Genomic DNA, 82,833 nt, shown 5'->3' on the forward strand with positions numbered 1-82,833 from the left:
GAAGCGCTTCTAAGTTATGGGTGTTAAACGCACCACTATTTAATGGTGCGTTTAAATGGCGGAAGTGAGTCCAACAGTGCACTCCCGTAACGTTTGGTGACCAGTCTGCGATCAAGGATGACGACTCTACCAGAATCGCGCTCTTTACGCAGCAAGCGACCGACAGACTGAATCAGCTTTTTACTCGCTTCGGGTACCGAGATCTGCATAAACGGATTTCCGCCTTTGCGCTCAATGTATTCTGCATGGGAGCGCTCCACGGGGGAGGTCGGCACCGCAAACGGAATCTTGGTGATCACCAGGTTGGTCAGCAAGTCGCCCGGTAAATCCAGTCCTTCTGAGAAGCTGCCAGTGCCAAACAGAATGCTCGTCTTGCCGCACTGCACAAGGGTTTTATGTTTTTTTAGAATTTCAGAGCGCGACTCTTGACCATGAATTTGCAGCGCCCAACCCTTTTTAACAAATTCGCTACTCAGCGCCTCTGCGACTTGGTTCATTTGCCAATAGGAGGAGAATAAAACCAAATTGGCCTGTTTGTCTTCAATCCAGTTAGGCAATATCTCTATAAGATATTCAGTAAACTGTGGCGCTTGGGGCTCCATCTTCATTGCCGGTATGACCAATTCGGCTTGGTTGGCGTAATCAAACGGCGACGAGAGCGCAAGAAAGCGCACGCCGTCTTCCTCTTTTTCACTCACGCCAGCTTGGCGACAGAAAAAGCTGAATGAGTTGAGCGCGCGAAGAGTCGCGGAAGTGAGTACCGCACCGACGCAGCGGCTCCAGATCTGTTGATCCAATTGCCAACCCACTTCGAGCGGCGAGACATTGACGATAATGTCGCCTTCGCGTTCCGGATGTAGCGATAACCAACGCGCTAAAGGTGCGCCTTTTTCACGCGTGGGCTCGGCCATTAAGCGCCAAACTTGGGCGAGATTGTCAAAACGCTGAATGTAAAAACCGAGCTCAGCGAGCGCGGGTTCTGCGAGTCGGTTCGCAATTTCACCGTCTTTAACGCGTTCTGAAATCAGATCCGCCACCTTAGCAACGGCCTGAGCACCTTTGACCGAATAGGTCTTCAATTCTTTGGCCTGTTCAAATAGCCAAGTGGGCAGTTCGCCATGTTCAAAGCGATAATGACGATCTTCAAACGCCTGAGTATCAAACTGTGCGGGGAGCTTCGCCAAGGTTGGAATAAGCTGCGCAATGCTGTCTTGCAACTCGTTTTTAAACCTTGCGACGCGCTTTTCATCGGCAAGGCCTGCAAATTTGGTCACACTTTGATTGAGCTTTTCTAGCCAACTGGCAGCGCCTTTACAACTGGCTGCGGCAGAGGCGTGATCGCGCGCGACGTGGGGTAAGTGGTGCGCCTCATCAAACACATAAAAGGTGTTCTCAGGCTCTGGAAGTATCACGCCACCCCCGAGATCGGCATCGGCCATCACCAAGCTGTGGTTGCCAATGATCACGTCGACCTTATCAAGCTCGGCACGGGCCTTTTGAAACGGACACTGGCGATGCGCTGGTAAACTGGTGTTGCAGCTGTGCTTATCGCTGACAATCATTTGCCACAAGTGGTCGGGAATTGGCTTGGGCCATGCATCACGGTCACCATTCCATTTGTTTTGTGCCAACTTGGTGTGCATGAGCTCAAGCAGTTCAACCTCTTTTTTCTTCGGTTTACTTTCGAACATCGCCATCTGCCCGCCGTCTGCCCCACACGCGGTGTAGAGCTTTTCAGCACAGCAATAACGGCCTCGGCCTTTGGCGAGGATAAAAGAGAACTCACGATCAGAGAGGCGTCTATATAGGGGCAAATCTTTATTGATAAGCTGCTCTTGCAATGCGACGGTGGCCGTTGAGATGACCACTTTACGATTATTGAACAGCGCAACGGGTATCACGGCCATCAGATAGGAGAGTGATTTGCCAATCCCGGTCCCCGCTTCTGCAACTATCATCCGGTTAGATTTGTGATACTCGCCACATAATGTTTTGGCGATCTCTGCGACCAAGTAGTTTTGTGCTCGGCGAGGAACGAAGTTTTCTAACTGATGTTGGAGAGATTGATAACTGTGGCGGATAGAATTTTGTATCTTACTGGCAATCATATGGGGACCTTCGCTATGGGCGACGGATGATAGCACAGTTTGCTAAACGCTACTCAGTTCACGAAATAGAATCTCAAATGACCAAATCTAGATCTCCTTCACAAAAAAAAACTGAACCTTCAAGAACTTATAATTAATTCTAATTGTAAAATATATATCACTCCAAATAATCACAAATGGTAGACTTATATTCTGCCATAGTCCTAATTTTATCGATTTATTGGCGTTTAAGTCTAAATGTTAACGGTTTTGGTAAGGTCTGTGGCGTGGCGATATTTTTATGAACCTGGTCTAAAAAACGGCAGGTTTATATGTAAACATATGATTTTAAACTAATTTATGTTTTTTTAGTTGTGTGATTTAGAACATTTGACACTTAGAGGAATCTTTTGCAATCTAAACCTCGAAATTTAGTGGCGATGACATCGGACCAATAAAGAGTTTGAGTCATCTTCTAAAACATAAAGGGAACCGGATAGGGAATTCCCATTCTATAGAAAAGGCAGTGGATTATTATGAAAAAGACTCTAGTAGCTCTAGCAGTACTTGCAACAAGTTCAGCACACGCTGGTTTTGAAATTTACAACCAAGACAAAGTGTCAGTAACTATGGGCGGTGACATCGAAGTTGTTTACATGCAGTCAAAATCTGACTCGTTCAAGGACGACAACGTAACTGTTGACACCAAAGACACAGATTTCCACCAAGAAATCCAAGATGCCGACCTAAGCTTTGACGTTCGTTACGCAATCAACGACTCTCTACAGTTTGGTGGCTTCTGGGAGTTCACAGATGTTGGTCAATCTGAAGGTGATGCTTACGTAGCGCTATACTCTGACACAGCGGGTTCATTTAAAGTGGGCCGTCTATGTGCAGTAATGGATGATGCGGGCATCGGTTCCGACTACCAGTTTGGTTTGAGCACTTTCTTTGGTGGTAACGATGACCACTTCTGTGCTGACGAAACTATTCGCTGGGACCTAGACAACGGTGATTTCTACGCTGCTGCAGCTCTAGTTCAAGATAAGAACAACAGCACTGTTCTAGACGAAGATACCGTTTACTTCGACGCTAAGCTTGGCTACCGAGTGGCTGATTTTGACTTCACTGGTTTTTACGGTTCAGGTGAAATCGAAGACGACACTGCTGCTGGTAAGCACGACGAGTCACTTTGGTCTTTACAAGCACGCTACTCAGGTGTTGAGAACCTAGAGCTTGCAGTTGCTTACTACAATGTTGACGATTCTACAGACACTATCGATACAATCGGTCTAGCAGCTACTTACACTATCCAAAAAGTGACTCTAGCGGCAGGCTACAGCACTTCTGAGCAAGACGGTGCTGACGACTTCGACACTTGGTATGTAAATGCAGGCTACGGCATCGCACCAAACACGACTCTATACGCTGAAGTTGGTGGCGACAATGGTGACCAGGCTAACGGTGACTCAACTGAAACTGGTGTTGCTGTAGGTGTTAAAGCTTACTTCTAATCTCACCTAAATGAGATATAATCAAACCACCCTTCGGGGTGGTTTTTTATTATGGACTATAGGAATCGAGTGTATGAATAAATCCATGGGCTTACTTTTCGCGTTGATGAGTTTCGGAGTGTCAGCGGGAATGCTAGAGCCACAATCGAGCGTTGAGTTGCTGTTTGTCGACGGTGAGCAAAACCAAGAAAAGCGTCAAAGTGTCAGTGTCGATCAAGGCCCAACCCAGTTGGTGGTAAAGTACAGTAAGAAATTGAGTGATTCAGGTAAATCGCGAGTCTTTGATTCTGCGCCTTATGTCCTTATGTTTAATGTACCGGAAAGTGATTTGATTATTGAAGCACCAAAATTGCACAGTTATCAGCAAGCCAACTCGCACTTTAAACAAGCCCCGGAGTGGGTAATAAAAACTAAAAGTGGCGAATCGATTGAATACTCTCAGGAGGTATTGGACAGCGGTGAAGGCATTTTCCCGTATTACGACCTACCTAAGCTCGTTGCCCAACACAACCAAGCGAGAGGTGTGGTATTTGGTGCAAGTGCTGCTCTAGTCGCCAGCGCTGAGTTAGCCCCTGAAACCGAGTCGAAGCAAGGAAGTGAGGCTATGCCTAGTGTTGACACCAACAATCTTGAGCAACTCAAAGCCTGGTACCTAAAATCTTCCACCGAAGAGCGCAAAGCCTTCCGCCGCTGGATGATTGATCAGGAGTAAGTTCCTAGTGTCTAGTTCCTAGTTCCTAGATTTTGGGAACTAGGATTCAGTTTGAGTTTTAAAACACGCCTCTTTCCCCAGCGCGCTCTCCACTGCCATTACCAACTTCTCAATATGCTCAGGTTCGCTGATAAACGGTGGCATCATATAGATAAGACGTCCGAATGGGCGTATCCAGACGCCTTGCTCAACAAAATGTGCTTGGATGTTTTCCATATCCACCGCTGTCGTAGTCTCGACCACACCAATCGCGCCAAGCCAGCGCACGTCTTTGACTTTTTGATATTTTTTTAGTCTCGGTAGTAGTGAGGCAAATTGATGCTCAATGCTCGCAACTTGTGTTTGCCATTTGCCGGTTTTCAATAAGTCCATACTGGCACTCGCGACGGCGCAGGCGAGGGGGTTGCCCATAAAAGTAGGGCCGTGCATAAAGCAGCCCGCTTCGCCCGAACAGACGGTGTCAGCCACGTGGCGAGTGGTGAGCGTGGCGGATAACGTCATGTAACCGCCGGTAAGCGCTTTCCCGACACAGAGGATGTCTGGCTGAACCTCGGCGTGTTCGCAGGCAAACAGCTTGCCTGTGCGGCCAAAGCCAGTGGCGATTTCATCCAATATCAGTAATACGCCGTAGTCGTCACACAGTTGGCGTACGCCTTTTAGAAATTCTGGGTGATAAATGCGCATGCCTCCCGCACCTTGTACTATGGGCTCAAGAATGACCGCCGCTATTTCTTGGTGATGATTGGCGAGCTTTTGACGAAAATCGTCCAGATCACTGGGTTGCCACGTTTGCCAGAAGCCCGTTTGAGGCGAGCGGGCAAAAACGTGTTCAGGCAGAAAGCCTTTATACAGTGAATGCATTGAGTTGTCAGGATCGGTCACTGACATTGCCGCAAAGGTATCGCCATGGTAGCCATCTCGAAGGGTGAGAAACTTTGAGCGCGGCTCACCTTTCGCATGCCAATATTGCAGCGCCATTTTTAGGCTGACTTCGACTGCCACCGAACCAGAATCGGCAAGAAACACCTGTTCAAGATTATCCGGTGCGAGCTCAAGCAGCCTTTGACACAAGGTGATCGCCGGTTGATGGGTTATGCCGCCAAACATCACATGAGAGAGTGTGTCAATTTGTTCATGGGCGGCGCGGTTTAACACAGGGTGATTGTAGCCGTGAATTGCCGCCCACCAAGACGACATGCCATCGATCAGCTGTTCACCGCTCTCTAATTCAAGATAGACACCCTCTGCGCTACGAACAGGATAGCAGGTCAGAGGTGTAAGAGTAGAAGTGTAAGGATGCCAGATATGGCGGCGATCAAAGGCGAGATCCATCAAAGTTCCTTAATAAATCAAGGTTCAAATATTAAGCAGATGTAAACCTGCATGGTTTTATTATGTTGACAGTGCGTATGGTGTCAGTAGACTGACGAGAAATCAATCCAAATAATAAAAAGGAAAGCAGGTGGAAGTACGTCATAACTGGACTGTCGAGCAAGTCCGTGCGCTCATGGAAAAGCCATTCATGGACTTAGTCTTTGAAGCGCAAACCGTCCATCGCCATTACCAGCAGGCCAATCATGTGCAGGTGAGTACCCTGCTCTCGATCAAAACCGGCGCTTGCCCGGAAGATTGCAAATATTGTCCGCAAAGTGCGCGTTACCAAACTGACATTGAAAAAGAGCGATTGATGGAAGTCGAGCGGGTACTCGATGCCGCGCAAAAAGCGAAAAGTGCGGGTTCCACACGCTTCTGTATGGGCGCGGCATGGAAGAACCCCAAACAGCGCGATATGCCACATCTCACCGAGATGATTAAAGGCGTCAAAGAGATGGGGCTTGAGACCTGTATGACTCTGGGTATGTTGACGGCCGAGCAGGCGAAAGAGCTCTCACAGGCTGGTCTTGACTACTACAACCACAACTTAGATACCTCGCCTGAGTTTTACGGCAACATCATTACTACCCGTACTTATCAAGATAGACTGGATACTCTGTCGCACGTGCGTGACGCAGGCATGAAGATTTGCTCCGGTGGCATTATTGGTATGGGGGAGAGCGCCAATGACCGAGCAGGCTTACTGGTTGAGCTGGCTAATTTGCCGACGCACCCGGAAAGTGTACCGATTAACATGCTCGTCAAAGTCAAAGGGACCCCACTTGAAGAGGTCGAGGACGTCGAGCCGTTTGATTTCATCCGCTTAATTGCCATTGCGCGCATTATGATGCCGCGCTCAGCAGTGCGCCTCTCTGCTGGACGTGAAAATATGAACGAGCAGATGCAAGCGCTGTGCTTTATGGCAGGAGCCAACTCGGTGTTTTATGGCTGCAAACTGCTGACTACGCCAAACCCATCGGAAGACAAAGATATGCAGCTGTTCAAAAAGCTGGGCATTAACAGTCAACAGGTGTCGCAAAAGCCGGATGAAATAGAAGAGAACGATCTGCTGGATCGCGTTGTTGAACGTGTAGCGGCTCGCCCAGCTAAAGACGACCTGTTTTACGATGCCAGCGTTTGATTCTCGCGTGCGCGCTGCGCTGGCTGAGCGCGCCTCGCAGGGTTTACTGCGTCAAACACGCACCTTGCACGGTGGCAATCAGGTGGAGATTGCTGATAACGAGCGCCGATACTTAAATTTTTCCAGCAACGACTATCTTGGTCTTGCGACGAACGCCACTATTGGGCAAGCCTGGCAGCAAGGCATCACCGTCTATGGCAATGGCTCTGGCGCATCGCCATTGGTGACAGGTCATGGCGGCGCGCATCAATCGCTGCAAGAGCGGCTGTGTGAATGGTTAGGTTATGAGAGAGCGGTGCTGTTCAGCTCCGGTTTTGCCGCGAATCAAGCGCTGCTATTGAGTTTACTGCAGCAAGATGATGTGCTGATTCAAGACAAACTCAACCACGCATCCTTGATGGAAGCAGGGGGACTCTGTCCTGCGACCATGAAGCGCTTTAAACACAACGATATGGCGCATTTGCGTCAGGTATTGAACCGCATCGATCCTGAAGCTGCGACCCTTGTTGTCACCGAAGGGGTGTTTAGCATGGATGGCGATCTTGCGCCGCTGCAAGGGATCAGCGAGCTCACAGAGAAACAGGCATGGCTTGCGGTCGATGACGCCCATGGTATCGGCGTGCTGGGCGAAGGCGGACGCGGCAGCTGCCAACATTCGGGTATCAAGCCAGAGGTGTTGATTGTCACCTTTGGTAAAGCGTTTGGGCTCTCTGGCGCGGCGATTCTGTGTCATGACGAATTGGCCGATTACTTGACGCAATTTGCTCGCCATTATGTCTACTCGACAGCCATGCCCGGGGCGCAAGCGGTCGCCCTGCATAAAGCGAGCGAGATCATTGAGCAGCAGCAGTGGCGAAGAGATAAGTTAGCTGAGTTGACGGCACTGTACGATCAACTGCTTAGTGACGAACCTGGGTATGTGGCAACGCCGACACCCATCAAGCCTTGGCTGATTGGTGAGAGTGACGATGCGGTGGCCACCGCATCACAGCTGAAACAGCAAGGCATATGGTTGACCGCCATTCGCCCGCCAACCGTACCCAAAGGCAGCGCGCGGCTACGCATTACTTTAACCGCCAATCATACCAAAACGCACATTCATCAGTTGGCCCAAGCCATCAAAGGCGCAAGAAAACCCACGGGACGAGGACACTCATGCACGCGGTAAAGACACCTTCCCCACATCCTCTTACACCGGTGAGCCTCAAAGCAGTCAGCGATAAAGCAGTGAGCGATAAATCCGCCATTCGTGATGCGTTTAGCAAAGCATCCGCCACCTACGATGCCCATGCTGCTTTCCAGCGTGATGTGGGTGAGAGACTGCTTGCACGCATGCCCAGCGATTTGAGTGGTCAAGTCGTGCTGGATGTCGGTTGCGGGACGGGGTATTTCTCTTGGCAGCTACAACAGCGCGGGGCTAAGGTGATCTGTCTTGATCTCTCTCCGGATATGTTGGCGGCCGCGAGGGCCCGCTGCGGTGACGTGAACATGCACTATCAATTGGGCGATGCCGAACAGTTGCCGCTGCAAGCGGGCAGTGTGGATTACGTGTTCTCAAGCTTGGCTTTGCAGTGGTGCGAGGACTTGGCTCTGCCACTTAAAGAAATGCGCCGCGTAGTGAAAAAGGGCGGTGAGATTGTATTTTCGACTTTGCTGGATGGATCGCTCGATGAGTTGAAATGCGCATGGCGCAATATTGATTCATATCAACATGTTAACGATTTTATTACCGTCAATCAGTTAAAACTTGCGTTAGCGCAATCTGAATCAAGCAACCATCATCTAGACTTGCCCGCTGTCACAGTGTGGTATGAGACTGCTTTTTCTCTAATGCGTGATTTAAAGGGCATTGGCGCAAACCATGTGAGCGGCCGCTCACCGGGACTCATGAGTCGCCAAACGCTTAGAAAGTTAGAGCAAGCGTACCAGGTATTTCAAAACCAAGAGGGGTTGTTACCCGCAACTTATCAGGTTTGTTTAGGGGTTATACATCGATGATTGATGCTTTTTTTATTGCTGGTACGGATACCGATGTAGGCAAAACGGTTGCTTCTAAAGCAATCCTCAACGCTTTAGCCGGGAAAGGAATGAAGACAATTGGCTATAAGCCGGTTGCGGCTGGAAGCGAACAGACAGAATTTGGACTGCGTAACTCAGACGCGCTCTATTTACAAAGCGCTGCAACGTTGGATGTCGCTTATGAAGACGTCAACCCGTATGCGTTAGAGCTACCTGCGTCACCACATATTGCGGCGCAGCGCGAAAATGTGACGATTGATTACGCGGTACTGAGCGATAAGTTAGCGCAACACAAGCAAAATGCGCAGATGGTCCTTGTCGAAGGCGCGGGCGGCTGGCGCGTGCCAGTGTCCGAAAGTGACTGTTTATCGACTTGGGTCGTGCAAGAAAAGCTGCCGGTGCTACTGGTGGTGGGTATTAAGCTGGGCTGTTTGAGTCACGCGATGTTGACGCTAGATGCCATCAAAGCCGATGGTCTTGACGTCATTGGCTGGGTTGCAAACCGCGTCAACCCGGGCACAGAGCACTATCGTGACATCATTGAAATGCTTGAGAACAAGATTGACGCACCTAAAATCGGCGAGATTCCGTACGTGCCGAGCGTCAAACGCAAAGACTTGGCAAAATACATCAATGTTGAGCCGTTGATTGCTGGTGCGACCTCGCCCTTGTTAGAAGCGTGATCGGTTTCAGGCGACAACCGCACTGAAGACACAAAAGGGCAGCCGTGTGGCTGCCCTTTCTCGTTGCGTCGTAATCCGATACGTTTCTGTCGTTGCCGTTTACTGCTCTTCGTTTAGCCCCAGCATGGCTTGCTGCATTTCCATTGCGTGGTTCTGCGCCGATTGCCCCAAAGCTAATCCCAGTTGCTGTTTGGCCTCATCCTCAGACAATCCTAAGTGACAACGAAGCATATCAATAGCCATTTGATAGTTGTTAGTTTCAACCATGATGTCGTTCCCTTATCCATGGAAGTGAAAATCTGTTTGAAATCTACCATGAAACCAAGATGCAGCAATAAGACCAAAGTCTAATGGTGTTTAGTTAGCCTGTTGATTGATTCAAGATAGAGGCGAAAAAGTGCCGTGACATCAAATGTTTCAATTTGCCACTTAACGTTATTGAGAAAAGGAATACACTCTCTTTATCCCTGATAAATTGTGGCGTGCGTCATACTTAGCCTGAAATAATTCCTATGCTAGGTATTGATATTGAGTCAATGTGCCCACAATTCATCTACAACAGGTCATTCGTAACAGTTCATTCAGAACAGGCGATGGATATGTTCACTGTCAGCTTTTGCGTGGAGAAGAGTAAATAATGAAGCGTGTCATGTTATTTCTAGCGACCAACTTAGCCGTTATCCTTGTGCTGAGTGTGGTGCTTAATATCGTTTATGCGACCACCGGTTTGCAGCCAGGTAGCCTATCGGGCTTGCTGGTAATGGCGGCGGTATTTGGTTTCGGCGGTTCGTTCATTTCTCTCTTGATGTCTAAGAGTATGGCGCTTCGCTCCGTGGGTGGCATGGTAATTGAAAGCCCACGCAACGAAACAGAACACTGGCTGCTTGAAACCGTAAAACGTCAATCTGACCAAGTGGGCATCGGTATGCCGACAGTGGCCATTTATAACTCTCCTGATATTAATGCTTTTGCGACAGGCGCTAAGCGTGATGACTCTCTGGTTGCGGTATCGACCGGTCTTTTGCACAACATGACCCGCGATGAAGCGGAAGCTGTGTTGGCACACGAAGTGAGCCACATTGCCAACGGTGATATGGTCACCATGACCTTGATGCAAGGTGTGGTGAATACCTTTGTGATCTTCTTGTCACGCTTTATTGCCAATATCGTCTCGTCGAACCGCGACGAAGAGGGCGGCAGTAGCATGATGGTCTACTTTGGCGTCTCTATGGTGTTGGAATTGGTGTTTGGTTTCCTCGCGAGCTTTATTACCATGTGGTACAGCCGTCACCGTGAATTCCATGCTGATGCGGGCGCAGCGAATTTGGTTGGCAAACACAAGATGATTGCCGCACTTGAGCGCCTTAAAGTGAGTCACGAATCTCAACTCGAAGGGTCGATGATGGCCTTTGGTATTAACGGTAAACGCTCAATGACCGAACTGCTTATGAGCCATCCTCCATTGGATAAGCGCATCGCCGCACTGCGCAACTCATAATGCTTATCTCGTCATAAAGACAACTTAATTGACTGAAAAGGCTTGGTTTATCACCAAGCCTTTTTTTGATCTTATTCGCTAAGCAGACGTACAAGCTGGCAGTAGAAAGTTGTACAAAAAATAATTTGTACAACTTTTGATGTTCAACTAAGGTTATATAAGTTGTACATTAAATAAAAATGTATAACTTGTGTGAATGTAAGATGGAGGCGAAATGGACGTCCAGTCAGTCGGCAATATCTATCAGCAACTCGATAAGCATAATCTGGTGTTGCTTGAGCAGGTCTATCACCAAAATGTGGTATTTGAAGATGCCGCGCATCGAATGGAAGGCTGGCCTGAGCTTGAGCGCTACTTCCAGTCGCTTTATAGCAATGTCCAGCGCTGCGAATTTGATATTCAGCACGCCCAACAAAGCGGCGATATGGGTTTTTTAACTTGGGTGATGACGTTGGAGCACCCCAAATTGTCCAAAGGCAAGCCTGTTGCTGTCAATGGCGTGTCTCATCTTAAATTTGCCGATGGCAAAGTGATTTACCATCGCGACTACTTCGATCTTGGTGAAATGTTGTACGAAAACTTGCCTATTTTGGGTAGCGTCATTAAATCGATCAAACAGAGGCTCGGACAATGAAGACCGTTCTCATCACGGGGGCGACCTCAGGCATCGGCAAGCAGCTGGCGATGGATTACGCCCGAGACCATTGGCAGGTGATCGCTTGTGGTCGAAACGAGCAAGCGCTCGCAGAGCTGGCGCAGCAATTTGAGACGATAACGCCTCTGCGGTTTGATGTCACCGATCTTGCGCAGACAACTCAAGCCATCGACTCCCTCGAGAACACACCGGACGTATGGCTGCTCAGCGCCGGAGATTGTGAGTACATCGATGATGGTGTGATGGATGCTGCTCTGTTCGAGCGCATTTTTGCGATTAATGTGATGGGGGTGGTCAATATCGTAACCGCCGCGCAATCGCATTTTTCACCAGGGCAACGTGTCGCGATTTTGGGTTCGATCGCCAGTGAAGTCGCCTTGCCAAGGGCAGAAGCTTATGGCGCCTCAAAAGCGGCGGTTAGCTATCTCGCCCGCACGCTGCAGTTGGATTTCAAGCCCAAAGGCGTTGATGTCACGATCATTTTTCCAGGCTTTGTCAAAACGCCGCTCACGGACAAAAACACGTTTGATATGCCGATGATGGTTTCGGTGCAATCGGCATCGGACTCAATTCGACGAGGTTTGGAAAAGGGGGTGTCGACGCTCTATTTCCCCAAACGATTCACCACGCTACTGCGCGTGTTTGGTGCGTTGCCTTATCGTTGGCAAACCGCGCTGGTCAGCCGACTACTTGGCTTGCGTTGAACGCATTCGCTGAATAGATAACAGGATAGGGAACAAGGATAACAACAATGAAAATAGCAATCATCGGCTCGGGTATTTCAGGTTTAACCTGTGGTTACTACCTACATCCAAACCACGACATCACCGTGTTCGAAGCCAACGACTATGTAGGTGGGCATACCGCCACGGTGGACGTGGAGGTTGAAGGGCGCACGTACGCGGTAGATACCGGCTTTATTGTTTACAACGATCGCACGTACCCCAACTTTATCCAGTTGATGCAAGAGATTGGCGTGCGTGGCAGACCGAGCCAGATGAGCTTCAGTGTGAGAAACGACGACAATGGACTGGAGTATAACGGCCATACACTTACGACCTTGTTTGCTCAGAAGCGAAATTGGCTTCGTCCGCAGTTCTATCGCTTTATTTTCGAGATTTTGCGCTTTAACCGTTTAGTGAAAGCGCAAGCTCAGGCTAGTCAAGAGAGTTCATTGACCCTTGGCGAGTTTCTTACTCTACATGAATTCAGTGACTATTTTTGTACGAACTATATTTTGCCGATGGGCGCCGCGATTTGGTCATCAACGTTGGCGGATATGCGCGCTTTCCCACTTGGTTTCTTCGCCCGCTTTTTCCTCAATCACGGCTTGCTGGACGTCACCAACCGCCCACAGTGGTATGTGATTGAGGGAGGATCGCGTGAGTACATCGACCCGCTGACCAAAGGCTTCAAAGAGAGAATTCGTTTGAACACGCCTGTCACTCGTGTCACACGTGATTCGGCAGGCGTGACGATTCATTATGTTGACCGAAGCGCGACGCAAAGCGAGCAGCGACAGTCTGAACGTTTCGATCAGGTTATTTTTGCTTGTCACAGTGATCAAGCGCTCGCGATGTTGGCTGATGCCAGTGAAAGCGAAACCTCAGTGCTGAGCCATCTTGCCTATCAAGCCAACGAAGTGATTTTGCATACAGACGAGGCGTTGCTCCCGACTCGCAAAGCTGCATGGGCGTCTTGGAACTACTGGATTGAAGGTGGAGACGGCCAGCACACTCGTGCGCCGACGCTGACTTACAACATGAACATTCTTCAGCACATCGAAGCGCCAGTGACCTTTTGCGTTTCACTCAACAGTGCAGAGCATATAGAACCGAGTAAAGTGCTGCGTACCTTCAACTATCATCACCCTGTGTTCAATACCGAATCTCTCAACGCCCAGCGCCGCAGAGAGGAAGTCAACGGGCAAAGTCAAAGCTGGTTTTGCGGCGCTTACTGGTACAACGGATTCCACGAGGACGGTGTACGCAGCGCCCTGGATGTAGTTCGCGGTATCGAAGCCCTCGCGCAGACGACACGAGGAGCCGCCTAATGACAGACGCGTTGCGCAGTGCACTGCTGGTGGGGGATGTGAGACATCGGCGTTTTTCGCCCATCTCGCACAGTCTCAATTATCCGCTCTTTATGCCGTGCATCGATTTGGATGAGCTAGAGGCGCTGGAGAGCAGAGTCTGGGCATTTGGTACACGCTGGTGGCACTGGGCGAGATTCAAACGCAGTGACTATGTTGGCGAGGGCAGTCTCAAGGTCGCGGTGCAAGACAAGGTCGAAGCGCTGACGGGTGTTACCCTGCGAGGCCGCGTTGAAGCCGTCCTCCATCTTAGGTACCTCGGGATTTACTTCAGCCCGGTCAATTTTTACTACCTTTATGATGAACAAGGGCAATGGCGCTACTTATTGGCAGAGGTCTCCAACACGCCTTGGAACGAGCGCCATTACTACGCTGTGGATGCCAATGATGCCAGCACTTGGCGTCACAATAAGGCTTTTCATGTGTCACCGTTTAACCCAATTAAACAGACTTATGTATGGCGTCTTAAACCGCTTGCTGAGTCTCTGTTTGTCCATCTTGAATGTTATAGTAATGGGGAGGAGACAACGCGAACTAAGGTGTTTGATGCCACGATGGCGATGCGTAAACAGCCTCTTACCTCCACTCAACTCGCTAAGCGATTGATCGCAACGCCGATTATGGCAGTAAAAGTGGTGATAGGTATTTATTGGCATGCGTTGAAACTGTGGGTGAAAGGGGCGCCTTTTTATTCCCATCCCGGTTCCCAAGAACCCGGCTACCAAGACAAAGAGACCAACAGCTAGCCAAGGCGTATAGCCATCTAAAACCCTAGCACCTAAAACAAAGACAAATGTACGCACAAAACAGAGTCCGCCGGACATGTTGCAAGGAGCAAAGAGAACAATGAATTCGCAAGTAATGCCCATACCAAGAGCGCTGACCACTGTGCAAAAAACGGCGCGTAATCTCGCCTTTTCGACTCTGTCCCATCTGCAGGTCGGGACACTGACCATACGAGAAGTGTTTAGTGACAGTGATGGCAGTCAAAGACAAGAGACGTTTGGTCAGCATCACGGATCCAATCAGCACTTAGATAATGGACCCCATGCCGTTGTTGAAGTTAAGCACCCCGGCTTTTACGCGCGTCTACTCAAGGGGGGCAGCATTGCAGCAGGTGAAGCCTATATGGATGGCTGGTGGGACAGCCCGAATCTGACCCAAGTGATGGAATTGATGGCGAAGAACTTATCCGCATTGGATGCCTTGGAAAGTCGCAGCAGCTTACTCTCTAAAATCCTCTATAAGCTCGGCCATTGGTTAAATCGCAATACGGTTGAGAAGGCGCAGAAGAACATTGAAGCGCACTATGATTTGAGCAACGAGTTATATCAAACCTTCCTCGATAAAGAGATGCTCTACTCTTCGGCGCTGTTTACTGACCCAAGTGACTCATTAGAACAAGCGCAGATCAATAAGATGGAGAGACTCTGTCAGGAATTGCAGCTCAACGAGCAAGACCGCGTGATTGAAATCGGCACGGGTTGGGGCGCGATGGCCATCTACATGGCGACGACCTACGGGTGCCATGTGACCACAACCACTATCTCTGAGCAACAATATCAATACGCCGCGAGTCGGATAGAAGCACTTGGCTTGCAGGACAACATTACCTTACTTAAGCAAGATTATCGTCTGCTTGAGGGGGAGTTCGATAAATTGGTCTCTATCGAGATGATAGAGGCCGTCGGCAAACAGTATCTGCGCTCTTATATTGAGAAGTGTCAGTCTTTACTGCGTCCGGGTGGATTGATGGCCATTCAAGCGATCACCATTGCCGATCAGCGTTATGACTATTACAGCGACAATGTGGATTTTATCCAGAAATACATCTTCCCGGGAGGTTTTCTGCCATCCATCACGGCTTTGACACAAACCACCACCAAACACAGTGACTTGGTGCTGCGAAACCTATTCGATATTGGTCAGGACTACGCGCAAACGCTCAACCACTGGCATCGACGCTTTAATGGTTCGCTGGCGCGCGTCAAACACTTAGGGTTTGATGAGCGTTTTATTCGCATGTGGAACTACTACTTCTGCTATTGCGAAGGGGGCTTTAAAGCCAAGAGCATCAGCACCGTTCATATGACATTTCAGCGACCATAACTGATGATTCGTTTACTGCTGATATCGAGCTGGTTTCAAGCGCTTTGGCTGCTCGCAGTATTAGGCAATGAGGCGTGGCAATGGTGGTTGGTTGCGCTGGTGGTGGCGACTTATGCGGTCACCATAGGGGTGTCAGCTAAGCCGTTGCCTTTGCGTTTTGTTGGTATCGTTTTCGCTGTTGGTATTGGCATCGACAGTGTCAATATGCTTGCGGGGGTACTGCGGTTCGAGTACGCGATGCATTCAACTTGGTTGATACCGATTTGGCTATCGGCGCTTTGGGCGATATTCATCTGGTACAGCACTTTTTTGTTGCCCTTGGTGAACACATACCCCAGTTGGATCGTAACAGTGATAGGAGGGCTCTCGGGCGCTTTGAGTTATTGGGCGGGAGAGCGGCTTGGTGCGGTTGAATTCGGCTATTCTCCCACACTCAGTTTACTGATTCTTTTTGGTCAGTGGATGGTGGTGATAGGTTTGATGTTAAGGATATACGGCAATGAAAAAGGTCATGACATTCCTGATTAGCGTGCTGTGCTTGTCTCAATACGCGCACGCCTCCATTTCAGCGGGACACGTTTCAGGGGGAGATAATGAACAGACGCAGAGCGCGCTATGGTCACACTGGCCGGTGGTCGGTCAGGCGCAGCTCTCCATGCTCTTTTTTGATATCTACCAGTCGGAGTTACGCGCGCCCAATGGTCAATACCGGGAAAGTGACGACGTGACGCCTCATCCACTCGCGCTCTCCATTACTTATCAGCGTAGCATCAGTCAAGATCAGTTACTCAATGCCACCAAGGAGCAGTGGCAAAAACTCGGCTACAGAGAAGAGGTTGCACAAGGTTGGTTGACTCGTTTGGCCGAGGTTTTCCCCAATATCGAACAGGGGCATAACTTAACGTATGTGACCAACGGTCAAGTGGGTGAGTTTTATTATACGCGTCAGTCGGATACGCAGCGCATTGGCATTATCGACGATGAAGCCTTTAATGATGCGTTTGTCTCAATATGGCTTTCCCCCAACACTGACTACCCAAGATTGCGTCAACAACTGATAGGAAAGCAGCGATGATATCTCGATTAGGTGCTCGTTTAGCGGCGATACTTTTGAGTGTCGTATTGGTGGGGTGTAGCGCCGATATTGATGACTACCAAACTAGCGGTCCAGCTTTTGATTTGTTCGACTATTTTCAAGGCGAAACCCACGCTTGGGGGATGGTGCAAGACTATACAGATAAACAGACTCGGCGTTTTTTTGTCACTATTGACGGAACAGTAGAGGGTGACACGTTAACGCTGGTGGAAGATTTTCGTTTTGATGATGGCGAGTTGAGTCAGCGCATCTGGACGATAACACGCAGTGACGCTGGTCGCTACACAGGAAAAGCCGATGACATCATCGGTACCGCCCGCGGAAGAGAAGTCGGTAATGCGCTGCAATGGCAATACGATTTTGAACTGCAATTGGATGACGGCAGTGTGTCGGTCAGTTTTGATGATTGGCTATATCGACAAGACGAACGGCACGTGTTCAACCTGACCAAGATAAAGAAATGGGGGATGGAAGTGGGGCAAATCACGCTCTTCTTCCAAAAGCAGTAGGCGTGCCTTGAACAATCCTCATCTCTAAGCGAGGATCAGATACTCTGAAATGAAGACGCCAGAAATGAAAAAGACTTTGCCGAGGCAAAGTCTTTTGATTGTTGCTGCGAGAACGCTCGCTTACAGCTTGTCAGTCAGCTCGATGGCTTGACCAATGTAGTTCGCAGGTGTCATCTCTTTCAGGCGCGCTTTTTCGTGCTCTGGAAGGTCTAGAGCGTCGATGAAATGACGCATTGCTTCACCATCTACGCGCTTACCACGAGTGAGCTCTTTTAGCTTCTCGTATGGCTTCTCAATACCGTAACGACGCATAACGGTTTGCACAGGCTCCGCAAGCACTTCCCAGTTTGTGTCTAGCTCAGCAAGCAGGGCTTCACGGTTCACTTCCAGTTTGCTGATGCCTTTTAGGGTCGACGTGTACGCAATGATTGCGTAACCCACACCCACACCAAGGTTACGTAGCACGGTAGAATCCGTTAGGTCACGTTGCCAACGAGAGATAGGCAGTTTTTGTGCTAGGTGGCCAAATACCGCGTTTGCTAAACCTAGGTTGCCTTCTGAGTTTTCAAAGTCGATTGGGTTGACTTTGTGCGGCATGGTTGAAGAACCAATTTCACCAGCAATGGTTTTTTGCTTGAAGTGACCCAGTGCGATGTAACCCCAAACGTCACGATCGAAATCGATAAGGATGGTGTTGAAACGTGCGATGGCATCAAACAGTTCTGCGATGTAATCGTGCGGTTCGATCTGCGTCGTGTATGGGTTCCACGTTACGCCAAGAGATTGCGTAATGAACTCTTCAGAGAACTGGTGCCAATCAAGCTCAGGGTAGGCGGAAAGATGCGCGTTGTAGTTACCCACTGCGCCGTTGATTTTCGCGAGAATCTCAACATTTTCGATCTGCTTGTATTGACGTTCCATACGGTACGCCACGTTCGCCATCTCTTTACCCATAGTGGTCGGTGATGCTGGTTGACCGTGAGTACGAGAGAGTAGCGGGATGTCGCGGTACTCGACAGCCAGTGCTTTGATCGCATCAATGATATTTTTGATTTCAGGAAGAATCACGCTGTCACGCGCTTCTTTAAGCATAAGAGCGTGAGAAGTGTTGTTGATGTCTTCTGATGTACATGCAAAGTGAATGAATTCGTTCACGGCATGCAGTTCAGGAACGCCAGCGACTTTCTCTTTAAGGAAATACTCAACGGCTTTGACGTCGTGGTTGGTGGTGCGCTCGATCTCTTTGATGCGAGCTGCGTCCTCTTCTGAGAAGTTAGCCGCTAGGTCATCAAGGAACTGGTTCGCTTCTGCACTGAAGGCAGGAACTTCTGCGATGGCATCGGTCGCTGCGAGCTTTTGTAACCAACGAATTTCAACGATAGAGCGGTACTTTAGTAGACCAAACTCACTAAAGATGCTGCGAAGTGCAATTGTCTTGCTACCGTAACGGCCGTCTACGGGTGAAACAGCAGTCAGTGCTGACAGTTCCATGATGTTCTCCTGAATTGGGTTTTAAATCTGGTGAGCTTTATACCAATAACTGTGGCAATTGTCACGAATATTGCGCAAACGTTTGCGCGATTCTTATCCGACAAAGAAAAAATAAGCTCGCCGAGTGGCGAGCCAAGATTCTCTATGACGTATCTTACATTCTGGCGAGCAAAATTTGTGCTTGCTCCACCATCTTCTTGCGTCCAAAAATAAGGTGGCGACGTTTGCCGCCCACTTGACGCCATAACACGGCACTACGAATGCCAGACAGCAATAAAGCACGCACTTTGTACTGGTTGCTAGTCTGCTGTAATACGGACGGTGTGCCAGTGACCTGAATGCGAGGACCCACCGGACTGATGACATCCAGGTAGACGCTGGCAAGGTTGCTGATCATCTGCTCGCTGTGTAGGTCAAAGTGCTCAAGTTGGCGCTCCAACATCTGGATGCGATCGCCAAGCTGAGACATAGAGTCGCGGCGGGCGCTGAGTTTACGTTCAAGCGCCATGAGACTAATGATGTAGCGTGTGATTTCGCTGCCTGCTGGCGTGCTATCGATCCCTTTGACTAAACACTCAAGCCCCAGTTTAAGATCGGATTCACGACCATACACCGCCACTGTGTTGCTTGGATTGGTGTTTAAGACCGCTTTTAACGAGGTTTCGAACGCGTCATTGTCACAGTAACCGTTCTTCGCCACTTGTTGAACCAAAGCGACGGCTTGGCAAATACCGGCAAAGGCGATGGTGCGGTCATAGAGTGCATTAGCCACCGAATCGTACTCCTATCAATAAACTGTTGATTACAGACACACTGTCCATTACAGACGCTGCTCGATGATGCCGCCACCTAAGCACACATCACCATCATAAAATACCGCAGATTGCCCTGGGGTCACCGCCACCTGAGGCTCATCAAAGGTAACATTGATGTTCTCATCATCGATAGGTGTGATGGTACAAGGGATGTCGGTTTGGCGATAGCGGGTTTTTACCGTGCATTTGATTGGCTCGCGAATCGGTGTGCGATCGACCCAATGTAACTGTGAAGCCACCAAACCCTCAGACTTGAGCAGAGGGTGATCTGCACCTTGCACAGCAATTAACACATTGCGTTTCAGATCTTTGTCTGCCACGTACCAAGGGTCTTCATTACCGCCGCCGCCTTTTTGACCACCAATGTGTAGTCCTTTGCGCTGGCCTAGCGTGTGGTACATCAAACCTTGGTGCTCGCCAATCACTTTGCCTTCCGGTGTTTCGATTTTACCGGGTTGCGCAGGTAGATAGCGAGATAAGAAATCGGTAAATTTGCGCTCACCAATAAAACAGATCCCGGTGGAATCTTTTTTCTTGGCGGTGATCAAATCTTGCTCTTCGGCGATGCGTCGCACTTCCGGCTTTTCAAGCTCGCCAACAGGGAATAGGCTACGCGCTACTTGGTCACTGCTTAGTGTATAGAGGAAGTAGCTTTGATCTTTGTTGCCATCTAATCCACGCAGCATCTTAGGTGCTTCGCCATTGTCAGGGAAGGTGCGGCGCACGTAATGACCCATCGCAATGTAGTCGGCGTCGAGGACTTCGTCGGCGAATTCCAAGAATGCTTTAAATTTGATCTCTTTGTTGCAGAGAATATCCGGGTTCGGCGTGCGGCCCGCTTTGTATTCCGCCAAAAAGTATTCGAATACGTTATCCCAGTACTCGGCAGCAAAGTTAATGGTGTGTAGGTGGATGCCCAACTTGTTACACACCGCTTGCGCGTCGGCGAGATCTTCTGCTGCTGTACAGTATTCTTCGTTGTCGTCTTCTTCCCAGTTCTTCATGAACAAGCCTTCAACCTGATAGCCTTGTTGCTTTAACAGGTAGGCAGAAACGGACGAATCTACACCGCCAGACATACCGACGATGACTTTCTTTTTACTGTTGTCAGTACAGTTTTCAGACATTAGGTCACACCACTCAATTTAACTGGATGCAAATTCTAGCAGAAAGCCGGTAGCGGTGACAGATCCGAGATCGAAATCACACCCATGCTTTTCAGCTTGTTCTCGCTAGGTTGTTATGCAGCCCATAGTTCGACAAATAGAGCCCAAGTTATCTGCTAAACACGGCAATGTACCTCGCGTAAATATCACAACATATCGGTTGATTGCGTTGATGGTCATTACGTCGACAGTTAGCACGGATATCATTGGGTAATGCAGGGTTAGTTGTGGCATAGTGGGCGAAATTCAAGAGTCCTAGGCTCATCTATCTCATTATTAAGTGAACCCCTCATGACTGAACACCAAGACGAACTGCTGCAAGAAACGCAACTTATTGAAGTGATTGAAAACCAACTCCAAGATGGCAACCCCATCAAAGTGAAAGAAACGTTAATGCGTTTGATGATGACGGGCACAGCAAGAGACGAAGCAATTGCCATGATGGCTTGCGCAGTCTCAATCGAAATTTTTGATGTGATGAAAAACGATGGTGAGTTTAATCTTAAACGCTATTCCGAGCACTTGGATTTATTGCCAGATTTGAGTTTTATGGAAGGCGAATAAGCCGCCGCTAATCGTTATCGACGTTGTGTCAGGTTAAATGTGCGAGCAAACGTTTGCTATGCTAGCGGGAGTTGCCGCGCCAATAAGGGCGCGGTAGAATCGCGCCACTTTTTATCCCTTACTTTACTCTGATTATGAAATTTCCCGGCCAACGCAAATCCAAACATTACTTCCCGGTTCATGCTCGCGATCCTTTAGTGACTCAAGCGCAGGACAGCAAGAAAATGTCCCGCACCCACATTATTGGTATCGACCAAACCTTAGTGGATATTGAAGCCAAAGTGTGTAGCACGCTCATCGAAAAATACCAGTTAAGTAAGGGACACTCACTGGTGATTGATGATGCGACGGCCGAAGCGTTATACGACGAACTAAAGCGCGATGATTTGATCACCAATGAATACGCGGGTGGTACGATTGGCAATACCTTGCACAACTATTCTGTGTTGGCGGATGACCGTTCGACGCTACTGGGTGTCATGAGTCAGGACATCAAGATCGGCAGTTACGGCTATCGTTATTTGTGCAATACCTCCAGTCGAATGGATTTGAATTATCTGCAAGGTGTCGACGGCGCGATTGGACGCTGCTTCGCGCTGATCACCGAAGACGGGGAGCGCACTTTTGCCATTAGTGAAGGGCAGATGAACCAGCTTAAACCAGAGAGCATTCCAGAAAAAATCTTTAAAAATGCCTCTGCACTGGTGCTGACTGCGTATTTGGTGCGCTGCAAAGCGGGCGATCCGATGCCAGAAGCGACCATGCGCGCTATTGAGTACGCGAAAAAGCACGATGTACCGGTCGTTCTCACGTTAGGGACTAAGTTTGTCATCCAAGATGACCCGCAGTTTTGGCAGCAATTTTTGCGCGATCATGTCACCGTTGTAGCGATGAATGAAGATGAGGCGCATGCGCTCACTGGGGAGAGCGACCCGCTTGCGGCATCAGACAAAGCCTTGGAGTGGGTCGATTTGGTGCTGTGTACTGCTGGGCCACTTGGCTTGTTTATGGCCGGTTATACCGAAGACGCGGCCAAACGTGAAACGTCATTGCCTTTGTTGCCAGGTAGTATTGCGGAATTCAATCGTTATGAATTTAGCCGCCCTGCATTAAAAGATAATTGCGATCAAGCGATCAAAGTATATTCCCATATTTCACCATACATGGGTGGTCCGGAGAAAATTAAAAACACCAATGGCGCCGGTGATGCGGCATTGTCTGCGTTATTGCACGATATGGCCGCGAATAAATACCACAAAGAAAATGTGCCCAACTCGAGTAAACACGCGCATGCGTTTTTAACTTACTCTTCCTTTTCACAAGTATGTAAGTATTCCAACCGTGCCAGTTATGAGGTATTGGTTCAGCACTCTCCACGTCTTTCGAAAGGTTTACCAGAGCGAGAAGATAGCTTGGAAGAAGCCTACTGGGAACGATAAACGAAAAAAGCGCCGAAAGGCGCTTTTTTTTGAACTAACTTACATCGAAAGTTAGATCAGGAACTCTTCTAGGCTCTTGCCTGCATCCAATTGCTGTTGAATAGCAGATGGGGTGCGACCTTGACCGGTCCAAGTTTTAGTTTCACCGCTTGCATCCACATATTTATATTTTGGTGGACGAGGTGCACGTTTCGATTTGGTTTTGGTTTTTGTTTCACCAGCAAGCGCAGAGTACAGGGCATCAATATCGATACCTTCTTTAGAAATTTGCTCAGCGATAGCAGCCAGTTTGGCTTCTTGCTCTGCCGCTGCTGCACGCTGCGCTTCTTCCTCTTCTTTACGCTCAGTAAAGACTGTCGTTAATTTGCTTAGGGCGTCTTCCAGTTGCTCAAGAGTCAGTTCACGTGCTGCGGCACGAAGACTACGAATATTTAATAGTGTTTTTGTTAGTTCAGACATAACATCTCTCATTGTTATCTTATTTAAGAGTATTTCTTAAATACTAATCTTGATATTTAAACATTACAATCCATTCTTTGCAGAATGCGATAAATTTATTGTTAATGTCAGCCAAATTTACCTTTCTTTACTTTATTGGAGCGATCATTCGGCTAAGTCCTGTTTTGACGCTCAGATTTAATAATAGAGTTTCATATCTATTATTAAACGTTTCTTATCCTGATGGTACTGTTTAGATAAAAGTCGCCGAAATCAGCATGAGAACGAATTTGCCTAATAGTTGGCATTATAATGTCGATATAGTTCAAATGAACCACCTCAATACGTTTTCTTTTACGATTTCGATCACAGCACATATTTCGACTTGGAGAAAGTGCTATCTATTTGGCATTGCAGTCAACACCGAGTTTTTAATGTCCCGGGCGTTGAACGTCAGCACAGTGTGAATTGTCATCAAATTGAGAGTTGGCTTCCTGTTTGTACCATCGCTAAGCAATAAAAGTGACAACAAAACGAGCCAAATTGTTGAAATGCAGTTTTAGATGGGTACAATGGCGCCACCTAATGCATGACTACAGTAAAACCTTTGTTAATTTGATGTTTCATTGGTTGATTATTTTGGTTGTGCGGTAGAGGAGCGGAATAAAATAGTAGCGTTTGTTGGGGTGATGCCAATGAGCATGCGTGAAAGGTTATCTCGCCGAAGTGGGCTTCCATATCAAAGGAGTTCGCTGGGGTTAGTCTCGAAAGGGCTAACACTGCCATAGTCTATAATGTGTAAAACTATGGAGCGCTACTGTAGGGTTGGGTGAAGTGTCTACTTCCCTGTCGCTAAGTTCAACATTATCAACGGCCTCGTGCGGTTGACTAATCTGCAGTAGATCTCTAACCATTTATTACTGGTTTTTGAAGATCATGAATTTAATTGATTTTGCCTCATCTCCTTTATCTCTTTTGCCACCACTCGTGGCGTTGAGTCTTGCGATCATTACGCGTCGCGTTCTTGTGTCTCTCGGTGTGGGTATCGTTTTAGGTGCCGTATTGCTTAACGACTATTCGTTTTCGAGTGCGTCGGGTTATCTTGCGTCAACCGTATCGGGCGTTTTCGTAGAAGACGGTGGCCTCAATACTTGGAACATGAGTATTGTCGGCTTCTTGCTTTTACTCGGTATGATGACAGCACTGCTGACGCTCTCAGGTGGCACTCGCGCGTTTGCTGAATGGGCGCAGTCTCGTGTGAAAAGTAAGCGCGGTTCAAAACTGCTTGCTGCGTTTTTGGGCGTGTTCATTTTTGTCGATGATTACTTTAACAGTTTGGCGGTGGGCGCGATTTCTCGCCCTGTCACGGACCGTTTTTACGTCTCTCGCTCTAAGCTGGCTTACATTCTCGATTCGACCGCTGCCCCTATGTGTGTCTTGATGCCTGCATCAAGCTGGGGTGCCTACATTATGACCATTATTGGTGGCATCTTAGTCTCTCATGGCATCACAGAGTATTCCGCGTTGGGCGCTTACGTGCGTTTGATTCCGATGAACTTCTATGCGGTATTTGCGCTGTTGATGGTGTTTGCTGTGGCTTGGTTTGGTCTCGACATCGGTAAGATGCGCAGCCATGAAATTGCGGCGTCTCAAGGCCGTGGCTTTGACAAAGATGCAGAGAACGATACCAAAGAAGCGCATGAGCTCAATGAAGAGCTGGATATTCCTGAAAGCGAAGGCGGACGCGTTCTTGATTTGGTTTTGCCTATCGTGCTGTTAATCATTGCAACGGTAGCGGCCATGCTTTACACCGGTGGTCAGGCGCTTAAAGCGGATGGTGAAGCGTTTAATCTGCTGGGCGCTTTTGAAAACACCGATGTGGGTTTGTCTTTGATCTACGGTGGTATTGTGGGTTTGGCAACCGCGCTGTTTACGGTGGTTAAGCAACGCATTGCGACCATCGAAATTGCTCGTACACTGTGGATTGGTGCGCGCTCAATGTTTGGTGCGATCCTCATTCTAGTCTTCGCGTGGACCATTGGTAGCGTGATTGGTGACATGAACACGGGTAAATACCTGTCAACGCTGGCGCAAGGTAGCATCAACCCACATTGGTTGCCGGTTATCCTGTTCTTGCTCTCGGGCTTGATGGCGTTCTCGACCGGTACCTCTTGGGGTACATTCGGTATCATGTTGCCGATTGCGGGTGATATGGCTGGAGCGACAGATATTGCCTTGATGTTGCCAATGCTGAGTGCGGTGCTCGCCGGTTCGGTCTTTGGTGATCACTGCTCACCGATTTCGGATACCACGATCTTGTCTTCGACGGGTGCTCGTTGTAATCATATTGATCACGTCTCGACTCAGTTACCTTATGCGTTATCTGTAGCAGCGATCTCTTGTGTCGGCTTTATCACTCTCGGTATGACAGCGTCGGTCGGTCTCTCATTTGCGGTCGCCAGCGTGGCGTTTGTGGCCGTGTGCGCGGTGCTTTCAATGATGTCTAAGTCGAAGCTAGCGAGCTGTGCGACGTCATAAAACGATAGACAGTTCGTATCTAACTGACAGATTCTATTGATTATTTTAAGGAGGCTTTGGTCTCCTTTCTTATTTGTATTAGACAAATAAGAAAAAGTTGAAATTAAAGGTTGAAAAGATCCCTGAGCTTGGTTAGTGTGGGTGTCAACCAAGCGAGCTAAGAGAGCTTTATCAGTATGCGCAATTTTGTAATGAACATTCATCATCACCATCACCCAATCTAGTCTTTCGGGAGATGTGCGCATACCCGGGAGATAGGAAACTCCCGGAGGCAGAAAATCGCAAATATAAAGATTTATGACCCTCGGGAGACAAACCTTCCGAGGGTTTTTTAGTTTTTAAGTCTAACGTTTTGAACGATTTCGAACACAGGGATACAAGAGTCATGCAAACACAACGCCTAAGAATCGCCATTCAGAAAAAAGGTCGTCTAAGTAAAGAGAGCCAAGCACTGCTGAAAAAGTGTGGTGTGAAATTTAACGTCATGGGTGAAAAGCTGGTGGTTCACTCAGAGAACATGCCAATCGATTTGCTGCTTGTGCGTGACGACGATATCCCAGGTTTGATCATGGACGGTGTGGTTGATCTTGGTTTCATTGGCGAAAACGAATTGGAAGAAGTCCGCCTAGACCGCAAAGCATTGGGTGAGCCTAGTGAGTTTGTGACATTGCGCCGTCTCGATTTTGGTGGCTGCCGCCTCTCTATTGCGATCGATAAGGATGAAGAGTACAACGGCCCGCAAGATTTGGCCGGTAAGCGTATCGCTACCACCTATCCACAATTGTTAAAAGCCTACATGGATGAGCAAGGCGTACCGTTCTCAACCTGTATGCTGACCGGTTCTGTTGAAGTCGCGCCACGTGCTGGCCTTGCTGATGCCATCGCCGACCTAGTGTCTACCGGCGCTACTTTAGAAGCGAACGGCTTAAAAGAAGCGGAAGTCATCTTCCAATCAAAAGCGACCCTTATTCAGCGCAAAGGTGAGTTCGCACAAGATAAAACCAAACTGATTGATAAGCTATTGACTCGTATGCAAGGCGTTCAGCAAGCGAAAGAGTCGAAATACATCATGCTGCACGCCCCAGCAGACAAACTTGAGCAGATCAAATCGCTCCTTCCTGGCGCAGAAGATCCAACCGTTTTGCCGCTCTCTGCTGATAAACAAAAAGTGGCCGTTCACCTTGTGAGTACCGAAAACTTGTTCTGGGAAACCATGGAACAACTCAAAGAGCTTGGTGCTAGCTCAATCCTAGTACTGCCAATTGAGAAAATGATGGAGTAAGGGCGATGAGAACAGTTGTTTGGCAATCATTGAGTGAATCTCAGCAAGACTCCATTTTAGAGCGCCCTGCCATTACCGAAGGGGCGAATATTACCGCTGCGGTGTCTGAGGTTATCGCACAAGTAAAAACGCAAGGCGATGCTGCTCTATTGGCGTTGACGGAAAAGTATGATCGCGTCAAACCAGAGTCGATTCGAGTCTCAACTCAAGAGATTGAGGCGGCGTCAGAGCGCTTAAGCGAAACCATGAAGCAAGCGCTTGAGCAAGCGTACGCCAATATCGCTAAGTTTCACAAAGCCCAAAAGCCACAGCCTATTAAAGTTGAAACGCAACCTGGTGTTGTGTGTGAACAAGTGACTCGAGCGATTCAGAAAGTCGGTCTTTACATTCCAGGTGGCAGTGCGCCACTGCCATCGACCGTATTAATGCTCGGCGTACCGGCTAAGATTGCGGGTTGTCGTAAAGTGGTACTCTGCTCACCACCACCGATCGCAGATGAAATCCTCTACGTGGCGAAGCTGTGTGGTATCGATGAAGTTTACAATGTTGGTGGTGGTCAAGCGATTGCTGCGATGGCTTACGGAACAGAAACCGTGGCGAAAGTGGACAAGATTTTCGGCCCTGGTAATGCGTACGTCACAGAAGCTAAGCGCCAAGTGAGCAACGATTTTCGCGGTGCCGCGATCGACATGCCAGCGGGCCCTTCTGAGGTGTTAGTGATCGCTGATGAGACCGCCGACCCAGATTTCATTGCTGCGGATCTCTTGAGCCAAGCTGAGCACGGCCCAGACTCACAAGTGGTGCTGGTCACGCCATCGCCAGTGATTGCCGATCAAGTGACGGATGCCGTTCAGCGTCAGCTCAAAGTACTGTCTCGCGCTTCTATTGCAGAAAAAGCACTGGCGTCGAGTTTGATCATCATTTCTGATTCCATCACTCAGGCGGTTTCTATTTCGAACTACTATGGCCCAGAGCACTTGATCGTACAGACCAAGAACCCACGTGAACTGCTTCCTCTTCTTGATAACGCTGGATCGATTTTCCTTGGTGATTGGTCTCCTGAGTCAGCGGGCGACTATGCGTCGGGCACCAACCACGTTCTGCCTACCTATGGTTACACTCGCACCTATTCAAGTCTAGGATTGGCGGATTTCTCCAAGCGTATGACGGTGCAAGAGCTCTCAGAGGAAGGGATTAAAAATCTTGCGCCGACCGTCGTGACCATGGCGGAAGCAGAAGGACTGGATGCGCACAAACGCGCCGTTACCATTCGTGTAGAAAAATTGGCTCAGAAGCAAGGGTAAGAGATGGAAAAGCTAGCACGCAAACAAGTTCAGCAATTGACCCCTTACCTGTCAGCACGTCGTATTGGCGGCAGTGGCGATGTGTGGCTCAATGCCAACGAGTCGCCGTTCAACAATGAGTATAAGATGGATTTCGCCCGCCTGAATCGCTACAGTGAGTGCCAACCTACTGAGTTGATTAACGCTTACGCCGCTTACGCGGGGGTGAAACCTGAACAAACGCTGACCTCGCGCGGTGCGGATGAGGGTATTGAGCTTCTGATTCGCGCATTTTGTGAGCCGGGCGAAGACGCCATTTTATATTGTCCACCTACCTACGGAATGTACGCTATTTCAGCGGAAACCATTGGTGTGGAGAAAAAAGTGGTGCCGTTGACTCAAGATTGGCAACTGGATCTCAGCGCCATTGAAGCCAACTTAGACAAGGTAAAACTGGTCTTTGTTTGCAGCCCTAACAATCCAACCGGTAATTTGGTTAAGCGTGAAGACATCGTCCGACTGCTTGAGATGACCCAAGACCGCGCTATTGTTGTGATGGATGAAGCTTACATCGATTTTTGTCCAGAAGCATCGACGGTCGATTTACTGGCTCAGTACCCCAATTTGGCTATTTTGCGCACTTTGTCCAAAGCGTTTGCCCTTGCCGGTCTGCGCTGCGGCTTTACCTTGGCGAATGAGGCGTTGATCAACGTCTTGCTGAAAGTGATCGCGCCATACCCAGTGCCTGTGCCAGTGGCGGAAATTGCCACCCAAGCTCTCTCAGAGGCAGGGCTTGCTAGAGCCAAGTTCCAAGTTCTGGACCTCAATGCCAATCGCGCGTATTTGCAAGCGGGCCTGTCGACCATTGCTGGTTTAACGGTGTTCGAGGGGTGGGGCAACTATCTGTTGGTGAAATTCCCCGATGGTGATGCACTGTTTAAAGCGGCGTGGGACACTGGCATTATTTTGCGCAATTCGCCGATTGAGGATTGCGTTCGCATCAGTATTGGTAGTCGAGATGAGTGCGAGAAGACACTCGGTTTTATCCGTAACTACTATTTATCCGCAACTACTACAGCGCGTGATGACACGCAGTAAAGAAACAAATGGGCGCTGGCTGTGGCGGGCGCCTTTAAGATTGAGATAAGGAAGTTCGAGTGAGCACACAACAAAAAATTCTTTTCATTGACCGAGACGGCACCTTAATCGTCGAGCCGCCGGTTGATTTTCAAGTCGATCGTTTAGACAAACTCAAGCTAGAGCCGTATGTGATCCCAAGTTTGCTTGCGCTGCAAGACGCAGGGTATCGCTTGGTGATGGTCACAAACCAAGATGGCCTAGGCACAGACAGCTACCCGCAAGCGGACTTCGATGCGCCGCACGACATGATGATGGAGATCTTCTCCTCTCAGGGTGTGAAGTTTGATGATGTATTGATTTGTCCTCACTTTGAAGAGGACAACTGTTCGTGCCGTAAACCGAAATTGGGTATGGTCAAAGAGTACCTTCAAGGCGGCAAAGTGGATTTCAAGCACTCTGTGGTCATTGGCGATCGCGCGACCGACCTTCAACTGGCGGAAAACATGGCGATTCGCGGCATCCAATACCACCCAGAAACCATGGGGTGGCCGAAAATCTTAAAAGAGCTCACCGTGAATGCTCGCGTTGCTGAAGTGGTGAGAACCACCAAAGAAACCGACATCAAAGTGAAGGTTAATCTCGATGAGCAAGGTGGCAACGCCATCAGCACTGGTCTTGGCTTTTTTGACCACATGCTAGACCAAATTGCGACGCACGGCGGCTTCCAAATGGTATGTCAGGTGGAAGGCGATCTGCACATCGACGATCACCACACCATTGAGGACACTGCACTGGCGTTAGGCCAAGCACTAAAAGAAGCGTTGGGCGATAAACGTGGGATTGGCCGCTTTGGTTTCAGCTTGCCGATGGATGAGTGTCTTGCTCAGTGCGCGTTGGATCTCTCTGGCCGACCTTACTTGAAGTTTGATGCCAAGTTTAGCCGCGATCAGGTCGGCGATTTATCCACTGAAATGGTGGTGCACTTCTTCCGCTCATTGACCGATACATTGGCGTGTACCTTGCACCTCTCTTCAGCAGGCGATAATGATCACCATATCATCGAAAGCTTGTTTAAGTCGTTTGGTCGCACTCTGCGTCAAGCTATTAAAGTGGAAGGCAATGAACTGCCGAGCAGTAAAGGCGTGTTGTAAGGAGAGAGACTATGACAAAGCAAAACGTCGTTATCATCGATACTGGCTGTGCCAACGTCTCATCGGTCAAGTTCGCTATTGAGCGCCTAGGTCAATCCGTGACGATTTCAAAAGATCCTGATGTGGTGCTCGCTGCGGACAAGCTGTTCTTACCCGGTGTTGGCACGGCAAGCGAAGCAATGAAAAACCTTGCTGAGCGTGATTTGATTGATTTGGTGAAACGGGTCGAAAAGCCACTGCTTGGTATCTGTTTAGGTATGCAACTGCTTGGCAAACTCTCCCAAGAGAAAGGCACGCAAGGCGAAAATGCGGTTGAGTGTCTCGGTCTTTGTGATGGCGAAGTACGCTTGATGGAGACGGGTGATCTTCCGCTCCCGCACATGGGTTGGAATACGGTATCGGCCACCCCAGATCACCCACTGTTTAAGGGGATTGAAGAGGGCGAGTATTTCTATTTCGTCCATAGCTTTGCGATGCCTGTCGGCGACTACACCATCGCTCAGTGTGAGTATGGCCAACCCTTTACCGCTGCGGTGCAAAGTGGCAATTACTACGGGGTGCAATTTCACCCAGAGCGCTCATCGAAAGCCGGCTCAAAACTGATTGAAAACTTTTTAGCATTATAGGGACATAACCTTCGTGATTATTCCAGCACTCGATTTAATAGAAGGTCAGGTCGTTCGTCTTTATCAGGGCGATTACGGCCAAGTGACCGAATACAAAGTGGATCCAGCTGAGCAGTTTAATCTGTATCACCAAGCTGGCGCCAACTGGCTGCACCTGGTGGATTTGACTGGTGCTAAAGATACCAGTGCGCGTCAGTTAGACCTGATTGCCAAACTGTTAGCCAGTACCCCTGCAAAAATTCAAATTGGCGGCGGCGTGCGCAGTGAGCAAGACGTTGTGGATTTACTTGAAGCCGGCGCCGAGCGCGTCGTGGTTGGTTCCACAGCGGTGAAGCAACCAGAACTGGTCAAAGGTTGGATGGAAAAATACGGTGCGGAGAGAATTGTCTTAGCGCTCGACATCAATATCGATGATCAAGGTGTACGCAAGGTGGCGATCTCCGGCTGGCAAGAAGATTCAGGCGTGACGATTGAAGCCTTAATTGACGATTATCTAACTGTCGGATTACAGCATGTTCTATGCACGGACATCTCACGCGATGGTACGTTGACGGGCTCTAACGTTGAGCTTTACGTCGACCTTTGCAAGCAGTACCCGCAAGTGCAATTTCAATCGTCAGGGGGCATTGGGTCGCTGGCTGACATCGAGGCGCTCAAAGGTAGCGGTGTGTCTGGCGTGATTGTTGGTCGTGCGTTACTCGATGGCAAATTTACTGCAGAGGAGGCGTTTGCATGTTGGCAAAGCGAATAATTCCCTGTCTCGACGTTCGAGATGGTCAGGTGGTGAAAGGGGTTCAGTTTCGCAACCATGAAATTATCGGTGACATTGTGCCCCTCGCGCAGCGTTACGCTGAGGAAGGCGCAGACGAATTAGTGTTTTACGATATTACCGCATCCAGTGATGGTCGCGTGGTCGACAAGAGCTGGGTGGCCCGCGTTGCTGAGGTCATTGACATTCCTTTTTGTGTGGCTGGTGGTATCAAATCGGCTGAAGATGCGGCGCGCATTCTCGAGTTCGGTGCTGATAAGGTGTCGATTAATTCGCCGGCCTTAGCCAATCCACAGCTGATTACCGATCTTGCGGATAAATTTGGTGTGCAGTGCATCGTGGTAGGCATTGACTCTTATTACGATAAAGAGACAGGCAAATACCAGGTGTACCAGTTCACTGGTGACGAACAACGTACCAAAGCGACACTGTGGGAAACACGCGACTGGGTACAAGAAGTTCAAAAACGAGGCGCCGGTGAGATTGTCCTTAACATGATGAATCAAGATGGCGTGCGCAACGGCTACGACATCGAACAGCTCAACATGGTGCGTGAAGTGTGCAAGGTACCGCTGATTGCTTCTGGCGGAGCCGGTGAAATGGTCCACTTTGCAGACGCTTACCATCAAGCTAACGTCGATGGTGCATTAGCGGCTTCGGTTTTCCATAAGCAAATCATCAATATTGGTGAATTAAAACACTACCTGAAACAACAAGGCGTAGAGGTACGAGTATGAGTTTTGCTAGCGGGCAAGTGAGCGCACTTGCTGAGCGTATCGACTGGGACAAAGTGGATGGCTTAGTGCCTGCGATTGTCCAAGATTTCCAATCGAGCCAAGTGCTGATGATGGGCTACATGAATCAAGATGCGCTAGAGAAAACCGCGCAGACAGGACAAGTGACCTTCTTTTCACGTACGAAATCACGTCTGTGGACGAAAGGTGAGACCTCAGGGAATGTGCTTCAACTGAAAAACATGGCGCTTGATTGTGACAACGATACCTTGTTGGTCAAAGTGGAGCCTATCGGACCGACGTGCCACACAGGTACCACGACGTGCTGGGACGCTGACAAGCAAGAAGAGTCGCAAATGGTGTGGCTTCATCAACTTGAGCAGCTATTGGCTGCCCGCAAGAGTGCCGACCCAGACTCTTCCTATACTGCCAGCCTTTATGCCCGTGGCACCAAACGTATTTCGCAGAAAGTGGGCGAAGAGGGCGTTGAAGTCGCGCTTGCGGCGACGTCGGGCGACAAGGCGGAGCTAGTGTGTGAATCGGCCGATCTGATCTACCACTTGATGGTGCTGCTTCAAGACCAAGGTCTATCTATGAACGATGTAATCAATAAGCTTAAAGAGCGTCATAAGTAACATGATTATTGATGAATGAGTGGTGCATGACATCGCTTGCTGACAGAAAAACGCTCTCGGCGATACCGAGGGCGTTTTTTTTGAGCGTCTATTCGAACAAAAAGAAGTAGCCGTAACCGACCAGTAACGCCGGTAAGGCTGAATAGACGGTCGCGACTAAGGCGGCTTTTGGCGCCAGTGCAATCGCCGGGAACAAGGCATCGCCGTCGTTAGAGATGGCATTCGCCAATTGTGCTGATAGGGGCGCCGCACCAGAGATATACAAACTGGTCACCAAAATTTGCGGCCCGCACCCGGGAAGCAGACCCACAGCAACCCCCATTAGAGGCATCCAAACCCCAAGTTGAGCCACACTATTAGTGATATCGATATGCGCAGCCTGTTGGATGAGCTCAAAGGCGAGGAAGGCGACAATCACCCAGGCAGTCACAAAGTTGGTATCTTGCGCGGCTTTTTGAATCGGGTGTGACGAGACGATTTTGCAATCTTCCGCTACCGTTGACTCATAGTCTTTGATCTCACGAGTCAGAGACCATAGTAGCATGCTCATGACAATCAAACCCGTCCCAAGCCACTCCATGGTCATGTCAGGCACGTTTAACCACTGATTCACATCAACTTGAAAGGAACCGAGTATGGCGACAAGAGCGGTGGGGATCAGCAGCCACTTCCAGAATGTCCCTTGCAGATTGATGGCTTGAATTTCAATCGCTTTACTCGTCTCTTTATTGGCTGCGTCTTGCAGCGTCTGTAACGTTAGGGCTTGCTTAAGTGCGGGACGCAAAAAGTCGTCTTTGTGAATTGCGTTAACCACCAAGCCACTGACAATACCCACGACAACACCCAGTGCAATCACACCCAATCCCACATTTGGCTGGCTGGCGAGGAGCAGAAAGGCCGCATCACCCATGGTGGCGGTCAGCACAGCGACGATGGCGCCAAATCCGACTCGCCCGCTAACAAATTGGGTGGTGACGACAATCGCGCCACCACAACCTGGCAGAGCGCCGAGCAGAGCGGCAAAAATCACTTGGTAGTGGCGCGAGTGCTGATACAACGCCACGATTCGGTTGTCCGAACGAGTGATCTTCGCAATCGAGTGGTAGAGAGCGAGTGTCATTGCCACGTAACAAGACACGGCCCAGAAGGCATCAGAGAGGGTCGAAACCGTGAGCGCGCGTGTTGAGTCGTTTAATAACAGCGCCAATAGCCCTACTGGTAGCAGCAAGCGTTTGTAAGCGGGTCTAAATTGCAGCGAGTCAAGCGTGGCAGTTTGGGCATCGAAGTGATTCATAGTGCAAACCATCGTAAAGCATTTCTTTGATTATATGAAAATGATAATGATTTGCAAATGCATTTAAATCGATTTCACCTATCGATTCAATGGTTAAAACGAGCCCACTTAAACCCCTTGATTTAAAAGTGGTAAACGCTGATGGTTGACAAGAGCACGAAGGCTATCGGTACTTCATTACGAGTTCATCATAGCGTCCGCTCTGTTTTAGCTGGTGCAGCCCTATCATAAAACGGACCATTAGGGTGTTTTTTTTGGGATGATCTTTGGCGATGGCGAGATGCACGGGTTTTATCATCAAGCTTTTATCGACAAAGTAAAAGTGGTCTGAGTCTAAACCGATTTCCTTCATGGTATGAATGGCGGCTCGCTCATCGGCGATGATGGCGTCAACGCGTTTTGCGCGCAGTTTTCGAAGATTGGTGGCGAGATCGCTCGCGACTACCCGAGTAAAGTAGGTGGATTCATTAAAGCGCTCTCCATAGCCATAATCTTCAATAATGCCGACCGTCATGCCTTCTAATGAGGTGAAGTCTCGGTACTCAAAGGCGTTTTCTTTTAGCACAATAAACTTTAGGTGGACCATCAAATAGGGCACGCTAAATTCTAGCTCTTGGGTACGATCGTCTGACCACCAAAGCGACACCAACATATCTTTTTTACTGTTTCGCACTTCTTTAAGTGAGCGCAGCCAAGGCAAAATTTCCAAATCGATGTCATAGCCCTGCGTGGCAAACGCTTCTTGAACAATCTCTATCGCTAGCCCGGAGTTGACCCGTTCAAACACATAGGGAGGCCACTGCGCTTGAGTGGCGCGTATCACGGGAGGGCTGGCCCAAAGCGCTGTGCTAAGGAGAAGCAGCGGCAGAGCATAAAAACAAAAACGCATGGCATTGACTCATTTATGATTATTGTCCTTTGAGTGTAGACACCTTTTGCCCGACAGCCAAAACACCCGATAGGGGTTAATTGGCGCTTTTGGCACCGTTAGGCGATGACAAATTCTCAAAATCAGGTAAAGTATCGGGCTTCGTGAGTAATCGCCCAGATCGGGCTCGTAATAGTCGTATAGGAAATAAGATGATTCTAGTCGTAGGTCACAAGAACCCTGATAGTGATAGTATTTGTAGTGCTTTGGTGGCAACTGAACTGCTGAAGGCACGTGGCGAGCAAGCCATGCCTATCCGCCAAGGTGAAATCAACCGTGAAACTCAACACATCCTTGACGTTGCTGGTGCAGAGACGCCAGAGCTTCGTACGTCTGTGGCCGGTGAGAAAATCTGGTTGGTTGACTATTCAGATCTCGCACAGGCACCTGATGATGTGGCAGACGCAGAAATCCTAGGTATCGTCGATCACCACCGTCTAGGTGATGTGATGACCATCAACCCGATGGAAGCGTGGATCTGGCCAGTAGGCTGCACCAACACGGTTCTATTCAATATGTTTAAAATCGAAGGCCACACAATCACGCCTAAGATTGCCAAGTTGATGATGTCGGCCATCTTGTCTGACACCGTGGGCTTTGCTTCGCCAACGTGTACGCAAAAAGACAAAGACGCGGTTGAAGAGCTAGCGAAGATCGCAGATGTGGCAGACATTGATGCCTTCATCAAAGACCTTCTGATTGCTAAGACGAACATTGAAGGTCTGTCGGCAGCGGAATTGGTTGAGAAAGATCTTAAAGGTTACCCATTCAACGGTCGTGATGTCGTGGTGGGTCAGGTTGAGCTTGCAACGCTAGAGCAAGTTGATGGCATGATTGACGCGCTGGAAGCGGATCTTGAGCGTCGCTGCGATGAAGAAGGTCTTGCGTTTGCAGCTGTGATGCTGACAGACATCACCACAGCGCAAACTCGTCTACTCTATAAAGGTGAGTGGGCGCAGAAGCTGGTTAAGCATGAGAAAGATGGCATGCTGATGATGGAAAACACGCTGAGCCGTAAGAAGCAAGGCTGGCCTTGGCTACAAACTGAGTTGGCGTAATCCAAACAGTGATCATTTTCAAGCGCTTACAGGGTCGCCTGTGAGCGCTTTTTTCTTTGTTTAAGGGGGTAACATGTCACTCAGTGAAGAGCAAAAGACAAGCATTAACAAGATGCGTCCGGATGAGCGTTTTAATTACTGTTTAAATACGATCGCAAAAGAGCGCAAAGTGTGGATCTTAACCGATGAGCATGGCTGCGTGATGCTCAACACCGAAGATGATGATTGCGTGCCTGTGTGGCCCTCTGAAGAGTTTGCGCGTGAGTGGGCGACTGGTGAGTGGTCTAAATGCGAGCCGCAATCCATTTCCACGGCAAAATGGTTCAGCCGTTGGACCGTCGGGCTTGAGCAAGATGAGCTCTCTGTCGTTGTCTTTCCTGACAGCAATGAAGAGGGCGTCGTGCTGTTTCCAGACGAGTTTGAATTTGAGCTGAAAAAACGCGGCTAACCGTGCCCGTTCAACGTGATTAATAACCACCAACCAGCTTAAATAGCTGGTTGTTTTTTGCCTGCTTGGCAGCATCGCGTAAGATGCCTTGTTGCTGATAGCGTTGCAGCAGTCTACGCACCACTGGCGCGGCCTGCTCTCGGCTCATACCGGGGCGCAGCTCAGGTTCGTAGAGCAGTTTTAATAAAATGACGTCGAGAGGCGAGAGCAGATCTTCAGGCGTTTCGTCATTAAAAATCGAAGGGTAGGCGCTTTCTGCGTCATTGGGCAGACCAAGCACTTGGGTGATCTCTTCGACGATGCATGCCAGCAGCTTGCCGTGACTGCGCGCTTGATCCACCGGGATAATGACGACCCCTTTGTCGATAACGCTGCTGTTCGTATAACTAAAGCTCGCTTTGCAGATGGCCCCCTTGATGTGCTCAAGAGCAAAAAGACCTATTTCCTCGGCGATCTCGTCTTGCCACTGACTTTGACGGGTGAATATCCACACCACGTTGGCGTCCTCTCGGCGTGAAACGCGCCGAATGTCATGGCCAGTCATCGCGGATAAGTCGCGCAGATGTGCATTGGTCAGCTCATCATGAAGCGCATGATCAGCTACGCGGTGATCGATCCAAATACGAATCGGTGCCTGCCATTTTGTCAGTGGCTTGTCACCAGGGCGGTATTCGTTTTTTAGTGCAACATCGAGAAAAGCGCGTTCAACAAAGTTTGGGTCAAGCCAGGTCGTCTGGCTAGGGTAGGCGAAGGTGAGGTGAGCAAAGAGCAACAAGGGGCTAAGTAGAATCGCTTTGCCCCGTTTGAATAGATAGATTCGCTGTTCCATTGCTGACATCCCTGATTGAAATGGCGATTTAGCGAAAGCAGAGCGCTTTGTTAAAGTGGCTTTCAACCATGCGCTGAGTGATCGGGTGTTGTGGGTCAGTCAGCACCTTGTGGGTATCACCCGCCTCGACCACTTCTCCCTCGTGCATCACCATCACTTTGTCAGTGATGTGTTTGACGGTGCCAATATGCTGCGACACATAGACAAACGATACGCCCATCTCTTCTTGCAGTTCTAGAAACAGGTTAATGATCTGTGAGCGCATCGCCATATCAAGACCATTGAGCGCTTCGTCGGCGATGATGACAGAAGGCTGCAAAATTAACGCTCGCGCGAGACAGACGCGCTGCTTTTGACCTGTTGCCAACATTTGCGGATAGAAGTACGCATGCTCAGGCAACAATCCCACTCGAAGTAGGGTCTCTTTCACGCGCTTAATGCGTGCTTCGGGTGGCATGTTGGTGTTTCGCTTCAATGGCCCCTCAAGGATACGGCCAATCTGAATTCTTGGATTGAGCGAGGTGTTCGGATCTTGGAAAATCATGCGAATGAGCTTACAACGCGTCGAGTAATCTTCATGGCGCAGCGCTTCGCCATTCACCCGGATTTCGCCAGAGCTGGGTTCAACCACACCGGCCAACATGCGGGCTAACGTGGACTTACCAGAGCCATTTTGGCCGATAAACCCCACAGTTTGCCCTGCTTCTAAGCTAAAACTCACGGGCTTGACAGCCTGTTGGATTTTCTTTCGAAACAAGCCAGAACGCGTGACAAACTGTTTCGACAGTTGGTCGACTTCAAGTAGCGCACTCATGCTTTTTTTCTCTCCGTATTGAGTGGAAAGTGACAGGCAAATTTGTGGTTTTTAATCCGTCTGGTCATGGGGATCTCAACACACTGACGCTGCGCGTATGGGCAGCGGGGTCCAAGGCGACAGCCAATTGGCAAATGTTGCAACGGTGGAATGGTGCCGGGCAAGGATTGCAGTTTTTCTTTGTGAGGAATCCACTCACTAAAATCGGGCATCGCTTTCAATAGCGCCACGGTGTAGGGGTGTTTTGGCTTTTCAAGCAACTGCTCGGTATCTGCCGACTCCACTGATTGACCACAGTACATCACGGTGATGCGATCGGCCCACTGGGTGATGGTGGTGAGATCATGACCAATCAGCAAGATTGAAGTGTTGTTGATCTGATTCATTCGACTGAGCAAACGCAGGATTTGCGATTGCGTGATCGGATCGAGGTCATTGGTTGGCTCGTCTGCAATTAACAGCTTGGGTTTGGCCGCGATCGCCATCGCGATCATCACCTTTTGGCACTCCCCATCCGTCAGCTCATAAGGGTAGCTGTTCATCAGACGGTTGTGATCTTTAATGCCCACTTTGTGCAGTAGGCCAATGGCTTGCTTCTTACGCCAACTAAAGCGCTCGTACCAGCGGCCTTCAAAGGCGCTGGCTGGAATCGATTCAATCAGCTGTTTGCCCACTTCTTCCGATGGATCCAAACAGGTGGAGGGCTCTTGGAAAATCATTGCCACATCACGCGCAATAACGCGGCGACGCTCTTTCGGCGTGAGTTGCAATAGGTCTATATTGCCTAAGCGCATGCGGTCGGCGGTGATTTTCCAGTTCTCTTTGCACACACCAACGATGGCTTTCGCCACCAGACTTTTACCTGAGCCAGATTCGCCCACCAGTCCGCGAATCTCGCCTTCGTTGAGAGTCAGGCTCATTCGATCGACCGCTTTCATCAGCCCTTGTGGCGTTTCAATCTCGATCGTGAGATGACGGATATCTAACAGCGGCATTATTCAATCCCCGCATTTAATGCTTGGCGAACCCCTTCGCCAACGAGGTTGATCACGATGACTGTGAACATAATGGCAAGGCCCGGCAACGTCACTGTCCAAGGCGCTAAATAGATGAGCTCGACGGAGTCACCGAGTAGCGCGCCCCATTCGGTACTTGGGGTTTGAGCGCCAAGGCCCAGAAAGCCCAGTGCGGTGATGTCCAAGATGGCCAATGACAACGCGTAGGTCATTTCGGCTGCGATCACCACTAAGATATTGGGCAGAATGGAGTTCCACAGCAGGTAGAAATCATTGGCACCATCGAGTCTTGCGGCCATGATGTAGTCTTTTTCCACTTCTGCGTGCACCGCGATATACAAAGAGCGCACGAAACGCGGAATAAGCGCTAGACCGATCGCCAGTAAGATATTGAATTCGCCAAAGCCCAGAAAGGCGACGAAAATGATCGCCAACAGCAGGGAAGGGATCGACATCACAGTATCAAGCAAGTGGTTGAGCGTACTGGAGAGCAGGCCTTTGGTCATTCCGGCCAAAATACCGATTGAGCAACCTATGAGGGCCGCGATGAGTGTGATGATGATGGCGGCGCCGAACGTCAGCTGTGAACCTTCGATTAAGCGCGAGAGAATGTCTCGGCCTAAATCGTCGGTGCCAAGGAAGTATTCGACGGTGCCGGTCGGATCCCAAGAAGGGGGAATCAGCAATTCACCGGTTTGTGCTTGCGGGTCATGGGGTGTGATCCACGGAGAGAGTAGCGTGATGACGATTAGCAGAATCAAACACCACAAACCAAACATCGCCAAGCTATTGGCTTTGTAGCTGCGCCAAAAACGCTCAAACTGAGTGGGTATCAACTCTTCTTGATAGATGTTATCGCTTAGCATACCACTCCTTCCTTACCAGCGGATTAACCATAGCACCCAACAGATCCGAGACAATATTGGCGGTGAGTACCAGTGTTGCCACTACGATGACACCCGCTTGAATAGAGACGTAGTCACGGTTTGATAAAGCATCCAGTAGCCAGCGACCAATCCCCGGCCAGTTAAAAATAGACTCGGTAATGATGGCCAAGGTCAACATGCTTGATAACTGAATACCGATTTTGGGGATGATGGGTGGGATGGCATTACGCAGCACGTGTTGAGTTACGATCTCGTGATTTGAGAGGCCTTTAATCCGCGCTGCGCGAATGTAGTTTTGCCCCATCACTTCCGCAACCGAGGCGCGCATCAAGCCAATAACTTGTGTGGTCGGAGCGAGTGCCAGCACCAAGCAGGGCAAGATCAGGTGTTCGATAACACTTTGCAGCGCGTGCGCTCGGTACGCACCTTTGGCAAAAAACGCGTCAACTAAGGCAAAGCCGGTCACGTGTTCAATTTGATACAGAAGATCGTAGCGGCCGCCAACGGGAAATAACTCAAAGTGCAGTGAGAACGCCATGATCATTAATAGTGCAATCCAGAATATCGGCGCAGAATAGCCCGACATCGAGGTAAAGGAGATCGCCGTATCAATCCACTTACCTTGGCGCATGCCCGCTAACGTGCCAATCGGAATACCAATCATCAGGGAGATGACAAACGCGATAAAGCACAGCTCAATGGTGGCAGGGAAGACCACTCCCAGCTCGTCAATAATCGCCACGCCTTGCTTATTAACGCCAAAGTTTAAGTGCATCAACTCTCCGACGTAAGTCGTCCATCCTGACCAGTAGCTCATTTGGCTCCAGGCGGAGTCGGGCTCTAAACGAAGTAAGCTAAAGCCCACCATGGTCAAGATAAGCAAGGTGATGATGAAGAGGTTCAGTCTTCTTAGGGTATACAGCAGCATCAGTTCACCCTCTCCACTTTATCAAAAGGTTGTGCATTGAATGGGCTCATGCGAAAACCACGAATCGAGCGATCATGCGCTTGCAACTGTACGCCGTGATTGAGTGGGATCACGGGAAATTCTTCGTTCAAAATATTCTGCGCTTGCCTATAGAGGTTGAGGCGATAGCGAGGACGATCCACTTCCAGCGCCAAATCGAGCAAAAAGTCGAAATCTGGGTTACACCAACTGGAGACATTCAGTCCAACGCGATCGGAATCACACGACAAGAGTGGACGCAGAATGTTGTCCGGATCACCCGTACTGGCGATCCAACCGGTGAGGTAGAGATCGATGTTGCTCGTGAGGTTGGTTCGCTCGAAGCGCTCATCAGTAATGAGGTTTAAGGTGATGCCAATGTCTGCCAAGTTCGCTTGAATCAACTCCGCGGTTTTGCGCGGGCTTGGGTTGAATGCGCGAGGCTCAAGAGGTACCGACATACTGAGCTCCAAACCTTCGCTGAATCCAGATTCTCGCAGCAGTGCCAAAGCATAGTTGCGATCGTAACGAATTTGGTTGGCGTCTTTTTGGTACGCCCAAGAGCTAGGCGGCAGAACCGAATAGGCTTGGCTACCCGTACCATAGTAGACAGAATCTAAAATGTTTTGTCGGTTAATGGCAAAGTTGAGCGCCTTGCGCACGCGCGCATCTTTGAGCGCAGGGTGGGCGGTATTGACAGCAATAAAGGAGATGTTCATTGCCGGCTTGGAAATCAACTCAATGTTATCTTGCTCGCGAATGATGGGCAGTTGACTCGACAGAGGCGAGCTCAGTACATCACATTCGTTACGCAGCAGTTTAGCCAGTGTGCCAGTACCGCGATGGGAGATGTCAAACACAACTTGCTCCATCAAGGCGGGCTGTTTCCAGTAACGTGTATGGCGTTTAAGGCGAATCAGGTCGTTGACTTGGTACTCTGCCAAATAAAAGGGACCGGTGCCGACGGGGTGGGAATCTAAGCGCGCTTTTTCATCTTTTATCTCCAGTTCACTCGCGTACTCTTTGGAGAGAATCACCGGGTAGCTGGTGGCGATGTTGGATAAAAACGTGTTATCCGGACGAGAGAGAATAAAGCGGACTTGGTCATCTGAGGTAGCCACGACATCTTCAATTAAATTGGGGAAGTCGATGCTGTTAAACCAAGGGTAAATACCGCCCCCGACGTGATGAAACGGATGTTGTGGGTCAATGATACGCTTAAAACTAAACACCACGTCTTGTGCATTCAGTGCTCGAGAGGGCGTAAACCACGGTGTGATTTGAAATTGGATGTTGGGACGAAGCGTAAACGTGTACTCCGTGCCGCTTGCATCGACCTGCCATGCGGTGGCGAGACTGGGTATGGGTTCGTATGTATCTGGATCGAGGACCAGTAAGGTATCGAAAATCTGAGGGCTGAGCGCTTCAGACGTGATGCCGCTGTCGACCAGTTGCGGGTTAAAGGTCCCGGGGCCACCTTGGCCACAATAGACGAAGCCACTTTGGCGGATTTTGCTGTGGTCGATGTCGTCTCCGCAGCCGCTAAGCAAACCGAGGCCAACGAGACCGAATGTTAACTGTAGTAATGCTTTCATAGAAAGAGCGATTGCCTGAGATAAAGCACAAAGCGATTGGTCATTATGCCTCAATATATGAGTGATTTACCATAAAAGATAAGGGTAATTTATCATTAAACCTCTTGATAACCCAAGTGTTGGGTTATCAAGAGCCGATTTACTCATCGTCTGCGGAAGACTCAAGGTTTGGCGTATTTAATTGATACTTTCTCACCATTCCCCTGAGCTGATGATAGCTAAGACCGAGCAATTGTGCGGCTTTTCGCTGGTTGTATTTGCTTTCTGCCAGCACTTGGTTAAGCAGAGCGATGTCTTGCTCTTCCTGCCAGCGTTTGTAATCCATCGGAAAAGTAAACACAGGCGCACCTTCAGCGTTGGACGCCTTCTCTATAGTGTCATGAGAAGCGGATTCGAGAGGCTCACTCCACTGGGGCTTAAAAGGGTTAAAGGTCAACTCATCAATCGGCGTTTCTTGCTCGCCATGAAGGTACACGGCACGTTCGACGACATTTTTCAGCTCGCGCACGTTGCCAGGCCAGTCGTAATCGAGCAACGCTGCCTCCGCATGCTCGGTGAAGCCGGCAAAATAGCTAAGCCCTAATTCACGGCACATCTTGATGGCGTAGTATTGGGCAAGCAATAGGATGTCTTGTTGACGTACTCGTAACGGCGGAAGGTAAATGACATCGAAGGCGAGCCTGTCGAGCAAGTCAGCGCGAAAATGCCCGTCTTTCGCCATGGTGGGTAAATTGGCGTTGGTGGCGCAGATGAGCCTGACATTGGCCGTCAGTGGTTTTTGCCCTCCGACTCGCTCATAGTGACCATACTCGATGACGCGCAGCAGCTTTTCTTGCACCATTTGCGGGGCAGTGGCCAGCTCGTCTAGAAACAGCGTGCCATTTTCCGCACGCTCAAATCGGCCTTGATGACGCCCTTTGGAGCCGGTAAAGGCTCCTTGCTCATGCCCAAATAGCTCGGAATCTATCAAGCCTTCGCTAAGCGCCGCGCAGTTAAGTGAAATTAAAGGTTGGTCCCAACGCTTGGACAGGTAGTGAAGGCGCTGTGCGATCAGCTCTTTGCCCGTTCCTCGCTCGCCGATAATTAACACCGGACGCTCTATCGCAGCCAATTTGGAGACTTTATCGAGCACCGCAAGAAACGCGGGTGACTCGCCAATCAGATTTTGTTGCATAGTCGCGGCTCACTCAATATCGCCCCTATGGGCGGTTGGTAAAATTTACCTTATGTTGGTTATTTTCATCACATGCGTGTCTTTCAATCAAGAGCTAAAATCTAAGTGATTGTTTTAAATGCGCTTATTTATTGGCACGACACTTGTATTGTTCACACTCGTAGCGACAACCATTAAGGAGCCTCATCATGGGTATTTTTTCAAGATTCGCCGACATCGTTAACTCCAACATCAGTGCTCTGCTTGATAAAGCCGAGGATCCCGAGAAGATGATCCGCCTCATTATCCAAGAGATGGAGGATACACTTGTCGAAGTGCGCACTAACTCCGCCAAAGCGATAGCGGACAAAAAAGAGCTGGCGCGCAAAGTGGAAGCCATTGATGAGCAAGTGCATGATTGGCAGCAGAAGGCCTCTTTAGCATTGACTAAGCAGCGCGAGGATCTCGCCCGTGCTGCCTTGATTGAGAAACAGAAATTACAAGATGTACTCAAAGGTCTTCACACAGAGCAAACCTTAGTGGAAGAAACCATCGAGAAGCTGACCGGTGAAATCAGTAAGCTAGAGAGTAAAATTACCGAGACTCGCGCCAAGCAACAGGCGTTGGCGATTCGCAGCCAAGCCGCCTCCAATCGTCGTGATGTTCAGAAACATCTGCACACGGCCCGAACCAACGAAGCGATGGCGAAGTTTGATCAATATTCACGTAAGATTGATGAACTGGAAGCGGAAGCAGATGTGTTTGCGCAATCTGGCCAGAGTAAATCACTTGACCAAGAATTTGCTGAGTTGCAAGCTCAAGATGAAATTGAGAAAGAACTCGCGCAACTAAAGCAGCAGATGGAAGAGAAAAAATCCTCTTAATCCCTCTGTGAAAAATCATTTCGCCGCAGAACATTCGCCCCACAACAATAGGGAGAAGCGATCAGCTTCTCCGCCTAAAAGGAGTCATGTATGTCATCGTTTATGGTTACAGGGCCATTAATTGTCTTTTTGATTTTTGTCGCCCCCTTGTGGCTTTTCTTGCACTATCGCAGCAAAAAAAGAACCAGCAGTGGCTTATCCCAAGAGGATTACCAGCGCCTGCAAAGCTTATCCAACAAAGCAGATGCGATGCAGCAACGAGTAGAAACCTTAGAGCGGATCCTTGACGAGCAGTCCCCAAACTGGAGACGTCGCTATGAGTAAACGTGAACTGTATCGAGATCCTGCCAACGGTAAGTTGTCGGGCGTGTGCGCTGGGCTGGCCAACTACTTCTCACTAGAAGTGTGGCTAGTACGTATTTTGGTCATCTCTGCAGCGCTGTTGGGCGGCTCGTTTCTGGTGCTGCTAGCCTATGTTGCTCTCAGCTTTATGTTGGAAAAAATGCCCGCCAGTTATCAAGCGGAAATGGAGAGCGAGCAAGGACATAAACTCAAGAGTAAGCCTTGGGAAAAGGGTCAAGCGCCAAGCGCATTACTCGATAATATTGAGCAAGAGTTTGATCAGCTCGAAGGCAAAATCAGAGATATGGAAGCCTACGTCACCTCAGATACGTTTAGTGTCGAGCGGGAGTTTCGCTCGCTCTAACGGGGCGGCGGCAAACAGTGATGGCGCGCCCACTTTATGCCTTTATCATCAAAGCGTGAAAGTTCATCACTGAGACTGATGTCTAAAACTCGGCCAAATCCCTAATTTTCATAATAATTTATTATCCCTGTTATGGAAGCGTGCATCGCTATCATCTACCTTTATTAATAGTTGGATTGAATAGATGAATAGCGAACAATGGAACTGTGACTATGCGAACTTCCTTAACGCTCTTGGTGGGCGCCGCGCTGATTAGTGGCTGCGGAAAAGAGCCTGCCCCTGTCCCTGAGCCAGACTCTCGTCCGGCGAAATTATTTACCGTCTCGGTTGGCAACACGCAATTTGAACGTCAATTCCCGGCAGTCTCTGAAGCCGGAGATCGCGCCGTTCTTGCATTTCGCGTGCCTGGGCAGCTGCAAACCATTGATGTGCGCGAGGGGCAAAATGTCACGCGTGGTCAAGTGTTAGCCACCCTCAACCCCGATGAATATGCCTTACTTGCCGAGCAAGCCAACGCGCAGTTCACACTGGCTGACGTGCAATATCGCCGTTATAAAAAACTGCGTGAAGATAAAGTCGTTTCCGAGCAAGATTTTGACCAAGCGCAAGCCAACCACAATTCGGCAAAAGCACAGCTTGATCAAGCCAACGCGAATCTGGGCTACACACGCTTACTTGCGCCTTATGATGGCACCATCTCGTTGATTCCCGCTGAAAACTTTGAATATGTCGCTGCTAAGCAAGCAGTGATGAATATTCAAACCAATCAATTAATGAAAGTGGTGTTCCAACTGCCAGACTATCTGCTCAATCATTTTGCGCGAGGGGCACAATCCCAAGCCGTCATGACCTTTGACGCCTTTCCTGAGTACCAATATTCGCTGAGCTTTCAAGAGTTAGATACGGAAGCGGACCCCAAAACCGGATCGTACAAAGTGACCATGATCATGGAGCGCCCAACGGATGTAGGGATTTTGCCTGGCATGGCTGGCATTGTCAGTGTCACCGCTGGCAGCGGTGAAGCGACAACCATCCCGAAATCAGCGCTGCTTGAACAAGACGGTGTCACTTATGTATGGCGAGTCGATGACCAAGGTTTAGTGGAAAAAGCACCAGTGACATTGGATGAGCGCCGTTATGTGGTGTCGGGGCTCAGTGATGGCGACCAAATTGTCACCTCTGGGGTCAACAGCATGACTGCAGGTATCAAAGTGCGTGAGTGGATTAAAGAGCGGGGGTTGTGATGAACAGAATATGGACCACATCGGTCGCCTTGCTGTGCACCAGCGTATTGTTTGGCTGTGAAAGAGAAGCGGACTACTTAGATTTTGGCTTGCCTAAAGTTAAAGTGGCGAGCGTCGGCAGCGAGTTCAGCGGTGATAGCCTCTTTTTTCCTGCGGTGGCCAATGCCGCTGACCGAGCTCATCTTAGTTTTCGTGTCGCTGGCGAAATTAGCCAATTGAATGTCAAAGAAGGGGATAAAGTCGCAAAAGGTGACGTCATCGCCGTGCTTGACCCAACCGACTACCAGTTGGATGTCGACAACGCCAGTGCCAAATACACCGTGGTTGACAGTCAATATCGCCGCTCAAAACCCTTGGTGGATAAAGGGCTGTTGGCGAAGTCTCAGTTTGATGAAATTGCCGCGAACCGCCAAATTGCGCTCGCAGAACTGCAACTGGCCAAGTTGAGGCTCTCGTTTACCCAATTATTAGCCCCCGTCGATGGGGTGATTTCACGTGTCGCAGTGGATCAGTTCGAAAACATTCAAGTGGGTCAGCAAGTGGTGAACATTCACAGCTTAGACAACGTCGAAGTGGTGATTCAATTGCCAGACAGACTCTACGCCCGCCAACCAGAGCAAGCCAAGTTGGAAAAAATCGATGCGGTGGTTCGTGTGCCTAGTGGCAACGAATATTCAGCGACCATCAAGGCGTTCACCACTGAGCCCGATCCCTCAACGGGCACTTTCACCGTGACCTTATCAATGCCCATGCCGGAAGAGGAGTACATTTTGGACGGTATGGCGGTCGAAGTAACCTCACGTGGGGAAAACGCAGGCTTGAATTTATCAGCAGGGGTACAAGTACCGATTGAAGCGATATTTAATGCCGATGGCGACGCACTGGCGCGCAGCGAAACCTTCATCTGGCGTCTAGACGATGACGGTACGGTTAGCAAGCAAGCCGTGGTGACTGGCAAGGCGACCAAAACATCGGTGCAGATCCTTGAAGGCCTGGAAGCGGGTCAACAAGTCGTAATCGCAGGGCTCGGGAAATTGACACAGGGAATGCAAGTTGAAGTCATCGCCAAGGAGGCGCAGCATGACGAACTCTAATCAAACGCCACGCGCAGACGACGACATTACAGGCATCGCCGCGTACTTTATTCGCAATCGAGTCATCAGTTGGATGATTTCACTGATCTTTTTGATTGGTGGAGCGGCGGCGTTCTTTGGTTTGGGTCGTTTGGAGGACCCTGCCTTTACCATCAAAGATGCTATGGTCGTCACTTCCTATCCTGGTGCCACACCGCAGCAAGTGGAAGAAGAGGTGACTTACCCACTAGAAAAGGCGATTCAGCAACTGACCTATGTCGATGAAGTGAACTCAATTTCCAGTCGAGGTTTATCGCAGATCACCGTCACCATGAAAAACAACTATGGGCCGGATGATCTGCCGCAAATTTGGGACGAGTTGCGCCGCAAAGTCAACGACCTCAAAGGCTCGCTGCCACCTGGGGTAAATGATCCACAAGTGATTGATGACTTTGGTGATGTGTATGGCATTTTGCTCGCCGTCACCGGAGATGGTTACAGTTACAAAGAGCTGCTTGATTACGTCGACTATCTGCGTCGAGAGCTGGAACTGATAGACGGTGTCAGCAAAGTCTCGGTGAGTGGTCAGCAACAAGAGCAAGTGTTTATCGAAATTTCCATGAAGCGCCTCAGTAGCCTCGGGTTATCACCGAGCACGGTGTTTAACTTGCTTTCGACACAAAATGTGGTCTCGGATGCCGGCGCGGTGCGCATTGGCAGCGAATACATTCGCATTCAGCCGACGGGTGAGTTTCAAAATGTCGACCAGTTGGGCGACTTGATTTTGACAGAATCGGGCGCACAAGGACTTATCTATCTGCGGGACGTCGCCGAGATTACGCGCGGATACATCGAAGTCCCAAGCAACATTATTACCTTTAACGGCCATTTGGCGCTCAACCTCGGCGTCTCTTTTGCGCAAGGGGTGAATGTGGTCGAAGTAGGGCAGCGTTTTGATCGCCGTTTGGCTGAGTTGAAATATCAGCAGCCGGTAGGCGTCGAGATTGCAGAAATCTACAGCCAGCCGAAGGAAGTCGACAAGTCAGTGAGTGGCTTTGTGGTCAGCTTGGGCCAAGCGGTCGCGATTGTGATTGTGGTGCTGCTGTTTTTTATGGGTTTACGCTCCGGGCTCTTGATTGGTCTTATATTGCTGCTGACCGTGTTGGGTACCTTTATTTTTATGAAGTACTTTGCGATCGATTTGCAGCGCATCTCGCTTGGCGCCCTAGTTATCGCACTTGGTATGCTGGTGGACAACGCGATTGTGGTGGTGGAAGGGATACTGATTGGCACGCAAAAAGGGCGCACCCGCCTGCAAGCCGCGACGGATATCGTCACGCAAACCAAATGGCCGCTGCTCGGTGCGACGGTGATTGCGGTTACTGCGTTTGCGCCTATTGGGCTGTCTGAAGACTCGACCGGTGAGTATTGCGGTACCTTGTTTACCGTGTTGCTTATCTCGTTAATGCTCAGTTGGTTTACCGCGATTTCGATTACGCCGTTTTTTGCTGATATCTTCTTTAAAGGGCAAAAAAACGCCGCGGGCAGTGAGGATGCCGATCCCTACAATGGGATTATCTTTGTCGTCTATCGACGCTTTTTGCAGTTGTGTATGCGTCAAGCTTGGCTTACCGTCATCGTCTTGGTGGTGGGGTTGGCCGCCAGTGTGTATGGCTTTGGCTTTGTTAAGCAGGCGTTTTTCCCCTCATCGACCACGCCCATGTTTCAGGCGGATATTTGGTTGCCAGAAGGGACGGACATTCGTGCGACCAACACTAAGCTCAAAGCGTTAGAGAGTTGGATCACTCAACAAGATGGCGTCGAGCATGTCACCACGACCGCCGGAAAAGGCTTGCAGCGCTTTATGCTCACGTATGCTCCGGAGAAAAGCTACGCAGCTTATGGGGAGATCACCACGCGAGTCACCAGCTATGAATCTTTGGATGCCTTGATGGTGAAATTTCGTGCCCACGTTGAGCAGCAGTTTCCGGAAGTCAATTACAAGCTGAAGAAGATTGAGCTCGGCCCGGGCGGTGGCGCAAAAATTGAGGCGCGCCTGATTGGCTCCGACCCAACGGTGCTGCGTTCGCTCGCCGCAGAGGTGCAGGCCATCATGCGTGACGATCCTGGCGCGACCAACATCCGTCATGACTGGCGTGAGCGCACTAAGGTTTTAGAGCCCAAGTTTAACGAAAGCCAAGCGAGACGTTACGGCATCACAAAATCCGATGTTGACGATTTTCTTTCGATGTCGTTCTCTGGGCTCTCCATCGGTGTGTACCGAGATGGGACGACCTTGATGCCAATTGTCGCAAGACTGCCTGAGGAAGAGCGGGTGGATATTCGCAACATCGAAGGGATGAAGATATGGAGCCCTGCACTGAGCGAATTTATTCCCCTGCAGCAAGTCACGCTAGGTTATGACATGCGCTGGGAAGACCCGATTATTGTGCGTAAAAACCGCAAACGTATGTTGACTGTCATGGCTGACCCAGACTTGCTCGGCGAAGAAACAGCGGCCACTCTGCAAAGTCGCTTACAAACCAAGATAGAAGCGCTCGAGTTCCCGCCGGGGTATTCGCTCGAATGGGGCGGGGAGTATGAGTCTTCCGCCGATGCGCAAGCATCGCTATTTACTACGATGCCGATGGGCTATTTGTTCATGTTCTTGATCACCGTGTTCTTGTTCAACTCCATCAAAGAGCCGATCATCGTCTGGTGCACCGTGCCATTGGCCCTGATTGGTGTCACCAGTGGACTATTGCTGCTGGATACACCGTTTGGTTTCATGGCGCTACTCGGCTTTTTGAGTCTGTCTGGCATGGTATTGAAAAACGGCATTGTGCTGCTGGATCAGATCGAGATAGAGATGAAACTGGGTAAAGATCCCTACGTCGCGGTGGTGGATGCGGCGCTGAGTCGTGTACGTCCGGTGTGTATGGCGGCGATTACTACCATTTTAGGTATGATACCGCTGCTACCGGACATCTTCTTTAAACCGATGGCCGTGACCATTATGTTTGGTCTTGGGTTTGCCACCGTGCTGACGTTGATTGTGGTACCCGTGTTGTATCGCCTATTCCACTCAGTATGTGTGCCGAATGGTCGAGAGCCAAGTGACGCTTCAGCACAGGGTATGCAAGAGGCGACTCAGTAACTCGCAGTTAGAACAACCAAGAAAAGGAGAGCGCATGCAACGGTGCCGTTGGGTGGATGAATCAAAGCCAGATTACGTGGCTTATCATGACAATGAATGGGGCGTGCCTGTCCATGATGATAAGGTGTTGTTTGAATTTTTAATTCTCGAGTCCGCGCAGGCAGGGTTGAGTTGGTACACCATCTTAAAGCGTCGCGAGGGTTATCGCCGTGCGTTTGCAGGCTTTGACCCGCAGAAGGTCGCACAGTTTGATGCCAAAAAGGTTGAGCAACTGATGCAAGACGCCAGCATTATCCGCCACCGGCCGAAAATTGAAGCAGCAATTAACAACGCTCAGCGCTTTCTTGAGGTGCAAAAGGAGTTTGGCTCATTCAGTGCATTTATTTGGGGATACGTCCAAGGGGTGCCCGTCGATAATCGCAGTGAAGAGCGTCTCCCTGTGGCCACCACGCCATTGTCTGATCAACTGTCTAAAGAGATGAAAAAGCGTGGATTTAAGTTCTTGGGAAGTACGACGCTTTATGCGTATCTGCAAGCGGTTGGGGTAGTCTTCGATCATGATTTGGACTGTTTCTGCCGGGAGAAAACCACGATTCAACACGCATAAGCCAAGTGAACTCAGTAACGTACAAAAGTGAACGGAGTAACGTAAATAAGCAAAGGGGCTATCGAGCCCCTTTATCGTATCGGTATACTTTTAACGTTTCGCTTGTTGCTCCGCACGATGAAACTTTGGTATGCAATTCGAGCTAGCAACAATCACTCAAAACGATCACTCAAGGGATCAGAAGTTTGCCGTCAGTCCCACGTACCAAGAGCGAGGGTCGACGCTATAACCGCGCTGCGTCACGTCTAAATCATCATATTGTTCGTCGGTGAGGTTACGCACGCCAGCTCGGAGGCGCCAATCTTGCAGGAAGTGATAATTCATACCTAAATCGACGGTGGTCACCGCTGGGCGTGTGATGTCATCGCTCACGCTCAGAGTGGTATCGCCAATGTAATTCACACGAGCAAAGGTATCCAACCAGTCGGTCGCGTACCAAGTAAGTCGAGCGTTGGCTTTGTGCTTAGGTCGGTTCTCCAAGGTTTCACCGGTCTCTTTGTTTTCAGTATCGAGATAGGTGTAGGCGGCGTTCAGTTCCAAGCTTTCAGTGAGATTAATGTGGCCAGACAACTCAATCCCCTGAGTCATCGCTTTATTGATGTTCCAGTAGGTGTAAATCGGTTGGCCATCGGGGCCTGTGCCGACTTCACTGCCATCGGACAGATCACGATCAATCAGGTTCTTAATATCATTTCTAAACACACTCGCTTCGACGCCCCAATCTTGCTCATTATAAATCGCGGAAACCTCATAGCTGACGCTGGTTTCTGGCTTCAAGTTCGGGTTACCACTGATTTGGCAACTGCCCTTACAGCTATTGATGATGTTTTCCGATGAAGTTTGCAATAGCGAAGGCGCGTTAAACGCTGAGCCCACTCCCCCTTTTAGGGTCAACTTGTCGGTGACGGTATTGACTAAGTAAGCACGTGGGCTCCAGTGACTGCCATAGCTTTCATGAAAGTCCAAGCGAGTGCCGTAAGTTAGGGTGTATGCGTCACCAAGTGCCCATTGGTCTTGCACGAAGAGCGCTTGTTCGTGCGCGTCTGCTTTACCGGTGACCGCCAAACTTTCAGGATTATCGAGTTCGGCGTAGCTCCATTCGCCGCCCATGGTTAGGGTGTGGTTGGCGATAAAGGTCGTGGCGTGACCGTAAAGCTGTTGATTGGTCTCAATGACATCGTTGACCGCCGTGTCCGTATCGGCCGCGTCTTCACTGGTGACGGAATCACGGTTGTACCTAAGCTGAGCATCACCCCAGCTGAAGGCACCGTTGTAGGTGAGTGCTTGCATGTCGCGCTTGATGGTCGCGTCTGATTCGGTTAATCCCGAGGTAGATTCAATCACGCCTTGACGATCGTCATCATTGAATGCGAAATCGAAAGCGAGGTCATGATTGGGGTTGATGTACCATTGAAGGTTACCGCTCATGGCCAAGGTTTCACGCTCTTCTAGTGTTGTTGCATCTGCACGATCATACTCGCCACTGCGGCCGGAAGCGGTGCCATCGAAAGCGTGGTAAGCGTCACGGCCGCTTTTATTGATGGACAACGCGAGATAGAGTTCGTCGTCAATCAAAGCCCCCGAGGTGTTAAAGCCAACACTGTATTCGCCGCCCTTGTCATCATCTCGGTAGGCATAATCGGTGTTGATTTGAGATTGCCAGTCGTTAGTTGGTTGCTTAGTGATGACATTGATGACGCCGCCAAGGGCCTCTGAGCCATACAGTGCAGACATAGGTCCACGTATCACTTCAATTCTTTCAATGCTCTCTTTAGGAATGGTCGCTAAATCGAAGTCGTTACCTCGGAAAATAGCGTTAGAAGAGCTGAGTTTTCTGCCGTTAAGCAAGATCATGGTGAACTTGGTGTCCATACCACGAATTGAGATCTCTTTACGGCCTGCGCGCCCACCGTCCATTTGGCTCTCGACGCCAGCGACGTACTGAACCAAATCATTCAATGCGAGAGAAGGTTCGGCGATGATTTGCTCTTGGGTGATCACCGAGACTGAAGCGGGCGCTTTCGCCAGCGTGGTTTCGGTGCGCGTGGCAGTGATCACCATTTGTTCATCAAATTTTTCCGTTTCTTCGCCACTGGCCGCAAAAGTAGGGAGAGAAGACGCGACAAGCAGAGCGATGGGGGTTAACGTGAAACGATTCATGGAATGCACTTTATCCTTAATGTAATTACCAATGAGAATGGTTCGCATTACATATGCATGAGTAATAAAGTGCAATCAAAGTTTCATACGATTTTTACATGCTCGTTATTCAACTAATGAATAACCTGTGCGTTTTTTATTCTATTTCGCTTGCTCGTCATGCCGCCTAGCGACGTTTTTTTGCTCGTAATGATAGTGCTCACGAAATAGGTCACGTACCCAGACACACATGGGATCCAAGTGGTAGCGCTTGTGCCAATACAAGTAGATGTTTTGGTATGAGGACTTGATGGCATCGGGCACTTCTCGAGTCACTAAGCGCTTACCGGCCGCGACCTCCTCGGCGAACGGGGTCGGAAGATGAAAGATCAGATCCGTTTCTTGAGCGACATTGGCGGCAGCGTTAAAGTTGGTCAACATCACTGGTGTAGAGAGTTTTTCGTTTTTGGCCAGTAAGCCCAGCTCTCTAAATCGGGGCTCGATGGAGAGTGTTTTACCACCCTGGATGGATATTTGACCGAAATGGGCGTGGCGAAGGTCATCCACTGTGATAGGGCGCTTCGCCAATTCATGATCTTCGCTCATCAGCAGCCGGAAGTCACGGGAACGGATGAACATGCGATACAGGTTTTGCTCGCTGTTGCTCGGTTCGATGGTTGAAAGAACAAAATGGACGTTACCTTCATTAAGCGCATCAAAATGACGTTTTGGCACCGTATCCAAATCGACAATCAGATTCGGCGCTAAGCGGCGAATACGACGTAGAATCGGTGGCAGTAACCAGTTGATTTGCGGAACCAATCCGAAAAACCGCACCGTTTGTTCCGACTCGTGTGGGATAAATTGTCCGCCGTTGACAAAGCGTTCTAGTCGCTGGAGTAACCCGTCAAGCTCTTGCTGCAACTGAGTCGCTTTGGAGGTAAGTTCGTAGCCTTGGGACGTGCGAACCAGTAACTCATCGTTAAACAGTACGCGCAATTTGTTCAATGCGCGGCTGACGCTGGGTTGGCTCATATGAAGGGTCAGTGCGGTATTGGAGACGTGTTTTTCCTCCAGCAGGTGTTTCAAAATCACCAGCAAGTTTAAGTCAACCTTATCTAAATTCATTTTCTGCATAACCAGTATGGAAACTATCCTATTGACGGATTGATATTAGCTGATATTCTCAATCATAATCAAGAATCATTCTTGTTACCATTTGCGATATGGCCATTTAGCTGCCAACTATTGGTGAGAAGAATGATTCAATATTTGAATATGGAACAACACCTTAAACGTGGTGATGTCGTGAATCCTCAGTGATACATCCTGTCATTGAGTGTGGTTAGGTAAAGGTGGAACCTCCGTATGGCAAGGCTTAAGGCTTTTTCTTTAAACATGGTATTTTCTTGGAACATCGTATTGGGTTGTGCAGTTGCGCTGGCAAGTACATGGACAAGTGCAAAAACAATCGAACACAATTTGGGTAGCATTGAGATTGAAGGTCAGCCCAAACGCGTGGTGGTGCTTAGTTACGGCGCGTTGGATTTGCTCGATGAGTTGAATGTTGAAGTGGTGGGTGTGGTGAAGCAACTGATCCCAGAGCACCTTAGTCAATATCAAGCGGAGCAATATGCGTCGCTGGGCAGTTTGAAAGAACCAAATTTTGAAGCCATTTACATGGCGAAACCGGATTTGATCATTGCTGAAGGGCGCCAAGCGGAAATGTACTCTGCTTTGTCTGACATCGCGCCGACCTATATGTACCAAATTGACAGTGCGGATTACTGGACAACGACGCAGCATCACTGGCGTGTGATGGGGGATGTGTTTGGTCAATCCGAGCGTGTTGAGCAGATGATCGCAGACGTGCAAGCGCAGTTTGATGCCGTCGCGAAGAAAGCGCAGTCTGGTGAGTTCAGCGCGTTGACCGTGATGAACAATGGCAATCGCATTTCTATGTTTGGTCATCAAAGTCGTTTCTCGATTGTGTATGACGAGTTTGGTTTCCATACCAACGAAAGCAAAAATGTTGAGACCGTCGCTGCGACACACGGCAACTTGATCTCCTTTGAATACATCGCTGACGCCAAACCGGATGTAATGTTTATCCTTGATAGACAGCAGGCGATTGGCGCGGGCAATAATGTCTCTAAACAGCTGTTTGATAATGCTTTGGTCAACAACACACCCGCCGCCCAGCATGACCGCATTGTGTTTTTGGACCCTGCTGCGTGGTACTTGACCGCAGGGGGATACCACTCAACGCAAACCATGGTGGCCGACGTCGAAAAAGTGTTCCACTGAGCCTCTGACGTTTAAATTTTATCCTTGAGACAGCGACGGATGGTGTCGGCCATCCGTCTACTTTATGTAATGAATAACAAAATTCTCTTCGCAATACTTGGTTTGTGCACACTGAGTATTGCTTCTTTATTTGTGGGTGTGGCGACGATCAATTTGTCGTCTCTGATGGTTGGTGACAGTCACACGCTCGACATCATTGTGACCAGTCGGCTGCCAAGGCTGTTGGCGATAGGGCTTGCGGGCGCAGGGCTTAGTGTGGCGGGCTTGATCATGCAGCAGATTGTTCAAAACCGCTTTGCTGCCCCGTCGACCACGGGGACGGTTGACTGCGCTATGCTCGGCTACATTATCGGACTAGTGCTGTTCTCCGAGGCGCAAAGCTGGCTGCATCTCACCATCATTATGAGTTTTGCTCTGCTTGGAACGCTGATCTTTGTCCGTTTTATTCAAAAGCTGAAATTTAAGAACGCTATGCTGGTGCCATTGATTGGGATCATGTACGGCAATGTCGTCTCCTCTATGACCACCTTTATTGCTTACAAATACGATTTGGTGCAAACCCTAGGCTCATGGACAGTGGCCAATTTCGCGTCCGTTCTCAAAGGCAATTATGAAGTGCTTTATCTTGCTGTCCCGACGTCGATCTTGGCCTACCTCTACGCGAGTCGGTTTAGCGCGGCGAGCATTGGGGAGAGCTTTGCGAGAAATATCGGTCTCAACTATCAACGAATCGTCACTGTGGGCGTACTGCTGGTGGCGGTGTTGTCCTCTTCTGTGGTGATGATCGTCGGCGTGATTCCCTTTCTAGGTTTGATTGTGCCTAATGTGGTGTCACTGTTTATGGGCGATAACATGCGCCGCAATCTCCCCTGGACAGCGTATTGGGGGGTGTTGCTTGTGCTGATCTGTGATGTGCTAGGACGAGTGATCATTTTCCCTTATGAGGTACCGATTTCGATGATCATCAGCATCCTAGGCGGAGCCATTTTCGTGACACTGATTCTAAGGGATAAGAGCAATGCGTAATGGCGTAAAAATGGTGTTGCTGGCGGCCTTGTCACTATTGTTTATCGGTTACTTTTTAGGGAAAGGGCTGACCGTCGACAACTATCAGTTTTTCTTGTCGCGCCGTATCCCTAAAGTGCTGGCGATCGTGATTGCCGCGGTGGCGATTGCCTCGTCGTCTTTGGTGTTTCAGACCATCACCAACAATCGAATCCTCACCCCCAGTATTCTCGGCTTCGACTCGCTGTATGTGATGATTCAGGTCTTGCTGGTGGTGACGTTGGGCAGCATGAGTGTGTGGGTGGTGAACAGCGGCATCAACTTTTTGCTCTCCACGTCGATTATGTTGCTGCTCGCCATGACGCTGTTTGGCTTTTACTTCAAAAAGGCGCAGCGAAACCTGTTTACCTTGCTGCTGATTGGCGTGGTGTTGAGTAGTCTATTTAGCAGCGTTACCGGCTTCTTCACTATGATTGTCGATCCCGATGAATTTACCATGATTCAGGGGTCTATGTTCGCGAGCTTCAATAACATCAACGGTGACTTGGTCTACTGGAGTCTGTTGCCTCTCTCTTTGAGCGCGGCGTACCTCTTTTATCTCTCTCCACAGTTGGACGTTTTTTGGCTTGGAGAGGCGAACGCGAAAAGTCTCGGTGTCGATACCCAAAAGCTGACGATGAGGGTGATGTTTGCCATCACCATTTTGGTTTCCATTTCCACAGTGTTGGTCGGTCCGGTGCTGTTTTTTGGTCTGATAGTGGTGGCACTGACGCGCGAGTTGTTTCGCGCCTATCAGCATCGAGTGTTACTGGTTGGTGCCAGTTTGCTGTCGATTGTCATGTTGGTAGGTGGGCAGTGGATGGTTGAGAACCTATTAGATTTTCAAACCACGATTAGTGTCATCATCAACTTTATCGGTGGTGCCTATTTCTTAATGTTGTTGAGCAGAGAAAAACTCAGTTAAGGCGAGCAAAATGATTACCATCCGTGGATTAAGTAAACAATACGACGAACAGTATGTGGTCAACAATGCTGATGCTTTGTTCCCTCTCGGGGAGGTGACGAGCATTATCGGCCCAAATGGAGCGGGAAAAAGTACGCTGCTTGCTATGGCGAGCCGCTTGACCGACAGTGATGCTGGAACGGTTGTGATTGGCGACAAGCCACTCAATCAATGGGAAACCCAGGAGCTTGCTAAGCATCTTGCGGTGCTGCGCCAATCCAACAACATTAATATGCGATTTACGGTGCGTGAGTTGGTCGCCTTTGGCCGTTTCCCCTACTCACAAGGACGGTTGACCAAAGCGGATCAGTCGGTCATTGACGATGCGTTGGCGCAATTGGAGATCACTGATATTCAAGATCGTTTTATCGATCAGCTGTCAGGCGGGCAACGTCAGATGGCGTTTATTGCTATGGTCGTTGCTCAAGATACCGACTACGTATTTTTAGACGAGCCACTGAACAACCTCGACATCAAACACTCGGTCGATATGATGCAGTCATTGAAGCGTCTCGCGCATAAAAATAACAAAGCGATTGTGATTGTGATTCACGATATCAATTTCGCTTCCTGCTATTCGGATAACATTATTGCGATGAAAAAGGGGCATGTGGTGAAAAGCGGCCCAACGCAGGAAGTGATTCAAGAGTCGGTATTAAGTGATATTTACGAGCTGCCTTTCACGATTCGTGAAGTCGATGGCAATCGTATTTGTATGTATTATCAAGGATGACACTCTTAGTGAATCACTCTCGCTGCATCATCCATAAAACAAAAGCGCCTTCGCGGCGCTTTTGTCATATTGGCTGTTTGGTATTTGTCACTGAGCCGCTTTTTCGGCAATGAGAGCATTGTAGCGCTGAAAACCCGCCTCCAGATCGGCCAACAAATCGTCAACGTCTTCAAGACCAATGTGGACACGAATCAAGGTGCCAGTGAAGTTTGGGTTGGCTACCGTGCGTAAACTGTTAAAACTCTTTGGCTCGTTGGCTAAAATTAAACTTTCAAATCCACCCCATGAGTAGCCCATACTGAAATGCGTCATTCCATCGAGTAGGGCGGTGGTGGCTCTTGGGTAACTGGTTTTGAGTACAAAGGAAAACAACCCGTTGCCGCCGGTAAAGTCACGGGCAAAAAACTCATGACCCGGACAGGTATCGAGCGCAGGGTGGCGAACGTGATCCACTTCTGGACGATTGGCCAGCCACTGGGCGATTTTCAGACTGTTCTGCGCATGCTGTTTTAGTCTCACATCCAGCGTGCGAATGCCGCGCAGACCCAGATAAGCATCATCCGGCGAGACACATTGCCCCATCAAATAGCTTTGCTCACGTAACTGATCCCAGTACTTTTCATTTGCCACCGCGGTACCTAGCATGACGTCCGAGTGACCAACGATGTATTTGGTTGCCGCCTGAATCGAAATGTCGACCCCATGTTCAAACGGTGAGAAGTGGACGCCCGCTGACCAAGTGTTGTCGAGCATCACAATGATATCGTGTTTATGCGCAACTTCGGCGAGCGTCGGGACATCCTGCACTTCCATGGTGATTGAGCCTGGAGACTCGAGAAATAGCACTTTGGTGTTAGGTTGGATAAGTGATTCGATCTCTTCGCCAATCATAGGGTCAAAGTAGGTCGTCGAGACGCCCATCTTCTTCATGATGGTGTTACAGAAATCACGTGTCGGTTCGTAACAGGTATCCACCATAAGAATATGATCGCCAGTCTCGACAAAAGAGAGAATCGCGTTGGAGATGGCGGCCGTACCGCAGGGGAACAGCGCACACCCTGCGCCACCTTCAATCTCAACCATCGCATCTTGAAAGGCAAAATGGGTGTGAGTACCACGACGACCATAGAAGAGGGTTTTGTTCGCGCGGTTGACCATGGCGTGATGTTTTTCCGCAACGGTGTCGAACACCACGGTTGAGGCGCGTTGCACGGGTGGGTTGACCACGCCGTTGGTCCATTTTTTGTCACGACCTGCGGTGACGAATTTTGTTTGTTTGCCCTCTGACATCTTAAGTCCTTGTCTTTGCTGCGTTGCCAATGAAACGAACCTCTATTTAAAACATGGCGAGCGGCAATGATCAAGCCTTATAACAGTGGGTTAAACAAGTAGAAGACACGCTCTAAGAAGCGGGAATAGAGAGAGCGCTCGTTCCACTGCTCTAACTCCACCTTATAGGCACTCTCGATGTAGCTTTGCTGTAACCAATACATCTCTTTAGTAAACGCCACGTCATCGATGGCAAGGGTCAACTCGAAGTTAAGCCATAAGCTGCGCATGTCCATATTGACGGTGCCAACCAAACAGAACTGCTCGTCGATCACAACCGATTTGGTGTGCAATAATCCCCCATAGAACTCAAAAATCGACACACCCGCTTGCATCAATTCAGCGTAGAAGCCGCGAGATGCCCACTGCACCATCAGTGAGTCATTTTTGTGTGGAATGATGAGTTCTACTTTGACGCCTCGCTGAGCGGTCATCTTCAAGGTTTCCAACAAATCGGCGCTCGGGACGAAGTAAGGCGTCGTAATGCGCACGGATTGGTTGGCTTGATTGATCGCCAAGGTTAAAACTTGGGAGATCAAATGCTCAGGCATCCCGGGACCAGAAGGGACCACTTGCACAGGGTGCTGGGTCTGCCTGTCATCTATTCGGCATTCTGGAATGGAGGGTAAGCTGCGCTGGCCGGTTTCCACTTCCCAATCCCAGCAATGGATGGCAGAGAGGACATTGACGGTGGGGCCAGTAATGCGGATCATGATGTCGATCCACTGACCGACACCGGAATCTTGTTTGAAATGGGCAGGATCGACCAGATTCATCGAACCGGTATACGCCACTTTTTCATCAATAACGATGATCTTGCGATGTTGGCGCAAATCGAGGCGACGCAGAAAAATACGCCACGGGCTCACTTCGAGCGCCTGAACCACCTCGACGCCCGCTTGTTTCATCATGGTGTGCCAATCACTGCTAAAAAAGCGCGGGCTGCCTGCGGAATCGAGCAACACTTTGACATTTACGCCTCGCTTTGCCGCGCGAATAAGGGCAGAGGCGACAGAGTCGGCGAGCCCACCGGGGTGCCAGATGTAAAACACCATTCGAATGCTGGATTGAGCGTGTTCGATATCCTCTATGATGGAGCGCAATATCTCATTGGGTGAACTCTGCAGAGATAATGAGTTGCCTGATAAGGCGGGCAAACCGAGGCGATTATTGCACAGTTCGTCAATGCGGGTGATGTGGCGGCCAAACATCTCAGGGGAGTGTGCATGGCAATCATTGAGTTTTGAGAACCAAGTTGCAAAGGGAGCGAGCATCTCTTTCGCCCGTTCGGCGCGTTTTCTACCTAAGTTAAGTTCGCCAAATAAGAAATAGCACCCAACGCCCACCACGGGAAGAATATAAATGATCATCAACCATGCTAACGATACGCTGACAGCGCGCCGTTTATGGACGACACGAAGCGTGACGCCAGCAACAAGTATCCAATAGAGTACGATCCCCGCGAGGGTGAGGAACTGGTAAAATTTATCCATCAATCAACCTAAGACTGCAATAGCTTGTCCATCTTACTTCGAGCCCCGTTTTCCAACAAGCGTTTGAAAGTTTGCTATGGACACAAATGCATAACATTTATGAATGTGTAATAGGGTAGAGAACGGCTTATATACCAGACTGGTTTCGTATAGCGAAACAGAACGATTGTGTTAGAGAATTGTAAAACGAAGACACAAGCATGCGCGCTAGGTCAAAAAAGCAGCATTTAACTGCGCAAGTTACAAATATGTTGGTAATTTGTACTTGGCAGGTCTTCCAATTTTACTGGTAAACTGGTTTACTTACCACAACGTTAGCGTCACTCTAAATTCTTAAAAGTGTAAAAAATAATATACACATAACTTTTAAAGACGCCTAACAGAAGCATACACAACATCAATCAAGTTTTAATGGAGTAACCGTGGCTACATCAAGTTCATCAGCCCGTGATACGTGGGGGTCTAAATTAGGCTTCATCATGGCCGCAGCAGGTTCTGCTGTTGGTTTGGGTAACATCTGGAAGTTTCCTTATACCGCTGGGGAAAGCGGCGGCGGCGCGTTCGTTGCGATTTACCTAGTGTTCGTTATTGTTATCGGTTTCAGCGTCATGCTGACAGAGTTTGCGATCGGTCGTAAGACAGGTCTTTCTGCGGTTGGCGCGTTCAAGTCAACGGACCGTCGCTGGGCCTTTACCGGCGTATTGGGTGTGTTCAGTGGTCTATTGATCATGGGCTTCTACCCAGTCGTTGGTGGTTGGGCGCTAGCTTACGTGTTTAAAGTCGGTGGTGGTCTACTTAGCACACCGGACGCGATTGGTAGCAGCTTTGGTGGTTTCATCTCTGATCCTGTTCAGCCTCTCCTTTGGATGGCGGTTTACCTTTTCCTAAACATCATGATCGTTATCAAAGGTATCTCTGGTGGTATCGAAAAAGCAGGCAAAATTCTTATGCCGTTGCTTTTCTTAATCCTCATCGTGGTTTCGGTACGTGGTCTTATGCTACCAGGTGCGACAGCGGGTCTGGAGTTCCTATTTAGCCCTGATTTCTCGAAAGTTGACAGCAACGTAGTACTAGCAGCACTAGGTCAAGCGTTCTTCTCGCTCAGCTTGGGTATGGGTGCAATGCTGACGTACGGCTCTTATTTGAAGAAGAAAGAGAATCTAGTACAGAACACGGCTATCGTTACTGCGATGGACACCGGTGTTGCTATCCTTGCCGGTATCGCCATGTTCCCAGCAATGTTTGCTTTCGGTATGGAGCCAGCAGCGGGCCCAGGTCTAGTATTTGTGGTTGTACCTCAACTGTTTGCTGAAATGGGTGGTGTCGTAGGTCTATTGCTTGCTCTGGCGTTCTTCATTGGTCTAACAGTGGCGGCTTTGACTTCTTCCGTTTCTCTACTTGAAGTGGTTGTGTCTTACCTTATCGATGAAAAAGGTCTGAAGCGTTCAACAGCGGTAATTGGTTCAGGCGCTGTAATGGCGACACTATGTATCATTGCATCGCTTTCTCTTGGTGGCGTCGGTCCTACACTGTTTGATACCGGTGCGTTTGACATCTTCGATCTACTAACGGATAAAATCTTCCTAGCAGTGGGTGGTATGTTGATCTGTATCTTCGCAGGCTGGAGACTGAACCGTGACGACCTGAAGAAAGAAATCACCAACGATGGCGAAGTGTCTTTCCCACTATTCGGTCTATGGTACAACCTAGTGAAATTCGTTATCCCTGTTGCTATCGCGATTGTTGCCTTCATGGGTATCAAATCTGGTTTTGATAGCGGTAAAGGCGAAATCATGCTGCTGGGTATCGGTATCATCGCATTGGCGGGTATCTTCTCTAAGAAGTTGTAATCGCTAAGCGTTGACCTGATAAACAAAAACCTCCCTCTGGGAGGTTTTTTGCTATTTCGCTTTCGCCTCAAATCGGTATACTCGCCTTTCCAAGTAAAGGCCCGTCTATGTTTGATATTCTACACACTCACCCAGACTTTCTTATCATCAACAAACACCCCGGTGTCTCCGTACACAAAGACGACGGTGATACGCTGCTTCTGCAAGCTATCGCGAGTCTCTCGGGGGATGACAAACTCTATCTTATCCATCGCCTTGACAAGATGACCTCCGGGTTATTGCTTCTAGGTAGAAACAGTCAGGCCGCGAGTGAGCTATCAGCGCTGTTTGCGAAACGAACGGTGAGTAAGTTTTATCTGGCAATCGGCAGCAAAAAACCAAAAAAGAAGCAGGGATTGATCAGTGGTGACATGACGCGATCGCGCCGAGCAAGTTGGAAGTTAATCAATACACAGTGTAACCCAGCGCTGACACAGTTTTTCTCTGCCGCGGCGATGCCTGGCGAGCGTCTGTTTTTGTGTAAGCCACATACTGGAAAAACTCATCAGATTCGGGTAGCGCTAAAATCTATTGGCTCGGCCATTGTGGGTGATCCAATCTATAATGCCAGCTCCCAAGCCGATAGAGGCTACTTACACGCGTTTGCGCTCGGCTTTGACTATCAAGGTGAGCGCTACCAGTTTGTCTGTGACCCACGCGAGTACGAGACGCTGGGGAATAAATGGCGTGAGGCACCAGTATCAAAAAGTATCGACGCTTGGCTGACGCCTTGGACACTCAACTGGCCAACCATTAAATAACGGCTAATCAAATAACGGATAACGACCTATGCAATTACTGCCCATTGAATCATTGATCACACAGTTGACCCATGCGTTGTCAGAGGCGAGCGATGAAGTTCGACGTCTATTTCACGGTCGCGGACGTCAGTATGAAGGGCTAGAGCAAATCACCTGTGATTGGGTCAATGGTCAGTTGATGGTGAACCTGTTTAAACCTGTCAGCGACGAGAGTTTGCAGGCACTTAAAGCGGCGCTTATCGCCATGACCGAGCGCGATGTTTGGCGTGAAAAATGCGGGCGTTCAGTGGTGATTCAACACCGATACAGTGAAGGTGCGCCTACGGAAGTGTTGTTCGGTGAGTTAGACCGTCACCCTGTGGTGGTGGAATCTGGACTGAAGTATCAGCTCGATATTGGTCGAAATCAAAACTTCGGGTTGTTTCTCGATATGCGCTTTGGCCGGGATTGGGTCAAAGCGAACGCGCGCCATAAAAACGTGCTTAACTTGTTTGCTTATACCTGTGGCTTCTCCGTCGCCGCTATAGAAGGCGGCGCCGATCAAGTGGTCAACGTCGATATGGCCAAGGCGTCATTGAGCAAAGGACGAGATAACCACAGACTCAATGGCCACAATCTCAATCAAGTGAAGTTCTTGGCCCATGACATCTTCAAATCGTGGGGAAAAATCAAGAAAAGTGGTCCGTATGATTTAGTGATTATCGATCCACCGTCGTTTCAAAAAGGCAGTTTCGCGCTGACGAAAGATTACCAAAAGATTTTGCGTCGCTTGCCCGATTTATTGGCGCAAGACGGTGAAGTGCTGGCGTGTGTGAACTCACCGCAAGTGACAAGCCAATTCCTTATTGATGGTATGCAAAGTGAGGCGCCGCAACTATCGTTTGTTGAGCGCCTAGCGAACCCACCTGAATTTGCCGATGTCGACGATGAGGCTGCGCTGAAAGTACTGCGTTTTCGCTAACCCCCAGTCATCGAACAATAGAGTTATAGAGCGGATGATGAAGCCTGATTTTCAAGCGAGGGTTGGCAGTGAGTTGATGACTTCAAGATGTCTGCTTTATGGCACTGATTTCAGTGTATGGAAGCCAGAATAAATCCGTGTGAAGGTGGTAAACCAGCATGCCGCGCCAAACACATAGGCTATCAGGGCGAAGTGTTCAGGTAATAGGCAGAACAGAATAAAGCAGGCGATGGTCTCTGTGCCCTCTGTTAACCCACTCATGTAGTAGAGCGACTTGTGAGAGTAGATCGGGTTCTCAATACCTCGTTTACTTGCCAAAACGGCGAAGGCGAGAAAACTTGAGCCGGTGCCGATGAATGAGAAAATCAAAAAGGCTCCCGCAACGGCGTTCTGCTCTGGGTTGGCCAAGACAAAACCAAATGGCACTAAAGAGTAGAACAGAAAATCGAGGCTGATATCTAAAAATCCACCCGCATCGGTGATCCCTTGTCTACGTGCCAGCGCGCCATCTAAGCCATCACAGAGTCGATTGACGACGATGAAAAACAGCGCCAAATCGTAGCGAGAAACGATCAGCGCTGGCAAAGCCAAAACGCCAAGAAAAAATCCACATAGTGTGGTTTGGTTGGCCGTCACACCAAGCTTATCCAATCCTTTAGCCGCTAGGGTTAGCGGTGCACGTATCACGCGAATACTCACTCTATCGAGCATGATTATTTCCCCCAACGCCAATGCAAAATACGTCCCTCGGGCGGCACATCTTGTTCATCGTGGGTGACCAGTAGCGTGGGGATGCGCGCTTTGCTTAGCTGTGAAAACACCCAGTCACGAAACTGGACTCTGAGCTGTTGATCGAGTTTGCTAAACGGCTCATCAAGTAGCGCCAATTTAGGCTTAGCCAGCAACATGCGGATCAGGCTGACACGAGCACGCTGACCACCAGAAATATGCTCAGGATATTGGTTCGCTAACGCGTCCAAGCCGACACTCTGAAGGGCTTGCAGTGCGTCTTTTTTTCGTTGCTGACCTTTAATTTGATTGGGCAGAGCAAAGGCGAGGTTTTGCCAAACATTAAGGTGAGGAAACAAGAGATCATCTTGAAATAAAATCCCTACTTCTCGCTGGTGGGCCTCAACCTGATTGATCTCTCGCTCATCAAGAATGATCTCTCCTTGCGCCTGAAAGTCATCACTGAGGTGACCCGCAATCAAATTCAGTAGTGTCGACTTTCCACAGCCGCTAGGGCCCATGACACAGACGACTTCAGCATTTTCTATCGTTAAATCAAGGTCATGCAGTAGTGCCTCTCCTTGTCGATTATGGATGGCGAGGTTTTTGAGATAGAGCGTCATGAGTGGAATCTTCCTTTACAGCATTGGATGTGAGAGTGGCGCTTACGGCGCTTTCTGATACTCGGCGCGTTGTTCTCCGGGTGACAGCGCGGCTCAACAGCAAGGCACCACTAAAAAAGACAAAGGGGAGCAAGGCTTGCCAGATTGCGTAAATGGCGGTGACACGGCGATCAAAGCCACTGGAAAGTGCCACAGCTTCGGTGGTGATCGTCGCGATTCTACCTGCGCCGAGCATCAAGGTCGGTAAATACTGGGCGAGGCTGACACTGGCCCCCACCGCCCAAGCGTAACAGATTGCAGGAAACAGCAGTCGCGCCTTGATGGTGAAAAAGACGCTCAGTGGCGATTTGCCGAGTGACAACGCTGCCTTGGTATAGTTGAGATTGTAACTTCGCCAAGGCCCATCGAGGGCGAGGTAGACAAAAGGAAACGCAAAGAACACGTGTGCCCAGACTGTCCATACCCAGTAGAGATCACTGTTGATACATAGTGTGACCACTTGTAAGCCGAACAAGATAGAGAGCTGTGGGATCAACATGGGCAAGGCGATGACAAATCCAGGTACATGCAAACGCGATCGCAGTCGGTACTCATGGCATACCAAGGCAGCAATTAGGGCAATGGTGGTCGCGATAAGCGCCAGCAGTAAGCTGTCGCTGATGGTTGGTAACACGTTCTGCCACTCATTGTGCCAAAATCTGCCACTCCAAGACGTGGGCAATAAGTCCGGAAAACGCCAACGCTGTGCGACGCTCCACACCAGCATGATGGGCAGCATTGACGCGGCAAGCAGTGCACTTAGAGTGAACACAGATTTGCCAGGTAAAGCCAATCCGGCGCGGCCAGAATATTGCCAGCTTGACCAGAATTGCGTGATTGCTTTTTCAATCACGACCACAGCAAGCAGCAAACTTGATGCGATGGCAAACAGGGTAACGGCGCCTGCAGCGGCGCGAGGTAAGACGTTGAGATCAGGATCGTTAAACCACTGCCAAATCATCACTGCAAAGGTGGGCGGGTTGGTGGGTCCCAAAATCAGGCTTAAATCGACCACGGATACGCCGTAGGCGATCACGGCAAACAGAGGGAAGCGCATTTTTCTCAGCCATTGTGGTAGCACCACTTTCCACCACATTTGTGCGCACGAATATCCGAGCGAATGAGACACCTGGGCGAGCTTAGGAAGGTTAAGCTGGCCAAGTACCGGGATACTCATTAAGAGTAAGAAGGGTACCTCTTTGAGTGCGAGAGCTATCGTTAGGCCTGCGGCGTAAGGGTCATGGATCAACCAGGCTGCATTGTGCGTATCACTGCTCATCATCAACCATTGATTCGCCCATCGTGCCAGCAAGCCGGTCGGGGAGAAGAGAAAGGCAAAGCCAATGGCAAACGCGACGTGGGGCATCGCCAATAAGGGGGAGAGCAGCAACTCTACCTTGCGCCAATGTTTGTTCATCCACAAACTTTGTAAGATGGCAAAGGTGATGGCGCAGGCAAGATAGGTACTCACCAGTGCGCTGGTCAGGGTACTGCCGATGGCGCGTCCCACTCCCGGCCATTGCAACACAGTGTCATACGCGGCTAATGTGATTTGGTCAAAGCCGATGACCGGCATATACCCCAAAGAAGAGAGCATCACACCCAATATGCCGGGCATAATGGGCATGATGCAGATCAGTAAAACAATTAAATACGTCGCTCTAAACATCTGGCTCTCGTATTGGTTTGCTGGCTACTGGCCGTAGCGTTTCTGCCACTCGACTTCGAGTGCGGATTGCCAACTTGGGTGCGGCTCCGCCACAGATTTAAACAGCGTTGTATTTTTCGCGCTGCCCTGTAACACCTCATTCTTAAGCACTGACGGATCGCCCCACACATTCAAATCTCCTTTGCGTGATTGCGCTTCTGGGCTGAGTAAGAAGTTAATCGCCACCTTAGCGCCCTCGGGCGCATTGGCGTTCCAAGGAATCGCTAAGAAGTGAATGTTAGACAGGGCGCCGCTCTCCATCGCATAGGCCGCCGTGGTTGGGGCAAGCTTTCCGCTTGCTTGAGCGGAAAAAACCGCATTGGGATTAAAGGTAATCGCCAAGTCTAACTGTCCGTCGTCGAGCAATTGCAAAGTCTCTGCCGTGCCCGATGGAAATTGCTTCCCTTGACGCCACGCGACCGTATGAAACTCATCGAGATATTGCCAAAGTGATGCCGTCACTGCATCAAACTGGGCCTCAGACACGGGCTTGGTGAGCGATGGATCATTGTTAGTCAGTTCAATCATCAGCGCTTTTAAAAAACTTGTGCCGTGAAATTCGGGCGGGCGAGGGTAGCTGACACGATTAGGGTAGGCCTTAGCGTAGCTTAGCAGTTCACTAAAAGAGGCGGGCGGATTATTCAGTGTGGTGGTGTCATGGATAAACACCAGCTGTCCTACCCCCCAAGGTGCTTCAAGGCCAAGTGTTGGCTCTGAAAAATCACTGTCAACGGGCAGTGACTTATCGACGTACTGCCAATTGGGGAGCGATTCAACAAATGGACCATAAAGCAGAGCGTTGTTTTTCATCGATTTAAAGTTTTCACCGTTGATCCAGACCATATCAACGCTGCCCCCGCTGTTTTTGTCTGCCGCTTTTTCAGCAATCAGGCGAGTCGTGGTCTCGGCAATGTCCGTCACTTTGACGTGTTTCAGAGTCACGCCGTATTGACGCTCTAGTTCAGAACTTGCCCAGCGCAAGTAGTTGTTGATCTCCTGGCTGCCACCCCAAGCATGAAAATAGACAGTTTGCCCTTTGGCTTTTTCAACTACTTGATTCCAGTTGTCGGCCGCTAGGCTACTAAACGCCACAAGAAGCGAGGTGAAGAGTGTGATAAACCTTGTCATGAGTATCCTTTCTGATGAACGTATTGAATGGTTGCGATAAACAAGTAGACCGGAGCCGCATTGCGATTCATTCATTATGAACGAAAAAAAACAAAAGTTTTACGGGCGAAAGAGAAATGTGGGTTAAATCAAGGTGCTGCGTTGGAAATAAAACTTGCGGACAATAAAAAGCAGCGCTTTGAGCGCTGCTTATCAATACACGTTGATGAGCGTGATGTGTTAGAACTTGAAACGCGTGGTAAACATCAATTGGTCGCCATAGAAGTCGTTGATTCGAGCTTCTGCACCGAGAGAGAACAATTCGGTGGAGTGGAAACGTGCGTAGACAGAGCCTAACCATTGGTCTTTATCGTCGAGCGATAAGTAACCGCCGCCACCGCCGACTTCAAGTTGTGGCCCAAGCCACTGACGAACGCCTAAGTTAAGCTGCATGCCTGTTTCAGTGCTCTTGTTGTTGCGACCATTGAAATCCACCATACGGAAGAGCATCGAACCGGTCAGATCCGCCCAGTTGTTGATCGGTGCGTGAAAGCCAAGACCGACCGCTGAGTCGTAATCGCCTTCAAACTCTGAGTCAATGCGAGCAATAAAGTGTGCGTTAGGGTGGATGGACTTGCTCACGCCACCACCGAAGGTCACTGGGCTTGCGCCGATACGAGCTTCGAAGTAGTCGTAACTAAAGTTACTCATAACCGCTGGGCTGTTTGGGTCCTCAGCAAATGATTGGCCAGATGCAAGCACTAGCGCCGCTGCTAAAATTGTTTTACGCATAATGGACGATAAACCTTTATCTTGTTAATTTCCTTGGTCTTTAGCGAGAGTGTCGCTATGACGATGTGTCAACATAATAATGCATCATAGCGAATGCCACTACACTAAATGTCATTGTTTTGTCGATATATCTAGCATTTAGCAAGTGATATGCCAAGATTTAGCCAGTGAATGGCTAAGGTGGTCGTTTATTCACCCAAGTCCAAACGGTTTTTCGCTATCGCGGCAAAGATGGCTTCTGTATCGAGCGTCGATGCCCAGTGGAGCGGATTGGGCTCATTGTCGATTACAAATTGGGTGAGTTGCTCTTTGATCACGCTTCGCAACTCCTCTCCGCGCCAGGGCTTCGCGATGTAAAAGTCGAGGCTCGAGTGATTAATCGCTTCCACGGTATCTTCTAGCCCCGCTTGTCCGGTGAGAAGTAATTTTCGCGTCGACTTTGTCTCTTCTTGCTCATTCAATTCAATCAGGAACTGGATGCCCGTCTGCTCTGGCATAATGTGATCGCAGAGAATCAGCGCCAAACGGGTACCTTCTTTAGCCGCCGACTGAATGATCTGTTTGGCTTCTGCGACCGACTCTGCCGCCTCGAGTACAAACGTCTCTTCAAAGCAATCCAAATCTTGCACTACGCTATCGAGGACTTCTCGCTCGTCATCCACGCACAAAATGAGATAGTTGTTCATACATGAGTCCTTGTTGTGTGAGACATGGGGTTGACTGGCAGCCAAACCGACATCTTAGTATAGGGGGCCAACTCTGGGTGATGGTGGCACTCCTCTTCGGTGAGTGAGACCACTTCTATCCTGCCACCGTGTTGCAGGACAATTTGCTGACAGACCGATAAGCCAATACCTAGGCCAAAATTGCCTTCTTTTTTGGTGGTGAAATTGAGAGTAAAAATTTTATCCAGTTGCGCTTTGGGAATACCACATCCGTTGTCTTTAAACGCCACTTCTAGCCAGTTGTCGTCATGAAGGGTGGTGGAGATCTCCAACACACCTTTGGCAGGAAAGACATCAATCGCGTTGGAGATAAGATTGGTCCACACTTGTTGCAGCGCGATAGGCTGACAGGAAATGAGAGGGATGTCGCCATAGTGCTTTTCAACATGATGGAATTTTAATTTGTTTTCAAAGATCACTAAGGTGTCTTCCAACCCTTCGTGTATGTCACTCAAATGAAAAGATTCATCATCGGGTCTCGCGTAACCTTTCAGGCTCTTGACCATATCTGCAATGCGCTGCGCGCAGACATGGATCGAGCGCAGAGTAGCCCCCGTGAGTTGATAGGCTTCGAGATCGGTGAGTTGGCTTAGCGTCTGCTGCGGGTGACGTTTTGCGCGCGTTAACCACTGCTTATCCTCATTGAGCCCTAGCTTGACCAGCTTTTTTGCCACGCGGCGATCAGAGACGCGCTTTTCAGCGGCGGCGGCGAGCTCGCGCTCTTGTGAGGTGGAGCGGGGCCGTGCAGTAAGTGCATGAGTGAGAATCTCGCTCCCCAATGCTTGTATCGGCTCGTCCCCTTGATGGGCGATCAACTGATGGATTTTGTCAGTGATGGTATCTGTGCCGCGCAGTATTGCGGCAATCGGGTTATTGAGCTCATGGGCAACCCCTGCAACAAGTTGTCCCAACATGGCCATTTTTTCTCTTTCGATCAGTTGTTGGTGGGCCAGTTCCAGCGACTCCAGGGTTTTTTGCAACTCAAGTTTGGTGGTAATGCTGCGTTGCAAACGGCGATTGAAATGGCGCAGTAGTAAATTGGTAAATAGTGGCAGCAGCGCAGTATTGGAGTGCATGACTTTGGCGAAGACGTCACGATCGAGTTTGATGACTTCTGTTTTCGTCAAAGTTATGGCGGTCGAGAATGACGCTTCGCCGGTGACAAAGGACATCCCGCCCACGATGCTGCCCTGACTGTGTCGGACGACTTCACGCTGAATGCCGAGATCATCTTTTTTGTACAGTGCCACTTGGCCTTCGGTGATGAACCACAGAAAGCGGTTTTCCTCGCCTTCTTTGGTTAACAGATGGTCGGCGGAGTAGGTACGACATGCGTTGGTATCATCTTGGTCAGCAAAAAATTCGCGCAGAGCACCGGTCACTTGTTCTGCTAATTGTTGGTCGGTCAGCGTGTGGTGATCGCTGATAAAGCCCTCGCGATAGCTTCGCATCTTCTGATCGATGTGGGCGCGAAGTAGGCGGTGTTGGTCTAGAACTTGGCTATAGCTGAGCAGGTTGTCGCAATCGTTTTCGAGCACGAATGTGGTCAGTTCTTTCAATGCGGTACGTTCGACCACATTATCTTGCAAAGGCTTGGTTAAGCAGTGGTCAAGGCGGCCATCATTGACTGCGGATAAAATGGCTTGAATATCCTGCCCACAACTGACGAGCACTTTTCTTGCTAAGCGTGTTTGAGGGGACTTATCAAGGTGAATCAAGAAGCTGGCGCCATCAAACTGCTCATGGTGACTGGCGATCACTAACGCCATCTCCTGTTGTCTCTCGATGCAGAACTCGAGAATCGAGTGGGCGTCCTCGATGGTATCGGCAGTGTAAATGTCGAATTTAGGCGCAAAGGTCGCAAGTTCACGTCGCAGGATTTCAACGCTCACAGGGTTGTTGTCAAGGCACAATAATGCGTAATGATTCACGGCGTTTTCATTTTTTGGAAACCAACACATGATCCACTGTAACAAGCCTTACCAAACCATGTTGAGAGCTGAGTAATAGAATCTTTGCCAAAATCGAGAGAAAGACAATACTCTGATTTATCTCAATGTTTTTTGGTGTAGACTTGGGACAAATCTCCTTATCGGACACGTACATGCATCAGCTTAAAAAGATTGGCGCCATCGGTGGTGCCATTTCTCTCGCCCTTTGTTGGCCATTGGCCGTGGGGCAAATTGGTCAAAATGTTATTCAAGATGGCATTCGTCACCTAAACAGCGCGGCCATCAGTGCCGACGTCGTCAGTTACGATAGAGGCTACCTTTCCTCAAAGGTGACCACCCGCTATGTGACTCACGATCAAGAGCTCGCCGCCCAAATGGCTCAAGATGGCTTACCCAGCGAGTTTATCGTTCACAGTGATTTGACTCATGGCTTGGTGAGCCTTGACGCCGATTCGGTCATCGAAGGGCTAGAAGCCATTCCATTGACGCTGCACACCTCAACCCAACTCAACGGCAATACTCGTTATACCGTATCTATGGACAGTTGGAATTATGTCGCGCAAGGGGCCGATAACGCGGTGTTGTCGATGTCGCCATCGACGCTGAGCGGTCAGATCACTGTGCTAGGTGAAGTGAGCTACGAGCTGGATATGCCCGCTGCGGATATCGACTTTAACCACGGCGAGTCGCTGCATATTGTGGGTTTAAAAGGCAGTGGCAGTGGTAAGAAACAGGGCAGCTTTTGGTTAGGTGAGCAGACCCTATCTGTCGATGAAGTGACGTTGACGGATCCGGCTCAAGCGGTGTGGCTTGGCCTCAAGCAAGGTCAATACCGCGTCACCAGCTCTATGGACGAAGTGAATCAAACCGTCAGCAGTCAGCATGTTGTTCGTCTTAACGATGTTATCGGTCAAGAGGGCGAAGTGAAAAGTGTTGGTTTCGATCTGACTTTTGGTGGTTTAGATATGGAATCGTTCGACCATTTAGTGAATATCTATCAAAACAACCCTGTTCTCAGTGAAAATGAGATTGAGCAAGCAATTTCCCAAGTTGAGACCCTGTTTACCAAAGGGTTTTATCTCACTATGAACAAATTGGATGTCGATTTGGGTGACGGCGCAGTGTTCGATTCTACTTGGACTGTGGCAGTACCAGAAGGTACCTCTGGCATCTCACAAAACCCTATGATGGTAATCCCAGCGTTGACGGGCGAGATTAATACCTTTTTCTCCAACCAACTTGTTGAACAGTATCCGTTTATTAAGCAGGGTGTTGATGAAGCGATTGTGATGGAGTTTATCTCACAAACCCAGCAAGGCTACCAAATCCAAGCCACCCTTGAGCAGGGGAATTTGGTGTTTAACAATGGCCAGAAAATACCCTTGATGACCTTGTTTCTCTCTGCAATGATGCAGCCATAGTTAGGAAAACAAACCACTAAGCAAGAAAAGAGGTCGTAACACCTCTTTTCTTGCTTTTTATCTCGTAGAAAACGTGCTATTAATCCTAGCAATCTCTCAGAATGATCAAGGAATGTGAAATGGACAACGTATATAACTTCAGTGCAGGTCCAGCGGCGCTACCTAAAGCCGTGATGGAAAAAGCGCAAGCAGAATTTGTTAACTGGAACGCGCTTGGCACTTCGGTTATGGAGATCAGCCATCGCAGTAAAGAGTTTATTCAAGTCGCTGAGGAAGCTGAGCAGGATTTACGTGATCTGCTGAATATCCCAGACAACTACAAAGTCCTTTTCTGCCAGGGTGGCGCGCGCGCTCAGTTCGCCGCCGTGCCGCTTAACTTGCTCGGTAGTGCGCGCAAAGCCACTTACATTGATGCCGGTTACTGGGCACAAAGTGCGATAGAAGAAGCGCAGAAGTACTGTGATGTTGACGCATTCTCTGCAAAAACAGAGAAAGACGGCAAACTTGCTGTCGTCGCCGCGAGCGAGTGGCGTATCGATGCAGACAGTGCTTATGTCCATTTTTGTCCTAACGAAACCATCGATGGTATCGAGATCAGCGAACTGCCCGTGACTGACAAGCCGATTGTGGCGGACATGTCCTCCAACATTTTGTCACGTGAGATTGATGTGTCGAAATATGGGGTGATTTACGCAGGCGCGCAGAAGAACATTGGCCCAGCCGGTATCTGTATCGCGATTGTACGTGATGACTTACTGGAGCTTGCCAGTGAGGTGCTGCCAAGCTTTTTAAACTACAAAATTTTGGCGGAAAAAGAGTCGATGTTTAATACACCGCCGACGTTTGCTTGGTACCTCTCTGGGTTGGTGTTTAAGTGGTTGAAAGAGCAAGGGGGCGTGGCGGCTATGGAGAAAATCAACCAACAAAAAGCCGCGACACTCTACAACTACATTGACCAGTCAGATTTTTACATCAACAACGTGCATTCCGACAACCGTTCACGCATGAACGTGCCTTTCCAACTGAAAAAGCCGGAGTTGGACAGTCTGTTCCTAGAGCAAGCGAAAGCCCGCGGTTTGGTGGCACTCAAAGGTCACCGCGCGGTCGGAGGGATGCGTGCATCGATCTACAACGCGATGTCGCTCGAGGGTGTACAAGCCTTGGTGGACTTTATGGCTGAGTTTGAAAAAGCCAACGCATAACGGTATTTCTACCGCGTTGCTTAAAATAGAGATTAAAAAAAGGGGCGTTTGCCCCTTTTTTTGATCATCATTTATTAGCGGTGTTTGGGTTTTCGCTTGCCTTGGCCATTGGATCGGCCTTGCTCTGCAATCACATGATCGCGTGAGGCTTTACCCGCTGGCGCTTTGCCTTTCTTATTTCCGCTGTTTTTACTCGCTTTACCTTTTTCACTGCCATGCATTTTTTCAAAGCCAGGCTGAGATTTCGTGTGCTTAGTAGCAAAGCGATTGGAGCCGTGACGTCCGGACTTTCTGCGTTGTGCAGGCGTCTGGGCGGAAATGTCTTCAGCCGGAACGAGACAACTCGGCTTGTCACCGATCAGGTGCTTTTTACCCATGCTGATCAGCGCTTCACGAATCAGTGGCCAGTTTTGCGGATCGTGATAGCGCAGCAGAGCTTTGTGCAAACGACGCTGGCGCTCTCCTTTCGCAACGGGCACCACTTCACGCTGCTTATATTTAACGCGCTTGAGTGGATTCGTCTCTGAGTAGTACATTGAGGTCGCATTACACATCGGTGATGGGTAGAAGTTCTGCACTTGATCGCACTCAAAGTCATTCTTTTTCAGCCAAAGGGCGAGATTGAGCATGTCTTCATCTTCTGTGCCAGGGTGGGCGGAGATGAAGTAGGGAATCAGATATTGCTTCTTGCCTGCTTCTGCACTGTATTTTTCGAACATCTCTTTGAAACGGTCGTAGGCACCTATGCCCGGCTTCATCATCAGATCAAGCGGACCTTTCTCGGTATGCTCTGGTGCAATTTTCAGGTAGCCGCCCACGTGGTGCGTAACCAACTCCTTAACGTACTCTGGGGATTCTATCGCCAAGTCATAACGCACACCAGAGGCGATCATCACCTTGTTGATCCCCTCGACTTTACGCGCCGCGCGGTAAAGGTCGATGGTGTGCTTATGGTCAGTATTGAGTTTATTACAGATGCCAGGGAAGACGCACGATGGACGACGACAGTTGATTTCCGCTTTCGGATCGCTACAGCCGAGGCGATACATGTTAGCCGTAGGGCCGCCCAAATCAGAAATGGTTCCGGTAAAGCCGGGCACTTTGTCTCGAATTTCTTCCAACTCATTCAAAATAGACTCTTGAGAGCGGTTTTGAATGATGCGGCCTTCGTGCTCGGTAATGGAGCAGAATGAACAGCCGCCAAAACAGCCACGCATGATGTTGACTGACGTCTTGATCATGTCATAGGCAGGAATTTTTGCTTTGCCGTACATCGGATGAGGCACGCGTGCATAAGGCAGACCAAACACGTAGTCCATCTCTTCTGTGGTCAGAGGAATTGGCGCTTGGTTGACCCACAGCTCTCGGTCACCGTGCTTTTGAATCAGAGCGCGTCCTGAGTACGGGTTTGTCTCAAGGTGCATGATGCGACTGGCGTGCGCGTAAAGTATGCGGTCATTGTTGAGTTTTTCAAAATGAGGCAGGCGCACTGCGGTGGTTTTCGCATCGTGTCGAGAAGGGCGAATCGTGATCGGTTGTGGCTTTGTCTCTTCTTGTTTCGCTTTGGTGTCGCACTGCTCTTCCACCACGTAAGGGTTTGGCGGAATAAACGCCTCTTTACGGGGCTTCTCAATACGTGATGAGTCGATGATGGTGTAACCTTCTGGCTCGGCCGCCAAGTTCACCGCGGTACCACGAATATTGGTCATATCCGCGATCGCTTCGCCGTCGGCTAAACGGTGTGCGACTTCAACCAGTGCGCGTTCTGCGTTACCAAACAGCAAAATATCGGCTTTGGCATCAAACAAAATGGAGCGACGCACTTTATCTGACCAGTAGTCGTAGTGCGCAAGGCGACGTAAGCTGGCTTCAATACCCCCGAGTACGATAGGCACACCTTTGTAGGCTTCACGACAGCGCTGCGAGTAGACCAGTGTGGCACGATCTGGGCGCTTGCCCCCTTCGTTGTTTGGGGTATAGGCGTCATCATGGCGTAATTTGCGATCCGCCGTGTAACGGTTGATCATCGAGTCCATGTTGCCGGCGGTGATGCCGAAAAAAAGGTTAGGTTTGCCAAGCGCCATAAAGGCATCTTTGGTTTGCCATTCTGGCTGAGCAATAATCCCGACACGAAACCCTTGGGCTTCCAAAAGACGTCCGATGATGGCCATACCAAAACTGGGATGATCTACATAGGCGTCGCCTGTGACGATGATGATGTCACAGCTATCCCAACCTAAAGCATCCATTTCCTTGCGACTGGTCGGAAGGAATGGCGCGGTGCCAAAACACTCGGCCCAGTACTTTTTGTGTTGGTGAATCGGGGTAATATCGTTGAACATATTTTGCTCTCTGTGCCAGGGAGCGCGAATTATAGCGGCTTGTCATTCATCTATCTACCTCAACATAGCCCTCATTTTTTTACGTATAAACACGTCAGGTTAACGGATAATTTCGAGCATCCAGTCTAAAATTAACCTCATCAACATAAACCACACAGGTGTTTACGAGCATGGAAGATAATTTTCAAGTGCATGCGCTTGAAACCACAGCAGAGCCTTCTAATCACCCCAAGTACAGCACGTTTGATTGGCGTTTGGACCTTAACAACCAGACTTTTAGTTGCGATCCCGATGCGATGCAGCTGTTGTTTGGCCAGAATGTGGCGAGCGTTTCGGCGAAGCAGTTATTCAAGCTGCTTCCTACGTTACACCGTAAGCGCTGTCAGAGTGTGTTCAAGTCGGTGCTGAAAACCGGTGAGATGGACAGGTTCCATTGTTGTTTGCTGATCCCTCATGCCGTGTTCGCTTACGTTGAGTTTGACGTCAACAGAGAAGCGACCAACGTGCTTTCAGGCTGCTTTTCTCCACGTCTGGTGATCGGTTCCCGCTCGGACGCCAGTGACCTGTTTTGCTCCGCATTTGAAAGTGAGACGCGCGGTGTGGTCATCACCGACGCGCAAACTCGCATTTTGGCGTGTAATCGTCGCTTCGAACAAAATACTGGCTATTTACTCAATGAAATTGTGGGTTTGAAAACCAGTATTTTTAATGCCGACAAGTTGAGTGACGAATTTTATGAAGCGATGTGGGCGAGTGTAAATCGTTGTGGGGCGTGGAGCGGACCGATCATCACCTTGAAAGCGGATGGCTCCACCGTGCCACAAGAGCTCTCAATTACGGCGATTGAGCGATCCAGTGGCGAGCGTATCTATATTGGTGTTACGTCTGATCTCTCCAAGCAGCTCGATAAAATTGATGGCTTGGAAACCGATGGTATTGATCTACTGACCTTATTACCCTCTCGAGACAGTTTCATTGCCGAACTGGAGCAACAATGTGAGCAAGCGCCGGATGCGTTGAATGCGGTGATGTTGGTATTGCAGCCAAAGTTTCCTGCCGACAAAGCGCACCAAGTCAAAAAGCAATTTGCCAGTTATTTGATTGAGAGCACCAAAGTGGCAAGCTGCGGCTATTTGGGTAATGGTCGTTTTGCGGTGTGTTTGTCGATAGCGGAATCCACCGCCGAAGAGCGAATTCGAGAAGTACGCAAAGCGGTGAAGAACTTTTTTCACCTTTTCAAGCGTGCCCAAGGAGAGATTGCCTTGGCATTGCGTGACGGATTAACCGGGGTATCGGTACTGGGGGTCGATGCGAATAACCCTTCGCGTTTGATTTCCCATGCGACTCAGGCGTTACTGGAGCTGAACCAGAGTGAAGGCAAACGTATTGCGTTTTTCGACCGAGAGATGCATCAAGCACAAGAGCGCAAGAAAGCGTTGGAGGAGTTCGCGATCAAGTGCGTGAAAGGTGGTCTGGTGGATGTCCACTTCCAGCCTTTGGTGGATATTAAATCGGGTCAGATTGATAAGTTTGAAGCGCTGTGCCGTTTTCCAATCAATGATCAATTGAACACTAATACGCAAGAGATGGTGAGTGTCATTGAAGACCTTGATTTGATCGTTGAGCTCGATGATATGATTTGCCATCGAGCAATGTCGATGCTGCCCGAATTACAAAAGCGCTTTGGCGCTCAAGTGGGCTTGTCTGTTAACCGCTCCCTCAACTCAAAACACGATATTGGTGAAGTCTTGGGCCGTACGGTGCAGATGGTGGACAGATTGAAAATTGACCCTGATCGATTAACCATCGAGTTTACCGAAAGCGCCTATTTTGAGAGTGACAGCTATCAAGAATCGATGTTGTCGGCGATACGAGAGGCAGGTGTGCTCATCGCTGTGGATGATTTTGGCACAGGTAGTGCGTCATTTGAGTATCTCAATCGCAGCTATTTTGATGTGTTGAAGATTGATCGGGTGTTTGTGAGTGGTATCAGTGAAACCAGCCGTAAGTACCATTTAGTGGCTTCCATCACTAAGCTAGCACAAAAGCTTGGCCTCAGGGTCGTGGCAGAGGGGGTGGAAACGGAACAAGAGTACCAGGTGATTGCCAGGCTCGGCGTCAATTATGTTCAAGGTTACTACTTTTCAAAGCCGATGAGCCTTGATGACCTTAGATTGGTTGAGGACTACTGCCAATTGCCCGATGCGCCACGTTCAAGCAGCGGTGAGCCATCATTAGCGGATTTGGTATCGCCCAACGTCAGCCACCTTAGCCCTACGGTGGCGCTGTCACTGATTTATCAGAAATTTCAGGACAAAACGATACAAGCCTTACCTGTGATCGATGAAGGGGAATGTCTGGGTGTGATCGAGCGCGCTTCGATGAATTTACACCTGACGCCTACCATGGGCACCGATTTAGAAAGCAGCAAAGAGCGCAACATGTGGCTGAAAACCGCGAACCGTATTATGTCGCCGCCTGCGGCGATCATCTATTGGCAAACCCCGCTCGATAGTATGGCGGCACTGTTGGAGCAGTACCCGCACTTTCCCTGGGTGTTGGTCGACAAGGATGGCACGTTCAAAGGCATTGTCGAGCAGCGCACTGTATTGAAGCATCTCACCAGTCTGTTATGATTCGCGCCTTGTTCATTCAATTATCTGACAGATTATGATTCCTGATTTGCTTGCCTCTTTCGCACCGATGTTGCTCGGCGCGCAATTGATCTTAACCCTTATTCTCGTTAAAGGGGACATCTGCCCGGGCCAGCGTGGGCGTATTCATAAGGTATTACCCGCGATCGCGATTTTGTGGTTAGCGGTCGCCTCCTTACGTATTGAAGCCATGATGGTGGTGTTCGCTATCGGCTATTTCTATTCTCAGGTTCAAACTAAGAAAACACGAGTGCAAGGACCGTTATGGGTGATGTACTTGGCGAATGGTTTAGCGCTGGCTTACGTTGGAATCATGATCACTGAACAATCGAGCTTTGCCTCTGGATTGAGTGTTTTGGTTCAGATTGTGTTGCTAGGCGGATTGTTTGCCCATTTGCTGTTGACGGTGGCAAAAACGAGATTGCAAGCGTTTCATCGAATTTTACCTGTCGCGGGGGTGGCTTCTGCGATGATGATGAGCATTGCTGTGCTGCTTAAAGCGTCGGCATTGGACGAGCAGACACTCACCATGGCAACGCAGCCGTTGATGGTCAGTTTTGCGCTGCTTATCAGTGCTGTGGTGGTCTGGAGCTGGCATATGTTGCTCAGTAAAAGCATCACTAAGCCGCAGTTGGCGGTTGCACTGGTGATGCTGCTGGGTGCGGTGACGGTTAACCAGGGCTTATTCGTTCTTTAGTCTCGGTCACTGTTATTTTTCTGCTGAAGGTCTAAGCTTGTGTTATCAACACGACAAAGGAGCGCAGCGATGGATCTTAGTAATGTTGGCCGTTTCGATAGCACGATTTTACTTGGTATCGTGAACGAGAAACTGAGACTGGAATGTGACAGTCTCGAAGAGTTGGTAAGCACCTATGAAATGGATGCAGAGACAGTGATTGGCAAATTGGATGTGCTTGGCTACCAATATGACCCGCTCACCAACCAGTTCAAGTCGAACCAACGATAGGACTTCACTCAATTCAGCGTCGATGTCGGTTCAATGCCTGACAGCGAAGCCAGGTATCGGCGCGACGAACTGTCTCGGTGTAACCTTTAGAGGTTACACCGTTTTTATGCCCTCTAAATGACTTTTCGACTGTTGCCGAGCGGTATGGAAAAACGCTTGTAAATAGCGTTTGCCCTTATCACTGTCTCTGGTAGCCGCGAACAGTCGACGCCACAGTCCGGATCCCAAAGGAATACTGGTGATCAAACCTTGACGAGAAAATTCACTGATCGCCCAGTTAGGTAGCGCCGCGATACCGAGCCCCGCGGACACCATCTGTACCAACATCAGCGTATTGTCTGCTTGTTTCCACTTTGCCGGCTCCACCCCCGCCGGAGTCAAAAAGTGTTTCACTACATCTAAGCGTTTTTTCTGCACTGGATAGGAAATCATGGTTTCGCCTTCAAGCTCGCGTGGCTCGATACGGGTTTTTGTTGCAAGCGGGTGCGTGGTCGAGGTGATTAAGCGCATTTCAAAGTCGAAGAGCGGTTCATAGTGAATTTCAGAGCGCGGTTGAATATCTGAAGTAATGACCAGATCCAACTCGCCACTGATCAATGCGGGTAGGGGTTCAAACGAGAAACCCGATGAAAAATCGAGTGTAACACTGGGCCATGCAATTTGATACTCACGCAGCGCAGGCATCAACCACTGAAAGCAGGAGTGGCAGTCTATCGCCATGTGCAGGCGTCCGTTGACGTCTTCTTTGAGGCTTGCCAACTCATTTTCTGCGCGCGCAAGCTTGGGCAGAACCTCATCGGCGACACGAAGTAA

Annotated in this window: 76 protein-coding genes, 1 riboswitch and 1 other annotated feature; of the genes, 47 read left to right on the forward strand and 29 right to left on the reverse strand. The window is 49.5% G+C overall.

The features are described from left to right. Nucleotides 1–35: 35 nt before the first annotated feature. Nucleotides 36–2,108: an ATP-dependent DNA helicase DinG gene (dinG, locus tag AC6R03_RS14495; RefSeq protein ID WP_500631644.1), complete on the reverse strand. Its 2,073-nt coding sequence runs from the start codon at nucleotides 2,106–2,108 to the stop codon at nucleotides 36–38. A gap of 515 nt (nucleotides 2,109–2,623) precedes the next feature. Here dinG and AC6R03_RS14500 point away from each other — a divergent pair. Beyond that, nucleotides 2,624–3,601 carry a porin gene (locus AC6R03_RS14500; protein ID WP_500631643.1) on the forward strand — a complete coding sequence of 326 codons (978 nt, stop codon included), beginning with the start codon at nucleotides 2,624–2,626 and terminating at the stop codon, nucleotides 3,599–3,601. 73 nt (nucleotides 3,602–3,674) lie between these two features. After that, nucleotides 3,675–4,313 carry a YccT family protein gene (locus tag AC6R03_RS14505; RefSeq protein WP_500631642.1) on the forward strand — a complete coding sequence of 213 codons (639 nt, stop codon included), beginning with the start codon at nucleotides 3,675–3,677 and terminating at the stop codon, nucleotides 4,311–4,313. Between the two features lie 39 nt (nucleotides 4,314–4,352). On the opposite strand, the gene bioA is transcribed toward AC6R03_RS14505, so the two are convergent. Then, on the reverse strand, nucleotides 4,353–5,645 hold the full coding sequence (gene bioA / locus AC6R03_RS14510; RefSeq protein ID WP_500631641.1) for an adenosylmethionine--8-amino-7-oxononanoate transaminase: 1,293 nt from the start codon (nucleotides 5,643–5,645) through the stop codon (nucleotides 4,353–4,355). Between the two features lie 130 nt (nucleotides 5,646–5,775). Between bioA and bioB the strand changes: the two genes are divergently transcribed. Genes bioB through bioD form a run of 4 tightly spaced genes read left to right on the forward strand, consistent with a single transcriptional unit; the run spans nucleotide 5,776 to nucleotide 9,530 of the window. Next, nucleotides 5,776–6,828: a biotin synthase BioB gene (gene bioB, locus AC6R03_RS14515; protein ID WP_500631640.1), complete on the forward strand. Its 1,053-nt coding sequence runs from the start codon at nucleotides 5,776–5,778 to the stop codon at nucleotides 6,826–6,828. Further along, on the forward strand, nucleotides 6,815–7,996 hold the full coding sequence (gene bioF / locus AC6R03_RS14520; RefSeq protein ID WP_500631639.1) for an 8-amino-7-oxononanoate synthase: 1,182 nt from the start codon (nucleotides 6,815–6,817) through the stop codon (nucleotides 7,994–7,996). The genes bioB and bioF overlap by 14 nt, the downstream gene beginning before the upstream one ends. Then, complete coding sequence (bioC, locus tag AC6R03_RS14525; protein ID WP_500631638.1) at nucleotides 7,984–8,826, forward strand: malonyl-ACP O-methyltransferase BioC; 843 nt, start codon at nucleotides 7,984–7,986, stop codon at nucleotides 8,824–8,826. Before bioF ends, bioC begins: the two co-directional genes overlap by 13 nt. Further along, nucleotides 8,823–9,530, forward strand: a complete 708-nt coding sequence (bioD, locus tag AC6R03_RS14530; RefSeq protein ID WP_500631637.1) for a dethiobiotin synthase — start codon at nucleotides 8,823–8,825, stop codon at nucleotides 9,528–9,530. The genes bioC and bioD overlap by 4 nt, the downstream gene beginning before the upstream one ends. Before the next feature lie 99 nt (nucleotides 9,531–9,629). Here bioD and AC6R03_RS14535 read toward each other — a convergent pair whose 3' ends face one another. After that, a complete protein-coding gene (locus AC6R03_RS14535; protein WP_334550797.1) occupies nucleotides 9,630–9,797 on the reverse strand; it encodes a hypothetical protein in 168 nt (55 codons plus the stop codon). 370 nt (nucleotides 9,798–10,167) lie between these two features. On the opposite strand from AC6R03_RS14535, the gene htpX reads away from it, so the two are divergent. The 9 genes from htpX (at nucleotide 10,168) to AC6R03_RS14580 (ending at nucleotide 17,489) form a co-directional block, all read left to right on the forward strand. Beyond that, nucleotides 10,168–11,028, forward strand: a complete 861-nt coding sequence (gene htpX, locus AC6R03_RS14540) for a protease HtpX (RefSeq protein ID WP_500631636.1) — start codon at nucleotides 10,168–10,170, stop codon at nucleotides 11,026–11,028. Between the two features lie 214 nt (nucleotides 11,029–11,242). Continuing rightward, on the forward strand, nucleotides 11,243–11,662 hold the full coding sequence (locus AC6R03_RS14545) for a nuclear transport factor 2 family protein (protein ID WP_487902040.1): 420 nt from the start codon (nucleotides 11,243–11,245) through the stop codon (nucleotides 11,660–11,662). Continuing rightward, on the forward strand, nucleotides 11,659–12,387 hold the full coding sequence (locus tag AC6R03_RS14550) for an SDR family NAD(P)-dependent oxidoreductase (protein ID WP_500631635.1): 729 nt from the start codon (nucleotides 11,659–11,661) through the stop codon (nucleotides 12,385–12,387). The genes AC6R03_RS14545 and AC6R03_RS14550 overlap by 4 nt, the downstream gene beginning before the upstream one ends. A gap of 47 nt (nucleotides 12,388–12,434) precedes the next feature. Continuing rightward, complete coding sequence (locus tag AC6R03_RS14555; RefSeq protein WP_500631634.1) at nucleotides 12,435–13,736, forward strand: NAD(P)/FAD-dependent oxidoreductase; 1,302 nt, start codon at nucleotides 12,435–12,437, stop codon at nucleotides 13,734–13,736. Next, nucleotides 13,736–14,521 carry a DUF1365 domain-containing protein gene (locus AC6R03_RS14560; RefSeq protein ID WP_500631633.1) on the forward strand — a complete coding sequence of 262 codons (786 nt, stop codon included), beginning with the start codon at nucleotides 13,736–13,738 and terminating at the stop codon, nucleotides 14,519–14,521. The genes AC6R03_RS14555 and AC6R03_RS14560 overlap by 1 nt, the downstream gene beginning before the upstream one ends. A gap of 100 nt (nucleotides 14,522–14,621) precedes the next feature. Beyond that, a complete protein-coding gene (locus AC6R03_RS14565) occupies nucleotides 14,622–15,884 on the forward strand; it encodes a class I SAM-dependent methyltransferase (RefSeq protein WP_500631632.1) in 1,263 nt (420 codons plus the stop codon). Between the two features lie 3 nt (nucleotides 15,885–15,887). After that, complete coding sequence (locus AC6R03_RS14570) at nucleotides 15,888–16,412, forward strand: DUF2878 domain-containing protein (RefSeq protein ID WP_500631631.1); 525 nt, start codon at nucleotides 15,888–15,890, stop codon at nucleotides 16,410–16,412. Continuing rightward, nucleotides 16,396–16,959 carry a chalcone isomerase family protein gene (locus AC6R03_RS14575; protein WP_500631630.1) on the forward strand — a complete coding sequence of 188 codons (564 nt, stop codon included), beginning with the start codon at nucleotides 16,396–16,398 and terminating at the stop codon, nucleotides 16,957–16,959. The genes AC6R03_RS14570 and AC6R03_RS14575 overlap by 17 nt, the downstream gene beginning before the upstream one ends. Next, nucleotides 16,956–17,489 (forward strand): DUF3833 domain-containing protein, encoded by a 534-nt coding sequence (locus AC6R03_RS14580; protein WP_500631629.1) that lies wholly within the window; start codon nucleotides 16,956–16,958, stop codon nucleotides 17,487–17,489. The genes AC6R03_RS14575 and AC6R03_RS14580 overlap by 4 nt, the downstream gene beginning before the upstream one ends. A 120-nt stretch (nucleotides 17,490–17,609) precedes the next feature. Here AC6R03_RS14580 and purB read toward each other — a convergent pair whose 3' ends face one another. The 3 genes from purB to mnmA form a co-directional block, all read right to left on the reverse strand. Beyond that, entirely contained in the window at nucleotides 17,610–18,980 is a 1,371-nt protein-coding gene (gene purB, locus AC6R03_RS14585; RefSeq protein WP_500631628.1) for an adenylosuccinate lyase, read from the reverse strand. Between the two features lie 154 nt (nucleotides 18,981–19,134). After that, complete coding sequence (gene hflD, locus AC6R03_RS14590) at nucleotides 19,135–19,752, reverse strand: high frequency lysogenization protein HflD (protein ID WP_500631627.1); 618 nt, start codon at nucleotides 19,750–19,752, stop codon at nucleotides 19,135–19,137. A 48-nt stretch (nucleotides 19,753–19,800) separates the two neighbouring features. Continuing rightward, nucleotides 19,801–20,922, reverse strand: coding sequence for a tRNA 2-thiouridine(34) synthase MnmA (mnmA, locus tag AC6R03_RS14595; protein ID WP_500631626.1), 1,122 nt, complete (start codon nucleotides 20,920–20,922; stop codon nucleotides 19,801–19,803). Nucleotides 20,923–21,252: 330 nt separating this feature from the next. Here mnmA and AC6R03_RS14600 point away from each other — a divergent pair, with 330 nt between their 5' ends. Further along, nucleotides 21,253–21,525, forward strand: coding sequence for a hypothetical protein (locus AC6R03_RS14600; protein WP_487902049.1), 273 nt, complete (start codon nucleotides 21,253–21,255; stop codon nucleotides 21,523–21,525). A 134-nt stretch (nucleotides 21,526–21,659) separates the two neighbouring features. Continuing rightward, a complete protein-coding gene (locus tag AC6R03_RS14605) occupies nucleotides 21,660–22,964 on the forward strand; it encodes an inosine/guanosine kinase (RefSeq protein ID WP_500631625.1) in 1,305 nt (434 codons plus the stop codon). Between the two features lie 51 nt (nucleotides 22,965–23,015). Here AC6R03_RS14605 and AC6R03_RS14610 read toward each other — a convergent pair whose 3' ends face one another. Then, on the reverse strand, nucleotides 23,016–23,423 hold the full coding sequence (locus AC6R03_RS14610) for an H-NS family histone-like protein (protein WP_334550775.1): 408 nt from the start codon (nucleotides 23,421–23,423) through the stop codon (nucleotides 23,016–23,018). Nucleotides 23,424–24,045: 622 nt separating this feature from the next. After that, a riboswitch (Lysine riboswitch) is annotated at nucleotides 24,046–24,227 on the forward strand. Nucleotides 24,228–24,338: 111 nt separating this feature from the next. On the opposite strand from AC6R03_RS14610, the gene AC6R03_RS14615 reads away from it, so the two are divergent. The 9 genes from AC6R03_RS14615 (at nucleotide 24,339) to hisIE (ending at nucleotide 33,500) form a co-directional block, all read left to right on the forward strand. Then, a complete protein-coding gene (locus AC6R03_RS14615; protein WP_500631624.1) occupies nucleotides 24,339–25,940 on the forward strand; it encodes a Na+/H+ antiporter NhaC family protein in 1,602 nt (533 codons plus the stop codon). A 199-nt stretch (nucleotides 25,941–26,139) separates the two neighbouring features. Then, nucleotides 26,140–26,276: a sequence feature (His leader region), on the forward strand. A gap of 49 nt (nucleotides 26,277–26,325) precedes the next feature. Continuing rightward, nucleotides 26,326–27,222, forward strand: a complete 897-nt coding sequence (gene hisG, locus AC6R03_RS14620) for an ATP phosphoribosyltransferase (RefSeq protein WP_500631623.1) — start codon at nucleotides 26,326–26,328, stop codon at nucleotides 27,220–27,222. Nucleotides 27,223–27,227: 5 nt separating this feature from the next. After that, nucleotides 27,228–28,526, forward strand: a complete 1,299-nt coding sequence (hisD, locus tag AC6R03_RS14625) for a histidinol dehydrogenase (protein ID WP_500626909.1) — start codon at nucleotides 27,228–27,230, stop codon at nucleotides 28,524–28,526. A 3-nt stretch (nucleotides 28,527–28,529) separates the two neighbouring features. Further along, nucleotides 28,530–29,603: a histidinol-phosphate transaminase gene (gene hisC, locus AC6R03_RS14630; protein ID WP_500631622.1), complete on the forward strand. Its 1,074-nt coding sequence runs from the start codon at nucleotides 28,530–28,532 to the stop codon at nucleotides 29,601–29,603. Nucleotides 29,604–29,662: 59 nt separating this feature from the next. Beyond that, nucleotides 29,663–30,736 (forward strand): bifunctional histidinol-phosphatase/imidazoleglycerol-phosphate dehydratase HisB, encoded by a 1,074-nt coding sequence (hisB, locus tag AC6R03_RS14635; protein ID WP_500631621.1) that lies wholly within the window; start codon nucleotides 29,663–29,665, stop codon nucleotides 30,734–30,736. An 11-nt stretch (nucleotides 30,737–30,747) separates the two neighbouring features. After that, on the forward strand, nucleotides 30,748–31,362 hold the full coding sequence (gene hisH, locus AC6R03_RS14640) for an imidazole glycerol phosphate synthase subunit HisH (protein WP_334550767.1): 615 nt from the start codon (nucleotides 30,748–30,750) through the stop codon (nucleotides 31,360–31,362). A 13-nt stretch (nucleotides 31,363–31,375) separates the two neighbouring features. Next, nucleotides 31,376–32,113: a 1-(5-phosphoribosyl)-5-[(5-phosphoribosylamino)methylideneamino]imidazole-4-carboxamide isomerase gene (hisA, locus tag AC6R03_RS14645; RefSeq protein ID WP_487902056.1), complete on the forward strand. Its 738-nt coding sequence runs from the start codon at nucleotides 31,376–31,378 to the stop codon at nucleotides 32,111–32,113. Continuing rightward, nucleotides 32,095–32,868: an imidazole glycerol phosphate synthase subunit HisF gene (gene hisF / locus AC6R03_RS14650; RefSeq protein WP_500631620.1), complete on the forward strand. Its 774-nt coding sequence runs from the start codon at nucleotides 32,095–32,097 to the stop codon at nucleotides 32,866–32,868. The genes hisA and hisF overlap by 19 nt, the downstream gene beginning before the upstream one ends. Continuing rightward, on the forward strand, nucleotides 32,865–33,500 hold the full coding sequence (gene hisIE, locus AC6R03_RS14655) for a bifunctional phosphoribosyl-AMP cyclohydrolase/phosphoribosyl-ATP diphosphatase HisIE (RefSeq protein WP_334550764.1): 636 nt from the start codon (nucleotides 32,865–32,867) through the stop codon (nucleotides 33,498–33,500). The genes hisF and hisIE overlap by 4 nt, the downstream gene beginning before the upstream one ends. 88 nt (nucleotides 33,501–33,588) lie before the next feature. Here the strand turns inward: hisIE and AC6R03_RS14660 are convergent, their stop codons facing one another. Beyond that, nucleotides 33,589–34,794, reverse strand: coding sequence for a putative manganese transporter (locus AC6R03_RS14660; RefSeq protein WP_500631619.1), 1,206 nt, complete (start codon nucleotides 34,792–34,794; stop codon nucleotides 33,589–33,591). A 163-nt stretch (nucleotides 34,795–34,957) separates the two neighbouring features. Continuing rightward, the gene (locus AC6R03_RS14665) at nucleotides 34,958–35,683 is read right to left on the reverse strand and encodes a transporter substrate-binding domain-containing protein (RefSeq protein WP_500631618.1); all 726 of its coding nucleotides are present in this window, start codon (nucleotides 35,681–35,683) and stop codon (nucleotides 34,958–34,960) included. A gap of 191 nt (nucleotides 35,684–35,874) precedes the next feature. On the opposite strand from AC6R03_RS14665, the gene AC6R03_RS14670 reads away from it, so the two are divergent. Both AC6R03_RS14670 and AC6R03_RS14675 read left to right on the forward strand, forming a co-directional pair. Next, nucleotides 35,875–36,780 (forward strand): manganese-dependent inorganic pyrophosphatase, encoded by a 906-nt coding sequence (locus tag AC6R03_RS14670; protein WP_500631617.1) that lies wholly within the window; start codon nucleotides 35,875–35,877, stop codon nucleotides 36,778–36,780. A gap of 73 nt (nucleotides 36,781–36,853) precedes the next feature. Then, on the forward strand, nucleotides 36,854–37,228 hold the full coding sequence (locus tag AC6R03_RS14675) for a DUF2750 domain-containing protein (protein ID WP_500631616.1): 375 nt from the start codon (nucleotides 36,854–36,856) through the stop codon (nucleotides 37,226–37,228). 19 nt (nucleotides 37,229–37,247) lie between these two features. Here AC6R03_RS14675 and AC6R03_RS14680 read toward each other — a convergent pair whose 3' ends face one another. The 7 genes from AC6R03_RS14680 to pspF form a co-directional block, all read right to left on the reverse strand. Further along, nucleotides 37,248–38,057 carry a DUF2927 domain-containing protein gene (locus AC6R03_RS14680; protein WP_500631615.1) on the reverse strand — a complete coding sequence of 270 codons (810 nt, stop codon included), beginning with the start codon at nucleotides 38,055–38,057 and terminating at the stop codon, nucleotides 37,248–37,250. Nucleotides 38,058–38,085: 28 nt separating this feature from the next. Further along, nucleotides 38,086–38,871, reverse strand: a complete 786-nt coding sequence (locus AC6R03_RS14685; protein ID WP_334550755.1) for a peptide ABC transporter ATP-binding protein — start codon at nucleotides 38,869–38,871, stop codon at nucleotides 38,086–38,088. Further along, entirely contained in the window at nucleotides 38,868–39,866 is a 999-nt protein-coding gene (locus tag AC6R03_RS14690; protein WP_334550754.1) for a peptide ABC transporter ATP-binding protein, read from the reverse strand. Before AC6R03_RS14690 ends, AC6R03_RS14685 begins: the two co-directional genes overlap by 4 nt. Beyond that, a complete protein-coding gene (gene sapC / locus AC6R03_RS14695; RefSeq protein WP_500631614.1) occupies nucleotides 39,866–40,753 on the reverse strand; it encodes a putrescine export ABC transporter permease SapC in 888 nt (295 codons plus the stop codon). Before sapC ends, AC6R03_RS14690 begins: the two co-directional genes overlap by 1 nt. After that, nucleotides 40,740–41,702, reverse strand: coding sequence for an ABC transporter permease (locus AC6R03_RS14700; protein ID WP_500631613.1), 963 nt, complete (start codon nucleotides 41,700–41,702; stop codon nucleotides 40,740–40,742). The genes sapC and AC6R03_RS14700 overlap by 14 nt, the downstream gene beginning before the upstream one ends. Beyond that, nucleotides 41,702–43,315, reverse strand: coding sequence for an ABC transporter substrate-binding protein (locus AC6R03_RS14705; RefSeq protein ID WP_334550748.1), 1,614 nt, complete (start codon nucleotides 43,313–43,315; stop codon nucleotides 41,702–41,704). The genes AC6R03_RS14700 and AC6R03_RS14705 overlap by 1 nt, the downstream gene beginning before the upstream one ends. A 139-nt stretch (nucleotides 43,316–43,454) precedes the next feature. Then, nucleotides 43,455–44,489 (reverse strand): phage shock protein operon transcriptional activator, encoded by a 1,035-nt coding sequence (pspF, locus tag AC6R03_RS14710; protein WP_500631612.1) that lies wholly within the window; start codon nucleotides 44,487–44,489, stop codon nucleotides 43,455–43,457. 188 nt (nucleotides 44,490–44,677) lie between these two features. Here pspF and pspA point away from each other — a divergent pair, with 188 nt between their 5' ends. The 7 genes from pspA (at nucleotide 44,678) to AC6R03_RS14745 (ending at nucleotide 52,139) form a co-directional block, all read left to right on the forward strand. Next, nucleotides 44,678–45,352: a phage shock protein PspA gene (pspA, locus tag AC6R03_RS14715; RefSeq protein WP_500631611.1), complete on the forward strand. Its 675-nt coding sequence runs from the start codon at nucleotides 44,678–44,680 to the stop codon at nucleotides 45,350–45,352. Nucleotides 45,353–45,442: 90 nt separating this feature from the next. After that, entirely contained in the window at nucleotides 45,443–45,676 is a 234-nt protein-coding gene (pspB, locus tag AC6R03_RS14720; RefSeq protein WP_334550742.1) for an envelope stress response membrane protein PspB, read from the forward strand. Continuing rightward, the gene (gene pspC / locus AC6R03_RS14725) at nucleotides 45,669–46,058 is read left to right on the forward strand and encodes an envelope stress response membrane protein PspC (protein WP_334550740.1); all 390 of its coding nucleotides are present in this window, start codon (nucleotides 45,669–45,671) and stop codon (nucleotides 46,056–46,058) included. Before pspB ends, pspC begins: the two co-directional genes overlap by 8 nt. Nucleotides 46,059–46,270: 212 nt before the next feature. Continuing rightward, nucleotides 46,271–47,302 carry an efflux RND transporter periplasmic adaptor subunit gene (locus AC6R03_RS14730; RefSeq protein WP_334550738.1) on the forward strand — a complete coding sequence of 344 codons (1,032 nt, stop codon included), beginning with the start codon at nucleotides 46,271–46,273 and terminating at the stop codon, nucleotides 47,300–47,302. Next, on the forward strand, nucleotides 47,302–48,396 hold the full coding sequence (locus AC6R03_RS14735) for an efflux RND transporter periplasmic adaptor subunit (protein WP_500631610.1): 1,095 nt from the start codon (nucleotides 47,302–47,304) through the stop codon (nucleotides 48,394–48,396). Before AC6R03_RS14730 ends, AC6R03_RS14735 begins: the two co-directional genes overlap by 1 nt. Beyond that, nucleotides 48,383–51,532: an efflux RND transporter permease subunit gene (locus AC6R03_RS14740; protein WP_500631609.1), complete on the forward strand. Its 3,150-nt coding sequence runs from the start codon at nucleotides 48,383–48,385 to the stop codon at nucleotides 51,530–51,532. The genes AC6R03_RS14735 and AC6R03_RS14740 overlap by 14 nt, the downstream gene beginning before the upstream one ends. 34 nt (nucleotides 51,533–51,566) lie before the next feature. Continuing rightward, a complete protein-coding gene (locus AC6R03_RS14745; protein ID WP_500631608.1) occupies nucleotides 51,567–52,139 on the forward strand; it encodes a DNA-3-methyladenine glycosylase I in 573 nt (190 codons plus the stop codon). A 177-nt stretch (nucleotides 52,140–52,316) separates the two neighbouring features. On the opposite strand, the gene AC6R03_RS14750 is transcribed toward AC6R03_RS14745, so the two are convergent. Together AC6R03_RS14750 and AC6R03_RS14755 are read right to left on the reverse strand one after the other, a co-directional pair. Continuing rightward, nucleotides 52,317–54,299, reverse strand: a complete 1,983-nt coding sequence (locus AC6R03_RS14750) for a TonB-dependent receptor domain-containing protein (protein ID WP_500631607.1) — start codon at nucleotides 54,297–54,299, stop codon at nucleotides 52,317–52,319. Between the two features lie 141 nt (nucleotides 54,300–54,440). Then, a complete protein-coding gene (locus AC6R03_RS14755) occupies nucleotides 54,441–55,406 on the reverse strand; it encodes a LysR family transcriptional regulator (protein ID WP_500631606.1) in 966 nt (321 codons plus the stop codon). A 270-nt stretch (nucleotides 55,407–55,676) separates the two neighbouring features. Between AC6R03_RS14755 and AC6R03_RS14760 the strand changes: the two genes are divergently transcribed. From AC6R03_RS14760 to AC6R03_RS14775, 4 genes are all read left to right on the forward strand, one after another. Beyond that, the gene (locus AC6R03_RS14760; RefSeq protein WP_500631695.1) at nucleotides 55,677–56,585 is read left to right on the forward strand and encodes a siderophore ABC transporter substrate-binding protein; all 909 of its coding nucleotides are present in this window, start codon (nucleotides 55,677–55,679) and stop codon (nucleotides 56,583–56,585) included. Between the two features lie 69 nt (nucleotides 56,586–56,654). Then, nucleotides 56,655–57,611 carry an ABC transporter permease gene (locus tag AC6R03_RS14765; RefSeq protein ID WP_500631605.1) on the forward strand — a complete coding sequence of 319 codons (957 nt, stop codon included), beginning with the start codon at nucleotides 56,655–56,657 and terminating at the stop codon, nucleotides 57,609–57,611. Beyond that, nucleotides 57,604–58,554: an iron chelate uptake ABC transporter family permease subunit gene (locus tag AC6R03_RS14770; RefSeq protein ID WP_500631604.1), complete on the forward strand. Its 951-nt coding sequence runs from the start codon at nucleotides 57,604–57,606 to the stop codon at nucleotides 58,552–58,554. Before AC6R03_RS14765 ends, AC6R03_RS14770 begins: the two co-directional genes overlap by 8 nt. Nucleotides 58,555–58,564: 10 nt before the next feature. Then, complete coding sequence (locus AC6R03_RS14775; protein WP_487902069.1) at nucleotides 58,565–59,326, forward strand: iron ABC transporter ATP-binding protein; 762 nt, start codon at nucleotides 58,565–58,567, stop codon at nucleotides 59,324–59,326. Between the two features lie 87 nt (nucleotides 59,327–59,413). On the opposite strand, the gene AC6R03_RS14780 is transcribed toward AC6R03_RS14775, so the two are convergent. Further along, nucleotides 59,414–60,616, reverse strand: coding sequence for a cystathionine beta-lyase (locus AC6R03_RS14780; protein ID WP_500631603.1), 1,203 nt, complete (start codon nucleotides 60,614–60,616; stop codon nucleotides 59,414–59,416). A 77-nt stretch (nucleotides 60,617–60,693) separates the two neighbouring features. Continuing rightward, on the reverse strand, nucleotides 60,694–62,148 hold the full coding sequence (gene cls / locus AC6R03_RS14785; RefSeq protein ID WP_500631602.1) for a cardiolipin synthase: 1,455 nt from the start codon (nucleotides 62,146–62,148) through the stop codon (nucleotides 60,694–60,696). A gap of 422 nt (nucleotides 62,149–62,570) precedes the next feature. On the opposite strand from cls, the gene AC6R03_RS14790 reads away from it, so the two are divergent. From AC6R03_RS14790 to AC6R03_RS14800, 3 genes are all read left to right on the forward strand, one after another. After that, entirely contained in the window at nucleotides 62,571–63,998 is a 1,428-nt protein-coding gene (locus AC6R03_RS14790; RefSeq protein WP_500631601.1) for a sodium-dependent transporter, read from the forward strand. 107 nt (nucleotides 63,999–64,105) lie between these two features. Beyond that, nucleotides 64,106–64,798 carry a TIGR01621 family pseudouridine synthase gene (locus AC6R03_RS14795; protein ID WP_500631600.1) on the forward strand — a complete coding sequence of 231 codons (693 nt, stop codon included), beginning with the start codon at nucleotides 64,106–64,108 and terminating at the stop codon, nucleotides 64,796–64,798. A 28-nt stretch (nucleotides 64,799–64,826) separates the two neighbouring features. Beyond that, nucleotides 64,827–65,759, forward strand: coding sequence for a class I SAM-dependent methyltransferase (locus tag AC6R03_RS14800; RefSeq protein WP_500631599.1), 933 nt, complete (start codon nucleotides 64,827–64,829; stop codon nucleotides 65,757–65,759). A gap of 96 nt (nucleotides 65,760–65,855) precedes the next feature. On the opposite strand, the gene AC6R03_RS14805 is transcribed toward AC6R03_RS14800, so the two are convergent. From AC6R03_RS14805 to AC6R03_RS14835, 7 genes are all read right to left on the reverse strand, one after another. After that, a complete protein-coding gene (locus AC6R03_RS14805; RefSeq protein WP_500631598.1) occupies nucleotides 65,856–66,470 on the reverse strand; it encodes a CDP-alcohol phosphatidyltransferase family protein in 615 nt (204 codons plus the stop codon). A gap of 2 nt (nucleotides 66,471–66,472) precedes the next feature. Further along, the gene (locus AC6R03_RS14810; protein ID WP_500631597.1) at nucleotides 66,473–67,111 is read right to left on the reverse strand and encodes an ATP-binding cassette domain-containing protein; all 639 of its coding nucleotides are present in this window, start codon (nucleotides 67,109–67,111) and stop codon (nucleotides 66,473–66,475) included. Beyond that, nucleotides 67,077–68,819 carry an ABC transporter permease gene (locus tag AC6R03_RS14815; protein WP_500631596.1) on the reverse strand — a complete coding sequence of 581 codons (1,743 nt, stop codon included), beginning with the start codon at nucleotides 68,817–68,819 and terminating at the stop codon, nucleotides 67,077–67,079. Before AC6R03_RS14815 ends, AC6R03_RS14810 begins: the two co-directional genes overlap by 35 nt. A 24-nt stretch (nucleotides 68,820–68,843) precedes the next feature. After that, nucleotides 68,844–69,986 carry an ABC transporter substrate-binding protein gene (locus AC6R03_RS14820; protein WP_500631595.1) on the reverse strand — a complete coding sequence of 381 codons (1,143 nt, stop codon included), beginning with the start codon at nucleotides 69,984–69,986 and terminating at the stop codon, nucleotides 68,844–68,846. Between the two features lie 219 nt (nucleotides 69,987–70,205). Further along, complete coding sequence (locus AC6R03_RS14825; protein WP_500626877.1) at nucleotides 70,206–70,757, reverse strand: hypothetical protein; 552 nt, start codon at nucleotides 70,755–70,757, stop codon at nucleotides 70,206–70,208. A 188-nt stretch (nucleotides 70,758–70,945) separates the two neighbouring features. Next, nucleotides 70,946–71,443: a response regulator gene (locus AC6R03_RS14830; RefSeq protein ID WP_500631594.1), complete on the reverse strand. Its 498-nt coding sequence runs from the start codon at nucleotides 71,441–71,443 to the stop codon at nucleotides 70,946–70,948. Further along, nucleotides 71,440–73,413, reverse strand: a complete 1,974-nt coding sequence (locus AC6R03_RS14835) for an ATP-binding protein (RefSeq protein ID WP_500631593.1) — start codon at nucleotides 73,411–73,413, stop codon at nucleotides 71,440–71,442. Before AC6R03_RS14835 ends, AC6R03_RS14830 begins: the two co-directional genes overlap by 4 nt. 173 nt (nucleotides 73,414–73,586) lie before the next feature. Between AC6R03_RS14835 and AC6R03_RS14840 the strand changes: the two genes are divergently transcribed. After that, nucleotides 73,587–74,855: a DUF945 family protein gene (locus AC6R03_RS14840; RefSeq protein WP_500631592.1), complete on the forward strand. Its 1,269-nt coding sequence runs from the start codon at nucleotides 73,587–73,589 to the stop codon at nucleotides 74,853–74,855. Between the two features lie 119 nt (nucleotides 74,856–74,974). Continuing rightward, nucleotides 74,975–76,057: a 3-phosphoserine/phosphohydroxythreonine transaminase gene (gene serC / locus AC6R03_RS14845; protein ID WP_487902080.1), complete on the forward strand. Its 1,083-nt coding sequence runs from the start codon at nucleotides 74,975–74,977 to the stop codon at nucleotides 76,055–76,057. A 74-nt stretch (nucleotides 76,058–76,131) separates the two neighbouring features. Here serC and AC6R03_RS14850 read toward each other — a convergent pair whose 3' ends face one another. Continuing rightward, the gene (locus AC6R03_RS14850) at nucleotides 76,132–78,399 is read right to left on the reverse strand and encodes a YgiQ family radical SAM protein (RefSeq protein ID WP_500631591.1); all 2,268 of its coding nucleotides are present in this window, start codon (nucleotides 78,397–78,399) and stop codon (nucleotides 76,132–76,134) included. 170 nt (nucleotides 78,400–78,569) lie between these two features. Here AC6R03_RS14850 and AC6R03_RS14855 point away from each other — a divergent pair, with 170 nt between their 5' ends. The 3 genes from AC6R03_RS14855 (at nucleotide 78,570) to AC6R03_RS14865 (ending at nucleotide 82,020) form a co-directional block, all read left to right on the forward strand. Then, complete coding sequence (locus AC6R03_RS14855; RefSeq protein ID WP_500631590.1) at nucleotides 78,570–81,035, forward strand: EAL domain-containing protein; 2,466 nt, start codon at nucleotides 78,570–78,572, stop codon at nucleotides 81,033–81,035. A 34-nt stretch (nucleotides 81,036–81,069) separates the two neighbouring features. Beyond that, nucleotides 81,070–81,750, forward strand: a complete 681-nt coding sequence (locus tag AC6R03_RS14860; protein ID WP_500631589.1) for an HI_1241 family integral membrane domain — start codon at nucleotides 81,070–81,072, stop codon at nucleotides 81,748–81,750. Between the two features lie 69 nt (nucleotides 81,751–81,819). After that, a complete protein-coding gene (locus AC6R03_RS14865) occupies nucleotides 81,820–82,020 on the forward strand; it encodes a DUF4250 domain-containing protein (protein WP_334550693.1) in 201 nt (66 codons plus the stop codon). A 93-nt stretch (nucleotides 82,021–82,113) separates the two neighbouring features. On the opposite strand, the gene AC6R03_RS14870 is transcribed toward AC6R03_RS14865, so the two are convergent. Further along, nucleotides 82,114–82,833, reverse strand: a 720-nt coding sequence (locus tag AC6R03_RS14870) for a LysR substrate-binding domain-containing protein (protein WP_500653671.1), incomplete at its 5' end; no start/stop codon positions are given.

The organism is Vibrio sp. R10-SG-ISO4 (genome assembly GCF_059834135.1).

Bases quoted from the DNA above. Each gene is read 5' to 3' on its own strand.
- dinG (WP_500631644.1), bottom strand. From the start codon at position 2,108: ATGATTGCCAGTAAGATACAAAATTCTATCCGCCACAGTTATCAATCT.
- AC6R03_RS14500 (WP_500631643.1), top strand. From the start codon at position 2,624: ATGAAAAAGACTCTAGTAGCTCTAGCAGTACTTGCAACAAGTTCAGCA.
- AC6R03_RS14505 (WP_500631642.1), top strand. From the start codon at position 3,675: ATGAATAAATCCATGGGCTTACTTTTCGCGTTGATGAGTTTCGGAGTG.
- bioA (WP_500631641.1), bottom strand. From the start codon at position 5,645: ATGGATCTCGCCTTTGATCGCCGCCATATCTGGCATCCTTACACTTCT.
- bioF (WP_500631639.1), top strand. From the start codon at position 6,815: ATGCCAGCGTTTGATTCTCGCGTGCGCGCTGCGCTGGCTGAGCGCGCC.
- bioC (WP_500631638.1), top strand. From the start codon at position 7,984: ATGCACGCGGTAAAGACACCTTCCCCACATCCTCTTACACCGGTGAGC.
- bioD (WP_500631637.1), top strand. From the start codon at position 8,823: ATGATTGATGCTTTTTTTATTGCTGGTACGGATACCGATGTAGGCAAA.
- AC6R03_RS14535 (WP_334550797.1), bottom strand. From the start codon at position 9,797: ATGGTTGAAACTAACAACTATCAAATGGCTATTGATATGCTTCGTTGT.
- htpX (WP_500631636.1), top strand. From the start codon at position 10,168: ATGAAGCGTGTCATGTTATTTCTAGCGACCAACTTAGCCGTTATCCTT.
- AC6R03_RS14545 (WP_487902040.1), top strand. From the start codon at position 11,243: ATGGACGTCCAGTCAGTCGGCAATATCTATCAGCAACTCGATAAGCAT.
- AC6R03_RS14550 (WP_500631635.1), top strand. From the start codon at position 11,659: ATGAAGACCGTTCTCATCACGGGGGCGACCTCAGGCATCGGCAAGCAG.
- AC6R03_RS14555 (WP_500631634.1), top strand. From the start codon at position 12,435: ATGAAAATAGCAATCATCGGCTCGGGTATTTCAGGTTTAACCTGTGGT.
- AC6R03_RS14560 (WP_500631633.1), top strand. From the start codon at position 13,736: ATGACAGACGCGTTGCGCAGTGCACTGCTGGTGGGGGATGTGAGACAT.
- AC6R03_RS14565 (WP_500631632.1), top strand. From the start codon at position 14,622: ATGAATTCGCAAGTAATGCCCATACCAAGAGCGCTGACCACTGTGCAA.
- AC6R03_RS14570 (WP_500631631.1), top strand. From the start codon at position 15,888: ATGATTCGTTTACTGCTGATATCGAGCTGGTTTCAAGCGCTTTGGCTG.
- AC6R03_RS14575 (WP_500631630.1), top strand. From the start codon at position 16,396: ATGACATTCCTGATTAGCGTGCTGTGCTTGTCTCAATACGCGCACGCC.
- AC6R03_RS14580 (WP_500631629.1), top strand. From the start codon at position 16,956: ATGATATCTCGATTAGGTGCTCGTTTAGCGGCGATACTTTTGAGTGTC.
- purB (WP_500631628.1), bottom strand. From the start codon at position 18,980: ATGGAACTGTCAGCACTGACTGCTGTTTCACCCGTAGACGGCCGTTAC.
- mnmA (WP_500631626.1), bottom strand. From the start codon at position 20,922: ATGTCTGAAAACTGTACTGACAACAGTAAAAAGAAAGTCATCGTCGGT.
- AC6R03_RS14600 (WP_487902049.1), top strand. From the start codon at position 21,253: ATGACTGAACACCAAGACGAACTGCTGCAAGAAACGCAACTTATTGAA.
- AC6R03_RS14605 (WP_500631625.1), top strand. From the start codon at position 21,660: ATGAAATTTCCCGGCCAACGCAAATCCAAACATTACTTCCCGGTTCAT.
- AC6R03_RS14610 (WP_334550775.1), bottom strand. From the start codon at position 23,423: ATGTCTGAACTAACAAAAACACTATTAAATATTCGTAGTCTTCGTGCC.
- AC6R03_RS14615 (WP_500631624.1), top strand. From the start codon at position 24,339: ATGAATTTAATTGATTTTGCCTCATCTCCTTTATCTCTTTTGCCACCA.
- hisG (WP_500631623.1), top strand. From the start codon at position 26,326: ATGCAAACACAACGCCTAAGAATCGCCATTCAGAAAAAAGGTCGTCTA.
- hisD (WP_500626909.1), top strand. From the start codon at position 27,228: ATGAGAACAGTTGTTTGGCAATCATTGAGTGAATCTCAGCAAGACTCC.
- hisC (WP_500631622.1), top strand. From the start codon at position 28,530: ATGGAAAAGCTAGCACGCAAACAAGTTCAGCAATTGACCCCTTACCTG.
- hisH (WP_334550767.1), top strand. From the start codon at position 30,748: ATGACAAAGCAAAACGTCGTTATCATCGATACTGGCTGTGCCAACGTC.
- hisF (WP_500631620.1), top strand. From the start codon at position 32,095: ATGTTGGCAAAGCGAATAATTCCCTGTCTCGACGTTCGAGATGGTCAG.
- hisIE (WP_334550764.1), top strand. From the start codon at position 32,865: ATGAGTTTTGCTAGCGGGCAAGTGAGCGCACTTGCTGAGCGTATCGAC.
- AC6R03_RS14660 (WP_500631619.1), bottom strand. From the start codon at position 34,794: ATGAATCACTTCGATGCCCAAACTGCCACGCTTGACTCGCTGCAATTT.
- AC6R03_RS14665 (WP_500631618.1), bottom strand. From the start codon at position 35,683: ATGCGTTTTTGTTTTTATGCTCTGCCGCTGCTTCTCCTTAGCACAGCG.
- AC6R03_RS14670 (WP_500631617.1), top strand. From the start codon at position 35,875: ATGATTCTAGTCGTAGGTCACAAGAACCCTGATAGTGATAGTATTTGT.
- AC6R03_RS14675 (WP_500631616.1), top strand. From the start codon at position 36,854: ATGTCACTCAGTGAAGAGCAAAAGACAAGCATTAACAAGATGCGTCCG.
- AC6R03_RS14680 (WP_500631615.1), bottom strand. From the start codon at position 38,057: ATGGAACAGCGAATCTATCTATTCAAACGGGGCAAAGCGATTCTACTT.
- AC6R03_RS14685 (WP_334550755.1), bottom strand. From the start codon at position 38,871: ATGAGTGCGCTACTTGAAGTCGACCAACTGTCGAAACAGTTTGTCACG.
- AC6R03_RS14690 (WP_334550754.1), bottom strand. From the start codon at position 39,866: ATGCCGCTGTTAGATATCCGTCATCTCACGATCGAGATTGAAACGCCA.
- sapC (WP_500631614.1), bottom strand. From the start codon at position 40,753: ATGCTAAGCGATAACATCTATCAAGAAGAGTTGATACCCACTCAGTTT.
- AC6R03_RS14700 (WP_500631613.1), bottom strand. From the start codon at position 41,702: ATGCTGCTGTATACCCTAAGAAGACTGAACCTCTTCATCATCACCTTG.
- AC6R03_RS14705 (WP_334550748.1), bottom strand. From the start codon at position 43,315: ATGAAAGCATTACTACAGTTAACATTCGGTCTCGTTGGCCTCGGTTTG.
- pspF (WP_500631612.1), bottom strand. From the start codon at position 44,489: ATGCAACAAAATCTGATTGGCGAGTCACCCGCGTTTCTTGCGGTGCTC.
- pspA (WP_500631611.1), top strand. From the start codon at position 44,678: ATGGGTATTTTTTCAAGATTCGCCGACATCGTTAACTCCAACATCAGT.
- pspB (WP_334550742.1), top strand. From the start codon at position 45,443: ATGTCATCGTTTATGGTTACAGGGCCATTAATTGTCTTTTTGATTTTT.
- pspC (WP_334550740.1), top strand. From the start codon at position 45,669: ATGAGTAAACGTGAACTGTATCGAGATCCTGCCAACGGTAAGTTGTCG.
- AC6R03_RS14730 (WP_334550738.1), top strand. From the start codon at position 46,271: ATGCGAACTTCCTTAACGCTCTTGGTGGGCGCCGCGCTGATTAGTGGC.
- AC6R03_RS14735 (WP_500631610.1), top strand. From the start codon at position 47,302: ATGAACAGAATATGGACCACATCGGTCGCCTTGCTGTGCACCAGCGTA.
- AC6R03_RS14740 (WP_500631609.1), top strand. From the start codon at position 48,383: ATGACGAACTCTAATCAAACGCCACGCGCAGACGACGACATTACAGGC.
- AC6R03_RS14745 (WP_500631608.1), top strand. From the start codon at position 51,567: ATGCAACGGTGCCGTTGGGTGGATGAATCAAAGCCAGATTACGTGGCT.
- AC6R03_RS14750 (WP_500631607.1), bottom strand. From the start codon at position 54,299: ATGAATCGTTTCACGTTAACCCCCATCGCTCTGCTTGTCGCGTCTTCT.
- AC6R03_RS14755 (WP_500631606.1), bottom strand. From the start codon at position 55,406: ATGAATTTAGATAAGGTTGACTTAAACTTGCTGGTGATTTTGAAACAC.
- AC6R03_RS14760 (WP_500631695.1), top strand. From the start codon at position 55,677: ATGGTATTTTCTTGGAACATCGTATTGGGTTGTGCAGTTGCGCTGGCA.
- AC6R03_RS14765 (WP_500631605.1), top strand. From the start codon at position 56,655: ATGAATAACAAAATTCTCTTCGCAATACTTGGTTTGTGCACACTGAGT.
- AC6R03_RS14770 (WP_500631604.1), top strand. From the start codon at position 57,604: ATGCGTAATGGCGTAAAAATGGTGTTGCTGGCGGCCTTGTCACTATTG.
- AC6R03_RS14775 (WP_487902069.1), top strand. From the start codon at position 58,565: ATGATTACCATCCGTGGATTAAGTAAACAATACGACGAACAGTATGTG.
- AC6R03_RS14780 (WP_500631603.1), bottom strand. From the start codon at position 60,616: ATGTCAGAGGGCAAACAAACAAAATTCGTCACCGCAGGTCGTGACAAA.
- cls (WP_500631602.1), bottom strand. From the start codon at position 62,148: ATGGATAAATTTTACCAGTTCCTCACCCTCGCGGGGATCGTACTCTAT.
- AC6R03_RS14795 (WP_500631600.1), top strand. From the start codon at position 64,106: ATGTTTGATATTCTACACACTCACCCAGACTTTCTTATCATCAACAAA.
- AC6R03_RS14800 (WP_500631599.1), top strand. From the start codon at position 64,827: ATGCAATTACTGCCCATTGAATCATTGATCACACAGTTGACCCATGCG.
- AC6R03_RS14805 (WP_500631598.1), bottom strand. From the start codon at position 66,470: ATGCTCGATAGAGTGAGTATTCGCGTGATACGTGCACCGCTAACCCTA.
- AC6R03_RS14810 (WP_500631597.1), bottom strand. From the start codon at position 67,111: ATGACGCTCTATCTCAAAAACCTCGCCATCCATAATCGACAAGGAGAG.
- AC6R03_RS14815 (WP_500631596.1), bottom strand. From the start codon at position 68,819: ATGTTTAGAGCGACGTATTTAATTGTTTTACTGATCTGCATCATGCCC.
- AC6R03_RS14820 (WP_500631595.1), bottom strand. From the start codon at position 69,986: ATGACAAGGTTTATCACACTCTTCACCTCGCTTCTTGTGGCGTTTAGT.
- AC6R03_RS14825 (WP_500626877.1), bottom strand. From the start codon at position 70,757: ATGCGTAAAACAATTTTAGCAGCGGCGCTAGTGCTTGCATCTGGCCAA.
- AC6R03_RS14830 (WP_500631594.1), bottom strand. From the start codon at position 71,443: ATGAACAACTATCTCATTTTGTGCGTGGATGACGAGCGAGAAGTCCTC.
- AC6R03_RS14840 (WP_500631592.1), top strand. From the start codon at position 73,587: ATGCATCAGCTTAAAAAGATTGGCGCCATCGGTGGTGCCATTTCTCTC.
- serC (WP_487902080.1), top strand. From the start codon at position 74,975: ATGGACAACGTATATAACTTCAGTGCAGGTCCAGCGGCGCTACCTAAA.
- AC6R03_RS14850 (WP_500631591.1), bottom strand. From the start codon at position 78,399: ATGTTCAACGATATTACCCCGATTCACCAACACAAAAAGTACTGGGCC.
- AC6R03_RS14855 (WP_500631590.1), top strand. From the start codon at position 78,570: ATGGAAGATAATTTTCAAGTGCATGCGCTTGAAACCACAGCAGAGCCT.
- AC6R03_RS14860 (WP_500631589.1), top strand. From the start codon at position 81,070: ATGATTCCTGATTTGCTTGCCTCTTTCGCACCGATGTTGCTCGGCGCG.
- AC6R03_RS14865 (WP_334550693.1), top strand. From the start codon at position 81,820: ATGGATCTTAGTAATGTTGGCCGTTTCGATAGCACGATTTTACTTGGT.